Here is a 114,495-nt window from a genome sequence, read left to right as displayed (position 1 = left end):
TATTTCGCGAATTAGGCTGTTGAAACAGCTTCAACCCTGGGCGACGTGAGTCGCCAGATGCTCGGCGAGAGCATCCCAGGCAATGTTTTGTTGTTCGCCCTGACCACGCAGCGGCTTGACGCCAACGGTCTGCGCAGAAATCTCGTCGTCACCCAGGATCAGCGCGTAGAGGGCGCCGCTCTTGTCGGCCTTTTTGAACTGGCTCTTGAAGCTGCCTGCACCGGCGTTGACCTGCAGGCGCAGCGACGGCAGAGCATCACGCAGACGCTCGCTGAGCGCCAGCCCGGCCAGTTCGGCCGCTTCACCGAAGGCACAGAGGTAGACATCGACCTGACGGGCGATCGACTCGGGCACCTTGTCGAGGGTTTCAAGCAGCAGGATCAGACGCTCGATACCCATGGCAAAACCGACGCCCGGGGTCGGCTTGCCGCCCATCTGCTCGACCAGACCATCATAACGCCCCCCGGCGCAGACGGTGCCCTGGGAGCCGAGCTTGTCGGTGACCCATTCGAACACGGTCTTGCTGTAGTAATCGAGGCCGCGCACCAGCTTGGGGTTGATCACGTAGGGAATGCCCACCGCATCGAGACGCGCCTTGAGGCCCTCGAAGTGCGTACGCGAATCGTCATCCAGGTAGTCCGCCAACTGCGGGGCACCGACCAGGGCCGCCTGGGTATTGGCGTCCTTGGTGTCGAGCACGCGCAGCGGGTTGGTCTTCAGGCGGCGCTGGCTGTCTTCGTCAAGCTGGTCGAGGCGCGCGGTGAGGAACTCCACCAGCGCTTCACGATAACGACCACGGGACTCGCTGGTGCCCAGGCTGTTGAGCTCGAGGGTCACCGCGTCGCGAATACCCAGGGCAGCCCACAGGCGCCAGGTAAGGATGATCAGCTCGGCGTCGATATCGGGACCCTCGAGGTTGAAGACCTCCAGGCCGATCTGGTGAAACTGGCGATAGCGACCTTTTTGCGGGCGCTCGTGGCGGAACATCGGGCCCATGTACCAGAGCTTCTGCACCTGGCCACCACCAGTGATGCCGTGTTCCAGCGCCGCGCGCACGCAGGCGGCGGTGCCTTCGGGACGCAGGGTGAGGGAATCACCGTTGCGGTCTTCGAAGGTGTACATCTCTTTTTCGACGATGTCGGTGACTTCGCCGATGGAGCGCTTGAACAGCTCGGTGAACTCGACGATCGGCATGCGGATCTGCCGATAGCCGTAGTTGTCCAGCAAACCGGCCACGGTGCCTTCGAAGTAGCGCCACAGTGGCGTCTGCTCCGGCAGGATGTCGTTCATGCCACGAATGGCTTGCAGAGACTTACTCACAAAAAATCCTTAGCGATACGTATCAACAGGCCCGATCAGCTGCGCAAGATCAGCGCGGCGTCGGCTTCGACCTTTTCGGCCGCCTTCTGGCGAATGAGCCGTTCGAGCTCATCGACCAGGTTGTCGTTGGTCAACTTCTGCGACGGCTTGCCGTCGATGTAAATCAGGTTGGGCGTGCCGCCGGTCAGCCCCACATGGGCTTCCTTGGCCTCACCCGGGCCGTTGACGACACAACCGATCACCGCGACATCCAGCGGCACCAGCAGGTCTTCGAGGCGACCCTCGAGTTCGTTCATGGTCTTGACCACGTCGAAGTTCTGCCGCGAGCAGCTCGGGCAGGCGATAAAGTTGATGCCACGCGAGCGCAGGCGCAGGGACTTGAGAATGTCGAAACCGACCTTGACCTCCTCCACCGGGTCCGCCGCCAGCGAGATGCGGATAGTATCGCCAATCCCGTCGGCCAGCAGCATACCGAGGCCGACGGCAGATTTCACCGTGCCTGAGCGCAAACCACCGGCTTCGGTGATGCCCAGGTGCAACGGCTGGCTGATCTGCTTGGCCAACAGGCGGTAGGCGTCGACGGCCATGAACACGTCGGAGGCCTTGACGCTGACCTTGAAGTCCTGAAAGTCCAGGCGCGCCAGATGCTCGACATGGCGCAGAGCGGACTCGACCAACGCCTCGGGCGTCGGCTCGCCGTATTTCTTTTGCAGGTCCTTTTCCAGCGAGCCGGCGTTGACGCCAATGCGGATCGGGATGCCCCGATCACGAGCGGCGTCGACCACGGCACGCACGCGGTCTTCGCGACCGATGTTGCCGGGGTTGATGCGCAGGCAATCGACGCCCAATTCGGCGACGCGCAGGGCGATCTTGTAATCGAAGTGGATATCCGCCACCAGTGGCACCGAGGTCAGCAGCTTGATGCGCCCGAAGGCCTCTGCCGCATCCATGTCAGGTACCGAGATGCGCACGATGTCGGCGCCGGCGTCTTGCAGGCGCTGGACTTGCGCAACCGTGGCAGCGACATCGTTGGTATCGGTGTTGGTCATGCTCTGGACGGCAATGGGCGCATCGCCACCGACCGGAACCGAGCCAACCCAGATCTTGCGAGATACGCGACGCTTGATAGGTGATTCGCCGTGCATGATTTATTGCCCCAGTTTCAGGCGTGCAGTTTGCCCGGAGGTGTATTTGGCGACGTCCACAGCCTCACCGTTGTAAGTGATCTGGGCGCCTTTGGCGAAGCCCAGACGCACGGCAAACGGTGGCTTGCCGCTCAGGTCGAGGGTATCGCCGGTACGCTTGAGGCCGCTGACCAGCACCTTGCCGGTGCCGTCGGTGACTTGCGTCCAGCAGTCGGCCACAAATTGAATATTGACCTGCCCCGCGCCTGCCACCGGTGCTTGCACATCCGGTGCGGCCGGGGCCGATGGCGCGAACGGGGTATTGGCCGGCGGCACATGAGCGGCCGATGCCGGAGTGGTCGCGGCGGTCGCCGCCGGTGCAGTAGCGGCTCCAGGCACATGTGTGGCTGGATTGAGCGGCAGCGCCGAACCCGTCGTCGGGGCAGCGGTCGCCGCCTGGCTGGCGGGCGATGCAGGCGTACCCGTGGTGGCCGGATCGACCGGCGGCACGCCTTGCGGCAGCGCCAACGCATTGGGCTGGCCGGGTGTCGCGGTCGGTGCGGTGGCCGGCACTTGCGGCTCGTCAATCGGGTGCACGCGGGTGGTGCCATCGGCGCCTTCCACTTCCACATGATCGATGGCCGCGGCGTTTTGGTCTTTGCCGCGCTGGCCGGCTTGATCCTGCCACCAGAGGAAACCGCCGCCGATCACCAGGATCAGCAGCAACAGGCTGACGATGCGCAGAATATTGTGGGACAGGCGTACGGGCTCTTCGATACGACCCAGCCCATGGACATTGCTGCCCTGGGCATTGGTACCGGTGGCCTGGTCGAAGGCCTGCACCAGCGGGGTCTGGTCCATGCCGAGCAGTTTGGCATAGGCTCGGATATACCCACGAGCGAAGGTATGGCCTGGCAGCTTGTCGAAGGCGCCGGTCTCAAGGTTGTTGAGGGAGGACACCGTCAGATTCAGCCTGACTGCCACATCGCTCTGCGACCAGCCTTTGTCTTCACGGGCCTGACGCAAGACTTCACCGGGATGGGCGAAAGTGCCTGCTACAACTTCGGGATGCGCCGCTTTCATCTTTGCTCCGACAGGTATTGCTGATATTCCGGGGTACCGGGGTAGAGTCTTCTCAACTGCAGGGCAAAACTCGCGGCTTTGTCCTTGTCATCGAAAATCTTCGCCAGACGCATGCCCAACAACAGGCTGCGCGCGTTTTGCTCACTGAGCTGGGTGAACCGCTCATAGTAGCCGCGAGCAGGGACATATTGCTGGGTGTCATATGAAATTTCTGCCAATTCCAGCAACGCCCGTGGTTGATCGGGGTTCAGACGCAGGGCCTTGACCAGACTCTCCTGGGCCTCGACGCGATTGCCCAGGGCCAATGCGGTCAGGCCGATGTTCTCGAACACCCGCGAGCGCTCAGGATACAGGGGATCGCCTGCGGCTTTCTGGAACATTGCGTAAGCGTCCTTGTAACGCTTTTGTTCGTAAAGGAAGCTGCCGTAATTGTTGAGGATCCGGGCATCGCCATCGCTTTTGGCGATCGCCTTGCGAAAATGCTCCTCGGCCAGCTCATTCTCGCCCTCGCTCTGGAACACCAACGCCAGCGCGGCATTGGCGTCGGGATCGCTGGAATCCAGCTCCAGCGCACTGCGCAACGGCACCTTGGCGCGCTCGGTCTGGCCTTCCTGCAGATAACCGATGCCCAATTGCACATAAGCTCTGCGTGCTTCGTCGCGGCCCTTCTGGGTAGTCATGGGATTGACTTTGCCGGTGGTTATGCAACCGGCCAACAGGCTGACAACGACAAACAACAGCGCAGCGCGCAGGGACATGGAGTTCCTCTCTTCAGTTCCGAGCGACGGCAATCAGCTGCGCTTGGGCGTCGGCACTCAACTCGCGTCCGGCAATGTAGCGTTCGCTACGGCGAGTGCGGTCCATTACCTGGCCGACCAGTTGTCCGCAAGCGGCGTCGATGTCTTCGCCGCGGGTGGTGCGTACGGTGACATTGAAACCGGCCTGGTGCAAATGATCCTGGAAGCGACGGATGGCATTGTTGCTCGGCCGTTCATAACCCGAATGAGGGAACGGGTTGAAGGGGATCAGGTTGACCTTGCACGGCACATCCTTGAGCAGTTCGACCATTTCTACCGCATGTTCGAGCTGGTCGTTGACGTCCTTGAGCAGGGTGTACTCGATGGTCAGGTAGCGCTTGTCGCCCAGCGTCGCCATGTAGCGCTGGCAGGACTCGAGCAGGACCTTGAGCGGGTACTTCTTGTTGATCGGCACCAGTTGGTTGCGCAACGCATCATTGGGCGCGTGCAGCGACAGGGCCAGGGAGACGTCGATGTGCTTGGAGAGCTCATCGATCATCGGCACCACGCCGGAGGTGGACAGAGTCACCCGACGCTTGGAGATGCCATAGCCGAAGTCATCCATCATCAAATGCATGGCGGCAACGACGTTATCGAAGTTCAGCAGCGGCTCGCCCATGCCCATCATCACCACGTTGGTGATGGCACGGTCGACGGTCGCCGGGACACTGCCGAAGGATTTGTTGGCAATCCACACCTGACCGATGACTTCGGCGGCGGTGAGGTTGCTGTTGAAGCCTTGCTTGCCCGTGGAGCAGAAACTGCAATCCAGCGCGCAGCCCGCCTGGGACGAAACACACAAGGTGCCACGCTTGCCCTGGGGGATATAGACGGTTTCAACGCAGCTGCCAGAGGCCACGCGGACCACCCATTTACGGGTGCCATCGGTGGAGATGTCTTCGCTGACCACCTCCGGCCCGCGGACCTCGGCACAGGCCTTGAGCTTTTCGCGCAGGACCTTGCTGACGTTGCTCATGGCATCGAAATCATCGACACCATAATGGTGGATCCATTTCATGACCTGACCGGCACGAAAGCGCTTCTCCCCGATCGAGTCGAAGAACTTTTCCATTTCCGGTTGAGTCAGCCCCAACAGGTTGGTCTTGCCAGTCATATCAGTCATGGATTCACCCTCACTCAACAGCCTCAGGCTTTACGAGCGGTTACTTCAGTAGCAGCGAAGAAATAAGCGATTTCGCGAGCAGCAGCGGCTTCGGAGTCCGAACCGTGAACAGCGTTGGCGTCGATGGAATCAGCGAAGTCAGCGCGGATGGTGCCGGCAGCAGCTTCTTTAGGGTTGGTAGCGCCCATCAGTTCGCGGTTCTTGGCGATGGCGTTTTCGCCTTCGAGCACCTGAACGACAACCGGACCGGAGATCATGAACGCAACCAGTTCGCCGAAGAAGCCACGAGCGCTGTGTTCAGCGTAGAAGCCTTCGGCTTCGGCCTTGGACAGTTGCTTCAGTTTCGAAGCGACGACTTGCAGGCCGGCTTTTTCGAAACGAGTGGTGATCTCGCCGATTACGTTTTTTGCAACGGCGTCAGGCTTGATGATGGAGAAAGTACGTTGAACAGCCATGTGAAACTCCAGAAACGTGATTTTGCGAAAAATTAAACCCGCGAATTATACGCGGGTTCTCGGGTATTGCCTAACCTGCAAATCTATCAGTCTATTTCGTCGGCCCAGAGCGGTTGAACCGCTTCGAGCACCTTCTCGCCGACCCGGCCAGAAGTCTTGTCGAATCCTGGTAACTCCTCGATCAGCTTCTGCAACCTGGGGAAGCTGACCGAATACGGATCGACGCCTGGGTGCTGCTCGGCGAGCTCCTCGGCGATCCGCTGTACATCATTCCAACCGTAACTCATGACATTCCCTCGGTCAGTGCGGCGCTTCGGCCGCATGGTTGAGCGAGTATTTCGGAATTTCGACAGTGATGTCTTCGGTTCCGACTTTCGCCTGGCAACTCAGACGCGATGTGGGTTCGAGGCCCCATGCACGATCAAGATAGTCTTCCTCGAGATCATCCGCCTCTTCCAGCGAATTGAAACCCTTGCGGATCACGCAGTGGCAGGTGGTACAGGCGTTCACCCCGCCGCAGGCGCTTTCGATCTCGATGTGGTGGTCGTGCGCTACATCCAGGATCGATCGCCCGGTTTCGGCTTCCACGACCATGCCATCGGGACAATGCTCGGCATGGGGTAGAAAAGTGACCTTAGGCATCAATTATTCCTCGATTTCATTCAGGTTGCGCCCGGACAGCGCATCTTTCACGGCGTTGTTCATGCGACGAGCGGCAAAGGCATCGGTCACCTGCGACAGCAGCTTGGTCTGCTGTTCGATGGCCGAACCATCGTTGCTGCCTATCAGGGCGCGCAACTCGTCCATTTGCAGGCCAATGACCATGCGTTCTTCTTCATCGAGCAGCCGCTCGCCGTCTACGTCCAGCGCGGCCTGCACGGCTTCGAGCAGGCGTTCGGCGTCGACCTGATGCTCGCGCACCTGGCGCGCGACCTTGTCGTCGCTGGCGTGCTGGAATGAATCCTTGAGCATTTTGGCGATTTCGCCATCGGTCAGACCGTAGGACGGTTTGACCTGGATGCTGGCTTCGACGCCCGAACCCAGCTCGCGTGCCGAAACGCTGAGCAGGCCGTCGGCGTCGACCTGGAAGGTCACACGGATCTTCGCCGCACCGGCGACCATGGCCGGGATGCCACGCAATTCGAAGCGTGCCAGCGAACGGCAGTCGCTGATCAATTCACGCTCGCCTTGCAGCACGTGAATCATCATGGCCGACTGGCCGTCTTTATAGGTAGTGAAGTCCTGAGCGCGGGCGACCGGGATCGTGGTGTTGCGCGGAATCACCTTTTCCATCAGCCCGCCCATGGTCTCAAGCCCCAGGGACAGCGGAATGACGTCGAGCAGCAGCAGCTCGCCACCGTCGCGCTTGTTGCCGGCCAACGTATCGGCCTGAATCGCGGCGCCGATGGCGACCACTTGATCCGGATCGATCTCGGTCAGCGGCTGGTGACCAAAGGCCTCGGCCACGGCTTCGCGCACCCGCGGCACACGGGTCGAGCCACCGACCATGACCACGGCGGCCACGTCTTCAAGCTCGATGCCCGAATCACGCACCGCACGTCGGCACGCCTTGAGGCTGCGCGCGACCATGCTTTCGATCAGGCCATTGAAATGCTCGCGAGTCAGCACGGCATGCCAGTCACCGTAAACGACGTCGACGCTGTCGACATCGGTCAGGGCTTCCTTGGCGGCGCAGGCGGCCTGCAGCAACGAGCGCTGGACGCCGGGGTCGAGATCGGCCGACAAACCGGCCTGCTCCACGATCCAGCCAGCGATGGCATGGTCGAAGTCATCGCCGCCCAGGGCACTGTCGCCACCGGTCGCGAGCACTTCGAAGACGCCGCCGGTCAGGCGCAGAATGGAAATGTCGAAGGTACCGCCACCCAGGTCATAGATGGCCACCAGGCCTTCGGCGTGTTGGTCCAGGCCATAGGCGACGGCCGCAGCTGTCGGCTCGTTGAGCAGGCGCAGCACGGTGAGACCGGCCAGCTTGGCAGCGTCTTTGGTAGCCTGACGCTGCGCATCGTCGAAATACGCCGGCACGGTGATCACCGCACCCACCAGCTCGCCACCCAAGGCGGCTTCGGCGCGCTGGCGCAGCACCTTGAGAATCTCGGCGGAGACTTCCACCGGACTCTTGGCACCCTGCACGGTCTCGATGAACGGCATGTGCGACTCACCACCGACAAAGCGGTAAGGCAGCTGATCGCCCAACTGCTTGACGTCGGCGAGACCGCGCCCCATCAAGCGCTTGACCGACATCACGGTGTTCAGCGGGTCTTGCGCGGCGGCAGCCTTGGCGCTGGCGCCGACTTCGACGCGATCGGCGTGGTAGCGCACGGCAGACGGCAGAATGACCTGCCCCTGCGCGTCAGCCAGCGGTTCGGACAGGCCGCTGCGCAATGCGGCGACCAGCGAGTTGGTAGTGCCCAGGTCGATCCCGACCGCCAGACGACGCTGGTGCGGTTGGGGACTCTGGCCGGGTTCGGCAATCTGCAGTAGGGCCATGCTTATCTGAATATCAGGGGTGCAACCGGAGCCACACTGGGTTAATCGTCGAGGCGCTCTTCGAGCTGGCGCACTTCGTAAGAGAGCTTGTCGAGGAACTGCATGCGCCGCATCAGGCGTTCGGCCTGTTCACGTTGCGCTGCATCATCCCAACAAGCGGCGAAGCTGTCGTTCAGTTCGTCCTGGGCCACTTTCAAGCGCCGCTTGAAGACTGCGACACCCGCCACATCGGCGTTGTCCTGCAGGTCTTCGAGCTCCTCGCGCAGCTCCAGCTGCTGCATCAGGAACTCCGGGTCGTGCACCGTGACTTCCTGGGGCACTTCCGGGCCGCTGATGGACAGCAGATAGCGAGCACGCTTGGGGGCGTTCTTGAGTGTCTGGTAGGCCTCGTTCAAGCCAGCCGACTTCTCCAGGGCCTGACGCTGCTCACGCTCGGGTGCGTCGGCAAAGCGATCAGGGTGAACTTCACGCGCGAGTTCGCGATAACGAACGGCCAACTGCTCGAGATCCAGCTTGAAAGCCGGCTGCAAGTCGAACAGGGCGTAATGGCAAGGAGTACCCACAGCTATCAGCCTCAGATGTTGAAGCTTTCGCCGCAGCCACACTCACCGCGCACGTTGGGATTGTTGAACTTGAAGCCTTCGTTCAACCCTTCCTTGACGAAATCCAGCTCGGTGCCGTCGAGGTAGACCAGGCTTTTGGGATCGATGATCACCTTGACGCCGTGGTTCTCGAAGACTTCGTCTTCGCTGTCTGCCGCGTCAACGAACTCCAGGACGTAGGCAAGCCCCGAGCAACCGGTGGTGCGTACACCCAGGCGGATACCGTCGCCCTTGCCGCGGCCCGCGAGGGAGCGGCGGACGTGGTTGGCGGCGGCTTCTGTCATGCTGATAGCCATCGTGGTTCCTTAACTGTTAGTTGCCAGTTACGTTGCGTGCCCGAGCTTAGATCAAGCCTTTCTTCTGCTTGTAATCCTTGACGGCCGCCTTGATGGCGTCCTCAGCGAGTACAGAGCAGTGGATCTTGACCGGCGGCAAGGCCAGTTCTTCGGCCAGCTGGGTGTTGCTGATGGTCACGGCTTCGTCCAGGGACTTGCCCTTCATCCACTCGGTAGCGAGGGAGCTGGAGGCAATGGCCGAACCGCAGCCGTAGGTCTTGAACTTGGCGTCTTCGATGATCCCCGCGTCGTTGACGCGGATCTGCAAGCGCATGACGTCGCCGCATGCCGGAGCACCGACCATGCCGGTGCCGACGTCCGCGTCTTCAGCGTCCATCTTGCCGACGTTGCGCGGGTTTTCGTAGTGGTCGATGACCTTTTCGCTGTAAGCCATGGTACTTAATCCTCACTCATCAGAGAGCCGTTCTTGGCGACGGCTATTTAGTGCGCCGCCCACTCGATTTTCGAAATGTCGACGCCGTCTTTGTACATGTCCCACAGCGGCGACAGAGCGCGCAGCTTGGTGACGGCCTCGCAGACCTTGGCAGCGGCATAGTCGACGTCCTCTTCGGTGGTGAAACGGCCGAAGGTGAAACGGATCGAGCTGTGCGCCAGTTCGTCGTTGCGGCCCAGGGCGCGCAGTACGTACGAAGGCTCCAGGGATGCCGAGGTGCACGCCGAACCCGAAGACACTGCCAGGTCCTTGAGGGCCATGATCAGCGATTCGCCTTCGACGTAGTTGAAGCTCAGGTTCAGGTTGTGCGGTACGCGGGCAGTCATGCTGCCGTTGACGTACAGCTCTTCAAGGTGCTCGACCTGCTTGTAGAAGCGGTCGCTGAGGGCCTTGATGCGGACGTTTTCGCTGGCCATTTCGGCTTTGGCGACGGCGAAAGCTTCACCCATGCCAACGATCTGGTGAGTGGCCAGGGTGCCGGAACGCATACCGCGCTCGTGACCGCCGCCGTGCATGGCGGCTTCAAGACGTACGCGCGGCTTGCGGCTGACGTAGAGCGCGCCAATGCCTTTAGGGCCGTAGGTCTTGTGGGCCGAGAACGACATCAGGTCGACCTTGAGGGCGGCCAGGTCGATAGCGACCTTGCCGGTAGACTGCGCAGCATCGACATGGAACAGCACGCCGCGCGAGCGGGTCAGCTCGCCAATGGCGGCGATGTCGTTGATGACGCCGATTTCGTTGTTCACGTGAATCACCGAAACCAGGATGGTGTCGTCACGCATGACCGCTTCGATCATCTCGGCAGTCACCAGGCCATCTTCGCGCGGCTCGATGTAGGTGATCTCGAAACCTTCACGCTCCAGTTGACGCGTGGTGTCCAGGACCGCCTTGTGCTCGATCTTGGTGGTGATGATGTGCTTGCCCTTGGTGCTGTAGAAGTGCGCGACACCCTTGATGGCCAGGTTGTCGGACTCGGTGGCACCGCTGGTCCAGACGATTTCGCGGGGATCGGCGTTGACCAGATCAGCGACCTGGCGACGGGCGTTCTCGACCGCTTCTTCGGCTTTCCAGCCAAACACGTGGGAGCGCGAAGCCGGGTTGCCGAAGTTACCTTCGACAGTCAGGCATTCGATCATTTTTTGCGCGACACGCGGATCAACCGGAGTGGTCGCGGAGTAATCGAGGTAAATTGGCAACTTCATTGAATATCTCCTATCAGGCTCGAGCACCGCTCGTAAGTGGCGGCTATTCGACGGCGGACGTTTCAATCTTGTCCATTAAGGGCGACCGACCATTGCAACGGCGCTGGTCCTGACGCTGGGCGACTTCTTGCACCTCACGGCGAGTCACAAGATCCGCCAGACTGATACCGCTCAAGAATTCGTGAATCTGCTGGCTGAGGTCGCACCACAAGTGGTGGGTCAGGCAGGTGTCTCCGGCATGGCAATCGCCCAGCCCCTGGCAGCGGGTGGCATCGACCGACTCGTTGACGGCGTCGATGACCTGGGCGACCTGGATACCTTCCATTTCCCGAGAGAGCTGGTAACCACCGCCGGGGCCGCGAACGCTGGACACCAGGTTGCGACGGCGCAATTTGGCGAACAGCTGCTCGAGGTACGACAGGGAAATACCCTGCCGCTCGGAAATGTCGGCCAACGAGACCGGGCCCTTCTGCGCGTGCAACGCCAGATCGAGCATGGCGGTCACGGCGTATCGGCCTTTAGTTGTCAGTCGCATGGTGGGTACCACGAGGGGAATGGAGTGTCGGCATGTGTCAAGTATGCAATTCCCGAGGGTTTTAGTCAACTATAAGACCAAGCGTTTTACTCGGGATTGCGGGGCAAACGGCGGCCGGATGATAGCAAACTAATGGTCGCCTTGGGGAGATGCCAGGCATCAGACCCAAGTCGGTGCCATCAAAGACACCGCCCCTGATAACGGCGATTCAAGCCTGAGCTTTGCGCTCTTGCTCTTGCACGCACTCGAAGTCTTCATCACGCAGCTCGGGCAGCTCCTTGGCGTGATAATCACTGTCGAGCTTGCCTAGCGCGTCGCACATCCCTTCCAGACGACCATCCACCGCATGCAGATGATCCAGCAACTGCCCGATAGCCTTGGCGATCGGATCAGGCATGTCCTCGCTCACCCCATAGGCCTCAAAGCCGATCTTTTCGGCCATGGCCTTGCGGTTGGCGTCCTGCACCGCGTCGGTACGGGTGATGATTCGCCCCGGAATACCCACCGCAGTGGCGCCGGCTGGTACCGCTTTGGTGACCACGGCGTTGGAGCCGATCTTGGCCCCGGCGCCGACCGTGAACGGCCCCAGCACCTTGGCCCCGGCACCCACCACCACACCGTCTTCCAGCGTCGGATGGCGCTTGCCGGCATTCCAGCTGGTGCCGCCCAGGGTCACGCCCTGATACAGCGTCACATCATCGCCGATCTCGACCGTCTCACCGATGACGATGCCCATGCCGTGGTCGATGAAAAACCTGCGCCCGACCTTCGCCCCCGGGTGAATCTCGATACCGGTCAACCAGCGGCTGAAATTGGACACCATCCGCGCAATCCACTTCCAGTCCCGCACCCATAGCGCGTGAGCCGCATGATGCAGCCAGATGGCGTGCAGCCCCGGATAGCAGGTCAGCACCTCAAACGCGTTGCGCGCCGCCGGGTCACGATGGAACACGCTCTGGATATCTTCACGTACTCGCTCGAACATCATTTGTCCTTACGCTTGTGGGGCTCGCCGCGGACCACTTTCTGGGTTTCGGTGAGAATGCCACGCAGAATATTCATTTCCGAACGGCTCACCGCGCTGCGCCCGTACAGGCGGCGCAGGCGAGCCATCAAATGCCGCGGATTGGACGGATCGAGAAACCCGATCCCCTCCAATGTCTGCTCCAGCTGGTCATAGAAGCGCTCCATCTCATCGCTGGTCGACAGCGTGTCGTTACCCGGCGCATTGAGCTCTTCCTTCTCGACCTTGGACGGCTGCCCCTCGGCCGCCAACCACGCCATGCGCACCTCGTAGCCCAGCACCTGAACGGCCGCCGCGAGATTGAGCGAACTGAAATCCGGGTTCGACGGGATATGCACGTGGTAGTGACATCGCTGCAGCTCCTCGTTGGTCAGGCCGGCGTATTCACGGCCGAATACCAACGCCACTTCCAGTCCCTGCCCGGCCTCCTCGACGGATTTGGTTCCGCACTCACGCGGATCCAGCAGCGGCCACGGGATTCGACGATCGCGCGCACTGGTCCCGAGCACCAGGCTGCAGCCCACCAAGGCGTCCTCAAGCGTTGCCACCACTTGCGCCGATTCGAGGATATCGTTGGCGCCCGAAGCCCGTGCGTCGGCCTCGTGATGCGGGAACTGCTGCGGATCAACCAGCACCAGGCGCGACAGCCCCATGTTTTTCATGGCCCGCGCGGCGCCGCCGATATTGCCCGGATGACTGGTATTGACTAGCACGACACGAATATTTTCCAGCACCGCAAGCGCTCTCGAACAAGGACAAAGGAGGCAAATCTTACAGAAGCCACCTAGGTTGCGCTACGCAATGCGCACGTCGCCCTTCTTCAGGGAAACTTTTCTGTTAGAATGTCCGGCTTTCTTTAACGACCTTAGGTGAAACCTCCATGCAGCCCATGCTGACTATCGCGCTGCGCGCCGCCCGCAGCGCCAGCGAATTGATTTTCCGCTCCATCGAGCGCCTGGATACCATCAAGGTCGATGAGAAAGACGCCAAGGACTACGTGTCCGAAGTCGATCGCGCCGCCGAGCAGAAAATCATCGACATCCTGCGCAAGGCGTACCCGAACCATTCGATCCGCGGTGAAGAAACCGGCCTGCACGCCGGCACCGGCATCGAAGGTGAAGAGTACCTGTGGATCATCGACCCGCTGGACGGCACCACCAACTTCCTGCGCGGCGTACCGCACTTTGCCGTGAGCATCGCGTGCAAGTATCGCGGCCGCCTGGAACACGCCGTGGTGCTGGATCCAGTGCGCCAGGAAGAATTCACCGCCAGCCGCGGCCGCGGCGCACAACTCAACGGCCGTCGCCTGCGCGTCAGCCCGCGCACCAGCCTTGATGGCGCGCTGCTGGGCACTGGCTTCCCGTTCCGCGACGACCAGATGGACAACCTCGACAACTACCTGGGCATGTTCCGCGCGCTGGTCGGCCAGACCGCCGGCATCCGCCGCGCTGGTGCCGCCAGCCTGGACCTGGCCTACGTGGCGGCCGGTCGCTTCGATGCATTCTGGGAGTCGGGCCTGTCGGAATGGGACATGGCGGCAGGCGTGCTGCTGATTCAAGAAGCCGGCGGCCTGGTAAGCGACTTCACCGGCGGTCACGACTTCCTGGAAAAGGGTCACATCGTTGCCGGTAACACCAAGTGCTTCAAGGCCGTGCTGACCGCGATCCAACCGCACCTGCCGGCTTCGCTCAAGCGCTGATCGGTTGCTGCAATAAAAAAAGCACCCTGCGGGGTGCTTTTTTTGTGCGTTAAAAGCTTCGCCGGCAAGCCTTGCCCCCACAGCTGCAGATCTGTAAGAGCGAGGTTAACCCGCGAAGCCCTGGCCTTAATTCTGCCCCAGCACCAACTGCCCCTGCTTATCCACAGGGATCGAGCCGCCTGGATCGCGATCCATACGCACCTGGCCAACCTTGCCATTCAACTGATACTTGACGTTGTAGCCCACGGTCTTGTCGCTGATGTCGTTGACCGTGTTGCAGCGCGTTTCGTTGGTGGTGTAGGTGTCGTTGTTCTGCATGTTCTCCTGCACCTTGTTGCCGGCATAACCGCCGCCCGCAGCACCCGCCACTGTGGCCAGGGTCTTGCCATGGCCGCCGCCGATCTGACTGCCCAGCAAGCCACCCGCCACAGCACCTAGCACGCTGCCGACGATCTGATGCTGGTCCTTGACCGCTCGACGGTGGGTCACGGCGACTTCTTTGCATTCCTGGCGGGGCGTCTTGATCTGCTGATTGATCGGCTCGACGGCGAGCACCTGAGCCGAGTCCGGGCTCTTGACCAGACTGTAGGTGGCAAAGGCGCCACCGGCGGTAACCACCACGGCACCCAATACGGCGCCTGTCAGCAACGACTTGTTCACGATAACCTCCAAACTGCTGAAAACGGGGCTTTTTTATTCACTCGAGACCCCGCGATTCTCCCAGCCTTGGAGCACAAAAAAAGGCGCGAGTTCAATACTCGCGCCTTTCTATGTTACCCGATGGAAGGTCAATCGTCGGTCAAGGACGATCATCCACCTTGTCGGCGGTGGTCGCTGGGATCAGATCTTCGCTATTGAGGTTCAGCCAGATCAGCACCACGTTGGCGATGTAGATCGACGAGTAGGTACCCGCCATGACACCAATGAACAGCGCCAGCGAGAAGCCCCACAGGTTGTCACCCGCAAAGAGCATCAGCGCGCCGATGGCCAGCAGCGTGGAGATCGACGTCGCCATGGTGCGCAACAGTGTTTGCGTGGTCGACACGTTGATGTTTTCGATCAGGTCGGCCTTGCGCAGCACGCGGAAGTTTTCCCGCACCCGGTCGAACACCACGATGGTGTCGTTGAGCGAGTAGCCGATGATCGCCAGTACCGCCGCCAGCACCGTCAGGTCGAAGGTGATCTGGAAGTACGACAGCAAACCAACGGTCACCACCACGTCGTGGATCAGCGACAGGATCGCACCCAGGGCGAACTTCCACTGGAAGCGGAAGGCCAGGTAGATCAATACGCCGCCCAGCGCCATGAGCATGCCGAGGCCGCCCTGGTCGCGCAGCTCTTCACCGACCTGCGGGCCGACGAACTCGACGCGCTTGACGGTTGCCGGGTTGTCGCCGCCGACCTTGCGCAGCGCATCGGCCACTTCCTGACCCAGTTTCGGGTCTTCGCCAGGCATGCGCACCAGCAAGTCGGTGGTCGAACCGAACGTCTGCACCACGGCCTCTTTGTAGCCGGCATTGGTCAGCTCGGTGCGTACCAGGTCCAGGTCAGCGGTCTTCTGATAGGTCAGCTCGATCTGCGTACCGCCGGTGAAATCCAGACCGTAGTTGAGCCCTTTGTGGAACATGCTGAACAGCGCGAGGATGGTCAGCAGCACCGTGATGGCGAACGCAACATTGCGCACGCCCATGAAGTTGATGGTCTTTTTCATGTCAGCCCCTTAAATCCACAACTTCTTGAAGTCGCGGCCGCCGTAGATCAGGTTGACCATCGCGCGGGTCACCATGATGGCCGTGAACATCGAGGTAAAGATCCCGAGGGACATGGTGACGGCAAAGCCTTTGATCGGCCCGGTCCCCATCGCGAACAGAATCCCGCCCACCAGCAAGGTAGTCAGGTTGGCGTCGATGATTGCCGTATAGGCACGGTCGAAACCTTCATGGATCGCGCGTTGCACACTCATGCCGTTGGCGATCTCTTCACGTATCCGCGAGAAGATCAGCACGTTGGCGTCCACCGCCATGCCCATGGTCAAGACGATACCGGCAATACCCGGCAAGGTCAGGGTGGCACCCAGCAGCGACATCAACGCCAGCAGCATGACCATGTTGAAGGCCAGGGCCACGGTCGCGATCAAGCCGAAGAAACGGTAGATGACCATGATGAAGATCGACACGAACAGCATGCCCCAGAGCGCCGCGTGGGTACCCTTGGTGATGTTGTCGGCACCCAGGCTCGGGCCGATGGTGCGCTCTTCGGCGAAGTACATCGGCGCCGCCAGGCCACCGGCACGCAGCAGCAGTGCCAGCTCGGACGACTCACCCTGGCCATTCAGGCCGGTGATGCGGAACTGACTGCCCAGCGGCGACTGGATGGTCGCCAGGCTGATGATCTTTTTCTCTTCGGTGAAAGTCTGCTCGGCGACGTCTTTCTCGACGCCGTCGACCATCTGCTTGACGTAGCGGGTGGTCGGTTTCTGCTCGATGAAGATCACCGCCATGCTGCGCCCGACATTGCTGCGCGTTGCGCGGCTCATCAGGTCGCCGCCGTGGCCATCCAGCTTGATGTTCACCTGCGGCGCGCCGTGCTCGTCGTAGCTGGCCTGGGCGTCGGTGACCTGGTCACCGGTGATGATCAGGCCACGCTCGACGGCGGCCGGCGGACGGCTGCCATCACGGAATTCGAAGGACTCGGTGGTCGCGCGGGAATCATCCGGGCCGGCACCGAGACGGAACTCCAGGTTGGCCGTCTTGCCGAGGATACGCTTGGCTTCGGCGGTGTCCTGCACGCCCGGCAGCTCGACGACGATACGGTTGGCGCCCTGGCGCTGTACCAGCGGCTCGGCCACACCCAGCTCGTTGACCCGGTTACGCACGGTGGTCAAGTTCTGCTTGAGCGAGTATTCACGAATCTCGGAAATTTTCGCCGGCGTCATCGCCAGGCTCAGCACCGGCGTGTCACCGCGCTGGGAAGGGGTGATGACGAAATCTGTGTAGGCCTTCTTGATGATCGCCTGCGCTTGATCGCGGGCCGCGTCATCCGCGAAGCCCAGTACGATCGCGCCATCCTGCGGCGGCAGGCTGCGATAGCGTACTTGCTCCTTGCGCAGCGCGGTCTTGACGTCGCCGTCATAAATCTTCATGCGCGCGTCCAAGGCCTTGTCCATGTCGACTGCCAGCAGGAAATGCACACCGCCCGACAAGTCCAGACCCAGCTTCATCGGGCTCGCGCCCAGGTGACGCAGCCAGTTCGGCGTGGTCGGGGCCAGGTTCAGGGCTACGACGTAATCGTCCCCCATGGCCTTGCGCACCACGTCCTTGGCTGGCAGCTGGTCTTCAGCTTTTTGCAGACGGATCAGCCCGCCTTTGCCATTGGCAGCCAGTGCGGCCGCCTTGACCGGAATACCGGCATCGGTGAGCGCTTTGCTCGCCAGATCCAGTTCTGCCTGAGAGACCTGCAAAGCAGTGCTCGCGCCAGTGACCTGAATGGCCGCGTCGTCAGGATAGAGATTGGGTGCGGAATAAATAAAACCGATCGCCAGCACCGCCAGGATCAGAATGTATTTCCACAGAGGGTATTTGTTCAGCATCACGCCGCCCGTTCAAGACGCGAGGCGCCTTGCGCGCCCCGTCGATTGGTAAAATTGCGAAGCTTAGATCGCTTTGAGCGTGCCTTTTGGCAGGGTTGCGGCGATCGAACCCTTCTGAATCTTCAGCTCTACAGTGTCCGATACTTCAATAACTACGAAGTCGTCGGTAACTTTGTTGATCTTGCCAGCGATACCACCGGTGGTGACCACTTCGTCACCCTTGGACAGGCCGCCCAGCAGGTTCTTCTGCTCTTTGGCGCGCTTGGCCTGTGGACGCCAGATCATCAGGTAGAAGATGACCAGGAAGCCGACCAGGAAGATCCACTCGAAACCACCGCCCATCGGGCCGGCGGCTGCCGGTGCAGCAGCATCGGCAAAAGCATCAGAGATAAAAAAGCTCATTTAGCGCTCCAGTAGCGAAAGTTGACTCTATAAGGTCACGAAATCAAGCCAAAGGCGGCGTAACAAGCCCGCGTTTGGCGTAGAAGGCATCGACAAAGGCGGCCAATGTACCTTGTTGAATAGCCTCGCGCAAACCAGCCATCAGCACCTGGTAATGACGCAAATTGTGGATCGTATTCAACATACTCCCCAGCATTTCGCCGCACTTGTCCAGGTGATGCAGATAAGCGCGAGAGAAGTTCTGGCAGGTGTAGCAATCGCAGGTCGGATCGAGCGGCGAATCATCATGGCGATGGAACGCGTTACGGATCTTCAACACGCCGGTGTCGATGAACAGATGCCCGTTGCGGGCATTGCGGGTTGGCATCACGCAATCGAACATGTCCACACCGCGGCGCACACCCTCCACCAGATCTTCCGGTTTGCCAACGCCCATAAGGTAACGAGGTTTGTCAGCAGGCATCAGGCCTGGCAGATAATCCAGCACCTTGATCATCTCGTGCTTGGGTTCGCCCACCGACAGACCGCCGATGGCCAAGCCGTCGAAGCCGATCTTGTCGAGGCCTTCCAGCGAGCGTTTGCGCAAGTTTTCATGCATGCCGCCCTGCACGATACCGAACAGTGCAGCGGTGTTTTCGCCATGCGCATTCTTCGAGCGCTGAGCCCAGCGCAACGACAGTTCCATCGACACCCGCGCCACGTCCTCATCGGCCGGGTACGGCGTGCATTCGTCGAAAATCATCACGATGTCGGAGCCCAGGTCGCGCTGCACCTGCATCGACTCTTCTGGCCCCATGAACACCTTCGCGCCATCCACCGGCGAGGCGAAGGTCACGCCCTCCTCCTTGATCTTGCGCATCGCGCCCAGGCTGAACACCTGGAAGCCACCGGAGTCGGTCAGAATCGGGCCCTTCCACTGCATGAAATCGTGCAGATCGCCGTGGGCCTTGATCACTTCCGTACCCGGGCGCAGCCACAGGTGAAAGGTGTTGCCGAGGATGATCTGCGCACCGGTCGCCTCGATATCCCGCGGCAGCATGCCCTTGACCGTGCCATAAGTGCCCACCGGCATGAAGGCCGGGGTCTCGACCACGCCACGGGGGAACGTCAGGCGACCACGACGGGCCTTGCCATCGGTGGCCAGCAATTCAAAAGACATACGACTCATGCTTGATCCTCTGGGCCGCACGCTTGCGGATTGCGGGTGATGAACATCGCATCACCGTAACTGAAGAAGCGGTAGGCGTTATCCACAGCGGCCTTGTAGGCGGCGATGGTCTCGCGATAACCCGCAAACGCCGACACCAGCATCAGCAGCGTGGATTCCGGCAAATGGAAATTGGTCACCAGGGCATCGACCACATGAAACGGCCGGCCCGGGAAAATGAAGATATCGGTGTCGCCGCTGAACGGCTTGAGCTCGCCGCTTCGGGCGGCACTTTCGAGCGAACGCACGCTGGTCGTGCCCACCGCGATCACCCGACCGCCGCGCGCCTTGCAGGCATGCACGGCATCGACCACGTCCTGGCTCACCTCGAGCCACTCTTTATGCATGTGGTGATCTTCGAGCTTCTCGACCCGCACCGGCTGGAAGGTGCCCGCGCCGACATGCAAGGTCACAAAGGCGGTTTCGACGCCCTTGTCTTTGATGACTTGCAGCAATGGCTCATCGAAGTGCAAGCCCGCGGTGGGGGCTGCAACGGCGCCGGAGCGCTCGGCGTACACCGTTTGATAGCGCTCGCGATCGGCGCCCTCGTCCGGACGATCGATGTACGGCGGCAGCGGCATATGGCCGACGCGGTCGAGCAGCGGCAGCACTTCTTCATTGAAACGCAGCTCGAACAACGCATCGTGGCGCGCGACCATCTCGGCCTCGCCACCGCCGTCGATCAGAATCATCGAGCCGGGCTTGGGCGACTTGCTAGAACGCACATGGGCCAGCACGCTGTGGGTGTCGAGCACCCGCTCCACCAGAATTTCCAGCTTGCCGCCCGACGCTTTTTGCCCGAACACCCGTGCAGGAATCACCCGGGTGTTGTTGAACACCATCAGGTCGCCTGGGCGCAGATAGCCCGGCAGGTCGATGAATTGACGATGATCCAGCGCCCCGCTCGGCCCATCGAGGACCAGCAGACGGCTGCCATGGCGCTCGGCCAACGGGTGGCGAGCGATCAGGGAATCGGGGAGTTCGAAGGAGAAATCAGCGACGCGCATGATGGTGTTCGGCTACATAGGGCTGAAAAGCTTAGCAAATTTCTGCAAATCTGGCCATGAAACGTTGTTGACCAACGGTCGGAGCCTCTCTATACTTCGCGCCCAGCAAGCCCTGATGGCGGAATTGGTAGACGCGGCGGATTCAAAATCCGTTTTCGAAAGGAGTGGGAGTTCGAGTCTCCCTCGGGGCACCATCTAGATGTAACGTTGACCCTTCTACCGGGTTGGCGAAAAAAACCGGCCGATGAGCCGGTTTTTTTGTGGGCGGGGTTTGGGGTGCTCTGGATATTGCGCCCTCACGAATATCAGGACGCCGTACCTGGTGCTTTACGCTCCCACTGAAACATCCAGACCAAATCCAGCCGTTGCCCCATCCGAAGTTAATAAGTAGATATGCCCTCCCTGAAGGCCCTCGGACGGCGGCAGTGAATGCAGTGGAATGACCTGAGCATTAATGGTTTGGTGAAAAGCATGGCCCATCTGCAGCCATTCGAGCAGGCATATGACATCGCCGGGCAGAAGGTGTCGGTCCGTTTTGAATTCGGTTTCCATACTTTCACGGACGACAAAAGCGACAACGTACAACTCTTCCATCAAGGAGAGCGCCGGTATTTTTGCCCTTCGCGGTATCACTGCAGCACTCAGTTGAGAAACTACTTTGAACGCCGCTTTTTCAGCGGCGCGGCAGTCCCGCACAACAGTCGAAAAGGGGGCCAGCGTTACTTCTGCCTCGACCTCCACGACTACGCTATCTTTTTCTCGATCAGCAAGCCAAGCGGGACAACAAACCTGCTCAAGTTGCGCGTCATCAGCGCCTATGAGGTAGAGAGCTGGGGGCGTACCTCACTACCGCGAGGAAAACCTTTCAACGTGCGTTACATCCTGCAAATGCGCAATGAGGGAAAATCGGTGTGATCAGAACGCAAAAAACCCCAGAGCTTTCGCTTCTGGGGCTTCTGCTGAATCCATTATCGGCCTAATCTTTCGGCTTTCGCCTATCTCGCTCACGGGCTGAGAGAGCTTTCGCTCCGATATCGACACCCCTCAAAGAGGTTCCGGTCTGTGTCGACCACCGGATTATCAACGCAGCCGAGCCCTGTGTCAACGCCCCATGACGTGCCTTGAACCCCTTCTCAGAGCATTGATACCGGGAACTCCGTGCGTGCAGTTTACTTTTTCTTCTTGAACCATTTATTCGCGTAATACCCGAAACTCAGCAGATCCTTTGGCCGAGGTTTGTAATGGGTTTTGTTCCTTTCGCCAGGCTCACTTGGTACGGCTCTAGCAGTGTAGTAATAAAGCGCTACAGACCTGCGAGTAATGTTTTCCGGCGTGGTCAACGGCTCTGGATGCCCGTGATTACTGTCTTTATCTGTATTGAAAATCACACAACGGTTATAAATTGGCAGGATCTTTTTCAGGCATTTCTTCATCCCGACATCCCACAGTTCCAGATGCCCCCCGTATGCCTCCTGCCAGTCCGCATTCAGATAGATGATGATATTGAGTCGGCGCTCGACATTGAGCTTTTTGTTCAGCCTGAAATCTGAGTGCACCCCGAGGAATCCGCCAGTTCTCGTCTCATGCAGCCCGCCCCCAGCGAAATAAGGGTCAGGAATCAGACCCTCGATGCCCGTGAGCTTTTCCAGAAACTGGAGCATGGGCGCCGAGTTGAACGCGTTGAAAACTGTTTTCAAAAAGGGTGAGCATTCGTTGGGGCTGATTTGGCGCTTGAGCTGGCCCTTGTAGCCACGCTCATACAACATCTCGTTGTGGGTTTGCTCGATCGGGAAGTGCTTGCAGATATTCGCGATCAGCTCGTCATTCAGGAAGTTATCGATAACGATGTGCGGGAAAGGCGTCGCCTGGACGTAGCTACTGTTCAGCGAGGTACCGAAATCGCTGGCTGCATTGTGATCAAAGTCGAATTCCGGAGACAACGTCAGAGGTAGCGCCTGGGAGGTGGATGCCATTACCGCTCCAATCATTCAATCCAAGGACCTGTCGATGCGTTCGACCATTGGCGCACACACTACTTTAGGCGCCGTTCCGCCGTCCAGCCGCTGTCATATGCCGAAACATACAGTGAAAGGTCGCAGTTGCGTGGCCTACCTGACCTAGGTATCGTTCGCAGCTCGCTGTACATGCAGCGAACCGTGCTTGGCCGCTCGGGACAATAGACGCAACTCCCCTCACAATGGCAGACGTTTTTTCGTCGGCGATTCTGTGTCATGGCGGGTTGCGCTGGGACACCTTCGGGTGTGCCGGGTTCCTATTGTCCCGGTCGGCCAACCCCGCGCAATCTGCCACCCAAATTCGTTTGGCCGCGAACGGTGGCAGTTCCTCAATGATAGGAGCTACACCTATGCCCCCCTGTACCATGCGCAAAACCCGCTCGCTCGCACCACTTCGCATCGCTGTAATCGCAGGAGGTGCCCTGTGACCGCAATAACCGAAATCACCACCCGCGGCATTGCCACCTTTGCGCCCTGCAATGCGCAGAACCAGCGCCTGTTCCGCCTCAACCCAGGCATCTGCGTGATCGAGGCCCTGGAGCATGCCTCACTGCTGATGGCCTCGGCTAACGAGCTCACCTTGCTCGGCAGCAATGGCGAACCGCAGAGCAATCTGGTCTGGGCCGCGCACTATCTCGGCGACATGGCCAAAGCCATTATCGATGACGTCACCCTCGGGCTGCAGAACGCCCAGTACAGCGATAAACCGGCTTCCCGGCAATCCGCCTCGTCCCCATCCACCGCACAGTAATCCTGTCGAAATCATCTGCGCTGTCGCCCCCTTAGATCCAGTCGATAGCGCTGATGGTAGCTCGTAGTATTGCTCCGGCTTGCGCAGATACTGAAGCTATAACGCCCGCCCTCAAATGACACTCGCCGCGATGGCCACCTTCCCCCCCTTCACCACCCTGTCACATCCCCACGCTTACATAGCCCTTTTCCCACAAGGGCTTCGCCATGACCTCATTCGACCCGAGCCGCCGTCGTATCCTTCAGGTAGCCGGTGCCAGCCTGGTGCTGCCCGGCCTGGCACCGGCCGTCCTCGCCTCGATCAAGGACCGACCGCAGCTCACCGACGGTGTGCAATCCGGCGACTTGCTGGGGGACAAGGCCATGGTCTGGAGCCGGTGCGACCGGCCGGCGCGGATGGTGGTGGAGTGGGACACCCGCAGCGTGTTCAGCAACCCGCGACGGCTGGTCTCGGCACTGGCCGATGCAAGTACCGACTTCACCGCGCGGGTCGAGCTGACCGGGCTACCCGTGGACCAGGCAATCTTCTATCGCGTGCAATTCGAGGATGCGCAAAGCGGCGTGGCCAGCGAGCCCTGGTTCGGCCACCTGCGCAGCGCGCCGAGCCAGCGCCGCGACATCCGTTTCGTCTGGAGCGGCGACACGGTCGGCCAGGGCTTCGGCATCAACCCGGACATCGGTGGCATGCGCATCTACGAAGCCATGCGCCTGCGCCTGCCGGACTTCTTTATCAACAGCGGCGACACCATCTACGCCGACGGCCCAGTGCCGGAGACCTTGACCACCGAAAACGGCCGCATCTGGCGAAACATTACCACCGAGGCCAAGAGCAAGGTCGCCGAGACCCTGGCCGACTATCGCGGCGCCTATCGCTACAACCTGATGGACGAAAACGTGCGTCGCTTCAACGCCGAAGTGCCGCAGATCTGGCAATGGGACGACCACGAAGTGACCAACAACTGGTCGCCGAGCAAGCAACTGGACTCGCGTTATCACACCAAGGACATCAACGCCTTGGTGGGCAATGCTCGTCAGGCCTGGCTCGAATATTCGCCCATGCGCCGCCAGCAAGCCGACAACGGCGGGCGTATCTACCGCAAGCTCAGCTATGGGCCGCTGCTGGATATCTTCGTGCTCGATATGCGCAGCTATCGTGGCCCTAACGATGCCAATCTGGCAGAAAAACCGAGCGCGGATACTGCCTTCATGGGGCCCGCCCAGGTGGAGTGGCTCAAGGCCGGACTGAAAAACTCCCAGGCGCAGTGGAAAGTGATCGCGGCAGACATGCCCATAGGCCTGGGCGTACCGGACGGTGAGGTCAGCCCCGGAGTCGGCCGCTGGGAAGCGATTGCCAATGCCGACAATGGCGCGCCCAAGGGTCGCGAGCTGGAGATGGCTGATCTGCTCGGATTCCTGCGCCAGCACAAGGTCGCCAACACGGTGTGGCTGACGGCGGATGTGCACTATTGCGCCGCGCATCACTATCACCCGGAGCGCGCGGCGTTTCAGGATTTCGAGCCGTTCTGGGAATTCGTCGCCGGGCCGTTGAATGCCGGAAGCTTCGGGCCTAATCCGCTGGATGGGACCTTTGGGCCTGAGGTGGTGTTTCAAAAGGCACCGCCTGCGCAAAATACGTCGCCCTTTGCCGGGTATCAGTTTTTTGGGGAAGTACGGATTGAAGGGCAAAGTGGCGAGATGACCGTGCAGCTTCGCGACCTCGATGGGGTCGTGGTGTTCGAGCAGCGCCTGCAGCCAGTCTGATCGGGCGATGCGCCTTGGTGGCTGACTGACAGGCCGCCAAGGCGATTCGCGCCGCAAGCTTTATCGCCCACCGGACACCGGCACGATCGCCCCCGTCACGTACCCCGCCCCCGCCGAAGCGATCCAGGCCACGCAATCCGCCACCTCTTCCGGTAGCCCCGCGCGCCCCATCGGAATACCCGGCGCCATATCCGCCACCCGCTCGGGCTTGCCATTGGTCGCATGCAGGTCCGTATCGATCAACCCAGGTGCTACGCCGTTGACCCGAATACCATCGCGCGCCACCTCCTTGGCCAGCCCCCGCGTCAGACTGTCCAGTGCACCTTTGGTGGCCGCGTAGTGAATCCACTCGCCGCTGCCACCCAATTCGGCAGCGCGAGAGGACACATTGACGATCACTCCACCCTGGCCGCCATGGGAATACCCCATGCGTCGCACCGCTTCGCGCGCACACATGAACGCGCCGAATACATTGACCTGAAACACCCGTTGCAGTTGTTCGAACGTCAGCGCTTCAAGCTTGCTGAAGCCCTCAGTCACACCCGCGTGGTTGACCAGCAGCGTGAGGGGTTCGGGTATAGCGTCCAACTCGTCGAAAAGCGCTAACACTTGCGACTCCGAAGCGATATCCAGACTTCGTGCTTGCGCCTTGCCGCCTGCCGCGTCTATAGCGCTGACAACCTGCTCGGCAGCCAAACGATCATGGGCGTAAGTGAGCACGACGGTGTAACCGAGCGTACCGAGTTTGAGTGCAGTCGCGGCGCCAATACCGCGGCTGCCTCCGGTGACCAATGCAATCCCTCTCATGTTGACTCCGTAGTTGTATGACTGAGCAAACAATAAACCAACACAGAGTACAACGCAGTCGCCCTGAGCCAAGCCGCATATTCCTGGCCGGCCAGGCCAGACAGTGCTCCAGGCCATGCGCTTGGAGACTTGACGATAGAGAGGTTCAATTCGTGCCCTGTTTTACGCCCGTGTAAGCTGCGGCAACCGCCGCAAGAATGCGCCCCTCAGCAGTAAGGCCTCGACCTATGACGTCCGCAAACCTCATCCCGCAGATCCCGCTAAGCCGTGCTGAGCGAGCCGCCATCGCGGAAATAGAAAGCACCACCAACCTGCTCACGCTGGTCACCCGCCTGACGCAGATGCGCTGCGCCGCCATCTCGAAATTCAGCGAGACGGACTGGATCGCTTGCGCCGTACACGACGAAATACATTTCGGCATACAACCGGGCGATGCCGTAGCCCTCGATACCACCTTCTGCAACGACATACGCCTCGATCCACGCCCGCTGATCATCCCCAGCGTGAGCCAGGACAAACGCTACGCGGGCCGGCCGACGCCGCAGAAACTCGGCTTTGAAAGCTATATCGGGTTGCCGATCTTTCTTCAGAATGGAGACGTGTTCGGCACGCTGTGCGTCATGGATTCGCGCGCCACACTGCTTGAAGACCCTGACCTGATCGAAACCCTGAGCATTTTCTCCCGGCTGGTTGGCTGCATTTTTTCCTCACACCGAGAGCTGGCCGAGAGCTGACCGTTGCGGGCGTCGCAAATCAGCCCGGTCGCTGAACGATACCAGCGCTTGCAGGACAACCAGGTCTAAGTGCCGAACCCCGGCGAATCGGCCAGCCGCGTCCTGCCAAGCGACACCATCCCGGTCAGCGACACCAGGAACAGCACGCCGAACACCCCGCCGATCGCCAGGTTGGTGTGCAACGGCAACACACTCGCCAACGCCGAGGCAGCCGAACCGAACGCCAGCATCAAGCACCCTTGCAGGCTGGCGGCAACGCCCGCCCGATCAGGAAACAACGACATGGAGCGGGCCATGGCGTTGGAAAAGATGAAGCCCTGGGCAAAGGCGATCAACATGATGCCGGCCAATACCCTCGGCAGGTTCAGCTCATCGGCCGACGAGGCAATCACACCCGCCCCCGCCACGAACATCAGGGTGCCCGCCCACATCAGCGTGTCCGACGTCACTACGCGAATCAAAAAGCGATTGAGCAAGGTGCCGGTCAAGTAGCAAGCACCCACGCCAAGCGCCGTGGTGCCGAAATACTGCGCACTGTGCCCCAGGCGATCCTGCACGATGTAGGGCCCGATCACGTTCCACAGCAAGAAGGCGGAAAAACTCGCCCCTAGCAGGGTGACCGACGAGCGAAAGCGCGCATCCCCCAGAATCGCACCGTAACCGGCCAGGGTCTGCAATGGGCTCCTTCGCTGCGCAGGGGCCAACGACTCCTTGAGCCCGGCCAGGACAAACGCCAATACCACCAGCCCATAAACCGCATAGAGCACGAAGTTGTAGCGCCACCCCAGATGCACCTCGATCGCGCCCCCCACGTAGGGCGCCAGCACCGGGCCCAACCCGAAGGCCAGGCTCAGATAGATGATCGCCACGGCGAATCGCGGGCCTTTGACGGTGTCCACCAATACCGCGCGGGCAACGACCTGGCAGGCGCCAATGGCAAAGCCCTGTAATGCTCGGGCCACCAACAGCAGGGCAATGGACCCGGACATCGCCGCCATGACACTGCCCGCAAGAAATAGCGTCAACCCGAGCAATACCGCAGGCCGGCGGCCCCTGGCGTCCGCCAGGATGCCGAAAAACAGTTGCCCGATGGCGTAACAGATCAACGTGAGGGTGATGGTGTTTTGCATCAGTGCCGGGCTGGCTGCCAACTCCCGGCCAATGGAAGGAATACTCGGCGCATACAGATCAATGGCAATCCCGCCAACGCTGTTGATCAGTGGCGCGAGGAACACGATGAAGTTCTCGTAACGCTTGTTGCTATCCATGGATAAAGCTCCGATGCGCAGTTCATTCTGCGCATGACGACGTTAGACGGATGCCGCAACGGCAAAGTGGCGAGACCGGATCAAGCCGCACGGCAGATGCGCCCAGAAGGCCGACGGCTCAAGTTGCGATGCCACCACCCGTGGACCTTGGTCGTAATAGGTCCCCCAATTGACGTGCGGATCTCTGACGCGGCTGTGCTCGGCGCGCCCCAGGTCGTCCAGATTGGTCACGATCTGATCGAGGATCTGCCTTACCGCCCCGGTAGCCGTGCACACGACCAGCCCATAGTTGTGCAGCATCAGGGTCTTGATCGCCGCGTTGAGCAAGTACTTGCCAGCACCACTGCCAGTGCGAAATGACGCCAAGGCACCCAGCTCGACAATACGCGAGCGCTCCAGGCCGTAGGTCCGGTCCAGCGATTGATCGAGGTAATACTCGCTGAACAGCTTGCCCGTATCGCCATAGGTGATGCCCAGGCAAGCATACCCCGGTGCAGCACCATCGGCCTCGGTCAAGCACAGGAACAGATCCGGCGCCGGTTCCGGCGTCGCTCCATAATGTTTGAGGTAGTGCCCCCGCACCGCCTCCTGCAAGCATCGGTAGCCAGGCCGGCCCCGATAGAAATGGCGGATCATGTACATAAGCCCCCCTTACGCCGACGCGTACAGCGTTTCAAGGAAACGCGCTTCGATCTCGGCCCGGCGCGGCCGCCCGGTGACGGTGTAGAACCGATCCCGAAAGCCCGAGATATCCCTGATCACCTGGATGCGTCGAACTCTGGCGAAGTCCGCCAGGCGGTGCTCGAGATGGGCCATTTCAGCCCGCACGGCCGACTCGTCCGCAGCCGACAGGATCAGCGCGCAGGGCTCGTCCTTGCCCTCGCCCATGACGATCATGTCATCGATCAGAGGGCTCTCCTTGTAGACGTTCTCCACCCACTCCGGGGAAATATTGCGGGCGGTGGAAAGAATGATCACGTGCTTCTTGCGCCCGGTGATGTACAGAAATCCGTCGCGCAGCTCAGCGATGTCGCCGGTATGCAAATACCCGCCCGAAAGATCGCACGCCGTGTCATCGGCGTTGTAGTAACCCGCGCACAGCGTGGGTGTCTTGACCAGCAACTCGCCCTCCACGAACCTGGGCTCGATACCCTCCAGCAACGTGCCGACCGACCCGAGCTGGCGCTCCGCTGGCGAATTGAGCGAAATGATCGATGAGTTTTCACTCAGGCCATAGGCTTCGAACACTTGCACGCCTTTGGCCTCGAGTGCATGTAACACCGACACCGGTATCTTTGCCCCGCCGGTGATGATGTGCGGAAAACTGCCGCCGAACAGCTGCCGGGGGGTGTGACTGTCCAACAGCAGGTTGGCCTCCTCCAGCAACTTCGGCGGCAAATACAGAAAGTTCGGCGCGTTGGGTGCGATCAATTCCAGGTACTGCCGGGCATTGCCGCTCGCCGAGCCGTACTCCGCGACCCCTGCCGGCATCAGCGTCAGGGTGCCTCCCGACAGGATCGGAATGAATACACCAAGCACCTGTTCGATCAGCAGGCTCATGGGCACGATGGAGAAGTAATGCAACGGCTGTTGCGGCAGGCGCTTCATCACGTTGTCGACCAGCAGTCCTACTGCCTCGTCCCTGATCAATACGCCTTTGGGTTTGGACGTTGTACCGGAGGTATGGATGACCGACACGATACCTGCGTCGAGGCGTTCATCCTCCTGCGGCCAGGGTTGCCGCGTGGTGTCCGCCACTAGCTGGCCGGGAATGAAGCACGCTTTGTCCGGAAGAATCTGCTGCAGGCGACGTGCCGTCTTGTCGTCGCTGACGAACACCGCTGCGGCCTTGCCCAGCAGGCTGCCAATCTGGTCGTCGGAAAACTCGATCGGTACCGGCAGCAACACCCCGCCCACTTGCTGAATGGCCAGCAACGTCGATACCCACTCATAGCACGAGCGCATGGCAATGCCGAACACCTTGCGCTGGCAGCTGCCCATACGCGCCTGCAACGCTTGCGCCAGCTGTGCGGCATCATCGCGCAACTCATGAAGGGTATAGGCACGCCCGTTCATTTCCTTGATCACGACCCGATCGGGCGTGCCGGCCAGATAGGCCTGCAGTTTTTGAGTGATCATTGCGCAGCCCCTCCAACGCGATAACTTTGTGCGCCGAAAATACGCCGGGAGGTATCGTCCAGGCGACGGCGACCATGCATGACGCGGGTATTATCGATCACCACGATGTCGCCTTTTTTCCAGAAATGGCTATAGGTGTTGCGGGCCGTGACGTCTTTGACTTCGTCCCAGATATCCAGGGAGATTTCATCGCCATTGCCCCAGGTGATTCGTGGGGGCTCGTAGTTGAAGCTCGGGCCGAGCATTGAATTACAGAACGCCTGCCGACCCGAAAAGCAACTGGTGGCCATGGCCGAAATGGTCAGCTGGGACTCAATCAGGTTCTGATCAATGCGACGATAACGTTGCCCTGGGACCTCGCCATTCACCCGCTCCAGATGGTCATCGGTTATTTCATCGATCGGCAATTGCAGCTCGACACTCAGAAAGCGTTTTATGTTGCTCCATGGAATACGCCGAGCATATTTTATAGGTCGGGTTTCAAAGAGCTTGCGGGTCCTGGCAGACAGATCGAACAGCACCTTCTGACCATCGCACAGGGTAGTTTCAGATCCGACGCACGCCGCCTCAAGACAGAAAAACCACTGCAGATCAGGGTTGAACGGCAGGCTGCCGTTTTCCCTGTGCAAGCCCATTTCATAGGTACCCGCATCGATTTCGGCGGTGTTGGCAGTGGCCGTCTTGCGGGCTGGATCGAAGGTCACTCGGGAGGAGTGAGCACTGACGAAATCGTTGAAATCCTGCAGCGTGTCGGCGAAGTCTCGATAGATCACTGCGCCGCTATGGGCGAGATCCGCGTACAACTCCTCGGTGCCGATGGACGTCAGCACCCGCAGGTTCGGATCGACAGCATAAATGCACTCGAACCCGTAACAGGGGGTCGGCTGCCGATAAAAAGGGAAGACCAGCGATTGAGCTTGGGCCAGCATCGAACATTCTCCTATTGGGATTTGGACGCGGGTAGCGACCGCTACCAGTTGAAAACACAATAGGAGAAAAGCAGTTGAGGCTGGTTTTAAGAATTAGATACACGACTGGAAAATTTAAATGTGCCTGGCGCTAATTATTCAGCAGTCGCGCTGACGCCTGCGCGATCAGTTGCCTCAGGCTGGCGATACTCTGGCTGCGGCTGCGATCTTTTGACCAGATCATATCCAGAGTAAACGTGGGGAAGCCCATGGGCGCTTCACAGACCATCACGTTTTCCGGGATACGCAGCAAGGGCAGCAAGCGTGCGGGAAGGGCCAGGGTCGCAGGCACGGCAGCAATGATGTTGACGCAGGCCTGGTACCCGTTCGCCCGGGCCAGGACAGTGCGCGATCGGCCGATCTTTTCGAGCCAGCCGTCCACCATGTTTTTCTCCGACAACCAGGGCGTAGGGAATACATGCGGCGATGCGCAAAATTCATCCAGCGTCATTGCCCCTGCGCCGCCATGCCCGGGATTGCTGGTCAGGCAAAAAAACTTGTCGTTGAGGATCGATTGCCACTCAACCTCCGGGTGCATTTGGTGATACCCCGGTCCGAACCCTATGGCGATGTCGGCATCCCCGCTGATCAACCGGTCGATGGGCAAGTCTCGGCCCAGGCGCTCCAGGTGCAAAGACACATTTGGATGTGCTGTGCCCAAAGCGTGCATAGCCTGTGGCAATACCAGCAGTTCGAAGTACTCGGGCGCGTAGATCTGCCACACCTTGTTGACGTCGACAGCAGGCCAGCCGATTTCCTGCTCGGCGCAGCGATTGACCGACTCCACCACCACACGCAGATAGGGCGCGATGCGTTCGGCTTTGGTGGTCGGCAGCAAATCGCCTTGGGAGGAGGCAAACAGCGTGTCGTCAAAGCAGCCGCGCAGCCTCTTCAGGCAATAGCTGACGGTCGGCTGGCTGACGCTCATCAGTTCTGCGGTTCGCTTGGCGCTACGCTGCTCGAGCAAGTTGAGGAAAACCACGATGTCTTGCAGATCAAGTTGCTTGAGATAGTTGCTGTGCAGCATGGGGAACGCCTCCTGAGTTGTCCGGAATCATTCTACTGGAGCACTTTCACCTGGCAGATTCGACAGTACTAGCTTGAGCAGCCCCGCGAGTGTGATGCGCTGCTCGGCCGACAGTGGCGCGAGCACACTATTCTGTACCTCGGTATGGGTTACGACAGCCTCGTCGATCAGCGCCTTGCCCAGGCCAGTGAGCGCTATCTGCACACTGCGTCGGTCCCGTTCATCGCTGATGCGCTCGACCATACCGGCGCTTTCAAGCCTGACCAGCCGGTTGGTCATCGCCCCGGAGGTGATCAACAGCGAGCGATAGAGCTCGGTGGGCGTGAGTCGGTAAGGGGCTCCGGAGCGGCGCAGTGTGGCGAGGACGTCGAACTCGCCTTCCTTGAACCCGAATGGCGCCAAGGCGAGTGATCGCACACGCTCAAGGTGTTTTTCCACTCGCGCCATCCGCCCAAAAATCTCCATCGAGGAGGCGTCGACGCTTGGCATCACCTGCGCCCACTGGCCCACCACAAAATCAACGTGATCTTTCATTACCACTCCATTGTCCTCAAAGGACGCACCGAGGCCTCACAGGCCGTTCGGACCATTGCGCCTTTCAGATACCTTAACGTTAAGTTACATTACCGCCGAACGCCGCTCCACAAGGAAACACCCATGACATTTTTCGAGCACGATGGCGACCGTTACTACTACTTCGATGCAGGTGCAGGCACACCGATACTGCTACTGCATGGCCTGAGCAATACCGGCCGGGCCTGGACGCCGCAAGTGGTCGAACTGATGCGCCTGGGTCACAGAGTGATTGTCCCTGACTTGCTGGGCCACGGTGCATCCGGGCCGGTCAAGCGGGTGCTGACCGCACGTGAGCAAGCCAAGGCAATGGTGGCACTCCTGCAATTTCTGGGGCTTGAGAGCGCCGCTTTCATAGGGCTGTCACTGGGCGGCATGGTTGCCCTCGAGATCGCTGCAGACTACCCCCAGGCAGTCGATAAACTGATTGTCGCCGCTACGTTCAGGTCGATGGCCACGCTGCCTCGGCAAAAGATGCTCAACACCTGGATCGAGGCAATCTCCCAGCCTGAAGGGTGTGTCAAACGGTTCAAGTCGAGCTGGGTGGATCTGGTCGGCCAAGCCTTCGCGGATTCGCCAGCGGGGCTGGCATGGTATCAGGCGTGGCACGCGCAAGCTGCCATGCAAGCGCCACGCAATCATATCCACTGGTGCGAAGGGATGAAGTTCTACGACATCACCCAGCGACTTGACCAGATCACCGCGCCGACCTTGGTGCTGGCGGGTGAAAACGACGCCATGAGCCCTTTGGGCGAAGCACAGGAGATCAGCGACGCCATCAACTCAGCCGAGCTGGCCGTGGTGCCGGGTAGCGGCCACGTGTTCAACTTGTCTTGCGCCGCTGAGTTCAACCGCCGTATCACTGAGTTCCTGCGGGCCAGGTGATGCGCCCGGGCTTGGCAATCCTGTAGTGGGTGCGTTTGGGTATCATCTGCACGGTCGAGCTGATGCAGGACATTCAGGGAGGCAGTGAAAACCGCCAAAATGTGACCGCTCCAAAAGCTGAATCGCTAGGGGGGTCGCATGCTGATACCCGGCCGCCTTCACCTATCACGCGGCGGCTCAATGCCCCGCCGCCACGCGCTTCCCCGCCTCCTGGCGCAACACGTGCAAAATGTCCCGTTTCAACCCGCCATACACCGGATCGGCCACCAGATCCTCCGGTGTTCTCGGCCGTTCGAACGGGACCTTCAACTCTTCGCTGATCACCCCCGGCCGCGCCGACATCACCAATATCCGATCTGCCAGAAACAGCGCTTCATCGATATCGTGGGTCACGAACAGAATGGTCGTGCGCGTGCGCTCCCAGATCGACACCAGCAGCTCCTGCATTTCCAGGCGGGTTTGTGCATCGAGCGCGCCGAAGGGCTCATCCATCAAGAGGATTTCCGGATTCGGCAGCCAGGCACGGGCCAACGCCGCGCGCTGGCGCATGCCGCCGGACAGTTGCCAGGGGTAGTGATCGGCGAACTCGGCGAGGCCCACCTGCTCCAGGTAGTGGTTGACCTGTTGCTGGTAGGCGGCCTTGGGCTGATCGGTAATCCGCGGGCCGAAGGCGATGTTCTCCTGCACGTTCAGCCAGGGGAACAACGTCGGCTGCTGGAACACCACGCCGCGTTCCGGGCCGGGTTGCGTGATGGGCTTGCCATCCAGCAGCACGGCGCCGCTGTCGGCGTGTTCAAAGCCGGCGACCATGTTGAGGATGGTCGACTTGCCGCAGCCTGAAGGCCCCAGCAGGCAGACGAACTCGCCATCGGCCAGGGATAAGGAAACGTTGCGCAATACTTCGGTATCAGGCTTGCCGTGGCCAGGACTGGCAAAACGCTTGCTCACCGAAGTGAGGCTGATGCGGTGCTGAGTGCTCATACATCCTTCCCGGCCCAGGGGGCGAATCGACGTTGCAAGGTAACGATGACCAGATCGAACAGCACCCCGGTCAGGCCAAGCATGAGGATGCCCAGCATGACCACATCGGTGCGCAGGTAGGTGCCGGCATTGATGACCATCCAGCCGAGGCCCGAGTCGGCGGCAACCATTTCGGCGGCGATCAGCGAGGTCCAGCCGACGCCCACCGAGAGGCGGATACCGGTCATGATCTCCGGCAAGGCGTTGGGCAGAATCACATGGGTAAACTGCTTGCGTCGGCTGGCGCCCAGCGTCTGTGCGGCGCGAATCCGTGCCTCACTGACGCCTTGTACCGCCGCCGCCGCGCTGACGACGATGCTCAGCACCGTGGCGATGAAAATCAGGAAAAACTTGCCACCTTCGCCAATGCCCAGCCACAGGATGACCAGCGGCACCAGAGCGATTTTCGGCAATGGCCGCAGGAACTGCACGAAAGGATTGAGCGCGGCATTCACGTAGGGGTTGCGACCCATCGCCAGGCCCAGCGGCACACCGACAATAATGGCGGCGGCAAACGCCGCGCAGGCGCGCGCTGTGCTGATCAGCCAATGCTGCCACAACGGTGTCTGGCGGTAACCTTTGGCTACCAGTTCGAGGGCGGTGGTCGCCACTTCCGTCACAGGCGGCAGCAGGGTCGGATTGACCCACTCCAGGGTGCTGGACAGTTGCCAGATCCCTAGCACCAAAGCGACGGCGGCGATGCTGATCAGACGCAATTTCCACTGTTGCAACCAGGCCGCCAGGCCGCCCGATCGTGCAGAGGGGTTATGCGCAGCATCGGGTCTCGCCGCAGCGACCCCCTTTGCATTTATCAAGGACATGGAAAACTCACTTGGCTGCGGCGGCACGTTCCAGGAACGTGGTGTTGATATGCGGCGCGTAGGACTCAGGCACATCACGTTTACGCAACTCGTCGATATCGACGAGGAAATTGGCCGTGTCCTTGTAGGCCTTGGCAATCTGCGAGTCAGCCTTGGTCTGGCTGTTGCCCAGGTAGGCGGTCGTCAGCTGCTCGTCGATCGAGGGGTACTTCACGCCTGCCAAAGTATCGCGTGCAGTGGCGAACGGGATATCGAGATGCTCGGCAATCAACTTGGCCGAACCTTCAGGGTCTTTCTTGTACTGATCGACCTTGTCCTGGAACACCTGAAGGAATTTCACCACCAGCTCGGGGTGTGCATCTGCGAAAGCCTTGCGCACCACCAGGTTGTTGAAAATCAGCACGCCCTGTTTGGCCAGGTCCTGGGTGGCGAAGATCTGTGTGCCACCGGCGGCTTCCAACTGCTGGGTGAATGGCCCCCATACATACGCCGCATCGATATCGCCACGCTGCCAGGCGGCGACGATTTCTGCGGGTTTGAGGGTCAGCGCCTTGATCTTGCTGCGATCGACGTGATTGAGCTTGATGGCGGCTTCAAAGGCATATTGCGCGGTTGAGTTTGCCGGATAGGCAACGGTCTTGCCTTCCAGATCTTTAAGGTTGTTGATGCCTTTGCGGGCGATCAGGCGCTCGGACGTGGCGATGATTTCAGGTGCGCCAATCACTTCGATCGGCAGATTACGGGCGATACCGGCAGCCGCGGGACTGGAACCGAAGCGCGCGATGTCGATTTCATTGGCGGCGAACAGGCTCAGTACATCGGAGCCAGAGGCAAAGGCAATCCATTTGACCGGAGCACCAAAGGCTTTATCGAATGACTTGTCGATCTTGCCCAGCACCCAGGTACGCGGGCCACCCGCCCAAGCGAAGCGAACTTCGTCAGGTGCAGTTTCGGCAAACGAAGCCATGGAGAAAACCACTGATGTTACAAGGCTCAAACCGACGATTAGTTTCTTCCATCCGCGACCCATGGTACGGCTCCGTTATTGATTGGCCGCAGACTATAGCCAGCTGGAAACGGCACTTAAAATACTAAAAATTCCGCTTGTTATTCCGAAAACGAATAAAAAATTCTAGACCTAATTTGCATAAGTTAGCGTTATTACTTATTTCCCTGCCCCTTGAACACCTGCAACGATCCACCCCGCAGAGGCGCTAACCCGAGGGTCCAATCCCTTTATCCCTATAAGCCAGCGCCCGCTTCTTAAATAATTTCCAGCGCTCAGGGACTTGACGCCTTATGAAAAAACTCACTGCCATTACTGCCATCGCCTTCGCCGTACTTTCAACCCTGGCACACGCCGATCGCCTGGAAGACATCAAGAAATCCGGCGTATTACGGGTCGCTTCTTTCGACGGTAATCCGCCGTTTGGATTCGTCGATGCCAAAAGCAAACAGATCGAAGGCCTGGATGTGGATTACGCCAAGGCCATTGCCGACAAACTGGGGGTAAAGCTCGAGGTTCAACCGACCAACCCGGCCAACCGCGTGCCGCTGTTGGTGTCCAACAAGGTCGACCTGGTGCTGGCCAACTTCACCATCACCCCGGAACGCGCCGAGCAGGTGAACTTCAGTATTCCTTACTTCGCTTCCGGACAGCAGTTCATCGTCAAGAAAGGCACCTTGAAGAACCCGGACGACTTGAACAAATGGAAGGTCGGCGTCGACAAAGGCACGGTCAACGAAGGCGTGCTGCGGGCCAAATACCCGGGTGCCAAGGTAGTGGCCTACGACGATACGCCATTTGCCTTTACTGCACTGCGCAATGGCAACGTGCAGGCTATCACGCAGGACGGCCCCAAACTGATCGGCCTGCTGGCCAACGTGCCCGACAAGGATAAATACGAAGTCCCGCCCTTCACCATTTCCAACGACCTGATCGGTGTCGGGCTGCCCAAGGGCGAAACGGCCCTCACCGACTTCGTCAACAAGACCCTGACCGAGCTCGAGGCCAGCGGCCAGGCGCAGAAAATCTACGACACCTGGTTCGGCCCCGACACCAAGACGCCGCTGGCGCGCTTGTACAAGATTGGCGACAAGGGCTAGGGGGTTGTAGCGCTGCTGATGGCCTCGTCGCGGCCAAACGCGCAACCTGTACCCACAGGCGTCCACCTGTGGGTGCAAAGCGTGCTCGCAAAAGTGCGCGGTGCAGCAACGCAAATCCAAAGGCGCCGCTAACAGATTTCCAACGGACTCCCCGCTATGTTCGGCGAATTGCTCGCACCGCAATACCTGTACCTATTGCTCGATGGTTTCAAACTCTCCCTGGTGCTCAGCGTGGTGGTCTGCCTTGCTGCGACCGCGCTGGGCTTTGTCGTGTGCCTGGGGCGGGTATCGCTATCACGCTCATTGCGCGGGCTGGCGATCGCGTACCTGGGGCTGTTTCGTAACACCCCGTTGCTGGTGCAACTGTTCTTCTGGTACTTCGGGGTCTCGGCACTGTTGCCGGAAGACTTCGTTGCCTGGATCAACTTCCCTCATGAATGGCGCCTCGGCGGCTGGCTGCTGGAATGGCCGTCGTTCGAAGTCATTGCCGGCTTCTGGGGCCTGACGCTGTACACCAGCGCCTTTATTGCCGAAGAGTTGCGCGCCGGCATCGCCTCGGTACGCAAGGAACAACGGGCCGCCGGCCTGGCGCTAGGGCTCACGCCTGGGCAAGTGTGGCGCTCGGTGATCCTGCCACAGGCACTGCGCACCGCCCTGCCGCCGTTGCTGGGGCAGTACATGAACGCCCTGAAGAATTCGTCCCTGGCGATGGCCATCGGCCTGGCCGAGCTGTCTTACGCCTCGCGTCAGGTCGAGACCGAAACCTTCAAGACCTTCCAGGCGTTCGGCTTCGCAACGTTGCTGTACCTCGCCGCCATCGCCGTGATCGAAGTGGTCGGTGTGTTGATTCAGCGCAGCGCCGCCTATCGTCAGAAGGCCGCCTGAGCCATGGATTTTTCGGTTATCCGCGACAACCTGAGTTACCTGCTGATTGGCGCCTATCCCGACGGCCCGCTGGGCGGCGCCGCCCTGACCCTGGTGCTGAGCCTGTGCTCGGGGATCGCCTCGGCGATCATTGGCCTGGCTCTGGGCATCGCCATGGTGGTGATCAAGGGCCGCGCACGTTGGGCACTGATAGCGTTTCTGGGCTTTTTCCGGGCGATCCCGGTGCTGATGCTGATCTTTTGGAGCTACTTCCTGCTGCCCATCGTCTTCCATGTCGATGTGCCCGCACTCGCGACGGTGGTCTGCGCCTTGTCGCTGATCGGCGGCGCCTACCTGGCTCACTCGGTATATGCCGGGATCATGAGCCTGCCCAGCGGACAGTGGGCCGCCGCCAAGGCGCTGGGCATGAGAAATAGCCAGATACTGACCTCAGTGATACTGCCCCAGGCATTACCGATCATGCTGCCCTCGTTTTTGAACCAGTGGGTCTCGCTGATCAAGGACACCTCCCTGGGCTATGTGATCGGCGTCGGCGAGCTGTCGTTCGTGGCCACTCAGGTGAGCAATCGGGTGATGGTGCATCCCACAGAGATTTTCCTGTTCGTGGGTCTGGTGTATTTCATCTTCTGCTCGGGCCTCTCGGTGCTAGCCAATCTGCTGACACGCAACGCATCGGCCCGAGTACAAAAGAGCTGATCGGGATCGCGGCGCCCTCAATACACCAACGGCACAAACAACTCCGGCGGCGTCGGCGTGCGGGTGTAATCCTCTTGCCGCTCCCGTTGCGGCAATTCGATACGCGGCGTTTCGACCTCTTCGTACGGCATCTGCGCCAGCAAATGATTGATGCAGTTGAGCCGAGCCTTTTTCTTGTCATCCGCCTGCACCACCCACCACGGCGCTTCGGCGATGTGGGTGCGGGTGAGCATGACTTCCTTGGCCTTGGTGTAGGCCTCCCAGCGCCGACGCGATTCCAGGTCCATCGGGCTCAGCTTCCATTGTTTGAGCGGGTCGTGGATACGGCTCAAAAAGCGCAGATGCTGCTCCTGGTCGGAGATCGAAAACCAGTACTTGATCAGCTGGATGCCGGAGCTTGCCAGCATTCGTTCGAACTCCGGCACCGTGCGGAAAAACTCCTCGTACTGGTCGTCGTTGCAAAAGCCCATGACCTTTTCGACGCCCGCGCGGTTGTACCAACTGCGGTCGAACAGCACGATTTCACCGGCTGCCGGCAAGTGCGAAACGTAGCGTTGGAAATACCATTGGGTACGCTCGCGATCGTTCGGTGCCGGTAGTGCCGCCACCCGGCAGACCCGCGGGTTGAGCCGCTGAGTGATGCGCTTGATGACCCCGCCCTTGCCCGCCGCATCTCGCCCTTCAAACAGGATCACCACCTTGTGGCCGGTCTTGACCACCCAGCTCTGCAGCTTCACCAACTCGCCCTGCAGGCGGAACAGCTCCTGAAAATAGAAGCGCCGCGCGGCCTTCTCCGGGCTCTCGGGGGTGTGGTGATCAAAGAGCTCATCCAGCCCCTCGCCGTCCTCCATCAGTTCCAGTTCCAGCTCCTCGTCGCTGTGGTCGAGCAACTCGCGGTGAATGCGCTGCATCAGAATTTCGGTCGTCGCTTGCATGCTGAGAGCCCCGTGGCTGACGGATGAGGCTCGCAGCTTAGAGACATTTTGTTACGGGGCAGTGAAGCCCTGAGTACGCCCCCATCGCGCCATCACAAAATCCACGAACCGCCGCAGCTTGGGCAACCGATAACGGTCCTGGGTGTAGACCAGGTGCATCGGCCGGCTCGGCGGTGGATAGTCGTTGAGCAGGGCGATGAGTTTGCCTTCTGCGATGTCCTGGCCGACGACCACGTCGGGCAGCATGACGATGCCCATACCGGCCAGGGCGGCCTGACGCAGGCCTGGAGAGCTGTTGATGGCCATGGGGCCGGACACCGGGACGACCACCTCGCCTTGCGGGCCGGTGAGCCGCCACTGCTTGGCCACCGATTGCCAATCGTCTCCAGCCGGGTAGGAAAACGCCAGGCAGTCGTGCTCGCGCAATTGCTCAGGGTCGGCGGGGATGCCGCGACGTTGCAGGTATTCGGGCGCGGCGCAGATATTGAGGGTGTAATCCTGCAACGGACGGGCAATCAGCCCGGAGGATTCGATCACGCCCAAGCGAATGGCGGCGTCGAAGTTCTGTTCGATCGGGTCGATGATCTGGTTGGTCAACACCACTTCCAACTGCACCAGCGGGTACAGCAGGCTGAATTCTGCCAGCGCTGGCGCCAGGCGTTCGGCCCCGAACGCGGCAGGAGCGGTCAGGCGCAACACGCCACGGGCGTCGTCCTGCGCCTGCTCGGCCAGTTGCTCGGAATCGTCGACCAGCCCCAGCACGTCCTTGCAACGCTGGTAGTAGGTGGCGCCGAACTCGGTGAGGCTCTGGCGACGAGTGGTGCGCTTGAGCAAGCTGACGCCCAGGCGTTGCTCAAGCGCACGCAGGTGATTACCGACCATGGTGGTGGACAGCCCGCAGGCTTGCGCGGCGGCAGTCATGCTGCCGGTTTCGACCACTTTGACGTATACACCCATGGCCTGGAACAAATCCATTATCAACCCCTGCTTTAAAGTCATCTCAGGATAGACGTATTTATCCCTATTGAGTGGTTAAAGATACTGGCAAAAACCAATCCAAGGAGATCCAGACCGTGACCGCTGCCAGCCTGATGAACACCTACAAACCCCTGCCCCTGAAATTTCAGCGCGGCCTGGGCACCCGTGTGTGGGATCAGCATGGTCGCGAATACCTGGACGCGGTGGCCGGGGTGGCAGTGACCAACGTCGGCCACTGTCATCCTCGCATCGTCGCGGCGATCACCGAGCAAGCCGGATTGCTGCTCCATACCTCCAACCTGTACGGCATCGATTGGCAGCAACGGCTGGCCGCCAAACTGACCACGCTGTCGGGCCTCGACGCGGCGTTTTTCAACAACTCCGGCGCAGAGGCCAACGAGACCGCGCTCAAGCTGGCCCGCTTGTACGGCTGGGCCAAGGGCATCGAGGCGCCCTTGATCGTGGTCATGGACAACGCGTTTCATGGCCGCACTCTGGGCACCTTGGCGGCCAGCGATTGCGCGGCATCACGCAGCGGTTTTCAGCCGTTGCCGGGTAATTTCCTGCGGGTGCCCTTTGGTGATATCGCCGCGCTACAGGCGCTGACGCGGACTTACGCCGAACGCATCTGTGCCGTATTGCTCGAACCCGTACAAGGCGAGAGCGGCGTGCAAACCGCGCCTGCGGGCTACCTCCAGGCGTTGCGCGCTCAGTGCGACAGCCAACGCTGGCTGTTGATGCTCGACGAAATCCAGACCGGCATCGGCCGTACCGGGCACTGGTTCGCCTTCCAGCATGCGGGCATCGTCCCCGATGTGCTGACCCTGGCCAAGGCGCTGGGCAACGGCATCCCGATCGGCGCCTGCCTGGCTCGGCAGCGGATCGCCGACCTATTCACCCCGGGCAGCCACGGCAGCACCTTTGGCGGTAATCCGTTGGCGTGCCGGGTGGCCTGTACGGTGCTGGAGATTGTCCGGGACGAGGGGTTGCTGGCTAACGCCGCGCGTCAGGGCCATCGGTTGCTCAAGGGACTGCGCGAGGCGCTGGCCGATAACGCCAATGTCCTGGAAATTCGTGGCCTGGGGCTGATGGTCGGGATCGAGTTGCGCGAGCCGGTGCGGGATCTGGCGCTCAGGGCTGCGCAGGAGCAAGGGCTGCTGATCAATGTGACGCGGGGCAAGACCGTGCGCTTGCTGCCGCCTCTGACGGTCAGCGATCTGGAAGTGGACATGATCGTTGGCAGGCTCGAGCAGTTGCTTCTCGGTTGAGGCTGGAGGCCTCTTCGCGGGCAAGCCTTGCTCCCACAGAGTTGACTCGTACCCTCGTGGGAGCAAGGGTTGCCCACAGAGTTGATTTGTACACCTGTGGGAGCAAGGCTTGCCCACAGAGTTGATTTGTACACCTGTGGGAGCAAGGCTTGCCCACAGAGTTGATTTGTACACCTGTGGGAGCAAGGCTTGCCCACAGAGTTGATTTGTACACCTGTGGGAGCAAGGCTTACCCACAGAGTTGATTTGTCCACCTGTGGGAGCAAGGCTTGCCCGCGAAGAGGCCATCAGCTGCACCGCAGATATCAGCTTAAAGCGTGACTTGCCCCTCGATGCAGGTCACCACCGCACCGCCGATCCAGATGTCATCGCCCACTCGCTCGACACTGATCCGGCCCGAGCGACCCAGTGCAGTGCCCTGACTGGCGACATAGCGCGCAGGGGCCTGGCCGGTGCTCAGCAACCAGCGTGCGATACCGGCGTTGAGGCTACCGGTGGCCGGGTCTTCGGGCACACCGTCACCGCCGATAAAGGCGCGCACTTCGAACTGCGCTTCATCGCCATCTTCGGCCTGCCACGGCGCCACCACCCCTACATCCAGACCGGTCAACCGCGCGTAGTCGGGCTGCAAACTCAACACCCGCGCCCGGCTCGGCAGCATCAGCGCCATCCATGGCACGCCGTTTTGCACCCACTGCGCGTCGAGGATTTCTTCAGGGCGCAAATCCAGCGCCTGGCGTACGCGCTCCAGTACCTCGGCCTCGACCGGGCCGGCCCGCAATAATGGCGGTGCGATAAAGGCCAGCTGCGTGCCCTGGCGCCGAATCCGCACCAGGCCGATACCGCACTCTTGAATGATCTCTTCACCCTTGGGCTGGCCGCCGGCCTGCAGCCAGGCGTGACAGCTGCCCAAGGTCGGATGGCCGGCGAACGGCAGCTCGCGCGAGGTGGTGAAGATCCGTACCCGGTAGTCTGCCCGCGGGTCCTGGGGCTGGAGCAGGAAGGTGGTTTCGCTGAGGTTGGTCCAGTTGCCGAACGCCGCCATGCGGGTGGCGTCCAGCTCATCGGCGCCAAGCACTACCGCCAGCGGATTGCCTTTGAGCGGCTGGGTACTGAAGACGTCGACCTGTTTGAAGGGATAAGTGCGCACCGCAGAAGGCCTCGTGCCAGGGGAAAAGACTGCACTGTGCCGCAGCCGATGCGAGCCTGCAAAGGCATTTTTCCAGGCTCGGTCGGGCGCGAGCGCTGCGGTCAGTCGAGGATGATCAGGCGATCCGGCAACTCGTTACGCGCCTGGGTCAATGGCACGTGGCGCTTGAGGTGCTCGCCGCAGGCCTCGATGCAGGTCAGGAATCCCTGCAGCGTCTGGCCACGGCCGACCGCCTGGGTGAAGTCGGCGACGATCGCCTCCCAGGTGTCATCGCCAATGCGCTGGGAAATCCCATGGTCCACCAGTATCTCTACGTAGCGCTCGGCCTCGCAGACGAAGATCAACACCCCGGTGCCGCCCACCGTATGGTGCAGCTTGCGTTCGAGAAATTGGCGCCGCGCCAGGTTGGCCGCCCGCCAGTGCCGCACTCGTCGGGGGATCAGGCGCGTGGTGATCACCGGCAAACGAAATACCAGGCCGATCACGATAAAGGTCAGCCATTGCACCAACAGCAACTGGTGAGCGCTGAGCCAGGCCGGGTAGTAGTTGACGATACCAGGCACCAGGAGCGCAATCAGGCCCGCCCAGAGCAGCGGAATGTAAGCGTAATCGTCCGCTCGCGGCGCCAGCACGGTGACCAGTTCGGCGTCGCTCTCGCGCTCGACCTTGGCGATAGCGGCGGCGACCTGTTGTTGCGCATGTTCGTTGAGCAGGGTCATGTTGGGGTCAGACTCGTTGTCCTTCGTTTACCAGCCACCGGAAGCTCCACCGCCGCCGAAGCTGCCGCCGCCCCCACCAAAACCACCGCCGCCGCCACCACCTGCGCCGAAGCCGCCGCCCGAGGAACCACCGCCGCCCAGCACACTGCCCAGTATCGCGCCGTTCAGCACCGAGCGACCGCCACCTCCACGGCCACCGCCTCCACCACCGCGCACAACCAGCACCACGACCACGATGAGGAACAGAAATAGCGGCCACGGCAATTGCTCGCGGCCGTGTTCACTGGCCGCACGCTGCTGCGGCTGCGCCAGAGGATCGCCCCCGAGTACCTGCAACATGGCGGCCGCGCCTGCCTGAATGCCGGCGCTGAAATTGCCTTGTTTGAAGGCCGGCAACATGACGCTGTTGATGATGATCGAGGACTGCGCGTCGGTGAGCCGACCTTCAAGGCCGTATCCCACCTCGATACGCACCCGCCGTTCGTCCTTGGCCACCAGCAGCAGCGCGCCATTGTCCTTGCCCTTCTGGCCTATGCCCCAGGCGCGCCCGAGCTGGTAGCCGTAATCCTCGATGGTGCTGCCTTGCAGGTCCGGCACCGTGACCACCACCAGTTGCTCACCGCTGGCCTGTTCATGAGCCTCGAGCATCTGGCTGATCTGCGTCCGCGCCCCAGCATCGAGCATGCCGGCCTGATCCACTACCCGCCCGCTCAGGGTCGGAAAGGTCAGGGCCTGGGCGATATTCACCAAGCCCCACAGCATCAGCGTCAGGCACAGCCTCGCCAGCGATGGCCTCATTGAAACTTCACGGCAGGCGCTTCGTTGGCATTGGCGGCGGTGGCCTTGAAGTTCTCGCGTACCTGCATGTCGCGGTACATCGTCATCTGCCAGAGCTTGCCGGGGAAGGTACGGATTTCGGTGTTGTACTTCTCGACGGCAGCGATGAAGTCACGCCGCGCCACCGCGATACGGTTTTCGGTGCCCTCGAGCTGCGATTGCAACGCCAGGAAGTTCTGGTTGGACTTGAGGTCTGGATAGCGCTCGGACACCACCATCAAGCGGCTCAGTGCACCACTGAGTTGCTGCTGAGCCTGGTCGAATTGCTGCACCTTGGCCGGATCGTTGATGGTGCTCGCATCGATCTGGATCGACGTCGCCTTGGCCCGCGCCTCGATCACCTTGGTCAAGGTGTCCTGCTCCTGCTTGGCATAGCCCTTGACGGTTTCCACCAGATTGGGGATGAGGTCGGCACGTCGCTGGTACTGGTTTTCGACCTGCGCCCAGGCCGCTTTGACCTGCTCGTCGTACTGGGGAATGTTGTTGATGCCACAGCCGCTCAGCAAGCTGGTGATGACCAGCAGTGCCAGCAGCCGGGTGCGAGACAGGGTGTTTGCGATGGTGTCCATGATGACGTGTCGTTCCTTGCGAGATAGGTGGCCAAGCCATTGGGCGGTTCTGTTGAAGACTAGCCGTTGCACTGGCAAAACCACTGCTAAGCTCAATAGCGGGTATGGGCAATGAGCCAGTACCCGTCAATCGGGAAAACTGTCTGGTAAATCAAAAAACGCTGGATCGCGTCGATAAACCTTATTAACTGTTTCCTACATCTGGTATCGCCATGTTCAATACTCGTTCCAAACAGGAGTTGGCGGCGTTGCGCGCCGAGGTCAGCCTGCTGCGGCAGGTGCAAGAAGCGATGGACCAGGAGATGATCGCGCTCAGTATCGACTCGCAGTTTCGCATCACCCATATCAACCAGAAATTCACCCAGGCCATGCAGCACACCGAGTCGGCATTGCTGGGACGCCCGCTGGACGAGATCGTTCCGGATTACGTCAAGAAACTCGATTGCTACCGCAACCTCAAGGCGGCGGTCGCTCGCGGCAACTCCATCGGCGATCTCTACCGGCTGCTGCGCGCCGATGGCTCCGAGGCTTGGCTGCGGGCGTTCTGGAATCCGCTCAAGGATGAGCAGGGTAATGTCTTTCGCGTCGACTGCGTGGCCACCGACGTGACCACCACGGTGGTCATCGCCAAGGAAAACGAAGGGCTGATCAATGCCCTGCTGCGTTCTACCGCCGTCATCGAGTTCAACCTGCAAGGCGAGGTACTGACCGCCAACGATCGCTTCCTGCAGGCCATGGGTTATCGCCTTGAGCAGATCAAAGGCAAGCACCACAGCATGTTCTGCGATCCGCAAGAAGCCAACTCGGCTGAATACCGCGAATTCTGGGCCACGCTCAACCGCGGCACTTTTATTGCCGATCGTTTCAAGCGCGTCGACGCCAGCGGCCGTACGGTATGGCTCGAAGCCTCTTACAACCCGGTGCACGACACCAGCGACAAGCTCTACAAAGTGGTCAAGTTCGCGACCCTGGTGACCGATCAGGTCAACCGCGAGCATGAGGTCAACGAGGCGGCCAGCATCGCGTTCAGTACCTCGCAGCAGACCGATGTGAGTGCCCAGCGCGGTGCCAGCGTGGTCCAGGAAACCGTCAATACCATGCACAAGATCGCCGACGAGATGGAGTCTGCCTCCCAGGGCATCGAGGCGCTGGGCAAGCAGTCGCTGCTGATCAGCTCGATCGTGCAGACCATCGGCGGCATCGCCCAGCAGACCAACCTGCTGGCCCTCAACGCGGCGATCGAGGCGGCGCGCGCGGGCGAACAGGGCCGCGGTTTTGCCGTGGTGGCCGATGAAGTGCGGCAACTGGCCGGGCGCACCAGCACGGCCACGGAAGAGATCATCACGGTGGTGCAACAGAACCAGAAGCTGGCCGAGGAAGCCGTGCGCGGCATGGCCAACAGCCGCACCCAGGCTGAGCAAGGCTTGAACCTGGCCAACCAGGCGGGTGACGTGATCGTCGAGATACAGGATGGCGCCAAGCGGGTGGTCAGTGCGGTGGGGCAGTTTGCCAGTCAGTTGCGCTGATTACCGGCGGATTGATAGTGCTGTCGAGGGCCCTTTCGCGAGCACGCTTTGCTCCAGGTGCAAGACCGCAGGAGCAAGCGTGCTCGCGAAGAGGCCAGCAGCATCAGCGCCGCGTCAACTGAGTGCCTCTTGATGACCGGCCACGCCGATCACCGTGATCGGCGCCACCGTGCCATCGTCCAATCCAGGGCTCTGGTAAGGCTCGGAGGTCACCACCGAACTGCTCTGGTTGGAAAAGATGACGTTGTTCATCGTCAGATCATTGAGGTGGTTACCACTGAGCAATATCTCGAAATGCTGGCCATCAGGGCCCGACGGCTCGAGTGACTTGAGCGCAGTCTTGTCCCCCGCCGCACTGAGCACCACCTTGAGGGTGCCGTTGTAACCATTGCCCAGACCACTGAACCCCAGCGCCGAGACGTCGATCAGGTCGTTGTCCTGTTCGTTGAAGTCGGTGATGGTGTCGCGCAGCGCCGTGCCCCCCGCACCGTCAGAACGGCTGCTGTCGTGCACATTGGTGAACACGAAAGTGTCGGCACCCGCGCCACCGGTGAGCACATCGGCGCCTGCGCCGCCGTTGAGCCGATCGTCCCCTGCAGCGCCATCGAGCACGTCCTTGCCGGCATTGCCCAGCAAGGTCTCGGCGCCGGCCGTACCGGTGAGAACGTCGCGGCCCGAGGTCCCGCTGATCTCATGCTGGAAGTTGTCATCGGTCAGGCTGCCACGGTAATCACCCTTGAGCACCAGCTCGAAGCGATTGCCCTGCGCGTCCTCCTCGAAGCTCTTCAGGTAGGTGACGTCCTTGGCAGCGTTGTACGACAGGTACAGGGTGCCGTTCTGACCGTCACCCAGGCCGCTGATATTGATGTCGGCCAGGTCGAGTTTGTCGTGGGCGGCATCGAAATCGGTGATGCGATCCGCGAAGGATTTGCTCGCCGTGCGGTAACTGTCCTCCAGTGAGGTGAAACGGAAGATATCATTGCCAGTGCCCCCGGAGAGCGTGTCGACCCCGCCACCGCCGACCAGGGTGTCGTCGTTGGCGCCACCGCTGAGCACGTCATTGCCAGCCTGGCCGAACATGGTGTCGCGGGTGATGCCGCCGGTAATGGCGTTGCCGTCGCTGGTACCGAAGGTGAAGATCTGCGAGGGGTTCTTCGCCGAGTCGCTGTGCTCGCCGTACACCTGGGCGCCACCCTCGATCATGTTGCTGATGATGTTCTGATTGACGAAATTGTAGTCGCCAGCGCCCTGGGCTTCGAGCACGCCATAGGTGGAGTGCTCACCGCCGGTGATGATGTTGGTACCGACGGTGTTGAACTCGGACGCCGGCGTCGCCGATTTGCCAGTGACACCGCTGGCTGCGCCTAGAATCTGCACTTCGGCCGAGCTGCCATTCTGGGCGTTATCGTAGATGTGGTTGTAGGACACGTCGCCGAACGAACTGGCTTCCAGGGACACGCCCGCATCGCCGTTGTCATGGATATCGGCGCCGCTGATGGAGAACAGTTCCGCCGCGCTGACGGTCACGCCATCGGCATGGTTGCCATAGATCACCCCGCCTTCGACTGACAGCGCACTGCGAGCGCCGCTGGTGCCCTCTTGCAGGAACACGCCGCTGCCGCCGTTGCGGTAGGCGTCACTGTCGATCAGGCGTACGTCGCCGCCCAGGTTGTAGCCATTGCCGCCATTGGCATAGGCGCTGTTGTGGCTGAAGGTGCTGTTGCTGAGGTAATCGGCCACCAGGCCATCACCGGCGTTGTTGTGCACGCTGCTGTGGCTGAGGGTGACCTGGCTGTTCTTGCCCTGCAGATCGAGGCCGGCGCCGCCGAAGTTCTGCGCCTCGATGCTGTCCAACTGCACCTGGGTAGCGCTGCCGTTGAGCCAGCCTGTGGCGACAGCGGCGGTATGCGCGGTGTTGCCATCCAGGGTCAACCGGCTCGCCCCGACATCGTGGCTGCTGTTGCCGGCCTTGATCAGGCTGGTGACGGCCGCACTGGCGCCATCGGCCAGCTTCAGCGTGGTGGCACCGATACCGTCGCCTTGAAGGGTGACGTTGCTTTTCAGGGTCAGGCAACTGCCGGCCGTGGCGCTGAGGATATAAGTGCCGGCATCGAGGTGCACGGTCCCTCCCCCGGCGGCGGCGGCGGCATTGATGGCTTTTTGCAGAGCGGCGGTATCGTCGCTGCTACCGTTACCTGTCGCGCCGAAATCGGCGGCATTGAACACTGTGGTCATGAGTTCTCCAGAACCTGCGAGTGACTCCTTGATCGACAACCGGTGCACTGCTGCGCAGCACACGCCAGACCGGCGAACAGACTGCGAGAGAATGTGACAGTGTGGGCGAACTGAGAGGTTTTTCCAGATTTGAACTCGCGACCCGACGAAACGCCAACTGGCTGTCGCGCAAGATTCTCTGTGACAATGGGGCCTCTTCGCCCATGCCTTGTGCGAACCTTGGCGACACCACACCGGTCACACCCTGAAATCAAGCCCTTGAGACAGAGCCTTCCAATGACGGATAAAACGCCCCACGCACAGCGCGACTTTCTGCTGGTAGCCGTAGCCTTTTTCATCACCATGATGGGCACTACCCTGCCGACTCCCCTCTATGCGCTGTACCAGCAGCAACTGGGCTTCGATGCCATCTGGCTGACGCTGATCTTCTCGGTGTACGCCGCCGGGGTGATCGCTGCGCTAGTGCTGGTCGGCAGCTGGTCGGACCAGATCGGCCGCCGTCCGCTGTTGCTGGCGGGTCTGCTGATGGCGGCGATCAGCGCGGTGATCTTCCTCACCACCCACTCGGTCGGCGGCATGCTGGCGGGCCGGTTGTTTTCCGGTTTCAGCGCCGGGATCATGACCGGCACCGCGACCGTGGCGGTGGTCGAGTCGGCGCCCACGGCGTGGCGCAGCCAGGCGACCTTGATGGCCACTGCCGCCAACATGTTCGGCCTGGGCTTCGGCCCGTTGCTGGCGGGGTTTACCTCGCAATACCTGCCATGGCCGACCACCCTTGTCTTCGGTTTGCACATGGGCCTGCTGGTGCTGGCGGCGGCAGGTATCGCCGTGGCGCGCGAAACGGTGCAGCGGCCCGAGCAGGTGCGCCTGGGGATCATGCGCCCCAGCATCACGCCGGCGGTGCGCGCGTTGTTCATTCCGGCAGCGATCGCCGGGCTGGCCGGTTTCAGCGTTGCCGGGGTGGTCACCAGCCTGGTGCCATCGATCATGCGCCAATTGATGGGCCAGCAAGGGGGCCTGGTGATCGGCGCCGTGTGCTGCCTGTTCTTCGTCGCTTCTATCGGCGGTCAGGCGGCGCTGAAATGGATCGCCCCCAAGCAGCAGATGACCGTCGGGTGCTGCGGCTTGATCGCTGGCGTGCTGGCGCTGGGCGCGAGCATCCACACCCATCAGATGGGCCTGTTGCTGTTGGGCGGCTGCCTGTCCGGTGCCGGTCAGGGCATGGTGTTCAAAGCCGGGATGGGCGCAGTGATGGCGGCCTGCCCGCCGCAGCAGAAGGCAGCGGTGACCTCGGCGTTGTTCATCGTGTTCTATTTCTCGATGTCGCTGCCGGTGATTGCCTTGGGATTCAGCATCGCGCCGTTCGGCTTGAGCCTGGCGGGTGAGGTGTTCAGCGTGATCATCGCCGCAGTAGCAGTGCTGGCGATGGTGAGCATGGGGTATGCACGGCGCGCGAGTGCCGCCTGAGCGTATTCGCCTGCCCCTGTGGGAACGAGCTCGCTCCTACAGGGGCATTGCGTGGATCAAATCCCGTCGCGGGCGATGTCCATGGCGAAGTAGGTGAAGATCAGATCCGCGCCCGCACGCTTGATCGCGCCCAGGCTTTCGCGCATCACGCGCGCCTCGTCGATGGCACCGGCCTGCGCGCCGAACTTGATCATCGCGTACTCGCCACTCACCTGATACGCCGCCAGGGGCAAGCGTGAGGCTTCGCGGATGTCGCGAATGATGTCCAGATACGCACCGGCCGGTTTGACCATGATCGCGTCGGCACCTTCCTGCTCGTCCAGCAGCGACTCGCGCACCGCTTCACGGCGGTTCATCGGGTTCATCTGGTAGGTCTTGCGGTCACCGGTCAGTGCCGTGCCACCGGCTTCACGGAACGGGCCGTACAGCGCCGAGGCGAACTTGGTGGAATAGGCCATGATCGAGGTCTGGCTGAAGCCCGCTGCGTCCAGGGCACCGCGGATCGCCTGCACCTGGCCATCCATCGCCGCCGATGGCGCAATGAAATCCGCGCCCGCCTGAGCGGCCACCACGGCCTGGCGGCCAAGGTTGATCAGCGTCGCGTCGTTGTCGACTTCATGACCGTGCAGCACGCCGCAGTGGCCGTGAGAGGTGTACTCGCAGAAGCAGGTATCGGACATGACCACCATCTGCGGAGCGGTGTCCTTGATGATGCGCGACATGCGCGCCACCAGGCCGTTGTCGTTCCAGGTGTCGCTGCCGGTCTCGTCGAGATGGTGCGAAACGCCGAAAGTCATGACCGAGCGGATACCCGCGCGGGCGTAGCGTTCGATCTCGCTGGCCAGCTTCGACTCGGGGATGCGATTGACCCCGGGCATGGTCTTGATCGGGACGAAATCGTCGATGCCTTCCTCGACGAAAATCGGTAGCACCAGGTCATCCAGGCTGAACTCCGCCTCCTGGAACATCGACCTCAAGTGCTCGTTGCGCCGCAGACGACGTGGACGTGTCGCGGGGAAATAACTGGACATCGGGAATTCCTTGATTGATCAAACGACGCGCTCATAGCCGCCGAGTACGCCTTTTTTCGACAGTACCCATTGCCAGAGCTGTATATCACGGGCTCGAAAAGCCCCGGCGCACGACAGCAGATAATAACGCCACATGCGATAGAAACGCTCGCCCATGACTTGCGAGAAGCGTGGCCAGGCCGCTTCGAAGTTCTCGCACCAGGCCATCAGTGTCTTATCGTAGTCGGCGCCGAAGTTGTGCATGTCTTCGGCCACGAACAGTCCATCGATGGAATCGCCGATCTGACCGATGGACGGCAAGTCGCCGTTGGGGAAGATGTATTTATCGATCCAGCGATCGGTGGAGCTGTTGCGCTGGTTCTTGCCGATGGTGTGCAGCAGGAACAGGCCGTCGTCCTTGAGGCAACGATGGGCCATTTCCATGTAGGTGCGGTGATTCTTGCGGCCGACGTGCTCGAACATGCCGACGCTGACGATGTGATCGAACTGCTCGTCGACTTCACGGTAATCCTGCAGGCGAAACTCCAGCGGCAGGTCCGGGTATTGACGCTTGGCCCAGTCGCACTGCTCCTTGGAGATGGTCACACCTACGCACTCGACACCATAGTGCTCGGCTGCATAAGACATGAAACTGCCCCAGCCACAGCCGATATCCAGCACGCGCTGGCCAGGTTGCAGGTTCAATTTGCGACAGATCAGGTCGAGCTTGGCGTTCTGCGCTTCGGTCAGGTCCTTGGCATCGCGCCAGTAACCGCAGGTGTAGGCCATGCGCGGGTCGAGCATGCTTTCATAGAAGTCATTGCCTAGATCGTAATGCTGCTCCCCCACCTGAAAGGCGCGGCTGCGGCTTTGCAGGTTGACCAACTTGGCACGCACCGCATGGAACAACAGCGCCGCCGGGTTGACCAGGTCCGCTACCCCGGAGCGCAACAGACGCGCAAAGAACTCATCGAGTTGCTCGGCATCCCAGTCGCCGTTCATGTAGGCCTCGCCCAGGCCGAGGTTGCCCTCGGCGAGCGCGCGCTCGGGAACTTTGGGGTCCTTGATCTGCATGTCCCATGGGGCGCGTCCATCCACGCTCAGGCCAGCTTTGGACAGCAGATCTTGGGTAAACCGCAACGCACTGGTGCTGCGGGTAGAAGAAGCGGGTGAACCAGAAAGCTTGGTGTGCATAGCGATCCCCTGTTCTTTGCATTCGATCTAGTAATGCGCGAGTCGTACGTCCAAAAATTTAGAACTCACGCAAAAAGCAAAAGTGCCGTCCACAGCATAGCCCCCGGCGCCCGTGAGGCAATGGCAGTGGCGATGCGGGGCGACTTTATGACGCACTTTCATGGATATTTTCATCATCAGCTAATCAATCGAGCTTAGGCCCGAATGCGCGCAGTTAAAAATACCCATTTGGGAAAAGTTATTTTCCGGATCGGTAATAATCCAGTAGCAAGTATATGCAGCGTAGCCCAGCACCGGGTTTCCCGGAAAATACCGTGTTGTACGGTGATGGCTGGAACCTGATCACTACGCTGAGCCACCATGCGCAACACTTTCACCTGTGGGAGCGGGCTCTGCACGCGCCCACAGGGACCGCGCAGTATCAGACTCTGGCCTTGTCATCCGCCCGGAACATCTGCCGAATCCCGCGCACTGCCTGCCGGATCCGGTCCTGGTTCTCGATCAGCGCGAAGCGCACATGATCGTCGCCGTAGTCGCCAAAGCCGATACCCGGCGACACGCAGACCTTGGCTTCGGCCAGCAGCTTCTTGGCGAACTCCAGCGAGCCCAGATGCGCATACGCCTCGGGGATCTTGGCCCACACGTACATCGACGCCTTGGGGTTCTCGACCATCCAGCCCAGTTCGTGCAGGCCCTTGACCAGCACGTTGCGGCGCTGGCGATACTGCTCGGCGATGTCCAGCACGCACTGCTGATCGCCTTCCAACGCGGCGATGGCGGCGACCTGCAACGGCGTGAAGGTGCCATAGTCGTGGTAGCTTTTGATCCGCGCCAGGGCGTTGACCAGTTCCGCGTTGCCGACCATGAAGCCAATCCGCCAGCCGGCCATGTTGTAGCTCTTGGACAGGGTGAAGAACTCGACCGCGATGTCCTTGGCGCCCGGCACCTGCATGATCGAAGGGGCTTTCCAGCCGTCGTAGACGATGTCGGCGTAAGCGAGGTCGTGCACCACCAGCACGTCGTAGCGCTTGGCCAGGGCCACCACGCGCTCGAAAAAATCCAGTTCCACGCATTGCGCGGTCGGGTTGGACGGGAAGCCCAGAATCATCATCTTCGGCTTGGGGATGGACTCGCGAATCGCCCGCTCCAGCTCGTTGAAGAAATCCACCCCTGGCACCAGTGGCACCGAGCGCACCTGGGCGCCGGCAATCACGGCACCGTAGATGTGAATCGGGTAGCTGGGGTTGGGCACCAGGACGGTGTCGCCTTGGTCCAGGGTGGCCAGCATCAGGTGCGCCAGGCCTTCCTTGGAACCGATGGTAACGATGGCTTCGTCTTCAGGGTCGATCTCGACGTCGTAGCGATCCTTGTACCACCGCGAGATTGCCCGGCGCAGGCGCGGGATACCGCGAGAGGTGGAGTAACCGTGGGTGTCTTCGCGCTGGGCGACGCTGCAGAGTTTTTCGACGATGTGCGGCGGCGTCGGCCCGTCGGGGTTGCCCATGCTCAAGTCGATGATGTCTTCGCCACGACGACGCGCGGCCATCTTCAGCTCGGCAGTGATATTGAAAACATAGGGGGGGAGACGATCTATGCGCGCAAAGCGGCGCGGCGAACGATGTTCGGCCATGACTTCCTCGAAACGTAAGCGCCCGGAACCGTCCGAGCGACGTCGGCCACTGCGGTGGCCACGGCAGGAAAGATAATGGCCCTGGGTTGGGGTTGTCCAGTGTTTTTCATTGGGCGAGGGGGCTGGGTCGGTATGGGCCTGCTTGCGCTCCAGCCTGTGCGGCGGCCCTCCAGCAGGCCGCGTTCCGTCAGCTGAACAGAGGGCTTGCCGGCGTGGATGCCGGCAAAGCCTCGTTGCGCCATGGATGGCGCGTCGAGGCGTGCCTTCTGTTCAGCTGACGGAACGCGGGCACCCCGAGCCTAGGCGAGGGGCCAATGGCAGGCCGCTGCGCAGGCTGGAGCGCAGGCTGGAGCGCAAGCAGGCCCACACCCCCATCTCAAAACCGCGCAAACTCCAGCACAACCAGGCCCAAACCCGAATCCCACAAAAACAAAAACGCCCCGAAACCTTGAGGCCCGGGGCGTTTCGTATGGCAGTAGGCTAACGCCTGGCACCTACGCGTAAAACAATACGCTTAGGTAAGCAGCACCGTCGGGATCTTGAAGTCCACGGACATCATGATGCTCAGCGCCGTGATGGTGAAGATCGAGAACACGAACAGCTTGCGCGCCCACTTCACGTCATCTGAGGTCTTGTAGCCGGTCCAGGCCATGTACAGCCAGTACATGCCCATCGCCGCCGCCACTGCCATGTAACTCATGCCGGCATAGCCACCAAGAGTCAGCATCAGCGTAGCGACCAGAAACGCCGCGATGTAATACAGGATGTGCCGCTTGGCGACTTCGATACCGCGCTTGACCGGCAGCACCGGAATGGACGCTGCCAGGTAATCGTTGAAGCGAAAGATCGCGATTGCGTACGAGTGCGGCATCTGCCACAGGCTGAACATCACCAGCAGGGTCAGCGCGGCCAGGTCGAAGTGATTGCTCACCGCGACATAGCCGATGACCGGTGGCATGGCCCCGGAGAGGCTGCCCACCAGCGTGCCGTGAACCGACTTGCGCTTCAGATAGAGGCTGTAGAAACCGACGTAGATGATGAAACCGATCAGGCCGAACAGCGAGGCCAGCGGGTTGGCCAGCTCGCAGAGCATGCCCAGCCCGGCGACACCCAGCACCGTGGCGTAGGTCAGGGCGACTTTCAGAGAAATCTCGCCCTGGACCAACGCGCGGTTCTTGGTGCGCTCCATCTTCACGTCGATGTCGCGGTCGATGCAATTGTTGAATGCACAGCCCGACGCCACCACCAACGAAGTACCAATCACTGTAGCGAGGAACAGCCAAAGATTGACCGTTCCTTGCGAGGCCAGGAAAAAGCCGCCTGCCACAGAAAGCACGTTACCGAAAATGATCCCCGGTTTGGTGATTTGGATAAAGTGCTTAATGGACATGCGCCTGCCTCACTTCGCCATCATGAAGTGATGAATGCTGAACATGATCCACAGCGACAAGCCGACCAGGAACGCAATGATCAATGCCGAGAACACGAATGCAATCACGTTCCAGCGCTGTTCGGAGCTGCGGTCAAGGTGCAGGAAGTACACCAGGTGCACCAGGACCTGAACCACGGCGGTGACCAGGACGACCAGCAGGGTCATGTCCTTGGGCAGCGCGTGGGTCATGACTGCGGCGAACGGAATCGCGGTCAGGATCACCGACAGGATGAAACCGATCAGGTACGACTTGTGGCTACCGTGGCTGCTGCCGGCGGAAGTGGTATGTGCGTTAGCCATTACAGGGTCCCCAGCAGGTAGACAACGGTGAATACGCAGATCCAGACCACGTCCAGGAAGTGCCAGAACAAACTCAGGCAGCTCATGCGCGTCTGATTGGTAGGCGTCAGGCCGTACTTGCGTACTTGCAGCATAACCACGGCCATCCACAACAGACCGCTGGTCACGTGCACCCCGTGGGTGCCAACCAGGGTGAAGAACCCGGTCAGGAAGCCACTGCGATCCGGGCCGAAACCTTCTTCGATCAGCTTGTGGAATTCATTGATTTCCATGCCGATGAAGACCAGACCGAACAGGAACGTGATGAACAGCCACAGCAGCACTTTGCCCTTGTCACCCTTGTACATCGCCAGCATCGAGAAGCCGAAGGTGATGGAGCTCAACAGCAGCGCTGCGGTTTCGACCAGCACATAAGGCAGTTCGAAGATGTCGGCGCCCGAAGGCCCGCCAGCAACGTTGTTTACCAGGACTGCGTACGCGGCAAAGATCGACGCGAACAGGATGCAGTCCGTCATCAGGTAGATCCAGAAGCCGAAGACCGTCATGGCCCCGGCGTCGTGATGATCATCGTGGCCATGATCGTGACCATGGCCGTCGGCGACAGCGCCGTGAATTGCTGTATTGGACATTATTTAAGCCTTCTCCACCGTGGAGTTCAGACGGCCATGAGCGGCACTGGCGGCAGCCAGCGACTTCATGTGTTCGCCCTCGATGCGTGCTATTACGTCAACCGGCACGTAGTAGTCGATATCGTTGTCGTAGCTGCGGATGATCACACCGGCAATCATGCCGACCAGACCGATGATCGCTGCCCACCAGATGTGCCAGATGAGTGCGAAACCCATTACCAGGCTGAACGCACCGATCAGTACACCCATGCCGGTGTTGCGTGGCATGTGGATCGGCTTGTAGGTCGCGGCCTTTTCGGTCGCCTGGGAGCGCTCTTTCATGCCCCAGTAAGCGTCCAGGTCGGAAACGGCTGGTACTTCAGCGAAGTTGTAGAACGGCGGTGGCGACGAAGTCGACCATTCCAGCGTACGGCCATCCCATGGATCGCCCGTGGTGTCCAGGTTCTTGTGACGGTCGCGAATCGACACGTACAGCTGCAGCAGCTGGAAGAAGATACCTGCAGCGACGAACAGTGCACCGACCCAGGCAGCCAGCAGCCACGGCGTCCATTCTGGGTTATCGGTGTGGTTCAGGCGACGGGTCATGCCCATGAAGCCCAGCACGTACAGCGGCATGAACGCCAGGTAGAAACCGACGATCCAGCACCAGAAGGAGTACTTGCCCAGACGCTCGTTCAGCTTGAAGCCGAAGGCTTTCGGGAACCAGAACGAGAAACCGGCCAGGTAACCGAACACGGCACCACCGATGATCACGTTGTGGAAGTGCGCAATCAGGAACAGGCTGTTGTGCAGTACGAAGTCAGCACCCGGAACGGCCAGCAATACGCCGGTCATACCACCGATACTGAAGGTCACGATGAAGCCGATCGTCCACAGCATCGGAGTGGTGAACTCGATGCGACCACGGTACATGGTGAACAGCCAGGTGAAGATTTTCACACCCGTCGGAATCGCGATCACCATTGTCATGATGCCAAAGAAGGCGTTGACGTTGGCCCCCGAACCCATGGTGAAAAAGTGGTGCAGCCAGACGATGAACGACAGCACGGTAATGGCGATGGTCGCATAGACCAGCGATACGTAGCCGAACAGGCGTTTCTTGGCGAACGTCGAGGTGACCTCGGAGAAGACACCAAACGCTGGCAGGATCAGGATGTACACCTCAGGGTGACCCCATGCCCAGAACAGGTTGACGTACATCATCGGGTTCCCACCAAGTTCATTGGTGAAGAAGTGGAAGCCCAGGTAACGGTCGGCGGTCAGCAACAGCAGTGTCGCAGTCAGGATCGGGAACGAAGCGGCGATCAGGACAGCGGTGCACAGGCAGTTCCAGGTGAACACTGGCATTTTCATCAGGGTCATGCCAGGCGCACGCATCTTCAGGATGGTGACGATGAAGTTCACCCCTGTCAGCAATGTACCCAGGCCTGATATCTGCAGTGCCCAGATGTAGTAGTCAACGCCTACGCCCGGACTGTATTGCAGCCCCGCCAGCGGTGGATAGGCCACCCAGCCGGTCTTGGCGAATTCGCCGACACCCAGGGAGATGTTGACCAGCAGCACCGCAGCCACGAACAGCCAGAAGCTGACGGAGTTGAGGAACGGGAAGGCCACGTCGCGTGCGCCGATCTGCAACGGCACCACGATGTTCATCAGACCGATCATGAATGGCATGGCCATGAAGATGATCATGATCACACCGTGAGCGGTGAAGATCTGGTCGTAGTGTTCCGGCGGCAAGAAGCCGGTGGAGCCGCCCGTAGCGACCGCCAACTGGGAACGCATCATGATGGCGTCGGCAAAACCACGCAGCAACATGACCACGGCCACGACGATGTACATCACGCCGATACGTTTGTGGTCGACAGTGGTCAACCACTCGGTCCACAGATAACCCCACTTCTTGAAGTAGGTGATTGCTGATACGAGGCCCAGGCCCAATATGGCGACGACCGCAAGGGTCACCATCACAATCGGCTCGTGGAACGGTATCGCCTCCAGACTTAATTTACCGAACATCTTTTACTCCTTCGCCCCAGCAGCTGAATTCGCGCCCATGTCCATCCCTTCCATACTGCCACCGGCTTCGTGCTCGGAGTGCAGACCTTTACCTGGGTTCATACCTTCGTACTTGTCGAGGATGGTCTGAAACAGGTTCGGTGCAAACGAGCTGTACTCGACGGCAGGATTGTTTTCACTTGGTTTGGCCATTTCAGCGTATTCAGCCGTATCAAGCTGTTTAGGTGCTGCCTTGACTTTACTGACCCACGCATCGAAATCAGCCTGGGAGGTCGCTTCTGCTTTGAACTTCATACCGGTGAAACCGGCACCGCTGTAGTTGGCGGAGATACCGTCAAACACACCGTTTTCGTTGGCTATCAGGTGCAGCTGGGTCTGCATGCCGGCCATCGCGTAGATCTGGCCGCCGAGTGCCGGGATGAAGAACGAGTTCATCACCGAGTCGGACGTGATACGGAAATTGACCGGTGTATTGGCCGGGAACACCACTTTGTTGACCGTGGCGATGCCTTGTTCCGGATAGATGAACATCCACTTCCAGTCCAGCGCTACAACCTGGATGGTGATGGGCTTGTTCTCGGAAACCAGTGGCTTGTACGGATCAAGGCGGTGAGTGGATTCATAGGTCACCCAGCCGAGCGCGATAATGATCAGCAGCGGGATGCCCCACACCGTCAGTTCGATCTTGGTGGAGTGGGCCCACTCGGGCTGATAATCGGCATCCTTGTTGGACGCGCGGTACTTCCACGCGAACATGAAGCACATGACGATCACCGGAACCACCACCAGCAACATCAAGGCGAAGGCGATGAAGATCAGGTTACGTTCGTCGATGCCGACCTGCCCTTTCGGATCCAGCAGGGTCCAGTTGCACCCGCTGAGAAAAAGCATGCCGAAAAAGGGCAATATGCCAAACAGTCTGGGGTAACGCTTTTTGCTCATCTCACGACCTCTAAAGCAGCTTGCTTCAATGCAATTGTGTTGTGATCGCCAACACTTCGTCCTGCCAAGCGTCAGCATTTATCGGTATCGAAAACGGGCATGCCTCTAGATCAGCTGCTGTTGGCAGACCAGTGTAGTACGGTGTTCTATTATTGTGGCTTCGTCGGCATTACGCCTTCAACGGACCCGATCCATCGGGTGCAGGACATCCTGAAGGGACCTTCTACACGACACCGCGAAGCTGGATGCCCGAGGCTCTGAACAGCGCGTGTGCGCGTGATTCAGAGGGTTTTCAGACGGTACCGCAAGGCGGAAAGTGCCGCGATTGTAGTGAGGTAACCCCTCAATGAATACGGTTTAGTTAGCAACAGTTACTTCCGAATTATGCAACAATCGGCCGTAATTTCAAGTCCTTGCGACACGATGTCGCACCCTGACAGATCCGCTGATACGCCCGAAATATCTGGGCTGCAGGCGAATGAACCAGAATAAATCGTCATTGGCCGCGACGAAACCGCGCAGGCGACAATTTGTATCGGCCTGCAAGTATGAATCTGAAGCGAGCTAGGCGTTCCGACGATTTCTGTAAACGCACAGCGGCACCATCACAGCGGTCAGCACGAAAGCCGTCAAAGCCCACTGCGCCAGCGACAAACCCAGCACCGGCGGGTACGGCGTAGTGCAGAAGCCAGACACTTGGAAGACCATTGGCCACCAGTTCGCCATAGGCAAGCCATCGACGATTGGTTGCAGCACATCGATGCCGCAGCTATCCGACGGATGGGCGAGCACCCAAGCGTGATTGCCGGCGGCGGCGATCCCGCCCAAGGCACTCAAGACCACCAGCCCCTCGAAAAAGGTCATCGATTTGCGCCCCGGCATGGCGGCGGCGATGAAGGCGAAAATGGCGATCAGCAGCAACGCATAGCGTTGCAGGATGCACAGGGGGCAAGGGGCCTCTTGCAATACCACCTGCATGTACAGCGCGCCGCCGATCAGCGCCAGACAGATGATCCCCAGCAGCACTAGATAACGCCGCTCGCGGACCAGCCGCACATTGATGTCACTCATGGGTTTTCCTTTGTTCGCCAGTTCGAATCGACCCGCGGCCGCATTTGAGGGCCGCAGATGAAAAGTGGGCGCAAGTCTACGCCCCTGCAGCGCCAGCGAGTAAAGGGTAAATCGATTAATGCACGATTAACTCTGTGCAAATGTTACAGGGGCTTGATTTCGCTTTTATTGATCCAGCGCACTGGCCGGGCCGAAAAACTCGTACCGACACTGCTGCGAAGGCACGCCGCTGGCGATCAACAATCTGCGCACCGCCGACATAAAGGGCTTGGGCCCGAGAAAGCAGGCATCCACGTCACGCGAAAGCGGCAGCCAGCGCTCCAACAGGCTGGCATCAAGACGGCCCAGGGCATCGGCGCCCGCCCCTTCTTCGTAGCAGTAAAAACGCTTGAGCTGCGGATATTGCATGGCCAGCGCATCGACCTGCGTCCTGAACCCGTGGGCTGCGCGATTGCGCGCGCAATGGATGAAATGCACGGCACGCCCGGTTGGTAGCGCAGCCTCGAGCATCGCCAGGGTGGCGGTAATACCGACGCCGCCGCTGATCAGTACCAAGGGTTTGTCACTGTCTGTGAGGGTGAACTCACCGGCAGGGGCGAACAGGTCGAGGATGGCGCCGATGGCCAATCGGTCGTGCAGGTAGTTGGATACCTTGCCGCCCGGTTCTCGCTTGACGCTGATGCGGTAATGCCCATGATTGGCCAGCGCCGACAGCGAGTAGTTGCGCCGATGCTCCTGACCATCGATAGAGAGCCGCAGGCCGATGTATTGCCCAGGCGCAGCAAACAGAATCGCCTGGCCATCGACGGGTTCGAAATACAGCGAGGTGATCTCTGCGCTTTCTACAACCTTGCGGCTCAGGCGGAATGCCCGTGCGCCACGCCAGCCGCCTTCGGCTTGCTCATTTTGCTGATATCGCACCTCTTCGGCACCGATCAGAATCTCGGCCAACTGCCCATAGGCCGCGCCCCAGGCCTCAATGACCGCAGCGGTGGCGATCTCTTTGCCCAAAACCTCCTCGATGGATTGCAGCAGGCAGGCGCCAACCAGCGGATAGTGCTCTGGCAGGATCTGCAGCGACACATGCTTGTTGATGATGCGCCCCACCAGATCGCCGAGGGCGTCCAACTGATCGATGTGCTTGGCGTACATCAACACCCCGTTGGCCAACGCGCGAGGTTGCGCGCCATCGGCCTGATGCGCCTGATTGAACAGTGGACGCAGCTCGGAGTGCTTGTTCAGCAGCAGTTGGTAGAAATGCGTGGTCAGGGCCTCGCCGCCGGTTTCCAGCAAGGGGACGGTGGCTTTGACGATGGCGCGGTGTTCTAGGCTCAGCATAGAAAGCTCCTGGAGCCGTGGGGCTCACGATGAATGTCTACCAAAGACATTCCACTTTTCATGCCATAAAAATTATCCAAATAAATCAATAGCTTAATAATTATGAAGTCATAATGACTCGCAATCGAGTAGAGTCATATCGACTACGCGAGGTCTTTATGACTGCAAAACCCCTGCTGACCGCCCTTCTTCCTCTGGTCGAGGATCTCTCCCGAGAGCTGCCCGAGGCAGAACGTTATCGTCGCTTGCTCGACGCACTGCGGGCTCTGCTGCCCTGCGACGCCGCCGCACTGCTGCGCCTTGAGGGGCAGTGGCTGATCCCACTGGCGGTCGACGGCCTGAGTACCGACACCCTGGGCCGACGCTTCAAGGTCGACGAACATCCACGCTTCCAGCAACTGCTGGCCAGTCCGGCGCCCACGCGCTTCGACAGCCGCAGCCCGCTGCCCGACCCTTATGACGGGCTAGTGGACGGCCTGCACGAGCAACTGCATGTACACGATTGCATGGGTTGCCCGCTGATGATCGATGAACGGCCTTGGGGCTTGCTGACCCTGGACGCCCTCGACCCAGACCGCTTCGACCACCTGGAGCCCGGCGCCCTGCAAGCCTTCGCCAGCCTCGCCGCTGCCACCGTGACGGTGGCCGAGCGCATCCAGCATCTGGCGCGGCGCGCCGAAGACGAGCACCACCGCGCTGAGATCTACCGCCAGGCCAGCGGCCAGCAACACCAGCCGATGATCGGCCAGAGCCCCGCCCTCCGACGCCTGCAGGAAGAGATCGAACTGGTCGGCCACAGCGACCTGACGGTACTCGTCACCGGGGAAACGGGGGTGGGCAAGGAGCTGGTCGCGCAAGCCATTCACCGCGCCTCGTCACGCGCCCGCTCACCACTGGTGAGCATCAATTGTGCGGCCCTGCCGGAAAACCTGGTCGAGAGCGAGCTGTTCGGCCATGTGCGCGGCGCCTTTACCGGCGCGCAAGCCGACCGCCGGGGCAAATTCGAACTGGCGGATGGCGGCACCCTGTTCCTCGACGAGGTCGGTGAATTGCCGCTCACCGTCCAGGCCAAACTGTTGCGCGTGCTGCAAAGCGGCCAGCTGCAGCGGCTGGGTTCGGACAAGGATCAAAGCGTAGATGTGCGCGTGATCGCGGCCACCAATCGCAACCTCGCCGAAGAAGTGCGCGCGGGACGCTACCGCGCCGATTTCTATCACCGTTTGAGCGTATTCCCGCTGCACATTCCGCCGTTGCGCGAGCGTGAGCGCGACGTGTTGCTGCTCAGCGGCTACTTTCTGGAGCTCAACCGCTCGCGCCTGGGCCTCGACGGGTTACACCTGGAGGCGGACGCCCAGTCCGCCCTGCTGGCCTATACTTGGCCCGGCAATGTGCGGGAACTGGAGCACCTGATCGGCCGTAGCGCACTCAAGGCCTGGGGCCGACGGGCGGACTCCCGGTTGCTAGGCTTGAGTGCCCGGGACCTGGATATCGAACAGGGAGTGGACATGCCAATGGCTGCACATCAGTCGCCCAGCCCAGGTACGCCGCCTCTACCGTTCTCCCCGGACGGCGACCTGCGCCGGGCCACCGACAGCTTTCAACGCCAGATGATCGAAGCGTGCCTGACCCGACACGACCACAATTGGGCCAGCGCCGCCAGGGAGCTCGGCATGGACCGCGCTAACCTCAATCGCATGGCCAGACGCCTGTCATTGAAATGACCGCAGACAAAACGCTAAAGCCTGCCGCCCTCAGGTCGATAACCCCAACAATGCTCCCCCCACACGACTCAGAAGGTTCTTATGTCGTCCCCCAAAGCCCGCGCGGATTCGTTGTCGCTGTTGCTGTTCACCCTGCGCAGCGGCAAATTGATGGCGATCAACCTGCTGAAAGTCAGCGAGATCATTCCCTGCCCACCGCTGACTCGCCTGCCGGAATCGCACCCCAACGTCAAAGGCGTCGCCACGCTGCGCGGTACCTCGCTGTCGGTGATCGACCTCAGCCGCGCCATCGGCGAAATGCCCCTGCTCGACCCGGCCGGTGGCTGCCTGATTGTCACGGATGTGAGCCGCTCCAAGCAGGGCCTGCACGTGCAAGCCGTGAGCAAGATCGTGCACTGCCTGACCACCGACATTCGCCCGCCGCCCTTCGGCTCGGGCAACAAGTCCTATATCACTGGCGTGACTCGGGTCGATAACGTGTTGGTGCAGGTGCTGGACATCGAAAAAGTCATCCACGGCATTTCTCCGATGAAGGTCGAGGCTGTGGCCACCGGCCTGAGTGCGCAAGATGCCGAGATGCTCTCCACGGCTAACATTCTGGTGGTCGACGACAGCCAGGTAGCGTTGCAGCAATCGGTCCTGACGCTGCGCACACTGGGCCTGTCCTGCCACACCGCCCGCAGTGCCAAGGAAGCCATCGAGCAACTGCTGGATCTGCAAGGCACCGCCCAGCAGATCAACATCCTGGTGTCGGACATCGAGATGTCCGAGATGGACGGCTATGCCCTGACCCGCAGCCTGCGCGAGACGCCGGACTTCCAGGACCTGTACGTGCTGCTGCACACCTCGCTGGACAGCGCCATGAACAGCGAAAAGGCCAAGGCCGCCGGTGCCAACGCGGTATTGACCAAATTCTCCTCGCCAGAGCTGACCCATTGCCTGATTCGCGCGGCACGGGCGGTCAACGGCCTGCCGGACTGACGCACTGCATGGCGGCCGATCATTGCCTGTTGCTGCGCATGCCGCTGCAGCAGGCGACGCCCTCCCCCCTCTGGCCGCCTGGGGTAACGCTGCGCCTGTTCGACGCCGCTGACGCCGCACCTGCCTACGCCCTGTTACGCGAAGCCAATGCCGACGACCTGCTTGACTGGCCCACCTGGCAGCAGCAGTGGCGCAGCAATGCCGAGTACGATCCTGCCCTGTGCCTGCTGGTCATGGACAGCCACGGCCTGATCGCGCTGGTGCAGGGCTGGACCAGCGGCTATCTCAAGGACCTGGTGGTGCATCCGCGGGCCCGGCGCCGGGGGCTCGGCCGCGCATTGCTCGCCTGGGCGATGCAAACCTATCGCCAACGCGGCGAAGCTTCGATGGACCTGCGGGTACGCGAAGACAACCATTCGGCGCGCCGGCTGTATGAGCACATGGGCCTGCACTGCCTGCGACGCGAATCCTGTTGATAGCGCGCTCAAGCTTGTACGAACAAGTACAGAAACGACAATGCAATCAGTGACAGCTCGCTCTCCGTTGCGATGAACATCGCCAGCACACCGATCACCGTGCTGCTCGAAGACAGCCAGTACATCCACCGGTAGCGCCACACATGCGTCAAGCCGATGACCATAGCCATGAAGGGCAGCAGCAGCCAGGCTCCGGACGCAGGCCCCCAAGGCGCAAGATAAAGCCCTAGGGAGCCGCTGCAAAAATAGCCAACAGCCCGTAGCCTTGGCACACTGAGCACCTTCAACCACCCCCCTCTCCGTGAGCCTGTTACGCGCGTGCAGAAGACCTTCTCCGAACTCGAATACACCGGCAAGAAAAAGCAGACTCGTCGCGACCGCTTCTTGGCTGACCTTGAACAGCTGGTGCCCTGGGCACAACTTGAGGCGCAAGTGGCTCCATTCTATAGCGACACCACAGGCAAGCGCGGGCGCCCGGCGATCGGGTTGTCGCGCATGCTGCGCATGTATGTCGTGCAGCAGTGTTTTGGTTTCTCCGATGAAGGTACCGAAGATGCCGTCTACGACAGCCAGGCCATTCGTGGTTTTATCGGCATCGACCTGGGCCGTGAGTCGGCACCGGATGCCACCACCCTACTGCGATTTCGTCGCTTGCTGGAAACCCATCAGCTGACACGAGTGCTGTTTGAAACGATTAACCAGCATCTGGCCAGCCGAGGTCTGCTGCTCAAGGAAGGCACTATCGTCGACGCTACCCTGATCGCCGCGCCGCCCTCGGTCAAGAATCGAGAAGGCAAGCGTGATCCCGAGATGCATCAGGCTAAAAAAGGTAATCAGTGGCACTTTGGGATGAAGGCCCACATTGGTGTCGACGCCACGTCGGGGCTGGTGCACAGCGTAATAGGTACGGCTGCTAACGTGGCGGATGTCACCCAGGTTGATCAGTTGCTGCACGGTGACGAAACCTATGTTTCGGGTGACGCTGGATACACCGGTGCGGCCAAGCGACCGGAGCATGCTGAACGGGACGTTATCTGGTCGATTGCAGCACGGCCAAGCAGTTACAAGCAGCACGGCGAAGGCAGCGTGCTCTATCGGGTCAAGCGCAAAATTGAATATGCCAAGGCGCAACTGCGTGCCAAGGTCGAGCACCCCTTCCAGGTAATCAAGGTGCGCTTCAATCATCGCAAGGTTCGCTACCGTGGGCTGGAAAAGAATACGGCGCAGTTGTTCAGTTTGTTTGGGTTGGCCAATCTGATGCTGGCCAAGCGGTATTTGCAACGGGCGGCGGGATAAATCCGTCTGAAAGACGGGACTGGCCCGTAGATCAGCAAAATGAGGGGAGAAACCTGCCCCGGAAACGTAAAACAAGGTTGGCAGGTTGAAAAAAACGACTTGGAAACGGGGGCGGTGCGAACGGGGTTAATTGTTCAGCGTCTCCCTAGAGGCAGACCTAATACCACTTATGGTTTACCTGGGCACTTCCAAAAACTATTTTTTTGAAACTTTATTCGGCTTCTTTCCAACATTACGATGTGCTTCCCGGAACAAATCGTAAACTGCCTCAGCTTCTAGAGAGGGAGTAGCATCTTTTTTACTGCAAAAAATATCGTAGTATTTATTGAACATGGAACGGTCACGTGCTTTGTGCCAAGTCCAGCCTATACCAAGACTTCCCCGCTGCGGAAGTTTTCCAGTTGCAGTCCGATTCATAACAAAACCAAAAACGTCGTTATTTAGACTTTTTACAAGCGTAAAGGTCAAATCTGCGATACTTGCAATGGAGACCTTATTTAGCGACACTGGTTTCTCTAAAAATTTACTATGAGCATGAAGGCCTAATGCTGAGGCGTTTTTTACTCCAAGCTTGCCAAACCTGTGAGTGCAACAATGGCGTAGTTGAATTATTTGGTCAAACTGCTCCAAAAGATTACGAGTGCCAACTGATACATTTTCCAGCCCTACAAATTTTTTTAGTGACGGGGCTATTACTTTTTGCGTTGAAAAGCTTGTTTCTTCCAACAAAGCATCTGGGAGTGCTTCTTTGGAATGATGTATAGCAGCAGCGTAGGACACTTGGTGTGGCGCACATAGATCTCTGGTGAAAGGATCACAATGAATCAGCCTAGTAATCAGCGACCGCATATACCCCTCAACTGCAGACAGATAACCTATTAATAGCAACCTGCTAATTTCAGGAGCTATTTCCTCTGTCGGCCCCAAGCTCGTCCAATGCTTATTTAATAAAAGCGAGTTATCCAAAAACAAATCTACAGGAGACCCTTCTTTTTCAACATAACTGCCATCAAAGAGCTTTTCCGTATCAATTGCGGTTTTGAGCGGACGCACCGTCACAATTGCTGCATAATTACTCATGATAGGTAATCATCAACAAAACTGTTTAGCACATCGACAATGCGAGCTGTACGTCTACGACCAAACCCCGACACGCTTAGCAAATCTGCCGCCGGATCCTGTTTAGCCAGATAGTCCCGAATTGTTCTAAAAAACGGGAGATGCTCCCTAATTTGGTTTCTTTGCCAGTCTGTCAAACCAGGAACTTCGTCAATTAAAGCGTCCAAGCACTGGTGAAAAGCAGATGCATCTACTAGCTGGTGGCCGCAAGCATGGCAAAAACGCTGATTATCTGAAAGTCTTCTTTCCTTACAGTTTGCACACTGCGGCAAAGCCAAGCTAAGTCCTTTTACAAACTCCTTACCTACGATAGAGGTCAAACTCTTCCTAAGTGGATGTTTCGTAGACTTGAATCTAATAGCTTCTAAATTCTGCTTAATAGAACCAGATCCCTCCTCGGCGATGAAAGCCCCTATATTTAGAAGGAGGCTGCTATGGGGTATGAATTTTTTGTATATACGTAATGGAGTACCATGCTTAACCTCACCGTCATCAAAGATTAATCCAGCCTCAATCAACAACCGCAGTGTTCGTTCTAACAGAGGTTCAATCACCTCTGTCCGAAGCCCATACGTTATTCCCTTTTCTTGACGCTTTAACAACGGTCGATTGTAATCTTTGAGTGAAACACAGATCGCATGGACCAACTTCTCGCCAGATGCAACCAATATTTCTAGCTTAGGTGCTTTTTTCCCAAGGGTTCTAAACTCACCAAGACGCGCGCTAAGGTGCTCATTGATGATACGAGTCACACCCTGCTGAGCAGTCCTAAAGCCACCTCGCTGGTAATCCTCTAACATGGTTAGGTAAGCGCGCGGCACTCCAAATGCGGCAAACCTGAGTAATGCTTGAACATCATCGGGTATTGATTCAAGCTTCTTCACCCTCACTGCTGCAATATCTTTCATGATCGACTCATATTCGGAGTCTTCTGTCGAGATCCACGCAGGGATGGACACAGCGTCTTGCCCCATATGGAAGCGAGGACTCATTTCAGTGGTCCCAGGATAAACTGAAATTTTGGGAGCAATGGTAGAGGATTTGAGCGATCGAGCGATATCGAGAAACTCGATTAGATACTCCGGAGTAAGCGTCATCGCCGCGTCATCTAACAGCAGCACTGAGAATTTACGGCCTGCAGTGTGGCAAAGTTCATCGACAATGCGCTTCACACGGTCGATAGATAGAGAGTCGGAGAGTTTAGCGAGATCCCCTTCTATGGTTTGGTTACGCTCTAGCTTTGTTGCAAGCGTTAAAAGCGACTCATAAGCATAGCCATACGAGAAAAGCAATTCGTCCACTACAGATAACTTGGGTAGCCATTCCTCGCTGCTTTCACGTGTAGAAAGTAATATCCTAGCCAAAACCCAAGAATGAAAAAGCTGTGAAGCTCCAGCGTTGCTCGACAGCAAAGGCTCAAGGCGAAAATAACGCTGAAAAGATGCGAATATTGCGAAAGGCTTATTTTTGTTCTCTCGGCACGAAAGCCAAGCAAACCGCATCATGTGAGTTTTCCCGCACCCGCGAGGTCCCACAACGGTCCGTAATGCTTTATTAGTGAGTTCTAGTGTAACGCGCTGAAATAAAGCCCCTCCATCTGAGGTCTCGCGATGCAAGTCTTCAAGCGGAATATAGTCTGCTCGGTGTTGTAAAGTAGTGCTCAGCACACTGGAGTCAATTGAGTTAGTGCTAGCGTTCATATATTTGCCTTGGAATTTTTAAGTCGAGCAAAGCTTCGGTTGTTATAAATCTAGCACCGACACCATGGGCGATAGCACGAATAGCTGCTCGACCAGCCCCCCCTGTCAGATAACCAAGGACTTGTTTGCGGGCGAAGGGGGCTACCCGAAGAATAAATACGCAATCTGAAACCAGAACGACTCCCGCTTCCACAACACATACTTTTTCTTCTAAATTCCTTCCAACCCTTGCCAACAAAATATCTCCGGCAATAGCTTCAATTCCACCAGCCAGATTTCTAACGCTTGGCAACAATGTGAAATTAGGAGGAACCTGGACCTGTCCCGGGACGAAATTTGTGGTATGGAAAACAGGAAGGGGGCAGGTTTTCAGCTCACTTGATGAGAATGTACCACGCCTGAGCATTGTAGTAATGTCGCGCAATAGGACGTGGTCGCAACTTTGATCTGAGTTTGCGGCTACTAGGTAGGAATAATCTAAACGTGTGCCTGCCTCTTCCGCCGAGACGGATATTTCTTTCGACAGTAAACCGTTTGATTCAAGCCGCTGAACTTTTATGGCGTCTCGTGCACCTGGACTTTTTCTCAAGATTACAATATGCGCTTTAGCATCCGTCCTCTTAAAAACCCCGCGAGGTAACTCCACAACTCTTTCAAGAGAGTGCGATGTAGCCAAGACTTTACGGAGCCCTGAGTATTTCTCCCCTGCTACTATGCCATCCGGAAGAATTAGACCTAATTTGCCACCCGATTTAATAAACCGAAGATTTTGCGCAATAAACAACACTTCCGCAGGGGCAGTGCTCAGCTGCGGGAGAATGTGACTCAGCCCCGCGTCTTCAAGAATCTCACCGAAATGTTTCTGCCACTTCGGTCGAATATAAGGAGGATTACACAATGCAGAATCTACAGAGCCGAAAGGCACCCCTATTTTTTCGTCTATAGAACCATCGAGCGCATCCCCAACATGATGTGTGAATAGCTCTCTTTGGGTTTTTGAAAGAGACGAACTTCCCGCATTTTGATCAATGTCAACAGTGATGAATTTCGCTTGATCCCAATGAAGACTGGCCGCTCCCACTAAGGCACCGTCTCCTGCCCCTAAATCGATTACTAAGCTTGGAGAGCAAGCAGACATCCTGTCAATCAAAAGGCCTGCAACTCCTTCCGCGGTATAGTATCGACCGTAAAGATCAGAAGTTTTTGGTAGGTGCCGTAAATCCATGTTTTTTTAGCTTCGTAGTAAAATTTCAAGTCGCGTGCGGTGCACGGCACACTGCTTTATCCAACGTGCTGGCACTGGAGACGTCAAGATACAGGGAATGCGGTAGCCTTACCATGAGCCTTCTACGCCCCACGGGGCGCTTGTCACCATAAGCTGCGAATCCCGCCTGAATCTACAGCTCATCCAAGCCATGAGGCATGCAGAGAATGAGAGGGGTACGAGCAGAGAAAAGCCTGTTGCAAACCGGGACAGGGCAAGAGCAGCGGTCCCAGCCTACCGAGTTCTACCTAAAAAGGGCATTCTGTAGGTAGAGAACATCGGTCTTGTCGCAGAGATGGCTCGGAGACTTCGCCGGGCGGTGCCAAGCAGCCTAAATGCGTTCTCTAAAACCGTAGGTACACAAGCTTGGTTTCGTAGTCCGCTGGCCACGTCCAACTGCACATGAGCGACCCATGAGGGTGGATGAGTACATATATGAGTACAATTTTTTATAACATCTATAAATATTCAATTAATTCAACAAGTTACGATACAAGTCACGGATCAACGTCTAACGTTCAAACGGACTGTAGCTCCGGGTTGCCGGGTGACCTGCGCGAGCCTCCTTTATCGGAGGCTTTTGCGTTTCTGTAGTTGTTGGAATTGAGATTGGGGTGTGCCCAATGGCTGGGGCCGCGACCCCAAGGCCGGCTCGAAAGCAAACCCCTCCAACAAAAACGCCCCTATCAGTTCAGCATTCTCTGAACTGATTATTTGAACCACGCTATTTGCCCCACCCCCCACCTTTTGCAGAATCGACCCGGGTCACTTCCCAGGAGCCGATCACTGCCCTGTATGCGTCGGCCGAAGTGTCCCCCACTATAAAAACAACGATTGGAGACACTTCATGACCTTGGATATTTTCGTCGTCGTCATCTATGCCCTGAGCATGCTGGTGCTCGGATGGTATGGCATGCGCAAGGCCAAGACCCATGAGGATTACCTCGTGGCCGGGCGTAATCTGGGGCCCTCCCTGTACATGGGCACCATGGCCGCTACGGTGCTCGGAGGCGCCTCCACAGTCGGTACGGTGCGCCTGGGTTATGTTCACGGGATCTCCGGATTCTGGCTCTGCGCCGCCCTGGGCCTGGGTATCATCGCGCTCAACCTGTTCCTCGCCAAACCGCTGCTCAAGCTGCGTATCTTTACCGTCACTCAAGTGCTGGAGAAGCGCTACAACCCGATGGCTCGCCAGGCAAGCGCGGTGATCATGCTGGTGTATGCGTTGATGATCAGCGTCACCTCGATACTGGCCATCGGCACGGTCATGCAAGTCCTGTTCGATCTGCCGTTCGCGGTCTCGGTGCTGTTGGGCGGGGGCGTCGTGGTGGTGTATTCGGCCATTGGCGGCATGTGGTCGCTGACCCTCACAGACATCGTGCAGTTTGTCATCAAGACCGTGGGCCTGATGTTCGTGCTGTTGCCGATCTGCCTTTATCGCGTGGGCGGCTGGGACACCTTGGTGAGCAAACTACCCGCCTCAAATTTCAGCTGGACGGCCATTGGCTGGGACACGATCCTGACCTATTTCCTGATCTACTTCTTCGGCATCCTCATCGGCCAGGATATCTGGCAACGGGTGTTCACGGTGCGTACCGCCAAAGTCGCGCAATACGCCGGCACTGCGGCGGGCATTTACTGTATGTTTTATGGGTTGGGTTGCGCCTTGATCGGCATGGCCGCCCACGTGCTGCTGCCGGACCTGCAGAACGTCAACACGGCGTTTGCCGCCATCGTCAAAGTATCGTTGCCCGATGGCATTCGCGGGCTGGTGATTGCCGCGGCATTGGCGGCAATGATGTCTACCGCCAGCGCTGGACTGCTCGCAGCGGCCACCACCATTGGCGAAGACCTGCTGCCCCGGCTGCGTGGCGGCAAACAATCAAGCCTGGGCCTGACTCGGCTGGCAACCTGCCTCACCGGACTGGTGGTGCTGGGTATTGCGCTGGTGGTGAACGACGTGATCAGCGCGCTGACCCTGGCTTACAACCTGCTGGTGGGCGGCATGCTGGTGCCGCTGATAGGCGCGATTTTCTGGAAGCGCGCGACCACAGCAGGGGCGATCGCCAGCATGGCGCTGGGGTTCGGCACTGCGGTGGTGTTCATGCTCAAGGATGGCCTGGATGCCAACACGCCGATCTACTACAGCCTGTCCGTTGCGCTGGTGGCGTTTGTGCTGGTGAGCCTGCTGTCTGCGCGTCGAGTGGCAGGGACGCTCAAGGCGTGGTGACAGCGCGAAATGATTGGATCGGGTGAGGTAACGGGACCTGCATAAAAGGGATTTCCCGTCCCCACTCATTCCTGCCACGCACTCATCCATTGCTGCTGGTCGATTTCTATCAGCGTCGGTACATCGCGCGACGCGGTGGCCCGCAAGGCGTTGCGCAACTGCTCGGGCGTGGAGATAGCCTCGGCAGCGCAACCCAGGCCCTTGGCCACGGCGACAAAGTCCGGGGTGTGCAGGTCGACGCCAATGGGTTCGATGGCGCGGTTGACCATGTAGCGCTTGATCTCTTCATAGCCTTGGTTATTCCACAGCAATACCACCACCGGCACTCGTGCCTCGACAGCGCTGGCCAGTTCCGCGAAGGTGAACTGCAGGCCGCCGTCGCCGATCAGGCAGACCACCGGGCTGTGCTCATCGCGGCGCCCAAGCCAGGCGCCGATGGAGGCTGGCAAGGCGTAGCCCAGAGTGCCGTAGCCCGTGGAGGCATTGAACCAGCGCCGCGGGTGGTCCATGTCCAGGGTCAGGTTGCCGGTGTAGACCGGCTGGGTCGAATCGCCTACCAGCGTGGCGTCGGGCAGCACGCTCAGCACAGTGTTCAGGAACGAAGTCTGCGCCTCGGTGACGTGGTCCCAGCTTGCCGCGTTCGCTGCGCGCAAGGCGGCACAACGGGCGGCGCCCCACTGCGCATCAGCATCACCCGCGGTGGTTTGCTCGATAGCCGCCAGCAGCGCCCGCGCGGCGTTATCGGCATCGGCCACTAGCGCCAACTGCGGCGGGTAATTGCGCACGCACTGATCTGGATCGATGTCGATACGCAGCAAGGCGCCGGGTATCTCGAAACCGCCGGCAAAGGTGGTGTCGTAGTCGGTTTCAGCCAACTCGGTGCCGATGGCCAGTACCACATCGGCTTCGGCCACCAAGGCCCGGGTCGGCACCAGCGTCTGGGTCGAACCGATCAGCAGCGGATGCGCGGCGGGCAACAGGCCTTTGGCATTGATGGTCAAGGCGACGGGCGCCTGCAGCCGCTCCGCCAGAGCGATCAAGGCTGGCGCCGCATCAAGGGCCCCTCCCCCCGCGAGAATCAACGGACGCCGGGCACTGGCCAGGCGCTGCGCCATGAGCGTCACGGTCTGCGGTGCGGCGCCGGCGCGGGCAACATGCACAGGCGGGCTGGCCAGCAAATGGTCGGCGGGCTGCACCAAAACGTCCAACGGGATTTCAATGTGCACGGGGCGTGGCCGCCCGGCCTCGAAGACCGCAAAAGCGCGCGCCAGCACGGCAGGCAGATCGTCGGCAGTCATCAGCGTATGAGAAAACGCCGAGACACCGGCCATCATCGCGCTCTGGTTGGGCAGCTCGTGCAGCTTGCCGCGACCGCCGCCCAACTGCTGGCGTGACTGCACGCTGGAAATCACCAGCATGGGAATCGAGTCGGCGTACGCCTGCCCCATGGCCGTGGCGATGTTGGTCATGCCGGGGCCGGTGATGATGAAACACACGCCCGGCTTTTGCCGCGCGCGGGCGTAACCGTCCGCCATGAAGCCGGCACCCTGTTCGTGGCGCGGCGTGATGTGAGTGATGCTTGAACTCGCCACCCCACGGTAGAGCTCTATGGTATGTACGCCGGGAATGCCGAACACGTGCTCGACGCCGTAGCCTTCCAGCAGTTTGACCAGTACTTCGCCACAGGTTGCCATTTCGCTGTCTCTCGGATCGCAAGGATGGCGGCATTGGACCGGGGCGCTGTAGCGGTGACAATTCAAAAATAGTCATGCCAGGCATGTGCTTGATGCATGCCTTGGTTTTCAGACAGGTCTCATTTCCGCCCATATCAAGGTCTGGCTAATATGACGCCTGTCGCAGTGAGTGCGCGGGCATTAAAAGGACATTGAATGCTTCCGGAAAAGAGCTTGTATACATCCGTATTGAATGGCATCAGTGAGTTGCAACGCTATGGAGTAAATCTCTCGACCTCCGTCCAGATCACCTCCGACCTCCACGCTGCCTTGAAGTCCCATCAGGGCGCAATCATCCTGCCGCCAACGATAATAAGTAACTGTGATGACTATCAAGTAATCAAAGCGAAGAGCAAGCCGGGAGGCATACCAGATACGACGTTCGAGCACTTATGGGCTTGTACCAAACAGCACTATGGGCTGACCACTGCCACCGCTATCGCAGGTGCGGCGAGCATTCCTATTCCCAAGATCATGGTGGGTGCCTGGGTTCACAATGGCTCCAGCGCAACTACCAATCTATCCAGCATCATTGGCTGGAAGTTTTTTCCAAGAACCCTTATTCGCCAACCAACATTGGCCAGGGCTGCCAAAGCGACCTTTGGCACCGTCCGGGTATTTGGCGTCATTGGCCGCGGCCTTCCTGTCGTGGCTGCCGGCCTAGCAGCATTCGATATAGTCAGCATCGGCCTGTGCGCCTATGAGGCAGAAAATGCAAAGCAAGTCCAAACGCGATGACCTCTGTAATGCGGTGATTGACGTATTCGTCAGCACTATAGGTTTCATACCTCGGGACGAGGTCAGTGAGCGGTCCAACTTTGTGAGTGACTTCAAGATCATCGATGATGATTTGACTGTTTTTATGCTGGAGATCGACAAGACGTTCGAATTGAACTCTACCCAGAAAGACTGGCAGCCCATCAACACCATCGGACAGATCGTGGACTTGATCATCTGGTGCCGGGCGCACCCTGCGGACTACCCACCAAGATCGACCGGGAGACGGGTGACGGGTCTGGCATGGCTGACCCGCAAGCTCGGTCTAAGCTCGGCGAAAAACAACAAGCCCGAATAGTCGGGCGCTTGGCCCTAAAGCCGGTAAACGAATTATGCGGGAGTAGTCGAACCTACCGCTGCCCTAAGGGAAAGACCTGGGGGCGCCCCCATACGGCACTCGATCAAACGTCCGTAGGCTGCTCACGCTGAGCGATGGAGTCATCGGTGACGCCTCGCTCATCAAGCCACTCTCCAAATACAGGCGGGCAGGCGATGAAATCTCGGCGCGCCCCACTGCAACGAGTGCTGCGACCTCCTCAGCTCTGCCTTTGCAGTGGGCTGGCAATATACCGCCTGGCCAAGTGTCGCTTGACCACCACCTAGCGCCCCAGCAAGCAAACGGATAACATGCGATTAATTCTCAAATGCATTTATCCGGCTGGGCGCGATGTCATCTTCCAATCCTGTGGATTCCCAACAGCTTCAGCAGTACTACAGCGCCCATCACGGCTGGGTGCATGCATGGCTCAAGCGGCGCCTGGGTAATACACATGATGCTGCCGACCTGGCCCAGGACGTATTCGTGCGACTGCTGGTCAAGCCCCGGCGGTTTGACAGCGATCATCACGCCCGTGCCTATCTGCACGCCATGTCTCGCCATGTGTGCATCGACTTCTGGCGGCGCAGGGAGCTGGAGCGGGCCTGGCAGGAGGTGCTGGCGAGCCGGCCCGAAGCCTGGGCGCCATCGGAAGAACATCAGGCGATCATTCTCGAAACCCTGCAGCAGGTGTACGCGATGCTCGCGCGCCTGCCGGAAAAGGTAGCGCGCTGTTTCGTGCTGGTTCAGGTACAGGGCATGAACTACCGGGAGGCGGCGCAGGTGCTGGGCGTGACCGAGCGCTCGGTGACCTCGTACATGGCCAAGGCAATGTTCCAATGCTTGCTGCTGGAGGCAGAACTTGACCAGTCGCTCGTCTGACGGCACGCCCAGCCATCAAGTGCTGCAACAGGCCGCCCACTGGTATGCGCGCCTGGGGGCGATCGAGGCCGATGGCAGCACCCAGCATGCCTGGCAACAGTGGTACACGGCCGATGCCGCGCACCGTCAGGCCTGGGCTGCGGTCGAACGCATCAGCCAACGGATGCAGCCGTTGCAGGGCGAGGCCGACAGCAGCGCGCAAGCCCTGCTGCTGGCTCGGGGCAATCTCGGCCGGCGCAAAGCCTTGGGGACGTTGGGCATGGGCTCGGCGCTATTGCTGCTGGGCGCCACGGTATGGCGCACGCCGCTGCAGGAGACGCTCGCGGTGTGGCGCGCCGGGCAACGCACCCACGTCGGCGAGGTACGCGCGCTGGCGCTGGCCGACGGCAGCCAGGTATGGCTCAACAGTGCCACGGCGCTGAACGTCGATTACCGCGCCGACCTGCGCCTGTTGCGGCTGCTGCAGGGCGAAATCCTCATCCAGACCGCCACCGACACCCGACCCTTTATCGTCAGCACTGGCGAGGGCCGGCTGCGTGCGCTGGGCACGCGCTTCAGCGTGTGTGCGGCCGAGGGCCAGACCGAGCTCAGCGTGTTCGAAGGCGCGGTCCAGGCCAGCACCGACTTCGCTGCGCCCCGGGTCTTCCAGTCCGGTCAACAGATCCACTTCGATCATCGAGCGTGGGGCGCGCTGACGGCGGCCAGCCCCGGACGCGAGAGCTGGTCTCGCGGCGTGCTGTTGGCGGACAACCTGCGGCTCGGGGATTTCGTCGCCGAGCTGCGCCGCTATCGCCACGGCTACCTGGGCGTCGCACCGCAAATTGCCGACATCAAGGTCGTCGGTGCCTACCCGCTGGACAAACCGGATCTTGCCCTGGAAATGCTCGCCAGCGCCTTGCCGATCCGCATTCAGCGCACCTTGCCGTGGTGGGTGAGCCTGGAGCCGCGCCAGCCGGTCTGAAATTTTTTCAAAAAAAATTTCCGCTTTGGCGCGCTCGTTCGAATTGATAAGTGACTGCGGCTAAACAGCCGCCTCCACTCTTCTGCAGGAAAGCAAAAATGCCGCCGGTTCCCCTTTCGCTGTTCTCTGTGCGCCCTGTCGCGCTGGCCATCGCCCTGGGCCTCACGGGTGCCAGTTGCGCGGTCCTCAGCCCTTTGGCTAACGCAGCCCAGGGCGCTGCCAGCTATAACATCCCGGCCGGCCCCCTGAGCACTCGGTTGAACCAGTTCGCCGCCCAGGCGGGCATCTACCTGGCCGGCAACGGCGCACTGACCAGCGGCAAGAACAGCCCGGCCCTGCAGGGTAACTACACGCCGCAGCAAGGCCTGGCGATCCTGCTCGAAGGCTCGGGGATCTGGGCCGTGGCCAAGGGTGATGGGCACTACGAACTGCAGCCGCGCCCGCGCAATGCCGGCGCCATCGACCTCGACGAAACCAACATCGAGGGGCGCGCCAACACTGGCGCCGCCAATGCCGACAATGACGTAGGTTTCGTCGCCCATCGCAGCTCCGCTGGCAGCAAGACCGACACCCCACTGATCGAAATCCCGCAGTCGCTCTCGGTCATCACCCGCCAGCAGATGGACACCCAGAACGTCCAGAGCGTGAGCCAGGCGCTGCGTTACGTACCCGGCGTGAAAACCGAAACCTACGGCGTCGACCCCAAGGGTTACGACTGGCTGTACATCCGCGGTTTCAATGCGCAAACCAGTAGCGATTACCGCGACGGCCTGCGCCAGCTCAGCAACAGCTACACCCTGTTCCGTAGCGAGCCGTACGACCTGGAGCGCATCGAAGTGGTACGTGGCCCCTCATCGAGCCTGTTCGGCCAGGGCGATGCCGGCGGCATCATCAACCGCGTGAGCAAAATGCCCACCCCCGACGGTGTGCACGAAGTGGAAATAGGCTTCGGCAGCCACGACCGCACCCAGACCCGCTTTGACCTGGGCGACCGCATCGACGACGCCGGCACCCTGGCGTATCGCGTCGTGGGCGTGGCCCGCAAGAGCAACACGCAGTTCGAATACGACGACGGCCATGAAATCAAAGACGATCGCCTGTACATAGCACCGTCGCTGACCTGGGCACCGGACGACGACACCAGCCTGACCTTCCTGAGCGATTTCCTGCGTGACACCAGTGGCGGTACCGTCGCTGTGGATACGCCGAACTACGGCCACACCAGCTCGACCCTGTTGGGCGATCACTCTTTCAACCATTCTGACCAACAGCAGTTCAGCCTGGGCTATCAATTCCGTCACCGGCTCAACGACAACGTCGAGTTGCGTCAGAACCTGCGTTACGGTCAGGTCGATTTCATCCTCAACAACCTCTTGCCGCTCGGCACCCTGGGCAGTATCGCCCCGGCTCTGGCAAGCAGCCAGCAGGCCGGCTACTGGCTGCGAACGCCACGGCGCTTCGACGAACACCTCGATACCTTTACCGTCGACAACCAGGTGCAGTTCGACTTCGACACGGCGGGCATCGGCCATACCCTGGTCACGGGCATCGATTACGCGCACTTCGACTCAAACGTCAAACGCTATCAGGGCGCCTTGACCCTGAGTGCGACCCTGCCGTTTTTGCTCAACCCTGACAAGCCTGTCTACGGTCTGAACGTCGCCCGCCCCACCGCGCTGGCCGCTGATTACCATCAGACCCAGGATCAGGTCGGCTACTACCTGCAAGACCAGATCAAAGTCGGCGACCACTGGATCGTCACCGCCGGCGGGCGTTACGACGACGTGCGCTCGATGACCGACAACCACCTGAGCAGCACTGACACCACCGGCAAGGACCACGCGTTCACCGGCCGCCTGGGGCTGACCTACGTGACTGACTTCGGCCTGGCGCCGTACGTCAGCTACGCCGAATCGTTCATCCCCAACAGCGGCACCGCCAGCAACGGCTCGACCTTCGAGGCCAGCCAAGCGCATCAGTGGGAAACCGGGCTCAAGTACCAACCTAACGACGCGGTCTTGTTGACCCTGGCCGCCTTCGACATCACCAAGACCAACGTGCTGACTCAGGAGCTGGTCAACGGCGTGATCACCGGGTTCAACCAGGCCACCGGCGAAGTTCGCTCGCGGGGTATCGAGGCCGAAGCCAAAGCGCGCCTCGGCGAGCACTGGGACCTGCTGGGCTCGTACACCTACACCGACGCCGAAATCACCCGCAGCAACAACGGCGACAAGGGCAACTCGCCAGCCAACGTGCCGCGCCACATGGCTTCGGGCTGGCTCAACTACACCTTCAAGGAAGGCCCGCTCAACGGCCTCAGCCTGGGCGGCGGCGTGCGCTATGTGGGCGAGCTGTACGGCGACAATACCCATGTCTACAAGGTTGACAGCTACACCCTGTTCGATGCCGGCGCCAGCTACCCGCTGACCAAAAAGGTGACGGTCGCGCTCAACGTCGAAAACCTCGCCAACAAGCACTATGTCGGGACCTGTGACGACATCAACAGCTGCTACCCGGGCGAAACCCGTACGGTGCTGGGGAGCGTGCGTTACCGCTGGTAGGGGGGCGTCAGTGGCAGGCCCACGGCCTGCCAACCGCCGCCGAGAACATCGGTTTGCTACCCTGAACCTCAACTTTCAGGGAGCCACCGCGATGCCGATTCAAGCGAACTTCTCCGGTGCCAAGATCGCCCTGCTCTGCGACGGCCAGTTGCTGACCTATCTGCGTGACGACAAACCGAGCATCCCCTGGCCCGGCATGTGGGACCTGCCGGGCGGCGGCCGCGAGGGGGATGAAACCCCGCTGCAGACCGCAACCCGCGAAACCATGGAGGAGTTCACCCTGACACTGGATCCCGCGTGGGTGGTCAGCACGCGGGTCTATCCGGGTCAGGGAATGAACGGGCTGGATACCTGGTTTCTGGTGGCACAGGTGCCCGCTGGCACGTTCGAGCAGATCGTATTTGGTGATGAGGGGCAGCGCTGGGAGGTGATGCCGGTGGGCACGTTCCTGGCAATGGAGGGGGCTGTGGTGCACTTGCAGGAGCGGTTGCGGGAGTATTTGCAGGACCGCTAGATCAGCCTCCACGCTTTGGCTGGATGACCCGCCATTGGCCAAGGATCAGCGTTTGCCACAGACGCCCCATGCGACCAATGCCATCCTCGAAGGGATGGGTGAACTCGAACGCGTAGTGCAACACACAGCTGGGCGATAGCGTGGCGAACGTCACTGTAAAGCAACCGGCGCCGCACGAGCGCGTCACCTCACTCCCGCGTAAACAGATTTTGCCCCGGCGCCTTGCGGCTCATCTCGATGCTCACCAAGCGCTCATCGACGAAGCGCAGGTACTGGTACGCGCCGCCATCCGGGCCGTAGACCCAGATGCTGATCTTCGCCGAGTTCCAATAGCCGTTATTGGTTTTTGGTCTGGCGACGGGCCCCTCGCTGTCCTGGCGCGCAGGTGGGCCGCACTTTTCCAGGACCTCGGCCATGGGCGTGTCCTCGCTGACCAGCGCCGTGCCGCAGCGCATCGAGCCGGCATCGGCCTGCTGGGTGGTCAGCAGCATAGCCGCGGCCAGTATGCTCAGCACATCCTTGGCTTGTCGCAACCGATCACACTCCTTTGGTCGACGGCAACAGGATGGTCAAGATCCCGAACAGTGGCAGGAACGAGCACAGCTTGTACACGTACTCGATGCCGTGAATATCCGCAAAGTGCCCGAGCAGCGCGGCACCGATACCGCCAAAGCCGAACATCAGACCGAAGAACACCCCGGCGATCATGCCGACATTGCCGGGCACCAGCTCCTGGGCGAACACGACGATGGCCGAGAACGCCGAGGCGAGGATAAAGCCGATGATCATGCTGAGGATGCCGGTCCAGAACAGGTCGACATAGGGCAGCGCCAGGGTGAACGGCGCAACGCCCAGGATCGAGAACCAGATTACCGCCTTGCGGCCGATCTTGTCGCCGATGGGCCCGCCGAAGAAAGTCCCGGCCGCCACGGCCCCGAGGAACAGAAACAAGTGCAGCTGTGAACTGGCGACGCTCAGGTCGAACTTCTCGATCAGGTAGAAGGTGAAGTAGCTGGTGAAGCTGGCCATGTAGAAATACTTGGAGAACACCAGCAGCGCCAGCACCACCAGGGCGAAGGTCACGCGCTCTTTCGACAGACCGTGGGTCGCCTTGCCGCCGGCCTTGAGCTTGAACAGGCTCAGGTGGTGACGGTACCAGCGGCTCAGGCCGTAGAGCACGCCGATGGCGAACACGGCGAACAGCCCGAACCAGGCGACATGCCCTTGGCCGTAGGGGATGACGATGGCCGCCGCCAGCAATGGGCCGAACGCAGTGCCGGCGTTACCGCCGACCTGGAAGGTCGATTGCGCCAGGCCGAATCGGCCGCCCGAGGCCAGCCGCGCGATACGCGAAGTTTCCGGGTGAAAAGTTGACGAGCCGATACCCACCAGCGCTGAAGCCAGCAGGATCGCCGGGAAGGTGCCGACGAACGCCAGCATGAGAATGCCGATCAAGGTGCAGATACTGCCCAGCGGCAACAGCCACGGCTTGGGGTGGCGATCGGTGTAGTAGCCGACCCACGGCTGCAACAGCGAGGCAGTGAGCTGAAACGCCAGGGTGATCAGGCCAACCTGAGTGAAGCTCAAGCCGTAGTTGGCCTTGAGCATCGGGTAGATCGACGGCAATACGGCCTGGATCAGGTCGTTGATCAAGTGCGCGAGGGCGCAAGCGCCGATCACGCGCATGACCAGCGGGCTGGCTTGGCTGGCCAGCGAGGCGGTGGCCGAGGCTGGGGTGATGGGGCTGCTGGACATGACGGGGCATCCGAACACAAAAGGGGCACGCACTGCGCGGGTGCGACAATGTGCCATTTTGTGGCGGTGGGTGCCAAGTTTCATGGAGGCCATGCGGTGGGCTTGAGGGCGCCTTCGCGAGCACGCTTTGCTCCCACGGCTGGCGTCGTACGCATGTGGACGCAAGGGTGCGCGTTCGGGCGAAGGCCCGGTCAGGCAACACGACTCCTAACAGTTAGACCAGATTGAAACGCGCCGTATTGCTGCTCAACGCACGACTACCGCTGCTCAGTTGATCGGCCGCACTGTTCACCGCACGCGCGCCTTCAAGCAGGCGAACAGCGGCCTGATCGACCTGCTGGATGTTGCTGCTGACCTCGTCGGCGACATTGGCTTGCTCCTCCACCGCCGTGGCGATCTGCGCCAGGGTATCGGTCACGCTCTGCACAGCGCTGGCGATCGCCCCCAGACTTTCGCCCAGGCCGGTCACTGCCGCGGCATCGGACTGCGCCTGGCCGCAGGCACTCTCCATCAAGTCCACAGCCTGCTTGACGGTGTTGCGCAAGCTGTCCACGGTGCCGGCGATCTGCGCGGTAGAGGCCTGGGTACGCTGCGACAGACTGCGCACCTCGTCGGCAACGACGGCGAAACCACGTCCTTGCTCTCCGGCACGGGCAGCCTCGATCGCGGCGTTGAGCGCCAGCAGGTTGGTCTGCTCGGCGATGCCGCGGATGGTATCGACCACCGACTGGATCTGCTGGCCTTGCTCACTCACCCGGCCCAGCGCCGAGGCGGTCTCGCCCAGACGCAGGTTGAGTTGTTGAATACTGGCCGTGGTGCGCTGGCTGTCGCGGCTGCTGTCCTCGGCAATCTGGCGGGTATGCTGGGCGCTGCCCGAAGCCTGCTCGCAACTCCTGGCCACGCCTTGGGAGGTGGCCGCCAGCTGTGTGGCGGCGGTAGCGATCTGACTGATCTGCAACTGCTGCGCCTCGACGTCCACCAAGGTACCGCTGGAGTGATCGCCCAAGGTTCGCACCGCACCGCTGAGCTGCGAGGTCTCGTGATCGACCCCGCGCAGGCTGGTGCGCAGTTGCACCACGGCGACGTTGAGGGCGGTGCTGATGGCGGCCAGTTCATCGCGACCGCTCACGGCCACTTGCACGCACAGATTGCCGTCACGCAACGATTCGGCCAGGGTGGTAATGCCCCGCGCGCTGAGGCGAATCGACGCCTGCAGGCAAGCAAACAGGTACAACGCCAGCAACAGCATCACCGCGAAGCTCGCTGCGATGGGCAGGAATTGATTGACCGTCTGGTCGTGATAGAAGCCCAGGCGACTGTCCAGCGAGACCAGCGATTGGCGGCGCAGTGCCGACAGATCAGCCAACAGGCCGTCCATGCTCTGCTCGAACTCCCCGGCCCCCAGCTTCAATTCGCCAGAGAACAAGCCATCGTCCAGGCGTTTGAGCTCGGCATCGAGGCGCTGCAGCGTCTTGTCGTACTGGTTGGCCCACGCGGCGAAACCCGGCGGCAGGCGACCTTGCAGCGAGGTACCGGCCTTGACCATCGCCTCGCGAGAATCGCCGATACGGTTGCGCAGGTCGCGCATCTGCAAACGGCTCTGCAGGCTGAACTGCCCGGCCACCACTGACGCTTCGCCAACACTGGCAGTACGCCCGACACGTTCGATCAAGTCCGGGATCTGTTGCGTCGACAGCTGCATCAGCAGATACGTTTCCATCCACGGATCGAGAATCAGGCCGCTGTCCATGCCCACCTGGTCGCGTACGCTCTGCAAGGCCGCCGAGGCGTTGGTAAAGCGTTCGTAACCGTCTGGCCACCAACCGATGCTGCGCAGGCTGTCGAGGTCGAGGCCGGCGGTAGCGGCTTTGAGTTTCTCGAAACGACCGAGTGCGTCGCCAGTCGCGCCGCTGTTCTTCAGGGCTTGGCCCAACTCGGTTACTGCAGCCTGCAGCGCCGGGGTGGCGGCGCTGAGTGCGTTCATCGCCTGCTGCGCCTGGGCGGTGGGGTTATGGAGAATGTCCACAGCCTTCCAGCGTGCCGCACGATTGCGCTGGGCGATCAGTTGATCGTCCAGGGATTCGAGCGCCAGCAGTTGTCCGGCCCCTGTTCGTTCACTGGCAATGACGCCGAGCCGCGAGCGATAGTCCTGCCCCAGCAACCACAAACTACCTGCCAAAGGCAGCATGAACAGCAGAAACAGCAGCTGGAACTTGCGCGCGAACTGGAACCGCCCGAGCAGGCGAATGCCGGGGGATAGAAGGGTGTGCATGTCCGAATTCTCCACTGGACCAAAAGCGATCGCACTCACTGAACTAGCAAAGTGCCATCAACGCGCTGCAAGATTCACTCCGCAGGACTACCCATCTATCGGCAGGTGCCGCCACGAATTGAGCGCGGCACCTGATCCAGCCAGCACGTCGGGCGTGGCCCGGTAAGTCAGGCATCAGGATGAATCGTGAAAAACCCTCTGAACGCGTCGAAGCTGAAATGCCCAGACCAGGTCGAATGGTCAGGATGGAAGGTGAGCGCTTCCCCAACAGCTCGATTCGGAACATCCAGACGCACCAGATGGTTGTTCTCATCAACACCTTTGTAAGAGAGGGGAATGATCATCATCTGCCCAAAACGGCGACCCGATAACCTGTCAGATCTGATAAGGAGCGAGTCGCCAGCGCACCTCAATGAACAGGTTGGCGCACGTTATGCCCCTTTAGGGGGCGGAGAATGGATGCTTGCCCAAGGGCTTTGTTTTTGGACACCGTGCTGACTATCAATTTTTTTGACCTCACGGTCAGATAGTTGGCCGAACGCAGGCTTGCCAGGCCAGCGGGCACTACACTTCCATCCATAAATCGCCCGCACTGGCCCGCTTCCTGCTTTAGCACGGCGACCTTTAAGTTAACCACCCGGTCAACTTTTATCAGCCTAACTTCGGTGCCTCAGAGCACCCCCGGGGAGCCCCATGCTGGATACGCTGTTCAAACTCAAGGCGCATGACACCACGGTGCGCACAGAAATCCTGGCGGGCGTGACCACGTTCCTGGCCATGGCCTACATCCTCTTCGTCAACCCGAGCATCCTTGGCGAGACCGGCATGGACAAGGGTGCGGTGTTCGTCGCCACCTGCCTGGCCGCTGCTATCGGCTCGGCAATCATGGGCATCATTGCCAACTACCCGATCGCTTTGGCGCCGGGCATGGGCCTCAACGCCTTCTTTACCTACACCGTGGTCCTGCACATGGGTCATACCTGGCAGGTGGCGCTGGGGGCGGTGTTCATCTCGGCGGTGTGCTTCTTCTTGCTGTCGATCTTTCGCATCCGCGAGTGGATCGTCAACAGCATCCCGCTGCCGCTGCGCTCGGGGATTGCCGCGGGTATTGGTTTGTTTCTGGCATTGATCGGCATGCATGAGGCCGGGATCGTGGTCGGCAACCCGGCGACCATGGTCGGGATCGGTGACCTCAGGGCACCTGGGCCGGTGCTGGCGATTCTGGGCTTCTTCCTGATCGTCGGCCTTGAAGCGCTGAAGGTGCGTGGCGCGGTGCTGATCGGCATTCTGGCGGTGACCATCGTCTCGATCGTCGGGGGCTTCAGCCCATTCGGCGGCATCATTTCCGCACCACCGTCACTGCTGCCGACCTTCCTGCAACTGGATATCAAGGGCGCGCTGAATATCGGTCTGGTGAGCGTGATCTTCGCCTTCCTGTTCGTCGACCTGTTCGACAATTCCGGCACCCTCATCGGCGTGGCCAAGCGCGCCGGCCTGATGGACAAGAACGGCCATATGCCGAAGATGGGCCGCGCCCTGATCGCCGACAGCACCGCGGCCATGGCCGGCTCGCTGCTGGGCACATCGACCACCACCAGCTATATCGAGTCGGCAGCAGGCGTGAGCGCCGGTGGCCGTACCGGGCTGACCGCGGTGGTGGTAGCGATCCTGTTCCTGCTGGCACTGTTCTTCGCCCCGCTGGCGGGCAGCGTTCCGGCGTACGCCACCGCGCCGGCGCTGTTGTTCGTGGCGGTGCTGATGTGCTCCGGCCTGGCCGAGATCAATTGGGATGACATTACCGAAGCCGCACCCGTCGTGGTCACCGCGCTGGCGATGCCGTTCACCTACTCGATCGCCAACGGCATCGCCTTCGGCTTCATCGCCTGGACCGCTATCAAGCTCATCTCCGGCCGTGGCCGCGAGCTCAATGCGGCGCTGGTGATTCTGTCGATCCTGTTCGTGATCAAGTTGGGCTGGTTCAATGCGTAAGACTGAGGCCATTGGCATAGCAATCAAGGGGTTAGGTTTGGGCAGGACTGAAAATAATTTTGCACTGACGCTTGACACCTTCTCCATCCAGGGGAATAATGCGCGCCACTTGGCTACATAGCTCAGTTGGTTAGAGCATAGCATTCATAATGCTGGGGTCCGGGGTTCAAGTCCCTGTGTAGCCACCAAGTACCTGTTTCGTGATGTCTATGGATGTCTACGAAGCTAACGAGAAGCCCGCCTAGTGCGGGCTTTCTTGTTTCTGTCTATCTCTCCCTGTATCCCCCTATACCTTCCCGCCGTGTATCCTCGCCAAATAATTGAACCGAGGGGATACAAGCCTGATGAAGCGATCTGAGATCAAGCGCCGCCCCCCTTTCAGATACCGTATTGGCCGGGCTGGAGCCTGACGCCAAGGAATACCGGGAGCTGGACGACAGTAGCCTTTATTTCCGGGTCAAGACTGATGGCCAGAAGTCTTGGCAGCTCCGCTATAAGAAGCCCGACGGCAAATAGTCCTGGCTGGGGCCCGGTGGCTATCCCGAGGTGGGTGGCGCCCTCGCCCACCAGAAAGCGGCCGAACTTTACTCTGACGCTGCTGCGGGCAGAAACCCGTTTGTATCCCAGCAGGCCAAGAAGAAGGAACGGGCCACCGCTGGGGATACATTCGAGCCACCGGCACGCGACTGGTACGCCTCACGAATCACCAAATGGGACGCGGGCACCGCGAAGCGCATCATCGGTGCGCTGGAGCGGCACGTGTTCCCGGTGTTCGGTACCCGCCCCTACGCCGACATCACGCCGCTCGAATGGATGGAGTTGCTAAGGGGCATGGAGCAGAAAGGCATCCTCGAGCAGATGAGCCGCGTTCGATCATACTGCCGTGATGCCTACGACTTGGCCCGAGTGACGGGCCGCGCTACTCACAACCCCCTAGACGGCCTGCAGAAGTACCTCCAGTCAGGCAAGGCTGAAAACTACGCCCATGTCCCACCTGAGGAGTTGCCCGGCCTAATCCGGGCCATTAATGCCTACCCGCATGCTAATGATGTGCGCCTAGGGCTTCGCCTGCTCACGATGTTCGCCGTGCGTCCCAGCGAGTTACGAGAAGCGCGGTGATCTGAGTTCGATATGTAGAAGAAGCTTTGGACGGTCCCGGTTGATCGGAAAGGAAGGAAAAAAGGCCTAGAGCACCTGGTGCCACTTTCGACCCAAGCTATTGCAGCGCTTGAGGAGCTTCGAATCTATACCGGCGCATACCCCCTCCTCTTCCCTGGGCGAAGCGATCACACCACACCGCGCAGCGACACCGTGTTTCTCATGGCGCTGCGCCGCATGGGCTACGAGGGTCGCCAGACCGGCCACGGTTTCCGCCATATCGCCTCCACCATCCTGAACGAGCATGGCTTCGACGAAAACCACGTCGAGGCTCAGCTATCGCATAAGAAGCCGGGAGTGGCCGGCATCTACAACAAAGCCCAGTACCTCGCCCAGCGCGCGAAGATGATGCAATGGTATTCGAACTATTTGGCCGGCCTGGCGAGCGGGACCGTGTTGAAGGGCGAGTTCGGCAAGAGGGCCTGACGCGGGCCTTCCTTCGGTCAGTAGACAGATATAGACTGTGAGCCATCACTGTCCAAAAACACAGTGGCCAGCACGCAAAAATCTCTCCTTGCGTGGCCGACTCGCGACCAAGGCCTGCCGAGTTGATGGATAAGATCTACAAACTGCTGCCGTGGCTAAATGCGGAACAGGCAGTGGACTGGCTCTGTGGCCTTACTGACACCCAGATGACCGAGGAATTGCTAATTAGCCTTTGCGACGCTGGGCACGCGCAGGTATTTATCGACGTGGGCCGCTCGTGCCAGGGTTTGGATGATGGGGACTGGGTGAGTGAGGTGATAGCCAGCGGGAAGCAGATGGTTGTCGATCCATCCATTCTGAACAAGCCATCGTCATCGCACTCATACATGGTCCTGCGCGGTGACGTACTGGACCTCCGCGATATACAACCCGGAAGGCGGCAAAATATCGACTGGTTCCCTAGTAGCCCGCCAGCAATTTTCCTGTGCTTCAAACAAGCAGATGTTCTCGCACTTGCCGACAAGATCAACTCGGACGACGCGGCCGAGAAAGCCGATCTGATCGCGCAGTCCGAGCGTAATCGTAAAGAGCGAGAACAGGCCCTCCACGCGCTACATGAAGCGCAGGAAAATATCATTGCACTAGAGGATAAGCTTCAGCAGGCCCTGGCTAGCCACGCTGATGCTGGGCTCAGTGCGACCTCCAAGAAATCACATTTGTTGGCCATCGGCGGATTGCTGCGTCTAGTCAAGGATACTGATCGCCCCAGGTATAACCAGAGCAGCGCGGTCAACACGATTGCCGCAATGGGCTGGACTGGAGCTGGCTCATCAAACCTCAACCATATTTTTGCAGAAGCCAATATTGCGGCTAAGGATGCAGAGAGTGAGGTTTTAGCCAAGCTTGAGGCGCGGGATATGGCTATGAAGCAGTCCAGCGAAGCCTAGAACCTATTGCAATTGCAAAAACGAAAATCGCAGTTGCAATGACCTACCCCCTCGATTATCTCAACCTGTCTCCCGTCATCTACAGCGATAACGGGAAGCATCCATGCAAACCATTCATACACATAACCAATCCTCCGCCACAGATTCGTGCCTTCACAGCACCGTCGCGGCACTGGCCAATAACTACGGGCTGATGTTCGTCCGCACACCAGAAAAGGTCCCTAATAACTGGGGCTCGCCATGCCTGGTGACGCGCTACGCCCTGCCGCAAAGCCAGCCCAAAGCTGCCCGCGCGGTGCTGGCCTACCTTCTCACCCCTGCTGGCGAACGCCGGGAGGCGGGCATGACGGCCAAGATCATTGCACTTACCCAAGTCGCTGGTGAGCCACGGGTGGACAGTCGCCAGGTCGCCGAGCAGTTAGGCAGTAAGCACAAAAACACCTTGGAGCTGATCGACCGCTACACCGAGAAATTCAAAGGGTTTGGCTTGCTCGCGTTTCAAACGCAGGCAAGGCCTGGAGGCCAGCATGGGGGTGGCGCTGTTCGTTTCGCGCTGCTCAATGAGGATCAAGCATTCTTCCTGCTGACGCTCTCTCGCAACACTGAGCGTGTTGTTGACCTGAAAGCGAGCCTCATCCTGGCGTTTCGTGAAGCACGGTATGGGTACGCCTGCCAGACGCTGGAGGCCAACAAGAAGGAGGCCAGCCAAAGTGGTAGCCGTCTCGCCCGCTGGCGGTATGCCAAGCCCGGTCTACAAGACCACGTTGCCCATCTGCGGGAGCAGTTGCGTCTTCCACTGGATCTTGAGGTGGCCATATGACCTCCTACGCCGGACAGTCCGTCCAGGCCCATAGCGACTTCATCTGTAACGAACTGTTGCCCAATCTGGTGGCCTACGCTGACGGCCGCGCCGCGCCTGCGGAAGTGGTGGTCATGGCCACACTCCTCTCTCGTTATCCCTCGCATGCCGATCCGCAGCACGATCTGCGCAGGTGCTACGCCTATCACCATGGATGGCCTGACCATGCCAGCGATCGCCTGTGCGACAGCTCGTGGCTTGAAGTGGCAGACGGTCAAAATGCGCCGCATGCGTGGCGATAGCTGGACTCAGGCCCTGCAACCGAACTTGAGAAAGAGCACCTTCATGTCTGGCTGGCGTCTGGCCGGCTGATGCGCACCACCATCGGAGCGCCCGCATGACTAAAAAGCTCAGGCCGGACTGGGAAGCCATCGAGCGGGCATATCGTGCCGGGTCGGTATCAGTGCGCTCAATCGCCGAGGCCCACGACACCAGCGAGGGCACCATACGCAGTCGGGCCAAGGCTCAAGGGTGGCAGCGAGACCTGACAGACCAGGTGCGCACGGCGACCAAGGACAAGATCTCGCGCAACACTTCACGCACTGATTTCACGCAGCCTGACGTGCGTGAAGACGCTGTGGTGGTCGAGGAAGCATCGAGCGCCCGGGCTGATGTCGTGATGGGCCAGATCTCGCGCCTGAGCGTCTGGCAGGGCATATCGCAAAAGCTGGCCAAGTCCCTGAGCGAGGACGAAGTGACGGAAGAGAACCGCGGCGAGTTTGCGCGGTGCCTGAGCATCGGCGTCGACGCAGAGCTGAAGCTGATAAAGGCCGAGCGCCAGGCCTACGGGATCGATGAGACGCCGCACGAAGAAACCTACGAGACCCGACTGGCCCGAGTGATGGGCGACACCGGCGTGGCGATGGGTTAGGCGCGCTTTGGTCCGACTCGGGTCATTTGAGCTGTCTCAGATGCCACTGTGTTGATTTCTACACAGCCTGTCGATTTCTACACAGCGCGGCCGCCCAGGTACGTGGTCAGATAGCCACGAAATACAGCACTGTTGTATTGCAAAACAACACCCCTACGCGGGAGCAGGATGATCCAAATCAGGATCATCCCTTCTGCCCGCGAAGGGCGGTGACCACCGCCACCAAAACCCCCTCGGTACAGCTCACGTAATTACCCGAGGATGCCCAGGGCGTACTGGCTGACAATGGCGTAGATCTGCTCCATCAAAACTACCGGGATTCCGGCAGTATTGACCAAGCTGAAACTACCAAAATCAGTCGAGTCGACGGTAATCGGCAGTCTCACTGAGACGGTTTGGTCTTACTCGGCCGGCGTCCCGCTTGGCACGGTGCCAGGCACAACCTAGGCAGTTCCAAGGCAATGGCCGGCATGATCCATTATTGCTACATTTGTAGCAGTTTCCCAGGCCACCAGGGAAGGATTCTCAATGGAAGAAAATGCATTGCTAAGCGCTATCGAGCTGCGCCAGTACGCAGAGCGTTTTCGCCGAGCAGCACTTCAAGCACTTGGCGAGGTGTCGACGCCTCCAGATTCAATGAAGCGTTTCCCGAATGGATGCTGCGGCGTGTCATCCGACATGCTTGGTCATCTACTGAACGAAATAAGAGTCGATAGCGCTCACTACATAAACGGGAGCCGGTATCCACGACCTGGCGACTGCCGGACCCATGCGTGGATACAGTATGGGAGCCTGGTGGTCGATGTTACCGGCGACCAATTCACTGGGCGCCCACCTATCTTCGTGGGGGAGGCAGATACTTGGTTTGGCACGTGGGATACAGACGACTCGAGCTCGCGACCCGCTCTTTATAAGTCAGGAAGCGATACCTGTGCCGGGAAGATTTTCAGGCGTATCAGAGAAATTATGCGATCTGGAGCGCTACCTAAACTACCCGAATAACGAGTAGTTTGACCCAAGCCCAGGGCTGCCCTCCCATTTTGGTATGGCAGGTTTCGCCGTTCAAAGCGCCTCAGGCCGGTGGGGGGCTAAGTCGGAATGGCACAGCCACAGGTGATCTGTGCTCACTTCCACGGAATTTCCCTAAAGACTTGGATGCCCTGGCCGACTACCAGTCAATAGTCGAGCCGCTCTAGTTCGGCGTTCACCCACACAGATCTAGTGCAGTCACTCATGTTCATGCCCGAATACATAGTGCGCTTCTTCAAAGGCCTTTCCCCCTCGGCCCATTTGCAATGGCTCGCGACGCTGCTTTTGTTTCCCATCATCGCTTGGTGTGGCGGCGAGCCCGATATGACGGATAGACCGCTAACGCGCACCGAAGGGTGGATCGCAGATGTTCGCAACCTAAGACACGGGTATGAACTAGTTCTGCAATCCTACGCAAATCCAAAGGAGAGCGAGGGCCTGTCCATTAATGAGGGACGCACTACAGTGGGCGACCAAGGTCTGATTCGTTACAATCAAAAACTCCGGGTCGAGCGTTACGGCAATTCGGTAGCGAACTGCTGGGTGGGTGATCAACAGGTGTGCTTTTCCAAATGCACCAGTGACTTGCAATGCAAAGAAAGGCAGGAGGCCACTAACCGGTTAGTTTTACCTTGGGGAGTCGGGCTGACCCTTTTTGGTTACTTGTTCACCCTGACCTGGCTCGCCTGCGGCGGGAAAATCGGAACAGAACCGAAGAGTCACAAGGAAAGCCCTTAGGATTTGCGAAACGGGTCTTTCTACTCGCGTTAGTGGCGACCCTCTACATGATCCGGTTGATGCTCGGTCAGCACGCGTTTAAGTGATCATGGCCGCTGCCACCGGGTCAGCCAGTATGTACGGTTGCATTACCGGGGAAAAGCCGTTACCAGGCGGGAACAATTCAGACTGCGAACATTCTGGGGAGCAATCAGAGCGGGCTAGTAGAGCCAGAAGCTGCTTTGGGAGACGACGTGGACGACGACGAGTCAGCGGAGTGACCCGGCGCCCCAGATCCAGTCGTTAGAATAAATCAAACTCCATATCGCTTGTTCCCACCAGAGGTTATGCAATACCGGCCGCCCCTCGGGCCGATGCATACGGTCGTCGAAGAGCACGGGCAGGATGATGAATAGCTCGATGGCGCGGTTCTTTGAGCGGGCGGGGTATACGGTTTGGCAGGTGCCGGCGGTGTATTGGTAACGGTGGCGCGTCGAATCCAGCACTCAGCAGTTGCACAAAGGCTGCTTGATGAAACCCATCTGCCGATCTCGCCAGGTTTGGATATCCGACTCCAGCCGTCTCGCTGCTCATACACCTGGACAGCGGCCCCTCGCGCCAGCGATGAAACGATACTTCCCTTTGGGGTCGACCGGACGTTTAGCCGATCTGCGTCGATAAAGCTAGATCGAGCCTGCGGTGCCGGAGCAACCAGCTGGGATGCGGTGGAAGTTGGGGTAGCTAACGGAGGGGAGCCACCGGAAGGGGATCGAGGATTTGATTTATCTCGGCTTCCCCAAATCATAAACAACACGACTAAGACGAAGGCGATGCCGCCCCATCCACTCTTATTTGCTCGCATATCGGTAACCTTCCTGGGCAGCGAGATCCTGCAACCACTATAGTCGACAACCGTTTATCGGAGCGGATGGCAATCAACCGAGCGAGGTCAAAATGACCACCAAAACCAGCCAGCGGCCATCACCGTGTATCCCCACGTGTATCCCTAAAAACTGTAATCAATGAAATTGCTAGCAAATTCAGTAGCATAATCCAACAGTTCAGGTGCCTGTGTACACCAAGTACTAAAAAGGGCTTACCGCAAGGTAAGCCCTTTTTTTCGCCCTTGATAAAAGGAGAGTCCTACACACTTGTAGGCAATCGTACTATCCCACCTGAATGGGCACGAGCTCAGCGTCAAGTCTTACGCCAAGCGCCGCCATGACTTTCATGATCGTCGCCAGACCAGGGTTTCCATCTACAGAGAGTGCCTTTTACAGCCCCTCGCGGGTAAGGCCTGTATCGCGTGGTAGTTGCGCCATTCCACGGGCCCGGGCAATGTCGCCCAAAGCAGCAGCCAGCAATGCCGGATCGTTTTCTTCGAGGCAGGCCTCAAGATAGAAGGCCATGTCCTCTTCGGTTTTCAAATGGTCTACGGCCTCCCATTTGGTCAGTTTGATACCCGTCATAACGGTCTGCTAAAGATCGCCGGCCAGTTTGAGTGCGGCCCTTATATCTTTACCCTGGCTCGCTTTATCGCCACCAGCCAGAAGGATGATGAGTTCATACCCCCTCTGGACGAAATAAATCCGATAGCCTGTGGACCGTAATCAATCCGCAATTCGGATACACCTTCCCCTACCGGCTTGCACCCTCAGCCCTTACCTCGACTCGCCGTGTATTGCGCGTAGGCACTGTCGGCAAGCTGGCGCAACGCCTTGCCGATATTGGCGTAGTCATATTCATTGAGATTGGCCAGCGAGATACGCCCACCCGGTTTCTTGGTGCCAAAGCCACTGGCGGGCAGCATCACAATGCCCGTTTCGTCGGCGATTCTGAACAGCAAAGTGTTAGGGTCCACGTTGTCATGCACCCAGCGTGCAAAGGCTTCGCCATAGAGCCCTTCGGCGATCTGCTCGAAGTCCAGCAGCGTGTAGTACTCCACCTCGAACTCGTCCGCCGGGATAGCCACCCCCAGTTCTCGATACAGCGCGTGGTGGCGCTGGCGAATGAGTTTTTTCAAGACTTGCTTGTAACTGTCGGTGCTGTCGATCAACGCGAATAACGAGAACAGCACCATTTGCACTTGCTGGGGCGTAGACAGCCCGGCCGTATGATTGAGGGCCACGGAACGGCTGTCGGCCACCAGCCGATCAATGAACTTCAACTTTGCCGTGTCAGGTACCAGTGTCTGATAACGCAGGTTGAGCGCCGTGCGTTTGTCGTGATCATAGGCGCCGATCTGGTGGTCGAGGATATTGTCCTTGTGCAAGGCAATCACGCCCAGACGCCAGCCGGTACAGCCGAAGTATTTCGAAAACGAATACACCAGGGCCGTGTTGCGCGGGCAGGTCGCGAACAACGAGGTGAAGTTGTCCGCGAACGTCCCGTACACATCGTCGGTGATGATGAACAGATCCGGGCGCTGTTTCTCGACCAGTTCGGCGATATAGGCCAGACTGCGATCATCGATGCGAACCGACGCCGGATTGCTCGGGTTGACGACAAAAAACACCTTGATGGCCGGGTCCAGCAGTTTGTCCAGTTCAGCCTGGGGATACTGCCAGGCCAGTTCCGGCGAGGCATCGATATGCACCACTTCCAGGCCATAATCTTCAAGTACCGGGATTTCGAAATAAGGCGTGAACGTCGGCATGCCGATCGCAACCTTGTCACCCGCCCGGATGATCTTGTTTTCCTTGAGGCTGTTGAAGATATACGTCATGGCCGCCGTGCCGCCTTCGACCGCGAAGATATCGAAGTCGTCCCGCGAGACGCTGCCACCGATCATCTCCTTGACCAGATACTCGCGCACCACTTTCTCGCTGATGGCCAGCATGCGCGGCGGCACCGGGTAGTTGCAGCCCAGAATACCTTCGACCATTTCATGGAGAAACCCCGGCCCATCCAGCCCCAGCTGATCGCGCACATAGCTGGCGATCTTCATCAGCAGGTCGACGCCAGGCGCACTGGCGTTGTCGGCCAGAAAGCGGTCCAGGCGCGCTTCGATGCCGCTCACCTTCGGCAGGCCACCAATGCCATTGCCTAGGAATGAAAACGACAACTCGGCCTCGCGGTTGGCGAACAGCCCCAGTTGGCAAAATGCCTGGCGCGGCAAGGTCGCAAGGAAGTTCGGATTGCCACGCCCGGCATTTAGCAACAGGCGGTTTTCCTGGCCGCTGGCGACCTTGATCAGTTCATCCTTGAGTTCGAACGGGCTGAGTGCCGCGTATTGGCTGTAATCGTTACTCATGTGAGGCTCCAGTAATGTGGGGGCATGGGCCGCAGGGCCGGCATGAAAAGTGATCAGGCGAGAATGACGATCAACACCATCCCCCAGATGGTCAGTAGCGTATTGCCTACTGCGTAAGTCACGGTGTACCCCAGGGCCGGGACGTTGCTTTTGGCTGTCTCGCAAATCATGCCAAGCGCCGCCGTGGTGGTCCGCGCGCCGGCGCAGCAGCCCAGCACCAGGGCGGGATGGAAGCGAAACACATACCGCGCGATGAACATGCCGAGGATCAACGGCAGCGAGGTGGCGAATATGCCCCACAGGAACAGGCTCACGCCGAGGGTCTGCAAGCCGTGCACAAATCCAGGCGCCGCATTGATGCCGACCACAGCGATAAAGACGTTCAAGCCGACCGAGTTCATGAACCATACGGTGGGCTCCGGAATCCTGCCGAAGGTCGGATGAATCGAGCGCAACCAGCCGAACACCAATCCGGCGATCAACGCGCCGCCTGCGGTGGAGAGCGTGATCGGCACGCCATGCACGGTGAACACCGCCGCGCCGATCAGAGCACCGATGAAAATCGCCATGCCGATGAACGCCACGTCGGCCATGTTGCTCTTGCGGTCCGGCTGCCCTAGCTCCTTGGCAGCGGCGGTGGTATCTGCGGTCAGCCCGGCCAGGGTGATGATGTCACCGCGGTGAATGACGGTCTTGGGCAGCACGGGCAAGTCGGTGGCGATCGCGCCGCGCTTGATCTGGCGAATGAACACGCCATGGGCTGCCGGCAATCGGGACAGCTGTTCAAGCGTCTGGCCGTCATAGCGCTTGTTGGTGACGAAGACATCCACCCCTTCGGCCGGCACGGCGAGCAATTCAGGGTCATCGACCTCGGCCTCGGAATGTCCCAGCAGCGCCAGGATGTCTGCGTTCTGGCCGCCCACTGCGAGGATATCTCCGGCGATCAAGATGGTACTGGACCTCAGGGGCTCGATCGTGCCACCGCGTCGCAGTCGTTCGATGAATACCCGCTTGCCCTGCGAGCGAGACTCGGCCTGGCCAAGGGTCAATCCGACGAATTCGCTGTGCTCCGGCACCTTGTAGGCCCGCAGCACGTAGCGATGCCACGCCGTGCCTTCGCTGGCGATATCCTGATGGCCGCCCATGCTGACTTCGTAATCCTTGCAGGCCTTGACCAGGTCGATACGCAGCAACTTGGGGCCCAGCAACGCAAGGATCAGCGCCGAACCGACCGTGCCGAAGATATAGGTGACGGCATAGGCCACCGGCATCGCGTCGAGTTGCTGGCGCGCTTGCTCGGCGTCCAGGCCCAAGCGGTTGATCGCGTCGGTGGCCAGGCCCATCGAGGCCGAGATCGTCTGCGAACCGGCGAACATCCCGGCCGTGGAGCCAAGCCCATAGCCGGCGACCCAGGTGGCCAGCACCGGCGCTGCCAGGCACAGCACGCACATGACCACGGCGAACAAGGCCTGTGGCAGACCGTCCTTGGCGATGCCGCGCACGAACTGCGGTCCTACGCCGTAGCCGACCGCAAAAAGAAACATCAGGAAAAAGGTGCTTTTGACGTTCGTCGAGATGACGATACCCGCCTGGCCGATCAACAGCGAAGCGATCAGGGTCGAGGTGACCGCTCCGAGGCTGAACCCTCTGAAGGTCTTGCCGCCAAACCAGAATCCCAGACCGAGAGACAAAAAGATCGCCATCTCCGGATAGGCGCGCAGAGTGCTTTGGAGCCAGTTCACGGTGCTTTCCTTACGCTGAGTGCAATGCATGGCATGGCCGCCGTGACGCTGCGTGTCGGCGCCTTGCAGCCATGCTCGATGAAGGGTTATTGGCTGGCGGTGTCTGCGGATACCGCTGCGCCATGGCTGAAGGAGGGACCCGCCTCGGAGTGCCGCACGGGGTTTTTCTGCAGGTAGGCGATGGCTTTGTGCAGGTCATCGAGCAGCAGGCCGATCAGGTCTCGGCTGACACCGTGGCGCACCAGTACGCGTTGCACCACGACATCCTGGCGGTCGGACGGCAACGGGTAGGATGCGATCTGCCAGCCACGCATACGCACACGCTCGGACAGGTCATAGAGCGTGAAGCCATGCTCGATGCCGTCCTTGAGCTTGTAGCACACCGCTGGCAAACCGCCATGACCGTCGTATACCAGCTCGAGCGGGGCCATTTTCGCGATCTCGGACGCCAGCCACTGGGCCGTATCCGAACAAGCCTGCTGAATACGCGTATAGCCTTCGCGTCCCAGCCTGAGGAAGTTGTAGTACTGGGCGATGATTTCGCCGCCGGGTCGGCTGAAGTTCAAGGCGAACGTGGCCATATTGCCGCCCAGATAGTCCACGTAGAAGATCAGCTCTTCAGGCAGGTCAGCCTTGGCCCGCCAGATGATCCAACCCACGCCCAGCGGGGCCAGCCCATACTTGTGGCCTGACGCATTGATCGATTTGACCCGCTCGATGCTGAAATCCCAGCTGAGTTGCTGCTGAATGAACGGCGCGATAAAACCGCCACTCGCAGCGTCGACATGGATGGGGATGTCCAGCCCCAGCTCACGCTGCAGACTGTCGAGTTCGTTCGCCAACGCTGCCACGGGTTCATAGATGCCGGTAAAGGTCACACCGAGGGTAGCGACTACGCCGATGGTGTTTTCATCGCAGTAGTGGCGCAAGTCTTCGGGCCGCAGGCCCAGGGCGCCTTCGCGCAGGGGTACCTCGCGTATTTCGACGTCGAAGTAACGGGCGAATTTCTTCCAGCAGATCTGTACCGGGCCACACACGAAATTCGGTTTATCCGCTGGCAGGCCGGCGGCTTCGCGACGCTTCTTCCAGCTCCATTTAAGGGCCAGCCCACCCAGCATCGCAGCTTCACTGGATCCTGTGGTAGAACAACCCACGGTTTGCCATGATTTGGGCGCGTGCCATAGGTCGGCAATGATGTGTACGCAGCGGTTTTCGATCTCGGCCGTCTGCGGGTATTCATCCTTGTCGATCATGTTCTTGTCGAGGGCATCGGCCATCAGCTGCTGGACCTGCGGTTCGACCCAGGTCGTGCAGAAGGTCGCCAGATTTTGCCGAGAGTTGCCATCCAGCAACAATTCGTCGCGCACCAGGTTATAAGCGGTCGACGGTGCAGAGGAGTGATCGGGCAGGCGATATTTGGGCAAGCGCCGCTCCGAGGCGCCGCTTGAATAAACGTCTTCAAGCGAGGGATCGCGCGTTTCAACGGTTTGATGCAAAGCCATGACATAACTCCGTGATCGAGAACGGAGTCGAGCGAACAAACAACAGGCGTGCCTGCGCTCGGCTCGGTATTCAATCTGACCGACCCGACGCCGACGGACAATCGCATAAGGCGCCATAGCCTTGGCATCCGACGCCAGCCGTTGGTCACCACTTTGACGAAACGGCTTGGGGGCCCCGATAATGCGGCCCCCGCGCCAGGATTCGCGGTGACTGACAAGGAATGTACATGCCAGAGGTAATCCCCTCTTTAGCGCACTTCATGATCGACGCCCTGAGATCGACAGGGTTGGATATCGACGCCTTTTGCCTGGCCGTGGACCTCGACGTGCACGCCTTGGACTTCGACGAGTCGTGGATTGCCCGGGTCAAGCTCTATCGCCTGTATACGTTGGCGGCGCAGTTGTCCAACGACCCTGACATCGGGCTACGCGCCACGTCGCCAGCTGGCCCGGGCATCTTCGATGTGGTGGGTTATGTGATGATGTCCAGCGCCACGTTACATGTCGCGCTGCAGCACATGGTTCACTTCGTCACCCTGCTCGATACCTCCATCGCCATCTCGCTACAGGCCCAGGGTGGGCAACACCGTCTCGCCTGCCATTTTCTGGACTCGCACAAGGTGCCACGCCAATATGGCGATGCCGCCATCGCCTTGATGGTGGGACTTTGCCGAATGCTCACGACCCCGGCGCTTTCCATTCGCGGGGTCGGCGTCATGCATTCGATCCCGGCCGACGTCTCGGTATACGAGCAGACCTTCCATTGCCCGGTGCAATTCGGCGCGCCGTGCTATTCCATCTTGCTGGACAACGCCGACCTCGAAAGGCCGCTGGCCTCGGCAAACAAGCAATTGGCCCCGTTGCATGAAATGGTCGCCGAGATGCACTTGTCTACCCGCCGCCACTTCTCCATACCGGGGGAGGTGAGAAAAATGATTCTCGAGTCGTTGAGCGAGGGAATTCCAAGCCTCGAAGACCTGGCGAAAAAACTGTGCGTGAGCAAACGCACGTTGCAACGACTACTGCACAAGGACGGCCAACCTTATAAAGATCTGGTCAATGAAACACGCCGCAGCCAGACAGAATTCCATTTGGGCAATAGCCAGTGCACATTGCAGGAAGCCGCGTACCACGTTGGCTTTCGCGAGCTGAGCAGTTTTTATCGCGCATGCCATCAATGGTTTGGCATGACGCCAGGCCAGTACCGGCTGCTGTTGAAGAGCAAGGCTCTGCAGCAGAAGGCTGTCCTGGGGGGGCGGTAGTGAGTTTCTCCAGTCAACGGCAGCATTGTCGCCTGATTGTCACATTCCATTGTTAGCGTCCCGGCGAAACATTTTTTGTTACCTCAGCCGGGACGCCCGCCAATGAGCAACGATCAAGACGACAACAAAGACAACTCCAACGCCACCGATGCCCTGCCCGACAGCAGCCGCCGTCGCTTCCTCGGTGGCGTGGCCGTGCTCGGCGCAGGCGCCGCCCTCAGCGCTACCGCCCAGGCGGCCGACAAGGCCCACCCGGATGGCCCAGGCCATGCTCTGAGCGCTACCGAACTGGACAAGGCGCTGCAAGAGCACGTCAAGACGGTGGTGGTGATTTACGCCGAGAACCGCAGTTTCAACAACCTCTTCGCCGATTTCCCCGGCCTGCAGCAACCGCTCGCCCAGGCCAGGCCCGATCACCTGCAGCAGAAGGACCGCGACGGCAGCGCCCTGCCCCATCTGCCACCGAGCTGGGGCGGTGTGCTGCAATTGGGCCCGCAGACCATCGAAGGCATCACTTACGCCGCCGGCATCCAGTATCAGGAAAACCTGCCCAACGTGCCCTACGCGCTCAAGGGGCCGAACGGTGAGCCCTTGCCGATGAGCCTGGTGACCCGCGACCTCTGGCATGTGTTCTACCAGAACCAGATGCAGATCAACGGTGGCAAGAACGACATGTTCGCCGCCTGGGCCGATTCCGGCGGCCTGACCATGGGCTACTACTCCCAGAGTGCGTATGCCCTCTACCTGTGGAACCTGGCGCAGGAGTTCGTGCTGTGCGACAACTTCTTCCAGGGCGCCTTCGGTGGCTCGTTCCTCAACCATCAGTACCTGATCGCCGCGCGGCCGCCGTTCTACCCCGACGTGAAGAACTCCCCGGCCAAAAGCCAGATCGCCACCTTGATGAGCGACGATCCGGCCGACCCGCGCCTCAAGCCCACGGACAAATCGCCCGCCAGCGCGCTGGAAGGCGCCCCACTCTTCGGCCCTAGCGCCCTGACCCCGGATGGCTACGGCGTCAATACCATGAGCCCGCCGTACTGGCCGACTCAGGTCCGCGATGCGGAGCATCCTGAACAGGCCAAGCCGGGCCAGGCAAACGTCATGGTGCCCCAGACCCACGAGCACATCGGCGACAAGCTGAACAAAAAACACATCGACTGGGCCTGGTACGCCGGCGCCTGGCAGGTCACCCTGGACCAGTTCAAGGATTCGGACGGCATCCCCAAGATTCCTAACTTCCAGTACCACCACCAGCCGTTCAACTACTTCGAGAAACTCGGCCCGCAACACGCTGAAGAGCGCGCCCGGCGCCTGCGCGATGGCGGCCTGGGCGATGACCAGAGCACCAACCGCTTCCTCGCCGACGCCGCTGCCGGCAAGCTGCCTGCGGTGACGTTCTACAAGCCCCAGGGCAACCTCAACATGCATGCAGGGTATGCCGACATCACCTCGGGCGACCGCCATATCAACCACATCGTGCGGACCCTGCAGGCCAGCCCGCAATGGTCGAACATGGTGGTGGTGATCACCGTGGACGAGAACGGCGGCTGGCATGACCATGTGGCGCCGCCCAAGGGCGACCGCTGGGGCCCGGGCACGCGGATTCCGGCCGTGGTGGTATCGCCCTTCGCGCGCAAGGGCACGGTGGATCACACCGTGTACGACACGGCGTCGATTCTGCGTTTGATTACCCGGGTGTTCCGCCTGGAGAAACTCGATGGCCTCAAGCAGCGGGACGAGGCCATGATCGCCCGCGGCCAGGCGCCGATGGGCGACCTGACCAACGCGTTGCGCTTCAAGGGCCAGGCGTAACGGCAGCGAGCGGGCGCTGAACGCTGCGCGGGCAGAGCTCGCTCCCACAGGCGCGCGGCGTGTCTGCCGACTGTGGGGGATTCCATGGTTTTGGGCAACCAGTACCGGCCCCTTCGCAGGCAAGCCTTGCTCCCACAATGGTGCGGTGCGGGAGCACCGTCAGGTTCGCAGCCTGAGGCAAAAGCCCGCTCTTGGCGCTTACAACGTGCCTGGCTCGGCCTCTTGCCTGGCCGCATGGCGCTTGCTCAGCCAGGCACCCACCGCCAGCACCAGCGCAGCACCCAGCACGCTCGCGATGTAATGCACCCACACGGCCGGCCACGGCAACCAGGGCGCCACGGCGGTGTCTGCCACCAGCATGCCGCCAGCGATCCAGCCGATCAGTCCGCCACCGAACTGGATCACCGACGGGAAGCGCTCCATCAGCGTCAGCACCAGGCGGCTGCCCAGCACGATCAGCGGAATACTGATCAGCACCCCGGCCGAAACCAGCCAGATATTACCTTGCCCCGCGCCTGCCACGGCCAACACGTTGTCCAGCGACATCACCGCATCGGCGACGATAATGGTCTTGATCGCGGTGATCAGCCGCACGCCGCCGTCGATCTCGGGATCGTCATCATGGGACGACAGCAACTTGATCCCTACCCACAGCAGCATCAGCGCGCCGACTACCTTCAAGTACGGTAGCGCCAGCAATTCCATCGCGAAAAACAGCAGCACCACGCGCAACACGATGGCGCCCGCCATACCGCCCCAGATCGCCTTGCGACGTTGATGAAGGGGCAGCTTGCGGCAGGCCATGGCGATCACCACGGCGTTGTCACCACCCAGCAGAATGTCGATCGCGAGGATCTGTAGGAGGGCTGTCCAGATGCCCGGGTCGGTAAGCCATGTCATGTGATTGCCTTTTACTGACGGTCTATGGATCGCTGCAAGGTGCAGATTGAATACGACCGACAAGGTTACCGGATTACGCCACTCGATATTGCGCCGGTGGAAGCAATCCTGCCCAATGGTTAAGTTGCTATGATCAGCGTTTTTCATACAAGAGAGCGGTGATATGAGTGCAACGGTTCTGGTGCTGGTTGAGACCATCGGCGACTATCTGCCTCTGCTGGAGGCCGCCGGTTTTCGCCTGATCGTCGCGCCGACCCCGCAAACCCGCGCCGACGCGGTGCGTGAACATGCCGAGCAGATCACTGCGGTGCTGACCCGCGGGCCCCTGGGGTTGCGCGCCGACGAGATCGACGCCCTGCACAAGCTGGAAATCATCACCGTGATTGGCGCCGGCTACGAGCAGGTCGATCTGGCGGCAGCACAGCGTCGCGGCATTGTCGTGACCAACGGTGCCGGCGTGAATGCTTCGTCGGTGGCTGACCATGCCCTGGCGTTGCTGCTGGCCAGCGTACGCAACGTGCCGCAGCTCGATGCGCTGGTACGCCGCAGTGGCTGGACCCGAGAAATGCGGCCGTCCCTCGCGGGTAAACGCCTGGGCGTGTTGGGTCTGGGGGCGGTGGGTATGGCCATCGCCAAGCGCTGCGCTTTGGGTTTCGACATGCAGGTCAGCTACCACAATCGACGCCCGCGTCTGGATGTTGGCTATCAGTACTGCGCCACGGTGCTGGAGCTCGCGACGCACTGTGATTTTCTCGTGGTCGCCACCCCCGGTGGCAGTGGCACCGAGCATCTGGTCGGCAGTGCCGAGCTGCAAGCCCTGGGCCGCGACGGCTTTATCGTCAACATCGCGCGGGCCAGCGTGATTGATACCGCAGCATTATTGCAGGCCTTGCAGAGCGGGCAGATCGCCGGTGCCGGCCTCGACGTGTTCGATGATGAACCGCGCGTTCCGGATGCGTTCAAGACGCTGGACAATGTGGTGCTCACCCCGCACGTGGCCGGGCTGTCGCCCGATGCGGTGGAGGCAACAGTGGTCATGGTGATCGAGAATCTGCGGGCGTACTTTGCCGGGTTGCCGGTGCTGACGCCTGTCGGTGCGTGAGGCGGCAGATTTGTGGCGCGGCATATGACCCATTCGCAGGCCATATGCCTTGTTTCAAAGCCTCAAATCACCCCACAGGCCATGCGCGCACCGCCACCACCCAGTGGCGCCGGCATATCGGCGTGGTTATCACCACCGGCGTGCACCATCAGGGCATGGCCGGTCACTTCAGAGAGTGTCTTCAGGCGCGGCGCCAATACCGGATAGCTGGCCGTGCCATCAGCATTGACGTAGATCGCCGGCAAGTCGCCCAAGTGGCCCGCACCGTAAGGGCCCAAGTGCTTGCCGGTCTTGTCCGGATCGAAGTGCCCGCCCGCTGCCCCTGCCGCCACGACTTTGCCGTCGGTGGTAGCCGAAGCGCAGCTGCCGTTCTGGTGCACGTGAAAACCATGGATGCCAGGCGGCAGAGACTTGAGCTGCGGCGTGAACAACAGGCCGTACTGGGTTTCCTCGATCTTCACCAGGCCAATCGGCTGCGGCGCACCCTCGGCGCTGACCAGATTGATCTCGACTTCCTTGCTTGCCGCTTGGACGCTGCCAATCGACAGCGCTGCCATGAGCGCTAACCAGCCATAGGGTTTCATCCTGCCTCCATGTACGTATTGTTCGAAAAGAAAGGGTAGCTCAATGCACGTGCATGGCTACCCTGTCTATCAACGCATGAAGGCTTGCATAGTTGAATGAAATAACCCTTCAGACTGTTACAAGACTTTTTTACGGAGCGATTTTGCCGAGCTGTCTTACGAGCGATCAGTCCAGCGCCCGCAGACGATACTGCGGCGGCAACTGCTCGAAGCCGCTGATGGTAGCGTTCAGGCTCTTCCAGCGGCCGTCCTTGATGCCGTAGATGCAACCATGGATCGACAGGCTCTGACCACGATGCCAGGCATTCTGGACGATGCTGGTGTGACCGACGTTGGCGACCTGCTGGATGACGTTCAACTCGCACAGGCGGTCGACCTGCTCTTCTTCAGTCGCCAGCTGTGCCAGCTCGTTGCGTTTTTCGTAGTACAGATCGCGGATCGAGCGCAGCCAGCCGTCGATCAGGCCCAACTGGCGATCCTGCATGGACGCGCGCACACCGCCGCAGCCGTAGTGGCCGGTGACCAGGATGTGTTTGACCTTGAGCACGTCGACCGCGTACTGGATGACCGACAGGCAGTTGAGGTCGGTGTGCAGCACGACGTTGGCGACATTGCGGTGCACGAACAGATCGCCGGGCAGCATGCCGACGATTTCGTTGGCCGGCACGCGCGCGTCGCTGCAGCCGATCCACAGGTACTCGGGGGTTTGCTGACGTGCCAGTTTGGCGAAGAATTCGGGATCTTCCTGCTTGATCGCCTCGGCCCAGCGCGCGTTGTTATCAATCAGTTCTTGTAGATCGTTCATGTTCAAGCCTCAAGTACGGTGCACAGCCTTTGACTCGGCCCAGTGCCACGAGGTCACGCCAAATGTCATCGGTGAATGATTTTGAATCCTCACCGCGCCCTTGGGTCAACCTTATTAAGGCCCCGAACTGGAGGAAATACCATGACTGAATCACAACGCCCTTTCGGCGCTACACAGCCGGAACCTATTGATGACAACGAAGACCGCATGGGCTCCATGGAGGAGCTGGATTTCAACGCGGACGAACCCACCGGCAAGATCGGTGACACCATTGCGGAACGTGAGCTGCGCCAGGAGCTGCCGTTGTCGCGTGAGCGGGATGCTGGCTTGACCGGGGCGTCTACAGACGACCACGAGCCGACCGATGATGACATGAGCCCCGAGACCCTGATCCACGAGGACGGCGCGCGTTCGCCCAACGAGATCGGCGTGGGCGGTCCGGACGACGAGGACCTTAGTATCGTCGACGAAGACGAGATCGGTGGCGGCAACGGCCTGGATGAAGCAGAGCTGGCGGAGCGCGATCCAGTGGACGGCAATCGCTGAGTCGCGAAGCTTTATGTGGGAGCGAGCTCTGCTCGCGAAGAGGCCAGCCAAGCACCGTTTAAACCGCTTCGGCGCCGGACGCACAAGCCCGCTCCCACAACCCCGCCAAAGGGTTATTCGAACAGCGTGCAGGCCATGACCAAGGCGTCCTCGCGGCCGCCTACCGCAGGATAGTAATCGCGCCGGCGACCGATCTCGTTGAAGCCAAAGCGCTCGTACAGGCGATAGGCCGACTGATTGCTGGAGCGCACTTCCAGAAAGCACTCTCGGCCATTGGTTTCATAGGCCCGGGCCATCAAGTGCTCGAGCAGGCGCAAGCCCAGACCACGCCCCTGACTTTCAGGCTTGACGGTGATATTGAGCAGGTGGGCCTCATCGATGATCACATTGATGACGCCATGCCCCACTTGCTGCGCGCCCTCGAACATCAGCCAGATCTCGTAGGACTTGAGCCCATCGGTGAAGATGCCGCGGGTCCAGGGGTGACTGTAGGCGGCAAATTCGATCTTCAGTACAGCATCCATATCCGCCTCGGTCATCCGGCGAAAACTCACGGCATCACTCATCACGGTTCTTCCAGCGCACCATCAGCCGGCGCATGGCTTGCCAGACGCCAGCCTTGCGCGCGGGCTCTTCCATCAATAATTCGAGACCCGGCAGGGCCCAGGCGACGCCGAGGCCTTCAACCTGCAGCTCGCGATCATAACTTTCGGCATTGGCCTCGCCAGCAAACCGTACCGCTGGCAGGCCGATCAGCCACAGGCATACACACGGCTGCTGCTCCATCTGCATGGCGACCACCCCTTGCACGAAATCCCGCGCGGCATCCGGGCCCTGATCGAGGTTGCCTCTGGCCAGCAACGGCCAGCGCACTGGCTCGCCGAGAATCTGCGGGCTGTCTGACAGACCGGCCGCGCGGAGCATGTCCTTGAGCAGCAGATAGGCCGGATCGCGGCTCTGCAACGGCTCGCCAGTGGGCAGTTCGACCAGCAACAGGCAAGGGCCGGAACGCAGCAACTGCAGGGCAAAGCGCGGTGGCGGCACGGCGATGGGCTTGGCCACCACGGGGGCCTCAGCCGGCTCGTCCAAGGGCTTGCTGCCTGGGCGCGGAGTCGGCGAGGGTCGTGGCACCTCGATTTTCGGCCGTTCGACGACTCGGGGCTGTTCGGCGACAGGTGCGGCCACTGGCCTGGCGATTACCGCCACGGGCGCCTCGATGAGCGCAGCCGGCACCTCGAGCAGCTCCAGCCTGGAGGGCGCGGCGAACGGCAATTCGGTGCGCGGCAGCCAGTGCACCACCTGCATGGCGTCCAGATAAGCGCGGCGACGGGACTCGTTTAGCAAGGGCCGACCATCAGTGAAGGGTTAAAGGCGGCAATTCTACCGCTGTTCGCTGATCACCGCCGCAGTCGAGCGAGAAAAACCCGACATATGCCCATGTTGCTCGATCAGGGGCTCAAACGCGGTCCTCTCGATGCAGTACAATCCCCCCCTTTTTATCTGGCAACGAGTCGGCCATCCCATGATCGAACCCAAGCGCGTCCTGCGCGCCCTCGCCGAACACTGGGCCTTGCTCGAGCCGCTGTGCGAACACTTCGACCAAGGCACCCTGAGCCTGAGCGAACTTCGCCAGCAGCTCGGCGCCCAGCAAATCGACAGCACCGCGCAGGACATTACCGCCCTGCTGGACGTATGGATCCGCCTGGATATTCTGGTGCCGGTGGCCAAGAGCCCCAATCGCTTCGAACTGAATGCCCAGATCCATGACTTTCTCGCCTACCTGCGCCGCGAGCACCGGCTGGGGCTGTGCCTCGAAATCGAAGCCTACCTGCGCCACCTCGAGCGCCTGGCCGAGCATATCCAGCAAGCCTTCGATATCCGCGACGGCAACGACCTGGCCCGCCAGCTGCGGCTGCTCGACATGCGCGTGCGCGACGTCCTGAAAAAACTCGCCAACGACGAACAGGCACTGGTATCGGTGGCCGAACGCGCCAAGACCAGCGACCGCCAGATCCCCCTGCGCCAGCGCTACGCCGAAGTACTGGCGACCTGGGACGAATATGTCGAGCCGATGATCAATCTGGTCAACGCTGATGGCGCCTTCGAGCAAGGCGTGCGCAAGGTCGAGAACGTCCTGCTGCGCCTGCTCGGCGAGCAACAACGCCTCGGCCATCTGGTCGACGACGACATGCTCCTGCGTACCCACGCGCGCATTCTCGAAATGCAGACCAGCGCCCAGTTGACCCTGCGCCACGCGCGCGAGCTGCTCCTGCCGTTGCGCGAGGAAGCTCGCCGGCACAATGCCGTGACTCGTGGCGCCGCGCTGGCGTTGGCCGCGATCCGCCGTAAAGGCATCGACGCCGTACCCCAGGCCGCCATGCCGATGTTCACTCGCCCGCAAAGCACCTTTCTGGGCAGTGCCAGTCAGGTCGAGGCCTATGTGTACGCGTTGGCCCGCTTCGAGCCCAAGCCGGCGCAATTTCCCCGGGCGCACAAGGTGCCCAAAAGCGGCGAGCCACCGCGGGCACCGCGCACGGTCAAGGAGATGCTCGATCGCTGCGAAGACGCCCTGCCCTTGCCCGACCTGATGGTCTGGCTGCTGGAGCAGGAGCCCACCGGCGCCACCGACGAATTGCTCTACTGGTTCTCGCGTCTGTCGCGTGACAAGCGCTTTTCCCGTCAGCGCCTCGAGCGCCAGGACTACTCGACCCGCGAGCATCGGGTCAGCCTGCAATCCTTCGCTTTGCTGAACAGTGCCGATGCGACACCTGGCACCGTATCCGAACCCTCAGAGCAACCCTCTGCGAGTACCCCACATGCATCTTGATCTGTCTGAACTGTCCCAGCTGGCGCCGATTTTTCGCGAGCTGTTCAAAGGCTTCCACATCAGCCGCCGCGACCCGGAGCTGTATACCCAACTGTCCAACCACCAGGACGCTTACCGCGCTCTGTTCAAGGCGCTGGGTTTCGAACTGGTATGCGACACCCGCGGCTTCTATTACTTTGTCCCCGATCAGGCCGCAGCGCAGGTCAACAAGACCGCCCAGCGCCTGTCGCTGTTTACCTTCATCCTCGTCGAGCACCTGGCCGATCAGGGCCGCGATCCGATCGCCGTGCTCGATGGTGGCAGCCTTGGCCGCGACGAACTGCCGTCCTTGCTGGACAAGTACCGCGACCTGTTCATCCAGGCCGAGGTGCAAACCCAGGACGAGCTTGAAGAAAAGATCATGCGCCGCATGACACAGCTCGGCTTCGCCAGTGAAGACAACGGTATCTACCGCTTCCTGCCGCCGATGCATCGCTTCCTCGACGTCTGCCTGTCGGTGCAGCAAGACCGCGATCTGGCGGCCAGCCTGCACAGTCATCTGCCCTTGCCGACGCCGGTGCTGATCGACGAAGACAGCGACGAGAAGCTGCTGCAGACCGACGATCCACTGGACCTCGCCCCCTTCGTCGAAGATGAAGAAGAATCCGAGGAAGCGGCACTCGCCCGTGCCATTGCTCAAGAGCAAAAGGAGATGGACGCATGAGCCAGGAACGCTACGGCATTCGCCGCTTCGCACTGCTCAACACCGCCGGCTACAGCCTCGGCCTGTTCCCGCTGGAACACCCGCTGTCGGTCTACGGTGCCAACAACCTGGGCAAGAGTGCCTCGATCAATGCGCTGCAGTTTCCGATCCTGGCGCGCATGTCGGACATGAGTTTCGGCAAATACAGCCTCGAACAATCGCGACGCTTTTATTTCGCCACCGATACCAGCTACATCCTCTGCGAGGTCTCGCTGCCCCACGGCCCGCATGTGATCGGCGTGGTCGGGCGTGGCCCCGGCGGCGGCTTCGGTCACCAGTTCTTCGCCTATGCCGGCGAGCTCGATCTGGCCCACTACCAGAAGAACGACACCTGCCTGCGGCAGAAAGAGCTGTTCACCAATCTCGAGCAGCAGGGCCTCAAGGCCTATGAGCTCAAGCCCGATGAACTGCGCCGGCTGCTGGTCGGCGGGCATACGTCGATTCCGCTGGACTTGACCCTGATCCCGCTGCGCTCCACCAGCGAGCAGAGTCTGAAGACCTTCCGCGCGCTGTTCATCAACCTGCTGCACATGCGCGAGATCACTGCCGCCAAGCTCAAGCAGCTGTTCCTCGATGCCTTCGAGCACAGCCTGCGCTCGGGCAGCGTCGATTACATCGCGGCCTGCGAAGAAGCCTTCCGCGATGTGCGCCGCATGGAGCAAGACTACAACTCCCTGGTCGCGGCCGGCCCGCTGGTCGAGGCGTTGGCCAATGGCGTGAATCAGCGCGATCTGTTGCGCGGTAAGCTGCATCGCTTGTCGCCGCTGCTCGACAACCTCCTCGGCACCTGGCAGGACTACGCCGGCGTGCGCAAGGAGGAGCTGGTCATCCAGGCCGAGCATTACCGCAGCGAGCAGGATTCGCTGCAAAACGATCAACGCAGCGGCACTCAGGAGCTGATGCGCCTCGAACGCGAAATCACTGGCGTGCAACGCTGGCTGGGCGAACTGTCGGTGCTCAAGCATCGCTTCGCCTTGGTCACCGACGTGAAAGTGCTGGAGCAGCAATTGCTCGCCGCCAAGGACGCCCACGACGAACTCGCCGGCGCCTTGGCGCAGTCTCGCCAGTTCAGCGCCGAAGACCTCGAAGAGCGTCTGCGTGATCTGGAGAAACGCCTGAAGTCGGTGAAGCAGCAGCTCGATCATGCCGACAACAACAGCTATGCGCGCCTGCGCGAAGAGTTCTCGCAGCCGGATGTCGAGCGCCTGATGCGCCTGTTCAACAGCGCGCTGTTCAGCTTGCCGTTGGGCGAGCAAGGGATTGCGCTGGACGACAACGACGCCTGGGTCAAATCGCTGGAGGCCATCCTCGATGGCTTCAAGGGTGAGCGCTTCGAGGTGCCGGGGATCTCCATCGACCTGTCGCACATCGAGCCTCCGGCCCTGCAGGCGCTGGCCGACCGCGCGGCACTGCGCGACCAGAAGGAGCGCTTGGACAAGGAGCTCAAACAGCTCAAGACCCAGCAGGCCGTGGCCGCCGACCGTGCCGCGAGCAAGACCCAGACCGAAGCCCTGTATCAACAAGTGCTGGATGCGCAAAAGGCCCTTGAAGACTACCGCCGCTCGCAGACCTTGAGCGCCGAGGAAGACGACAAGCTCGAACAGCTGGCACAGATGGAGGCAGCGCAGGATGAGCTCAAACGCTCCAGCGACGCATTCACCGAGCGCGTCCAGCAACTCTCGGCGAAGCTGCAACTGATCGGCCGGCAGATCGCTGATATGGAAGCCAAACAGCGCACCCTCGACGATGCACTGCGACGCCGTCAGCTGCTACCGGCGGATCTGCCGTTCGGCACACCATTCATGGATCCGGTCGACGATTCCATGGACAACCTGCTGCCGCTGCTCAACGATTATCAGGACAGCTGGCAAGGCTTGCTGCGGGTCGATGGTCAGATTGAGGCGTTGTACGCTCAGGTACGGCTCAAGGGTGTCGCCAAGTTCGACAGCGAAGACGACATGGAGCGGCGCCTGCAATTACTGATCAACGCCTATGGTCATCGCACTGAAGAAGCCTTGACGCTGGGCAAGGCGCGTCGCGCGGCGGTCACCGACATCGCACGCACCTTGCGCAATATCCGTAGCGACTATGACAGCCTCGAACATCAACTGGCGCTGTTCAACCGCGAGATCAACAAGCGTCAGGTCTCCAACCTGCAGAGCTTCCGCATCGTGCTCGCGCCGAACAAGGAGGCGCTCAAACATATCGATCAGATTATCCACAGCGCCGGTCAGTACGAGGAAGGCGAAACCCTGTCGGTGTTCGATCTGAGCCAGAGCGCCGAGCAGGACAACAAGAACGAAGAGGCCAAGGAGTATCTGGCCCGCCTGGTGGCGGCGAACCATAACCAGCTGGGCCTGAAAGATCTGTTCGAGCTGGCGTTCGAGATCACCAAGGTCAACGGCCAGCCGGTGATTCATACCGATATCGACGGTGCAGCCTCCAACGGCACGACCATGACCATCAAGGCGCTGACCAACATGTATCTGTTGCTGCACCTGATGGACCGCGAACAGGCTGGCAAGATTCGCCTGCCGTATTACCTGGATGAAGCGGCGGATATCGATGAGCGCAACCAGGCCGCGTTGCTGGAGACCAGCTTGCAGCTGGGCTTCGTCCCTATCCTCGCATCGGTGAAGCCACAGGTGTCGGCGCGGGTGGCGATCGATCTCGAGGGCGGTAGCGGGCCGAACGGCATCTATATCGACGAGTCGGACTGGAAGTACATTCGTCGTCATGACGAAGTCACCAGGAAGCCTGTGCGAGACGAAGAGCCGGTCTGACGTCACTGAGATAGCGACGCCGATAGCCACTCGCAATGGGTGGCTGTCGGCAGGACGTGGTAACCGAAGTAGATTCGATCCCTTGCCGCTATGCGGGCTCTCGCCTCCCCACAGGGACATTTCCGTAAAGACATCCGCCAGATAACGTTTTCTATTGGTGCAGGTGTCGGGCCCCGCGTGCAAGCCCCCATCCAGATGAGCGAGACGCTGTCGTCACCGGGCGTTCAGCCAGCAAACGACATCACCAAGGACACAGGCCGGCATCGTTTGTGACATTGATCGTGAACCGGGTGTCATGACCTGCCTGATCATTCAGGTAAGGGAAGTGCTCTTCCATTTTCCTGCGTACAGGCTTTCCAGCGGGGCTGATAAGCGTGACGTTCGAGAGGGAAGCCCCGTGCTTGATATCATCCCAAGGATCCACATCCTTCAGTTCCCAGAGAGGCCCATCTGCATTGGCCAATTGTGGGGCACTGTCTTTGTAGACCGCCAGATAACCGTTGCGGCTCGTGTCCAGCGAGTAGAACTGGAAGGGATTATCGGCCTGTAGATCGTCGAACACGGTGAGCTTGTAGCGGTAGCGGTAACTGTCGTGACCTTCGCAGTAATAGCATGCGAACCAGAACCTCAGCCCTATCAGGCGGCCGGACACCATATCCACCCCAAGGCCGACAGGCTTTGGCCCTGAATAGGTATCCCCGACGCTGGCATATATCCACCCATCGTCTATGGCGGTGGGTGCTTTCTCGATATACGTAGCACTTAGCCCATGAACGGCGGGTTTCCCATCCTGCATTTCCCAATGCAGTGTCCCGTGGAAACTCAATTCGGGTTTGTAGGCGATGAACATTGAACTCTCCCTGTTCGTTCTATTTGAGCCAGAGAGATTAATATTAATGAGAGATCCAACACAGCCAGAAACGCTTCACCCTGCATTGAGATGTTTAGCTGGCCTGGCTCCTTCGTGGACAAGCCTTACTCCAACAGGGGTATGACGCAGGTGCTGTGCATACCGTGGGAGCAAGGCTTGCCCGCGAAGCTCTTGATCTTGACTTTGACTTTGCCAGGCACCACAAAGACAAAACCCCCACCTGCCTTCGCAGATGGGGGTTTCGGAATTTAATCTTGACAATGACCTACTCTCACATGGGGAAACCCCACACTACCATCGGCGATGCATCGTTTCACTTCTGAGTTCGGGATGGGATCAGGTGGTTCCAATGCTCTATGGTCGTCAAGAAATTCTGTTTGCCAGCAGACCGTTTGGGCGGTCTTCCAGCGAATCGGGTATGTGATAATTTGTGGGTGTCGCTTCAGAGTCGACGAACTTTCGGTTCGTGTCATCTCCACAGTCACCGCAATCTGATGCTCTTTCGAGTCGCAAATTGCTTGGGTGTTATATGGTCAAGCCTCACGGGCAATTAGTATTGGTTAGCTCAACGCCTCACAGCGCTTACACACCCAACCTATCAACGTCGTAGTCTTCGACGGCCCTTTAGGGAACTCAAGGTTCCAGTGAGATCTCATCTTGAGGCAAGTTTCCCGCTTAGATGCTTTCAGCGGTTATCTTTCCCGAACATAGCTACCCGGCAATGCCACTGGCGTGACAACCGGAACACCAGAGGTTCGTCCACTCCGGTCCTCTCGTACTAGGAGCAGCCCCTCTCAAATCTCAAACGTCCACGGCAGATAGGGACCGAACTGTCTCACGACGTTCTAAACCCAGCTCGCGTACCACTTTAAATGGCGAACAGCCATACCCTTGGGACCGGCTTCAGCCCCAGGATGTGATGAGCCGACATCGAGGTGCCAAACACCGCCGTCGATATGAACTCTTGGGCGGTATCAGCCTGTTATCCCCGGAGTACCTTTTATCCGTTGAGCGATGGCCCTTCCATACAGAACCACCGG

105 protein-coding genes, 2 tRNA genes, 2 rRNA genes and 5 pseudogenes (1 of these 114 only partly in view) are annotated in these 114,495 nt (G+C 60.1%); 40 read left to right on the top strand and 74 right to left on the bottom strand.

The annotated features are described in order from the left end of the window. Window positions 1-30: 30 nt before the first annotated feature. From hisS to trmJ, 16 genes are all read right to left on the bottom strand, one after another. Window positions 31-1,320 (bottom strand): histidine--tRNA ligase, encoded by a 1,290-nt coding sequence (gene hisS / locus REH34_RS20810; protein ID WP_311969032.1) that lies wholly within the window; start codon window positions 1,318-1,320, stop codon window positions 31-33. Between the two features lie 35 nt (window positions 1,321-1,355). Continuing rightward, complete coding sequence (gene ispG, locus REH34_RS20805) at window positions 1,356-2,465, bottom strand: flavodoxin-dependent (E)-4-hydroxy-3-methylbut-2-enyl-diphosphate synthase (protein ID WP_226503146.1); 1,110 nt, start codon at window positions 2,463-2,465, stop codon at window positions 1,356-1,358. Between the two features lie 3 nt (window positions 2,466-2,468). Further along, window positions 2,469-3,527 (bottom strand): helix-turn-helix domain-containing protein, encoded by a 1,059-nt coding sequence (locus REH34_RS20800; RefSeq protein ID WP_311969031.1) that lies wholly within the window; start codon window positions 3,525-3,527, stop codon window positions 2,469-2,471. After that, window positions 3,524-4,285, bottom strand: coding sequence for a type IV pilus biogenesis/stability protein PilW (gene pilW, locus REH34_RS20795; protein ID WP_226503144.1), 762 nt, complete (start codon window positions 4,283-4,285; stop codon window positions 3,524-3,526). The genes REH34_RS20800 and pilW overlap by 4 nt, the downstream gene beginning before the upstream one ends. A 13-nt stretch (window positions 4,286-4,298) precedes the next feature. Then, complete coding sequence (gene rlmN / locus REH34_RS20790; protein WP_226503143.1) at window positions 4,299-5,447, bottom strand: 23S rRNA (adenine(2503)-C(2))-methyltransferase RlmN; 1,149 nt, start codon at window positions 5,445-5,447, stop codon at window positions 4,299-4,301. 23 nt (window positions 5,448-5,470) lie between these two features. Further along, a complete protein-coding gene (ndk, locus tag REH34_RS20785) occupies window positions 5,471-5,902 on the bottom strand; it encodes a nucleoside-diphosphate kinase (protein WP_226503142.1) in 432 nt (143 codons plus the stop codon). 86 nt (window positions 5,903-5,988) lie between these two features. Further along, a complete protein-coding gene (gene iscX / locus REH34_RS20780) occupies window positions 5,989-6,189 on the bottom strand; it encodes a Fe-S cluster assembly protein IscX (protein WP_226503141.1) in 201 nt (66 codons plus the stop codon). A 13-nt stretch (window positions 6,190-6,202) separates the two neighbouring features. Beyond that, window positions 6,203-6,544 (bottom strand): ISC system 2Fe-2S type ferredoxin, encoded by a 342-nt coding sequence (gene fdx, locus REH34_RS20775; RefSeq protein ID WP_226503140.1) that lies wholly within the window; start codon window positions 6,542-6,544, stop codon window positions 6,203-6,205. 3 nt (window positions 6,545-6,547) lie between these two features. Next, window positions 6,548-8,410 (bottom strand): Fe-S protein assembly chaperone HscA, encoded by a 1,863-nt coding sequence (hscA, locus tag REH34_RS20770; RefSeq protein WP_311969030.1) that lies wholly within the window; start codon window positions 8,408-8,410, stop codon window positions 6,548-6,550. A gap of 41 nt (window positions 8,411-8,451) precedes the next feature. Beyond that, entirely contained in the window at window positions 8,452-8,973 is a 522-nt protein-coding gene (gene hscB, locus REH34_RS20765) for a co-chaperone HscB (RefSeq protein WP_226503138.1), read from the bottom strand. 11 nt (window positions 8,974-8,984) lie between these two features. After that, window positions 8,985-9,308 (bottom strand): iron-sulfur cluster assembly protein IscA, encoded by a 324-nt coding sequence (gene iscA / locus REH34_RS20760; protein ID WP_226503137.1) that lies wholly within the window; start codon window positions 9,306-9,308, stop codon window positions 8,985-8,987. 46 nt (window positions 9,309-9,354) lie between these two features. Then, a complete protein-coding gene (gene iscU, locus REH34_RS20755; protein WP_226503136.1) occupies window positions 9,355-9,741 on the bottom strand; it encodes a Fe-S cluster assembly scaffold IscU in 387 nt (128 codons plus the stop codon). A 47-nt stretch (window positions 9,742-9,788) separates the two neighbouring features. Then, a complete protein-coding gene (locus tag REH34_RS20750) occupies window positions 9,789-11,003 on the bottom strand; it encodes an IscS subfamily cysteine desulfurase (RefSeq protein ID WP_226503135.1) in 1,215 nt (404 codons plus the stop codon). Window positions 11,004-11,046: 43 nt separating this feature from the next. Next, window positions 11,047-11,538, bottom strand: a complete 492-nt coding sequence (iscR, locus tag REH34_RS20745; RefSeq protein ID WP_226503134.1) for a Fe-S cluster assembly transcriptional regulator IscR — start codon at window positions 11,536-11,538, stop codon at window positions 11,047-11,049. Between the two features lie 208 nt (window positions 11,539-11,746). Further along, entirely contained in the window at window positions 11,747-12,523 is a 777-nt protein-coding gene (gene cysE / locus REH34_RS20740) for a serine O-acetyltransferase (RefSeq protein ID WP_311969029.1), read from the bottom strand. Beyond that, a complete protein-coding gene (trmJ, locus tag REH34_RS20735; RefSeq protein ID WP_311969028.1) occupies window positions 12,523-13,296 on the bottom strand; it encodes a tRNA (cytosine(32)/uridine(32)-2'-O)-methyltransferase TrmJ in 774 nt (257 codons plus the stop codon). Before trmJ ends, cysE begins: the two co-directional genes overlap by 1 nt. Window positions 13,297-13,442: 146 nt before the next feature. Between trmJ and suhB the strand changes: the two genes are divergently transcribed. Then, window positions 13,443-14,261: an inositol monophosphatase family protein gene (gene suhB, locus REH34_RS20730; RefSeq protein ID WP_226503131.1), complete on the top strand. Its 819-nt coding sequence runs from the start codon at window positions 13,443-13,445 to the stop codon at window positions 14,259-14,261. A 126-nt stretch (window positions 14,262-14,387) separates the two neighbouring features. On the opposite strand, the gene REH34_RS20725 is transcribed toward suhB, so the two are convergent. From REH34_RS20725 to queA, 6 genes are all read right to left on the bottom strand, one after another. Continuing rightward, entirely contained in the window at window positions 14,388-14,921 is a 534-nt protein-coding gene (locus REH34_RS20725) for a glycine zipper 2TM domain-containing protein (RefSeq protein WP_226503130.1), read from the bottom strand. Window positions 14,922-15,060: 139 nt separating this feature from the next. Continuing rightward, window positions 15,061-15,972, bottom strand: a complete 912-nt coding sequence (gene secF / locus REH34_RS20720) for a protein translocase subunit SecF (RefSeq protein WP_226503129.1) — start codon at window positions 15,970-15,972, stop codon at window positions 15,061-15,063. A gap of 9 nt (window positions 15,973-15,981) precedes the next feature. Beyond that, on the bottom strand, window positions 15,982-17,850 hold the full coding sequence (gene secD / locus REH34_RS20715) for a protein translocase subunit SecD (RefSeq protein WP_226503128.1): 1,869 nt from the start codon (window positions 17,848-17,850) through the stop codon (window positions 15,982-15,984). Between the two features lie 63 nt (window positions 17,851-17,913). Next, complete coding sequence (gene yajC / locus REH34_RS20710; protein ID WP_226503127.1) at window positions 17,914-18,252, bottom strand: preprotein translocase subunit YajC; 339 nt, start codon at window positions 18,250-18,252, stop codon at window positions 17,914-17,916. A gap of 43 nt (window positions 18,253-18,295) precedes the next feature. Continuing rightward, window positions 18,296-19,411, bottom strand: coding sequence for a tRNA guanosine(34) transglycosylase Tgt (gene tgt / locus REH34_RS20705; protein WP_311972126.1), 1,116 nt, complete (start codon window positions 19,409-19,411; stop codon window positions 18,296-18,298). 5 nt (window positions 19,412-19,416) lie between these two features. Next, complete coding sequence (queA, locus tag REH34_RS20700; RefSeq protein WP_311969027.1) at window positions 19,417-20,466, bottom strand: tRNA preQ1(34) S-adenosylmethionine ribosyltransferase-isomerase QueA; 1,050 nt, start codon at window positions 20,464-20,466, stop codon at window positions 19,417-19,419. A gap of 109 nt (window positions 20,467-20,575) precedes the next feature. Here queA and REH34_RS20695 point away from each other — a divergent pair. Beyond that, window positions 20,576-20,660: transfer RNA gene (locus REH34_RS20695), tRNA-Leu, on the top strand. Window positions 20,661-20,937: 277 nt separating this feature from the next. Beyond that, on the top strand, window positions 20,938-21,381 hold the full coding sequence (locus tag REH34_RS20690; protein ID WP_311972125.1) for a hypothetical protein: 444 nt from the start codon (window positions 20,938-20,940) through the stop codon (window positions 21,379-21,381). A gap of 254 nt (window positions 21,382-21,635) precedes the next feature. On the opposite strand, the gene REH34_RS20685 is transcribed toward REH34_RS20690, so the two are convergent. Continuing rightward, window positions 21,636-22,439 (bottom strand): 2OG-Fe(II) oxygenase, encoded by an 804-nt coding sequence (locus REH34_RS20685; protein ID WP_311969026.1) that lies wholly within the window; start codon window positions 22,437-22,439, stop codon window positions 21,636-21,638. Between the two features lie 466 nt (window positions 22,440-22,905). Between REH34_RS20685 and REH34_RS20680 the strand changes: the two genes are divergently transcribed. Together REH34_RS20680 and REH34_RS20675 are read left to right on the top strand one after the other, a co-directional pair. Further along, entirely contained in the window at window positions 22,906-23,232 is a 327-nt protein-coding gene (locus tag REH34_RS20680) for a DUF3077 domain-containing protein (RefSeq protein WP_311969025.1), read from the top strand. Window positions 23,233-23,438: 206 nt separating this feature from the next. Further along, on the top strand, window positions 23,439-24,992 hold the full coding sequence (locus tag REH34_RS20675) for an alkaline phosphatase D family protein (protein ID WP_311969024.1): 1,554 nt from the start codon (window positions 23,439-23,441) through the stop codon (window positions 24,990-24,992). A gap of 60 nt (window positions 24,993-25,052) precedes the next feature. Here REH34_RS20675 and REH34_RS20670 read toward each other — a convergent pair whose 3' ends face one another. Beyond that, the gene (locus tag REH34_RS20670) at window positions 25,053-25,799 is read right to left on the bottom strand and encodes an SDR family oxidoreductase (protein ID WP_311969023.1); all 747 of its coding nucleotides are present in this window, start codon (window positions 25,797-25,799) and stop codon (window positions 25,053-25,055) included. Window positions 25,800-26,026: 227 nt separating this feature from the next. Here REH34_RS20670 and REH34_RS20665 point away from each other — a divergent pair, with 227 nt between their 5' ends. Then, the gene (locus tag REH34_RS20665) at window positions 26,027-26,533 is read left to right on the top strand and encodes a GAF domain-containing protein (protein ID WP_311969022.1); all 507 of its coding nucleotides are present in this window, start codon (window positions 26,027-26,029) and stop codon (window positions 26,531-26,533) included. Between the two features lie 65 nt (window positions 26,534-26,598). Here the strand turns inward: REH34_RS20665 and REH34_RS20660 are convergent, their stop codons facing one another. The 6 genes from REH34_RS20660 to REH34_RS20635 form a co-directional block, all read right to left on the bottom strand. Beyond that, the gene (locus REH34_RS20660) at window positions 26,599-27,801 is read right to left on the bottom strand and encodes a multidrug effflux MFS transporter (protein WP_311969021.1); all 1,203 of its coding nucleotides are present in this window, start codon (window positions 27,799-27,801) and stop codon (window positions 26,599-26,601) included. A gap of 42 nt (window positions 27,802-27,843) precedes the next feature. Continuing rightward, complete coding sequence (locus REH34_RS20655) at window positions 27,844-28,443, bottom strand: thermostable hemolysin (protein WP_311969020.1); 600 nt, start codon at window positions 28,441-28,443, stop codon at window positions 27,844-27,846. A 9-nt stretch (window positions 28,444-28,452) separates the two neighbouring features. After that, window positions 28,453-29,940 (bottom strand): AMP-binding protein, encoded by a 1,488-nt coding sequence (locus REH34_RS20650; protein WP_226503117.1) that lies wholly within the window; start codon window positions 29,938-29,940, stop codon window positions 28,453-28,455. Next, window positions 29,937-30,869 carry a TauD/TfdA family dioxygenase gene (locus REH34_RS20645; protein ID WP_311969019.1) on the bottom strand — a complete coding sequence of 311 codons (933 nt, stop codon included), beginning with the start codon at window positions 30,867-30,869 and terminating at the stop codon, window positions 29,937-29,939. The genes REH34_RS20650 and REH34_RS20645 overlap by 4 nt, the downstream gene beginning before the upstream one ends. Window positions 30,870-30,999: 130 nt before the next feature. Further along, window positions 31,000-31,935: a LysR family transcriptional regulator gene (locus REH34_RS20640; protein ID WP_311969018.1), complete on the bottom strand. Its 936-nt coding sequence runs from the start codon at window positions 31,933-31,935 to the stop codon at window positions 31,000-31,002. A gap of 27 nt (window positions 31,936-31,962) precedes the next feature. Further along, on the bottom strand, window positions 31,963-32,469 hold the full coding sequence (locus tag REH34_RS20635; RefSeq protein ID WP_311969017.1) for a MarR family transcriptional regulator: 507 nt from the start codon (window positions 32,467-32,469) through the stop codon (window positions 31,963-31,965). A 123-nt stretch (window positions 32,470-32,592) separates the two neighbouring features. Here REH34_RS20635 and REH34_RS20630 point away from each other — a divergent pair, with 123 nt between their 5' ends. After that, window positions 32,593-33,393: an alpha/beta hydrolase gene (locus REH34_RS20630; RefSeq protein ID WP_311969016.1), complete on the top strand. Its 801-nt coding sequence runs from the start codon at window positions 32,593-32,595 to the stop codon at window positions 33,391-33,393. A 177-nt stretch (window positions 33,394-33,570) separates the two neighbouring features. Here the strand turns inward: REH34_RS20630 and REH34_RS20625 are convergent, their stop codons facing one another. From REH34_RS20625 to REH34_RS20615, 3 genes are read right to left on the bottom strand one after another with little or no spacing between them, the layout of a single operon-like run. Beyond that, the gene (locus tag REH34_RS20625; protein WP_311969015.1) at window positions 33,571-34,374 is read right to left on the bottom strand and encodes an ABC transporter ATP-binding protein; all 804 of its coding nucleotides are present in this window, start codon (window positions 34,372-34,374) and stop codon (window positions 33,571-33,573) included. After that, on the bottom strand, window positions 34,371-35,234 hold the full coding sequence (locus REH34_RS20620) for an ABC transporter permease (protein ID WP_311969014.1): 864 nt from the start codon (window positions 35,232-35,234) through the stop codon (window positions 34,371-34,373). The genes REH34_RS20625 and REH34_RS20620 overlap by 4 nt, the downstream gene beginning before the upstream one ends. A gap of 7 nt (window positions 35,235-35,241) precedes the next feature. Continuing rightward, window positions 35,242-36,201, bottom strand: coding sequence for an ABC transporter substrate-binding protein (locus REH34_RS20615; RefSeq protein ID WP_311969013.1), 960 nt, complete (start codon window positions 36,199-36,201; stop codon window positions 35,242-35,244). 332 nt (window positions 36,202-36,533) lie between these two features. Here REH34_RS20615 and REH34_RS20610 point away from each other — a divergent pair, with 332 nt between their 5' ends. The 3 genes from REH34_RS20610 to REH34_RS20600 all read left to right on the top strand — a co-directional run bounded on the left by REH34_RS20610 (window position 36,534) and on the right by REH34_RS20600 (window position 38,921). After that, on the top strand, window positions 36,534-37,340 hold the full coding sequence (locus REH34_RS20610; protein WP_311969012.1) for an ABC transporter substrate-binding protein: 807 nt from the start codon (window positions 36,534-36,536) through the stop codon (window positions 37,338-37,340). A 156-nt stretch (window positions 37,341-37,496) separates the two neighbouring features. Continuing rightward, window positions 37,497-38,225, top strand: coding sequence for an amino acid ABC transporter permease (locus REH34_RS20605; RefSeq protein ID WP_311969011.1), 729 nt, complete (start codon window positions 37,497-37,499; stop codon window positions 38,223-38,225). 3 nt (window positions 38,226-38,228) lie between these two features. Further along, entirely contained in the window at window positions 38,229-38,921 is a 693-nt protein-coding gene (locus REH34_RS20600) for an amino acid ABC transporter permease (protein WP_311969010.1), read from the top strand. Between the two features lie 17 nt (window positions 38,922-38,938). On the opposite strand, the gene ppk2 is transcribed toward REH34_RS20600, so the two are convergent. Continuing rightward, window positions 38,939-39,832: a polyphosphate kinase 2 gene (ppk2, locus tag REH34_RS20595; RefSeq protein WP_409373342.1), complete on the bottom strand. Its 894-nt coding sequence runs from the start codon at window positions 39,830-39,832 to the stop codon at window positions 38,939-38,941. A gap of 75 nt (window positions 39,833-39,907) precedes the next feature. After that, the gene (locus REH34_RS20590; RefSeq protein WP_311969009.1) at window positions 39,908-40,831 is read right to left on the bottom strand and encodes a LysR family transcriptional regulator; all 924 of its coding nucleotides are present in this window, start codon (window positions 40,829-40,831) and stop codon (window positions 39,908-39,910) included. Between the two features lie 98 nt (window positions 40,832-40,929). Here REH34_RS20590 and REH34_RS20585 point away from each other — a divergent pair, with 98 nt between their 5' ends. Continuing rightward, window positions 40,930-42,102, top strand: a complete 1,173-nt coding sequence (locus REH34_RS20585) for an aspartate aminotransferase family protein (RefSeq protein WP_311969008.1) — start codon at window positions 40,930-40,932, stop codon at window positions 42,100-42,102. Window positions 42,103-42,412: 310 nt separating this feature from the next. Here REH34_RS20585 and REH34_RS20580 read toward each other — a convergent pair whose 3' ends face one another. The 4 genes from REH34_RS20580 to REH34_RS20565 all read right to left on the bottom strand — a co-directional run bounded on the left by REH34_RS20580 (window position 42,413) and on the right by REH34_RS20565 (window position 45,377). Further along, complete coding sequence (locus tag REH34_RS20580) at window positions 42,413-43,252, bottom strand: PhzF family phenazine biosynthesis protein (RefSeq protein WP_311969007.1); 840 nt, start codon at window positions 43,250-43,252, stop codon at window positions 42,413-42,415. Between the two features lie 101 nt (window positions 43,253-43,353). Beyond that, complete coding sequence (locus REH34_RS20575; protein WP_311969006.1) at window positions 43,354-43,971, bottom strand: hypothetical protein; 618 nt, start codon at window positions 43,969-43,971, stop codon at window positions 43,354-43,356. Between the two features lie 27 nt (window positions 43,972-43,998). After that, the gene (locus REH34_RS20570; protein ID WP_311969005.1) at window positions 43,999-44,769 is read right to left on the bottom strand and encodes a TPM domain-containing protein; all 771 of its coding nucleotides are present in this window, start codon (window positions 44,767-44,769) and stop codon (window positions 43,999-44,001) included. Continuing rightward, window positions 44,766-45,377 carry a LemA family protein gene (locus REH34_RS20565; RefSeq protein ID WP_311969004.1) on the bottom strand — a complete coding sequence of 204 codons (612 nt, stop codon included), beginning with the start codon at window positions 45,375-45,377 and terminating at the stop codon, window positions 44,766-44,768. Before REH34_RS20565 ends, REH34_RS20570 begins: the two co-directional genes overlap by 4 nt. Window positions 45,378-45,589: 212 nt before the next feature. Between REH34_RS20565 and REH34_RS30305 the strand changes: the two are divergent. Together REH34_RS30305 and REH34_RS30300 are read left to right on the top strand one after the other, a co-directional pair. Next, window positions 45,590-46,363: pseudogene (locus REH34_RS30305) on the top strand (PAS domain-containing protein); the annotation flags it as partial. Continuing rightward, window positions 46,349-46,903 (top strand): methyl-accepting chemotaxis protein, encoded by a 555-nt coding sequence (locus REH34_RS30300; protein WP_409373341.1) that lies wholly within the window; start codon window positions 46,349-46,351, stop codon window positions 46,901-46,903. The pseudogene REH34_RS30305 and the gene REH34_RS30300, both read left to right, overlap by 15 nt. 114 nt (window positions 46,904-47,017) lie before the next feature. Here the strand turns inward: REH34_RS30300 and REH34_RS20555 are convergent, their stop codons facing one another. Beyond that, window positions 47,018-49,138, bottom strand: a complete 2,121-nt coding sequence (locus REH34_RS20555; protein ID WP_311969002.1) for a glycosyl hydrolase family 28-related protein — start codon at window positions 49,136-49,138, stop codon at window positions 47,018-47,020. 276 nt (window positions 49,139-49,414) lie between these two features. Between REH34_RS20555 and REH34_RS20550 the strand changes: the two genes are divergently transcribed. After that, window positions 49,415-50,605: an MFS transporter gene (locus REH34_RS20550; protein WP_311969001.1), complete on the top strand. Its 1,191-nt coding sequence runs from the start codon at window positions 49,415-49,417 to the stop codon at window positions 50,603-50,605. A gap of 56 nt (window positions 50,606-50,661) precedes the next feature. On the opposite strand, the gene hemB is transcribed toward REH34_RS20550, so the two are convergent. From hemB to hmpA, 10 genes are all read right to left on the bottom strand, one after another. Then, a complete protein-coding gene (hemB, locus tag REH34_RS20545) occupies window positions 50,662-51,636 on the bottom strand; it encodes a porphobilinogen synthase (RefSeq protein ID WP_311969000.1) in 975 nt (324 codons plus the stop codon). A gap of 18 nt (window positions 51,637-51,654) precedes the next feature. Continuing rightward, complete coding sequence (cfa, locus tag REH34_RS20540; protein WP_226503095.1) at window positions 51,655-52,809, bottom strand: cyclopropane fatty acyl phospholipid synthase; 1,155 nt, start codon at window positions 52,807-52,809, stop codon at window positions 51,655-51,657. 421 nt (window positions 52,810-53,230) lie between these two features. Continuing rightward, window positions 53,231-54,439, bottom strand: a complete 1,209-nt coding sequence (alaC, locus tag REH34_RS20535) for an alanine transaminase (RefSeq protein ID WP_226503094.1) — start codon at window positions 54,437-54,439, stop codon at window positions 53,231-53,233. 514 nt (window positions 54,440-54,953) lie between these two features. Continuing rightward, complete coding sequence (gene cyoE / locus REH34_RS20530; protein WP_226503093.1) at window positions 54,954-55,829, bottom strand: heme o synthase; 876 nt, start codon at window positions 55,827-55,829, stop codon at window positions 54,954-54,956. A 9-nt stretch (window positions 55,830-55,838) separates the two neighbouring features. Further along, window positions 55,839-56,171: a cytochrome o ubiquinol oxidase subunit IV gene (cyoD, locus tag REH34_RS20525; protein ID WP_226503092.1), complete on the bottom strand. Its 333-nt coding sequence runs from the start codon at window positions 56,169-56,171 to the stop codon at window positions 55,839-55,841. After that, window positions 56,171-56,800, bottom strand: a complete 630-nt coding sequence (gene cyoC, locus REH34_RS20520) for a cytochrome o ubiquinol oxidase subunit III (protein WP_226503091.1) — start codon at window positions 56,798-56,800, stop codon at window positions 56,171-56,173. The genes cyoD and cyoC overlap by 1 nt, the downstream gene beginning before the upstream one ends. 3 nt (window positions 56,801-56,803) lie before the next feature. Then, window positions 56,804-58,819: a cytochrome o ubiquinol oxidase subunit I gene (cyoB, locus tag REH34_RS20515; protein WP_226503090.1), complete on the bottom strand. Its 2,016-nt coding sequence runs from the start codon at window positions 58,817-58,819 to the stop codon at window positions 56,804-56,806. A 3-nt stretch (window positions 58,820-58,822) separates the two neighbouring features. After that, on the bottom strand, window positions 58,823-59,761 hold the full coding sequence (gene cyoA, locus REH34_RS20510; protein WP_226503089.1) for a ubiquinol oxidase subunit II: 939 nt from the start codon (window positions 59,759-59,761) through the stop codon (window positions 58,823-58,825). Between the two features lie 564 nt (window positions 59,762-60,325). Beyond that, complete coding sequence (locus REH34_RS20505; protein WP_311968999.1) at window positions 60,326-60,832, bottom strand: disulfide bond formation protein B; 507 nt, start codon at window positions 60,830-60,832, stop codon at window positions 60,326-60,328. 165 nt (window positions 60,833-60,997) lie between these two features. Continuing rightward, on the bottom strand, window positions 60,998-62,170 hold the full coding sequence (hmpA, locus tag REH34_RS20500) for an NO-inducible flavohemoprotein (RefSeq protein WP_311968998.1): 1,173 nt from the start codon (window positions 62,168-62,170) through the stop codon (window positions 60,998-61,000). Window positions 62,171-62,328: 158 nt separating this feature from the next. Here hmpA and norR point away from each other — a divergent pair, with 158 nt between their 5' ends. From norR to REH34_RS20485, 3 genes are all read left to right on the top strand, one after another. After that, complete coding sequence (gene norR, locus REH34_RS20495) at window positions 62,329-63,891, top strand: nitric oxide reductase transcriptional regulator NorR (RefSeq protein ID WP_311968997.1); 1,563 nt, start codon at window positions 62,329-62,331, stop codon at window positions 63,889-63,891. 81 nt (window positions 63,892-63,972) lie between these two features. Beyond that, window positions 63,973-64,872: a chemotaxis protein gene (locus REH34_RS20490; protein WP_226503085.1), complete on the top strand. Its 900-nt coding sequence runs from the start codon at window positions 63,973-63,975 to the stop codon at window positions 64,870-64,872. 8 nt (window positions 64,873-64,880) lie between these two features. Beyond that, a complete protein-coding gene (locus REH34_RS20485; protein ID WP_311968996.1) occupies window positions 64,881-65,348 on the top strand; it encodes a GNAT family N-acetyltransferase in 468 nt (155 codons plus the stop codon). Between the two features lie 8 nt (window positions 65,349-65,356). On the opposite strand, the gene REH34_RS20480 is transcribed toward REH34_RS20485, so the two are convergent. Continuing rightward, entirely contained in the window at window positions 65,357-65,518 is a 162-nt protein-coding gene (locus REH34_RS20480) for a hypothetical protein (protein WP_311968995.1), read from the bottom strand. Window positions 65,519-65,666: 148 nt separating this feature from the next. On the opposite strand from REH34_RS20480, the gene REH34_RS20475 reads away from it, so the two are divergent. Beyond that, window positions 65,667-66,644 carry an IS5-like element IS52 family transposase gene (locus REH34_RS20475; RefSeq protein WP_095178734.1) on the top strand — a complete coding sequence of 326 codons (978 nt, stop codon included), beginning with the start codon at window positions 65,667-65,669 and terminating at the stop codon, window positions 66,642-66,644. Window positions 66,645-66,839: 195 nt separating this feature from the next. Here the strand turns inward: REH34_RS20475 and REH34_RS20470 are convergent, their stop codons facing one another. The 3 genes from REH34_RS20470 to REH34_RS20460 form a co-directional block, all read right to left on the bottom strand. Beyond that, on the bottom strand, window positions 66,840-67,724 hold the full coding sequence (locus tag REH34_RS20470) for a hypothetical protein (RefSeq protein ID WP_311968994.1): 885 nt from the start codon (window positions 67,722-67,724) through the stop codon (window positions 66,840-66,842). Then, window positions 67,721-69,268, bottom strand: a complete 1,548-nt coding sequence (locus REH34_RS20465) for a hypothetical protein (protein ID WP_311968993.1) — start codon at window positions 69,266-69,268, stop codon at window positions 67,721-67,723. Before REH34_RS20465 ends, REH34_RS20470 begins: the two co-directional genes overlap by 4 nt. 184 nt (window positions 69,269-69,452) lie before the next feature. Continuing rightward, window positions 69,453-70,688 (bottom strand): N-6 DNA methylase, encoded by a 1,236-nt coding sequence (locus REH34_RS20460; protein WP_311968992.1) that lies wholly within the window; start codon window positions 70,686-70,688, stop codon window positions 69,453-69,455. Window positions 70,689-71,574: 886 nt separating this feature from the next. Between REH34_RS20460 and REH34_RS20455 the strand changes: the two genes are divergently transcribed. Further along, window positions 71,575-72,957: a sodium:solute symporter gene (locus REH34_RS20455; protein WP_311968991.1), complete on the top strand. Its 1,383-nt coding sequence runs from the start codon at window positions 71,575-71,577 to the stop codon at window positions 72,955-72,957. Window positions 72,958-73,022: 65 nt separating this feature from the next. Here REH34_RS20455 and REH34_RS20450 read toward each other — a convergent pair whose 3' ends face one another. Then, on the bottom strand, window positions 73,023-74,651 hold the full coding sequence (locus REH34_RS20450; RefSeq protein WP_311968990.1) for a 5-guanidino-2-oxopentanoate decarboxylase: 1,629 nt from the start codon (window positions 74,649-74,651) through the stop codon (window positions 73,023-73,025). Window positions 74,652-74,846: 195 nt separating this feature from the next. Here REH34_RS20450 and REH34_RS20445 point away from each other — a divergent pair, with 195 nt between their 5' ends. The 6 genes from REH34_RS20445 (at window position 74,847) to REH34_RS20420 (ending at window position 80,701) form a co-directional block, all read left to right on the top strand. Then, window positions 74,847-75,428 (top strand): hypothetical protein, encoded by a 582-nt coding sequence (locus tag REH34_RS20445; protein ID WP_311968989.1) that lies wholly within the window; start codon window positions 74,847-74,849, stop codon window positions 75,426-75,428. After that, window positions 75,403-75,765, top strand: coding sequence for an acyl carrier protein (locus tag REH34_RS20440; protein WP_311968988.1), 363 nt, complete (start codon window positions 75,403-75,405; stop codon window positions 75,763-75,765). Before REH34_RS20445 ends, REH34_RS20440 begins: the two co-directional genes overlap by 26 nt. A 369-nt stretch (window positions 75,766-76,134) precedes the next feature. Continuing rightward, window positions 76,135-76,665, top strand: coding sequence for a sigma-70 family RNA polymerase sigma factor (locus tag REH34_RS20435; RefSeq protein ID WP_311968987.1), 531 nt, complete (start codon window positions 76,135-76,137; stop codon window positions 76,663-76,665). Continuing rightward, a complete protein-coding gene (locus tag REH34_RS20430; RefSeq protein WP_311968986.1) occupies window positions 76,646-77,626 on the top strand; it encodes a FecR domain-containing protein in 981 nt (326 codons plus the stop codon). Before REH34_RS20435 ends, REH34_RS20430 begins: the two co-directional genes overlap by 20 nt. A 98-nt stretch (window positions 77,627-77,724) precedes the next feature. Beyond that, window positions 77,725-80,187: a TonB-dependent siderophore receptor gene (locus tag REH34_RS20425; RefSeq protein WP_311968985.1), complete on the top strand. Its 2,463-nt coding sequence runs from the start codon at window positions 77,725-77,727 to the stop codon at window positions 80,185-80,187. 91 nt (window positions 80,188-80,278) lie between these two features. Beyond that, entirely contained in the window at window positions 80,279-80,701 is a 423-nt protein-coding gene (locus REH34_RS20420) for an NUDIX hydrolase (RefSeq protein ID WP_311968984.1), read from the top strand. A 22-nt stretch (window positions 80,702-80,723) separates the two neighbouring features. Here REH34_RS20420 and REH34_RS20415 read toward each other — a convergent pair. From REH34_RS20415 to REH34_RS20395, 5 genes and pseudogenes are all read right to left on the bottom strand, one after another. Then, window positions 80,724-80,840: pseudogene (locus REH34_RS20415) on the bottom strand (Fic family protein); the annotation flags it as partial. Between the two features lie 49 nt (window positions 80,841-80,889). Further along, window positions 80,890-81,234, bottom strand: a complete 345-nt coding sequence (locus REH34_RS20410) for a DUF2845 domain-containing protein (protein WP_311968983.1) — start codon at window positions 81,232-81,234, stop codon at window positions 80,890-80,892. Window positions 81,235-81,238: 4 nt separating this feature from the next. Further along, window positions 81,239-82,456 (bottom strand): MFS transporter, encoded by a 1,218-nt coding sequence (locus REH34_RS20405; protein ID WP_311968982.1) that lies wholly within the window; start codon window positions 82,454-82,456, stop codon window positions 81,239-81,241. Window positions 82,457-82,670: 214 nt separating this feature from the next. Next, entirely contained in the window at window positions 82,671-83,705 is a 1,035-nt protein-coding gene (locus REH34_RS30295) for a methyl-accepting chemotaxis protein (protein ID WP_409373340.1), read from the bottom strand. Between the two features lie 1,190 nt (window positions 83,706-84,895). Continuing rightward, the gene (locus REH34_RS20395; protein ID WP_311968980.1) at window positions 84,896-85,072 is read right to left on the bottom strand and encodes a hypothetical protein; all 177 of its coding nucleotides are present in this window, start codon (window positions 85,070-85,072) and stop codon (window positions 84,896-84,898) included. A 349-nt stretch (window positions 85,073-85,421) separates the two neighbouring features. Between REH34_RS20395 and REH34_RS20390 the strand changes: the two genes are divergently transcribed. From REH34_RS20390 to REH34_RS20355, 8 genes and pseudogenes are all read left to right on the top strand, one after another. After that, window positions 85,422-86,717, top strand: a complete 1,296-nt coding sequence (locus REH34_RS20390) for an NCS2 family permease (protein WP_226506724.1) — start codon at window positions 85,422-85,424, stop codon at window positions 86,715-86,717. A gap of 111 nt (window positions 86,718-86,828) precedes the next feature. Then, window positions 86,829-86,905, top strand: a tRNA-Met gene (locus REH34_RS20385). Window positions 86,906-87,061: 156 nt separating this feature from the next. After that, window positions 87,062-88,301 (top strand): annotated as a pseudogene (locus REH34_RS20380) (tyrosine-type recombinase/integrase). Window positions 88,302-88,426: 125 nt separating this feature from the next. Beyond that, on the top strand, window positions 88,427-89,248 hold the full coding sequence (locus REH34_RS20375; protein ID WP_311968979.1) for a hypothetical protein: 822 nt from the start codon (window positions 88,427-88,429) through the stop codon (window positions 89,246-89,248). Window positions 89,249-89,351: 103 nt separating this feature from the next. Continuing rightward, the gene (locus tag REH34_RS20370) at window positions 89,352-90,068 is read left to right on the top strand and encodes a Rha family transcriptional regulator (RefSeq protein WP_311968978.1); all 717 of its coding nucleotides are present in this window, start codon (window positions 89,352-89,354) and stop codon (window positions 90,066-90,068) included. Beyond that, on the top strand, window positions 90,065-90,349 hold the full coding sequence (locus REH34_RS20365; protein ID WP_311968977.1) for a hypothetical protein: 285 nt from the start codon (window positions 90,065-90,067) through the stop codon (window positions 90,347-90,349). Before REH34_RS20370 ends, REH34_RS20365 begins: the two co-directional genes overlap by 4 nt. A gap of 95 nt (window positions 90,350-90,444) precedes the next feature. Then, entirely contained in the window at window positions 90,445-90,978 is a 534-nt protein-coding gene (locus REH34_RS20360) for a hypothetical protein (RefSeq protein ID WP_311968976.1), read from the top strand. Window positions 90,979-92,211: 1,233 nt separating this feature from the next. Beyond that, the gene (locus REH34_RS20355) at window positions 92,212-92,745 is read left to right on the top strand and encodes a hypothetical protein (RefSeq protein WP_311968975.1); all 534 of its coding nucleotides are present in this window, start codon (window positions 92,212-92,214) and stop codon (window positions 92,743-92,745) included. A gap of 292 nt (window positions 92,746-93,037) precedes the next feature. Here REH34_RS20355 and REH34_RS30290 read toward each other — a convergent pair whose 3' ends face one another. The 6 genes and pseudogenes from REH34_RS30290 to REH34_RS20330 form a co-directional block, all read right to left on the bottom strand. Beyond that, on the bottom strand, window positions 93,038-93,529 hold the full coding sequence (locus REH34_RS30290) for an SH3 domain-containing protein (protein WP_409373339.1): 492 nt from the start codon (window positions 93,527-93,529) through the stop codon (window positions 93,038-93,040). 361 nt (window positions 93,530-93,890) lie between these two features. Continuing rightward, window positions 93,891-94,193 (bottom strand): annotated as a pseudogene (locus REH34_RS20350) (addiction module antidote protein). A 9-nt stretch (window positions 94,194-94,202) separates the two neighbouring features. Next, window positions 94,203-94,372 (bottom strand): annotated as a pseudogene (locus tag REH34_RS20345) (type II toxin-antitoxin system RelE/ParE family toxin); the annotation flags it as partial. 6 nt (window positions 94,373-94,378) lie between these two features. Continuing rightward, a complete protein-coding gene (locus REH34_RS20340) occupies window positions 94,379-95,977 on the bottom strand; it encodes a bifunctional aspartate transaminase/aspartate 4-decarboxylase (RefSeq protein ID WP_311968974.1) in 1,599 nt (532 codons plus the stop codon). A 53-nt stretch (window positions 95,978-96,030) separates the two neighbouring features. Further along, window positions 96,031-97,719, bottom strand: coding sequence for an aspartate-alanine antiporter (aspT, locus tag REH34_RS20335; RefSeq protein WP_311968973.1), 1,689 nt, complete (start codon window positions 97,717-97,719; stop codon window positions 96,031-96,033). 86 nt (window positions 97,720-97,805) lie between these two features. Then, entirely contained in the window at window positions 97,806-99,221 is a 1,416-nt protein-coding gene (locus REH34_RS20330) for a glutamate decarboxylase (protein ID WP_311968972.1), read from the bottom strand. 227 nt (window positions 99,222-99,448) lie between these two features. Between REH34_RS20330 and REH34_RS20325 the strand changes: the two genes are divergently transcribed. Next, the gene (locus tag REH34_RS20325) at window positions 99,449-100,483 is read left to right on the top strand and encodes an AraC family transcriptional regulator (RefSeq protein WP_311968971.1); all 1,035 of its coding nucleotides are present in this window, start codon (window positions 99,449-99,451) and stop codon (window positions 100,481-100,483) included. 102 nt (window positions 100,484-100,585) lie between these two features. Beyond that, window positions 100,586-102,295 (top strand): acid phosphatase, encoded by a 1,710-nt coding sequence (acpA, locus tag REH34_RS20320; protein ID WP_311968970.1) that lies wholly within the window; start codon window positions 100,586-100,588, stop codon window positions 102,293-102,295. A 198-nt stretch (window positions 102,296-102,493) separates the two neighbouring features. On the opposite strand, the gene REH34_RS20315 is transcribed toward acpA, so the two are convergent. Then, entirely contained in the window at window positions 102,494-103,195 is a 702-nt protein-coding gene (locus REH34_RS20315) for a TerC family protein (protein ID WP_226506721.1), read from the bottom strand. 163 nt (window positions 103,196-103,358) lie between these two features. Here REH34_RS20315 and REH34_RS20310 point away from each other — a divergent pair, with 163 nt between their 5' ends. After that, window positions 103,359-104,297 (top strand): 2-hydroxyacid dehydrogenase, encoded by a 939-nt coding sequence (locus tag REH34_RS20310; protein WP_311968968.1) that lies wholly within the window; start codon window positions 103,359-103,361, stop codon window positions 104,295-104,297. Between the two features lie 62 nt (window positions 104,298-104,359). Here the strand turns inward: REH34_RS20310 and sodC are convergent, their stop codons facing one another. Further along, window positions 104,360-104,881 carry a superoxide dismutase family protein gene (gene sodC / locus REH34_RS20305; RefSeq protein WP_226506719.1) on the bottom strand — a complete coding sequence of 174 codons (522 nt, stop codon included), beginning with the start codon at window positions 104,879-104,881 and terminating at the stop codon, window positions 104,360-104,362. Between the two features lie 166 nt (window positions 104,882-105,047). Further along, a complete protein-coding gene (gene can, locus REH34_RS20300; protein WP_226506718.1) occupies window positions 105,048-105,686 on the bottom strand; it encodes a carbonate dehydratase in 639 nt (212 codons plus the stop codon). A gap of 141 nt (window positions 105,687-105,827) precedes the next feature. On the opposite strand from can, the gene REH34_RS20295 reads away from it, so the two are divergent. Continuing rightward, the gene (locus REH34_RS20295) at window positions 105,828-106,232 is read left to right on the top strand and encodes a serine kinase/phosphatase (protein ID WP_226506717.1); all 405 of its coding nucleotides are present in this window, start codon (window positions 105,828-105,830) and stop codon (window positions 106,230-106,232) included. A gap of 113 nt (window positions 106,233-106,345) precedes the next feature. On the opposite strand, the gene rimI is transcribed toward REH34_RS20295, so the two are convergent. Together rimI and REH34_RS20285 are read right to left on the bottom strand one after the other, a co-directional pair. Continuing rightward, complete coding sequence (gene rimI, locus REH34_RS20290; protein ID WP_226506716.1) at window positions 106,346-106,798, bottom strand: ribosomal protein S18-alanine N-acetyltransferase; 453 nt, start codon at window positions 106,796-106,798, stop codon at window positions 106,346-106,348. Further along, the gene (locus tag REH34_RS20285) at window positions 106,791-107,576 is read right to left on the bottom strand and encodes an energy transducer TonB (protein WP_311968967.1); all 786 of its coding nucleotides are present in this window, start codon (window positions 107,574-107,576) and stop codon (window positions 106,791-106,793) included. Before REH34_RS20285 ends, rimI begins: the two co-directional genes overlap by 8 nt. A gap of 178 nt (window positions 107,577-107,754) precedes the next feature. On the opposite strand from REH34_RS20285, the gene mksB reads away from it, so the two are divergent. The 3 genes from mksB to mksF are packed head-to-tail and all read left to right on the top strand — an operon-like array spanning window position 107,755 to window position 112,584. Beyond that, a complete protein-coding gene (gene mksB, locus REH34_RS20280) occupies window positions 107,755-109,059 on the top strand; it encodes an Mks condensin complex protein MksB (protein ID WP_311968966.1) in 1,305 nt (434 codons plus the stop codon). Then, window positions 109,049-109,762, top strand: a complete 714-nt coding sequence (gene mksE / locus REH34_RS20275; RefSeq protein ID WP_226506713.1) for an Mks condensin complex protein MksE — start codon at window positions 109,049-109,051, stop codon at window positions 109,760-109,762. Before mksB ends, mksE begins: the two co-directional genes overlap by 11 nt. Next, window positions 109,759-112,584 (top strand): Mks condensin complex protein MksF, encoded by a 2,826-nt coding sequence (gene mksF / locus REH34_RS20270; protein WP_311968965.1) that lies wholly within the window; start codon window positions 109,759-109,761, stop codon window positions 112,582-112,584. The genes mksE and mksF overlap by 4 nt, the downstream gene beginning before the upstream one ends. Before the next feature lie 241 nt (window positions 112,585-112,825). Here the strand turns inward: mksF and REH34_RS20265 are convergent, their stop codons facing one another. The 3 genes from REH34_RS20265 to REH34_RS20255 all read right to left on the bottom strand — a co-directional run. Then, complete coding sequence (locus REH34_RS20265) at window positions 112,826-113,434, bottom strand: hypothetical protein (protein ID WP_311968964.1); 609 nt, start codon at window positions 113,432-113,434, stop codon at window positions 112,826-112,828. A gap of 273 nt (window positions 113,435-113,707) precedes the next feature. Further along, window positions 113,708-113,823: ribosomal RNA gene (gene rrf, locus REH34_RS20260) — 5S ribosomal RNA — on the bottom strand. 161 nt (window positions 113,824-113,984) lie between these two features. Beyond that, window positions 113,985-114,495 (bottom strand): 23S ribosomal RNA (locus REH34_RS20255); it runs 2,382 nt beyond the window's last position.

Source organism: Pseudomonas baltica (assembly GCF_031880315.1).
Lineage (GTDB): Bacteria > Pseudomonadota > Gammaproteobacteria > Pseudomonadales > Pseudomonadaceae > Aquipseudomonas.
Note: the sequence above shows the minus strand (reverse complement) of the source record. Positions and strands in the feature narration are given on the sequence as shown.

Bases quoted from the DNA above. Each gene is read 5' to 3' on its own strand.
- ispG (WP_226503146.1), bottom strand. From the start codon at position 2,465: ATGCACGGCGAATCACCTATCAAGCGTCGCGTATCTCGCAAGATCTGG.
- REH34_RS20800 (WP_311969031.1), bottom strand. From the start codon at position 3,527: ATGAAAGCGGCGCATCCCGAAGTTGTAGCAGGCACTTTCGCCCATCCC.
- pilW (WP_226503144.1), bottom strand. From the start codon at position 4,285: ATGTCCCTGCGCGCTGCGCTGTTGTTTGTCGTTGTCAGCCTGTTGGCC.
- rlmN (WP_226503143.1), bottom strand. From the start codon at position 5,447: ATGACTGATATGACTGGCAAGACCAACCTGTTGGGGCTGACTCAACCG.
- ndk (WP_226503142.1), bottom strand. From the start codon at position 5,902: ATGGCTGTTCAACGTACTTTCTCCATCATCAAGCCTGACGCCGTTGCA.
- iscX (WP_226503141.1), bottom strand. From the start codon at position 6,189: ATGAGTTACGGTTGGAATGATGTACAGCGGATCGCCGAGGAGCTCGCC.
- fdx (WP_226503140.1), bottom strand. From the start codon at position 6,544: ATGCCTAAGGTCACTTTTCTACCCCATGCCGAGCATTGTCCCGATGGC.
- hscA (WP_311969030.1), bottom strand. From the start codon at position 8,410: ATGGCCCTACTGCAGATTGCCGAACCCGGCCAGAGTCCCCAACCGCAC.
- iscA (WP_226503137.1), bottom strand. From the start codon at position 9,308: ATGGCTATCAGCATGACAGAAGCCGCCGCCAACCACGTCCGCCGCTCC.
- iscU (WP_226503136.1), bottom strand. From the start codon at position 9,741: ATGGCTTACAGCGAAAAGGTCATCGACCACTACGAAAACCCGCGCAAC.
- REH34_RS20750 (WP_226503135.1), bottom strand. From the start codon at position 11,003: ATGAAGTTGCCAATTTACCTCGATTACTCCGCGACCACTCCGGTTGAT.
- iscR (WP_226503134.1), bottom strand. From the start codon at position 11,538: ATGCGACTGACAACTAAAGGCCGATACGCCGTGACCGCCATGCTCGAT.
- cysE (WP_311969029.1), bottom strand. From the start codon at position 12,523: ATGTTCGAGCGAGTACGTGAAGATATCCAGAGCGTGTTCCATCGTGAC.
- suhB (WP_226503131.1), top strand. From the start codon at position 13,443: ATGCAGCCCATGCTGACTATCGCGCTGCGCGCCGCCCGCAGCGCCAGC.
- secF (WP_226503129.1), bottom strand. From the start codon at position 15,972: ATGAAAAAGACCATCAACTTCATGGGCGTGCGCAATGTTGCGTTCGCC.
- secD (WP_226503128.1), bottom strand. From the start codon at position 17,850: ATGCTGAACAAATACCCTCTGTGGAAATACATTCTGATCCTGGCGGTG.
- yajC (WP_226503127.1), bottom strand. From the start codon at position 18,252: ATGAGCTTTTTTATCTCTGATGCTTTTGCCGATGCTGCTGCACCGGCA.
- tgt (WP_311972126.1), bottom strand. From the start codon at position 19,411: ATGTCTTTTGAATTGCTGGCCACCGATGGCAAGGCCCGTCGTGGTCGC.
- queA (WP_311969027.1), bottom strand. From the start codon at position 20,466: ATGCGCGTCGCTGATTTCTCCTTCGAACTCCCCGATTCCCTGATCGCT.
- REH34_RS20690 (WP_311972125.1), top strand. From the start codon at position 20,938: ATGGCCCATCTGCAGCCATTCGAGCAGGCATATGACATCGCCGGGCAG.
- REH34_RS20685 (WP_311969026.1), bottom strand. From the start codon at position 22,439: ATGGCATCCACCTCCCAGGCGCTACCTCTGACGTTGTCTCCGGAATTC.
- REH34_RS20675 (WP_311969024.1), top strand. From the start codon at position 23,439: ATGACCTCATTCGACCCGAGCCGCCGTCGTATCCTTCAGGTAGCCGGT.
- REH34_RS20670 (WP_311969023.1), bottom strand. From the start codon at position 25,799: ATGAGAGGGATTGCATTGGTCACCGGAGGCAGCCGCGGTATTGGCGCC.
- REH34_RS20665 (WP_311969022.1), top strand. From the start codon at position 26,027: ATGACGTCCGCAAACCTCATCCCGCAGATCCCGCTAAGCCGTGCTGAG.
- REH34_RS20660 (WP_311969021.1), bottom strand. From the start codon at position 27,801: ATGGATAGCAACAAGCGTTACGAGAACTTCATCGTGTTCCTCGCGCCA.
- REH34_RS20655 (WP_311969020.1), bottom strand. From the start codon at position 28,443: ATGTACATGATCCGCCATTTCTATCGGGGCCGGCCTGGCTACCGATGC.
- REH34_RS20650 (WP_226503117.1), bottom strand. From the start codon at position 29,940: ATGATCACTCAAAAACTGCAGGCCTATCTGGCCGGCACGCCCGATCGG.
- REH34_RS20645 (WP_311969019.1), bottom strand. From the start codon at position 30,869: ATGCTGGCCCAAGCTCAATCGCTGGTCTTCCCTTTTTATCGGCAGCCG.
- REH34_RS20640 (WP_311969018.1), bottom strand. From the start codon at position 31,935: ATGCTGCACAGCAACTATCTCAAGCAACTTGATCTGCAAGACATCGTG.
- REH34_RS20635 (WP_311969017.1), bottom strand. From the start codon at position 32,469: ATGAAAGATCACGTTGATTTTGTGGTGGGCCAGTGGGCGCAGGTGATG.
- REH34_RS20630 (WP_311969016.1), top strand. From the start codon at position 32,593: ATGACATTTTTCGAGCACGATGGCGACCGTTACTACTACTTCGATGCA.
- REH34_RS20625 (WP_311969015.1), bottom strand. From the start codon at position 34,374: ATGAGCACTCAGCACCGCATCAGCCTCACTTCGGTGAGCAAGCGTTTT.
- REH34_RS20620 (WP_311969014.1), bottom strand. From the start codon at position 35,234: ATGTCCTTGATAAATGCAAAGGGGGTCGCTGCGGCGAGACCCGATGCT.
- REH34_RS20615 (WP_311969013.1), bottom strand. From the start codon at position 36,201: ATGGCTTCGTTTGCCGAAACTGCACCTGACGAAGTTCGCTTCGCTTGG.
- REH34_RS20610 (WP_311969012.1), top strand. From the start codon at position 36,534: ATGAAAAAACTCACTGCCATTACTGCCATCGCCTTCGCCGTACTTTCA.
- REH34_RS20605 (WP_311969011.1), top strand. From the start codon at position 37,497: ATGTTCGGCGAATTGCTCGCACCGCAATACCTGTACCTATTGCTCGAT.
- REH34_RS20600 (WP_311969010.1), top strand. From the start codon at position 38,229: ATGGATTTTTCGGTTATCCGCGACAACCTGAGTTACCTGCTGATTGGC.
- ppk2 (WP_409373342.1), bottom strand. From the start codon at position 39,832: ATGCAGCGCATTCACCGCGAGTTGCTCGACCACAGCGACGAGGAGCTG.
- REH34_RS20590 (WP_311969009.1), bottom strand. From the start codon at position 40,831: ATGGATTTGTTCCAGGCCATGGGTGTATACGTCAAAGTGGTCGAAACC.
- REH34_RS20575 (WP_311969006.1), bottom strand. From the start codon at position 43,971: ATGACCCTGCTCAACGAACATGCGCAACAACAGGTCGCCGCCGCTATC.
- REH34_RS20570 (WP_311969005.1), bottom strand. From the start codon at position 44,769: ATGAGGCCATCGCTGGCGAGGCTGTGCCTGACGCTGATGCTGTGGGGC.
- REH34_RS20565 (WP_311969004.1), bottom strand. From the start codon at position 45,377: ATGGACACCATCGCAAACACCCTGTCTCGCACCCGGCTGCTGGCACTG.
- REH34_RS20555 (WP_311969002.1), bottom strand. From the start codon at position 49,138: ATGACCACAGTGTTCAATGCCGCCGATTTCGGCGCGACAGGTAACGGT.
- REH34_RS20550 (WP_311969001.1), top strand. From the start codon at position 49,415: ATGACGGATAAAACGCCCCACGCACAGCGCGACTTTCTGCTGGTAGCC.
- hemB (WP_311969000.1), bottom strand. From the start codon at position 51,636: ATGTCCAGTTATTTCCCCGCGACACGTCCACGTCGTCTGCGGCGCAAC.
- cfa (WP_226503095.1), bottom strand. From the start codon at position 52,809: ATGCACACCAAGCTTTCTGGTTCACCCGCTTCTTCTACCCGCAGCACC.
- alaC (WP_226503094.1), bottom strand. From the start codon at position 54,439: ATGGCCGAACATCGTTCGCCGCGCCGCTTTGCGCGCATAGATCGTCTC.
- cyoE (WP_226503093.1), bottom strand. From the start codon at position 55,829: ATGTCCATTAAGCACTTTATCCAAATCACCAAACCGGGGATCATTTTC.
- cyoD (WP_226503092.1), bottom strand. From the start codon at position 56,171: ATGGCTAACGCACATACCACTTCCGCCGGCAGCAGCCACGGTAGCCAC.
- cyoC (WP_226503091.1), bottom strand. From the start codon at position 56,800: ATGTCCAATACAGCAATTCACGGCGCTGTCGCCGACGGCCATGGTCAC.
- cyoB (WP_226503090.1), bottom strand. From the start codon at position 58,819: ATGTTCGGTAAATTAAGTCTGGAGGCGATACCGTTCCACGAGCCGATT.
- cyoA (WP_226503089.1), bottom strand. From the start codon at position 59,761: ATGAGCAAAAAGCGTTACCCCAGACTGTTTGGCATATTGCCCTTTTTC.
- REH34_RS20505 (WP_311968999.1), bottom strand. From the start codon at position 60,832: ATGAGTGACATCAATGTGCGGCTGGTCCGCGAGCGGCGTTATCTAGTG.
- hmpA (WP_311968998.1), bottom strand. From the start codon at position 62,170: ATGCTGAGCCTAGAACACCGCGCCATCGTCAAAGCCACCGTCCCCTTG.
- norR (WP_311968997.1), top strand. From the start codon at position 62,329: ATGACTGCAAAACCCCTGCTGACCGCCCTTCTTCCTCTGGTCGAGGAT.
- REH34_RS20490 (WP_226503085.1), top strand. From the start codon at position 63,973: ATGTCGTCCCCCAAAGCCCGCGCGGATTCGTTGTCGCTGTTGCTGTTC.
- REH34_RS20485 (WP_311968996.1), top strand. From the start codon at position 64,881: ATGGCGGCCGATCATTGCCTGTTGCTGCGCATGCCGCTGCAGCAGGCG.
- REH34_RS20480 (WP_311968995.1), bottom strand. From the start codon at position 65,518: ATGGCTATGGTCATCGGCTTGACGCATGTGTGGCGCTACCGGTGGATG.
- REH34_RS20470 (WP_311968994.1), bottom strand. From the start codon at position 67,724: ATGAGTAATTATGCAGCAATTGTGACGGTGCGTCCGCTCAAAACCGCA.
- REH34_RS20465 (WP_311968993.1), bottom strand. From the start codon at position 69,268: ATGATGCGGTTTGCTTGGCTTTCGTGCCGAGAGAACAAAAATAAGCCT.
- REH34_RS20460 (WP_311968992.1), bottom strand. From the start codon at position 70,688: ATGGATTTACGGCACCTACCAAAAACTTCTGATCTTTACGGTCGATAC.
- REH34_RS20455 (WP_311968991.1), top strand. From the start codon at position 71,575: ATGACCTTGGATATTTTCGTCGTCGTCATCTATGCCCTGAGCATGCTG.
- REH34_RS20450 (WP_311968990.1), bottom strand. From the start codon at position 74,651: ATGGCAACCTGTGGCGAAGTACTGGTCAAACTGCTGGAAGGCTACGGC.
- REH34_RS20445 (WP_311968989.1), top strand. From the start codon at position 74,847: ATGCTTCCGGAAAAGAGCTTGTATACATCCGTATTGAATGGCATCAGT.
- REH34_RS20440 (WP_311968988.1), top strand. From the start codon at position 75,403: ATGCAAAGCAAGTCCAAACGCGATGACCTCTGTAATGCGGTGATTGAC.
- REH34_RS20435 (WP_311968987.1), top strand. From the start codon at position 76,135: ATGTCATCTTCCAATCCTGTGGATTCCCAACAGCTTCAGCAGTACTAC.
- REH34_RS20425 (WP_311968985.1), top strand. From the start codon at position 77,725: ATGCCGCCGGTTCCCCTTTCGCTGTTCTCTGTGCGCCCTGTCGCGCTG.
- REH34_RS20420 (WP_311968984.1), top strand. From the start codon at position 80,279: ATGCCGATTCAAGCGAACTTCTCCGGTGCCAAGATCGCCCTGCTCTGC.
- REH34_RS20405 (WP_311968982.1), bottom strand. From the start codon at position 82,456: ATGTCCAGCAGCCCCATCACCCCAGCCTCGGCCACCGCCTCGCTGGCC.
- REH34_RS30295 (WP_409373340.1), bottom strand. From the start codon at position 83,705: ATGCTGTTGCTGGCGTTGTACCTGTTTGCTTGCCTGCAGGCGTCGATT.
- REH34_RS20395 (WP_311968980.1), bottom strand. From the start codon at position 85,072: ATGATCATTCCCCTCTCTTACAAAGGTGTTGATGAGAACAACCATCTG.
- REH34_RS20390 (WP_226506724.1), top strand. From the start codon at position 85,422: ATGCTGGATACGCTGTTCAAACTCAAGGCGCATGACACCACGGTGCGC.
- REH34_RS20375 (WP_311968979.1), top strand. From the start codon at position 88,427: ATGGATAAGATCTACAAACTGCTGCCGTGGCTAAATGCGGAACAGGCA.
- REH34_RS20370 (WP_311968978.1), top strand. From the start codon at position 89,352: ATGCAAACCATTCATACACATAACCAATCCTCCGCCACAGATTCGTGC.
- REH34_RS20365 (WP_311968977.1), top strand. From the start codon at position 90,065: ATGACCTCCTACGCCGGACAGTCCGTCCAGGCCCATAGCGACTTCATC.
- REH34_RS20360 (WP_311968976.1), top strand. From the start codon at position 90,445: ATGACTAAAAAGCTCAGGCCGGACTGGGAAGCCATCGAGCGGGCATAT.
- REH34_RS20355 (WP_311968975.1), top strand. From the start codon at position 92,212: ATGTTCATGCCCGAATACATAGTGCGCTTCTTCAAAGGCCTTTCCCCC.
- REH34_RS30290 (WP_409373339.1), bottom strand. From the start codon at position 93,529: ATGATTTGGGGAAGCCGAGATAAATCAAATCCTCGATCCCCTTCCGGT.
- REH34_RS20340 (WP_311968974.1), bottom strand. From the start codon at position 95,977: ATGAGTAACGATTACAGCCAATACGCGGCACTCAGCCCGTTCGAACTC.
- REH34_RS20330 (WP_311968972.1), bottom strand. From the start codon at position 99,221: ATGGCTTTGCATCAAACCGTTGAAACGCGCGATCCCTCGCTTGAAGAC.
- REH34_RS20325 (WP_311968971.1), top strand. From the start codon at position 99,449: ATGCCAGAGGTAATCCCCTCTTTAGCGCACTTCATGATCGACGCCCTG.
- acpA (WP_311968970.1), top strand. From the start codon at position 100,586: ATGAGCAACGATCAAGACGACAACAAAGACAACTCCAACGCCACCGAT.
- REH34_RS20315 (WP_226506721.1), bottom strand. From the start codon at position 103,195: ATGACATGGCTTACCGACCCGGGCATCTGGACAGCCCTCCTACAGATC.
- REH34_RS20310 (WP_311968968.1), top strand. From the start codon at position 103,359: ATGAGTGCAACGGTTCTGGTGCTGGTTGAGACCATCGGCGACTATCTG.
- sodC (WP_226506719.1), bottom strand. From the start codon at position 104,881: ATGAAACCCTATGGCTGGTTAGCGCTCATGGCAGCGCTGTCGATTGGC.
- can (WP_226506718.1), bottom strand. From the start codon at position 105,686: ATGAACGATCTACAAGAACTGATTGATAACAACGCGCGCTGGGCCGAG.
- REH34_RS20295 (WP_226506717.1), top strand. From the start codon at position 105,828: ATGACTGAATCACAACGCCCTTTCGGCGCTACACAGCCGGAACCTATT.
- rimI (WP_226506716.1), bottom strand. From the start codon at position 106,798: ATGAGTGATGCCGTGAGTTTTCGCCGGATGACCGAGGCGGATATGGAT.
- mksB (WP_311968966.1), top strand. From the start codon at position 107,755: ATGATCGAACCCAAGCGCGTCCTGCGCGCCCTCGCCGAACACTGGGCC.
- mksE (WP_226506713.1), top strand. From the start codon at position 109,049: ATGCATCTTGATCTGTCTGAACTGTCCCAGCTGGCGCCGATTTTTCGC.
- mksF (WP_311968965.1), top strand. From the start codon at position 109,759: ATGAGCCAGGAACGCTACGGCATTCGCCGCTTCGCACTGCTCAACACC.
- REH34_RS20265 (WP_311968964.1), bottom strand. From the start codon at position 113,434: ATGTTCATCGCCTACAAACCCGAATTGAGTTTCCACGGGACACTGCAT.